Origin of the sequence: Natrinema ejinorense (genome assembly GCF_002494345.1) — an archaeon.
Classification (GTDB): Archaea; Halobacteriota; Halobacteria; order Halobacteriales; family Natrialbaceae; genus Natrinema; species Natrinema longum.
Genome location: NZ_NXNI01000002.1, coordinates 230,686 through 344,356, shown reverse-complemented (window position 1 = coordinate 344,356; position 113,671 = coordinate 230,686). Strand labels below are relative to the sequence as shown.

Genomic DNA, 113,671 nt, shown 5'->3' with positions numbered 1-113,671 from the left:
CTGGACCTCCTCGGCGATCCGATCGCCCTTCTGGGAACGCTGGCCGCAATCTTCCTGCTCGGGCCGTTCCACGAGGAGATCGGCTGGCGGGGCTACTGGCTCGACCGGCTCCAACTGCGCTGGAGCGCGCTGACCGCCAGCCTCGTCCTCGGCGTCGCGTGGGCAGCGTGGCACGCGCCGCTGTTCCTGATGGTCGGCTACTTCAGTAGCTGGGACTTCGCGCCGGACCCGGCGTGGTTCGCGTTCAACGTCATCGTCGGCGCAGTCCTGTACACCTGGTTGTTCAACAACGCGAACCGGAGCGTCCTCGCGGCGATCCTGTTTCACTTCGTCGGCAACGCCACGGGGCAACTCCTCGAGCTCTCGCCGCGGGCGGACGGCTACCAGACGGTGGCTACGACCGCGCTCGTCCTCGTCGTCCTGCTCTGGTGGGGGGCGAGGGACCTCCGACGCGGGCGGGAACGCCCGCTGCCGCCGTACTGATCGCCGCCGTGGACCCAGTCAGAGCGCGCTCACGACGTGCTCGCGCAGCGCCGCCGTCGCCAGCGAGCCGGTCACGTGTCCTTTCTCGAGGGTCGAAAGCGGCAGTCCCTCGTAGCTCGGTCGCTGCCGATCGAACTCGACGATCCGATCGTACCGCGCGAGCAGCGGATCGCAGTCGGCCGCGTCGACCGTTCTGAACGAGTCCTCGAAGTCGAGGATCTCCCGCAACCGATCCGGTCGCCCCCGCGCCGATTCGGCGGCCAGCTTGCGGTAGCTCGACGAGACGAACAGGTCGCCGAGCGCAGCACCGGCGAAGATGGGGACGTAGCGATCGACGGATTCGAAACAGACCCGGTGAAGGTTGATCGCCCAGCCGCCGAGGCTGATCCCCGACGCCACGACGGGGCCGTCGGTTCGCTGCCCCGCGTCCGCCGCGAGCGCCTCGACGAGCGCCGCCGACGCGGCGAGCATCCCGACGAAGTTCCCGAGGTCGCCCATCGCGCGAGCGTACGCCGCGCTCGAGCGGTCGTGAAACGGCGCTCTGACGGCGACGAGATTGGCCGGGACCTCCCGTTCGTGGCCGACGAACAGCCGCCGAAACGAGTTCGAACTGAATCGACCGAACTCGAACGGTCGTTCGCCGCTCCCGTGATGGTAGACGAGCGTCGGATACTCGGGACCGCGCCACTGCCAGGGGGCGTACGCGGCCCCGAAATCGCCGATCGGCGTTGCGACGGTCACGTCGTGCACGCCGGCGCGGGTGACATCGAGGTCAGCGTCGCGGACCGCCGCGTCGGCCGTGACGTCGACGATCGGCGGCGACTCGAGGCGTCGCATAAAGAATTTCGCGTCCCGAAGGAGCACTCCGCTGAGCCCGATCGTCCCGACGTCGACGGCTTCGTGGACGTTCATCGCGTTCGTGTACGATCGGGCGACTGGTAACAGTATCTACGATTCCCGGCCCGAACGACGATCCGCAGTCGATACCGGATCGCCGTCGGGGACCGCGGACGTCGTCGGATCGGCCGCGGAGCCGATCGATCGCAGGAACCGACCGAGCAACACGAGGCTCGACAGCGTCAGGACGCCGAAGACGGCGAGGACGGGCACGGGAACGAATTGCCCGTCGCGAAGCTGGAACGCAGCCATCGCCAGCACGGCAAGTCCCAAGGTCGCCGCCTTCACGAGGAGGACGGCGGTGAACGCGTACCCCCACGCCCGGCGCTTTCGAAGCCAGTACGCCGACAGCAGGAACGCTGGCACGATGATCCCCAGATCGAGCGAGTAGATGACCGACGTCGGCAGCGCTGCCTCGGCGACGCTCGGCGGCGTCGTCCCGGCAGCGATCGCTGGCAATACCTCCGCCAGCCACAGGAACGCCACCAGGACCGCCAGCAGCACCTGGAAGCCGACGTACGGCCGGACGGACAAGTCCCCGGCGGCCCGTTTCACTCCGGCGGCGTCGAGGCGGACGGTCCCGCCGACGAACGTGGCCAGCGTGAGCCACAGCAGCGTCGTGTAGACGAGGTACAACTCGTTGAACGCCGTCATGAACGCGTAGGAGGCGTAGGTGTACAGCAGGTAGCCGTCGACGCCGAGCCAGACGACGTAGCCCCGTAGCGACCCTCGAGCGGCGTAGTACAGCGCGACCGCAAAGACCGGGAGGGCGACGAACAGCGTCAACAGGTCCTGGCCGTAGACCTGCGGGAGAAGGACCGGCGCGTCACGGTAGAAGCCGGGCACGAACAGCCCGACCGTCGTCGCGACTCCCGTGAGGACGACCGTCAGGAGGGACGCGTGGACGTACGGCCGCGGGAGCGAGCCGTCGGCGCTGCTCACGGCCCACCACCTCGTCGCGTCTCCGATTCGTCGCTCGTCGCCACCGCACCCTCGCGGACCCTGGAACGGACGGGAAACGTATACATCGGTACTCACCGATTGATAGGTCGAGAGACGTAATAAAGAGCGATTTCCGTTCTCGACCGCCGAGAGCCCGGCGTTGTGGTTCCTCGATCCGGCAGTTCCGTCCGCGTCGCCGAATCAGTCCCCGCTGCCCCACGGGGAAAGCGGTGTCCCGGTCGTGATCCGATCGGCGGCGACGTACCTGTCGTGGGCGACGCAGACGGCGGTCGCGAGGACCGCGGCTCCGATCCCGGCGACCCCGACTGGTGCGATCAGGAGGGTCTCCGCGCCGGTGAGGTAGAGCAACGAGAGCGAGGCGACCGCGTTGAACGTCCCATGAAAGACCGTGGCGGCGAGGACGGACCGCGCACGGACGGTCAGGTACGTGAACACGGGCGAGGCGGCGACGGTCCAGACGGTCATCACGACGATACCGACGATCGGTGCCTCCGGGAAGTTGTGTCCCTGGAGGATTATCGGCGCGTGCCAGAGCCCCCAGACGACGCCCGTGACGGTCGACAGCCGCCAGAATCCAAGGGGAGCGAGTTCCGCCAGCAAGAGCCCGCGCCAGCCCAGTTCCTCGCCCAGCGCCGCCAGCGCGTTGATCGTGAGTCCCGCCAGGAGACCCTGCCCGACGAAGAGCACGATCGGGGGGACCGGAAGCGCCTCGAGGACGGCGATCGATTCCTCGATCTCGTCGGGCGAAAGCCCGAGATCGGCGAGGAAGACGGCGTACTCCGTCGTGAACGAGACGGTCGGAAGGGCGAGTCCGACGCCGATCGTCGCCGCGAGGAAGCCGACGGGAGCCAGCCAGGACAGGGCGATCCAGCGGAGGCGGCCGCGAGCGAGGCCACAGCCGGTTCGAACGGACTCCCCGGAGTACCGCTGGACGGCGATCGCGGCGATCGCCGGTGCCCACATGAACACGACGACGACGAGGACGGTACCGAGCAGCGACTGTAGTTCGATCCCGGAGACGAACAGTCCGACCGCGCCGGTCCACGAAATGCCGAACGCGAGCGCCAGAAACAGGCCTACTTTGCGACCGTCGACGGCTGTCGTCATGGCGGATACTGTGAACGCGATTGTCATAACTGTGAATAGTTTCGATCGGCCGGCTCGGTCGACGCCTCGTCCAGCGATCGTTCTCGGCGAATCAGGCGATCGCTGCGAATCCCTGCTACGCTACGGGAGTCGTCGGAAGGGTGAGTGTCACGACGAATTCGTCGGCGGGGAACCGGGCGAAACGCGACCTGTCCAGTCGCGACGGGAGACGAGATACGCGGCCAGCGCGCCGGTGACGATACCGACGGGGAGACCGCCGACGAGCATCGCCGTCGCGAGGCCGACCGCCTGCGTCCAGAGAACTGCCATCGCGAGTCCACCCCCGCCGACGAATCCGCCGATCGCCGCGACCGTCGCCCAGAAGCGCCGCGCCGTTCGTTCGGAGGGGCGGCCGGTCGCGGTACGTTCCTCCCGGTAGGTGAGGCCCAGGTACGTGAGCGGACTCAGAGCGATTCCGGCCACGAGTCCGGCAGGGAGCCCCAGCATCGCCGACGGCCAGACGGAGGGGGCGAGCGCTTCGGTGACGCCGATCCCGACCACGAGAAAGCCGAGGACGCCGACGAAGACACTTCCCACGATCTTGAGGACGGTGTTCATGAGTTATAGACGCCGGCTGAGAGTATATCTCCACCAGCCAGTTCTCGATTCCGGAGACTGTCCGGCTACCATCACCGTTCACGAGTGAAACGAAAAAATATCGCGTCTCCCGCCGGGTACAAGCGTGGACTCAGCTCGGCTGGCTTCCTATCGTCCTGGCTACGGGCAGTCACCAGCCGGTACGAACCCCGGATACGTGACCGGTGGCCGCCTCGAGACGATACCGTTTCCACACTCCGATCGGTACGATCTGACGAGGCAACCTGCGCAACGTTGATTTAGTATGCCATCCATACCATAATTCGTGGCCAGTGTGAAAAATGAAGATCTAACGTCCGAAAGATTGTACGAATGTATGCTATGTGGGATGCGAGCGAGGGCGCCCCGTTCGATGGGCTGTCCGAACTGCGGCGGCGAGATGCAGAATCTCAGCACTCCTCGAGAGTAATCCAGCACGCCGCGTCCGTCGAGCCCCTGAACGGCTCGTCACCGCCGATCGGCTCCGGCGGCGTCTGGCGGTCCCACCGGCCGGAGACGACGTGAACGTCGGAGGGATCGGGGACGGGCTGCTACGACGGACTCGATCGGGGCCTGTTCCGTCCCTCGATTCCGTCGAGAAAGACCCATGTCGAGATGTCAGTTCACGACAGTCAAACGTGTATCCCAACGTTCCCGACGGACGAGAATCGCTGGCTACGACTATTTCGGCTGTGTTTCGGCTACGGAGCAGGCACGTAGCTTCATACCGTTCGTGCTCCTACATTCCACGATGGATCGAATCGAGTACGTCTACACGGTCGGAATGGATGATCGAGAACTCGAGGAACACCTCACGCGTGCCGACACCGGTGTCCTCGGACTCGCAGCCGACGGGGACGCGTACGCGCTTCCCGTCGCCCACCACTACGAGGGCGAGACGCTGTACATCCGCCTCTCGACCGACGGCTCGAGCGCGAAGATGTCGTACCTCGAAGCGACGGACACTGCGAGTTACACCCTCTACGACGTCGATTCGGTCGGAAGATCCTGGAGCATCATCGCCACCGGACCGCTCCGGAAACTCACTGATCGAGAGCAAGCGCAGTTCGACGAGACGGCGGTCAACGAGTCGTTCCTCGAGCTTCGGATCTTCGACGAGGACGTCGACGCGGTAGCACTCGAGATCTACGAACTCGAGATCGAGTCGATTACCGGCCGGCGGACCGCCGATTGACGCGATCGGTCGGACAGCGCCACAGCAGTTCTGTGACCGATGACCGGCGGTGCTTCGGATCGCTTCGTGATTCGTGCCGAGGAGCGCTCGACGGCGGACGCAGCGAATCGAGGCCATCGATTTACGTCAGCGGTCGTCGCAGTGGGACGGTGACGGAGAGCGATGATTCGAAACGCCTTCACCACCGATACCGACTCGTCGATGCTGATCGACCGGTACGTACCCGAGTACGACGTCACGGCGATCCGGCACGCGGTCGTCGACGCCGATCCCGAGACGACGTACGAGGCGATGCTCACTGCCGACCTGCTGGACACCGGGCCGATCGTCCGTACCCTCGGACGGCTTCGAAACGCCCCGATGGCAGCCCTACGCTGGATTCGGGGTACATCCGGCGCGCCACCGCCCGAGCGGATGCGGTTCGCCGACGTTCCGGAGACCGACGAGTGGACGCTGCTCGCGGAAGCGCCCGGCGAGGAGTTCGTCTTCGGTGCCGTCGGGAAATTCTGGCGACCGGCGATCGAGTGGCGGCGGGTCGACCCGGAGGCGTTCGCGGCGTTCGACGAGGCGGGCTACGGGAAACTCGCGATCGGACTCTCCGTTCGACCGTACGGCGAGGGGCGGACGCTGCTGTCCTACGAGGCGCGCACGGCGACGACCGACGACCGCGCCCGCCGGAACTTCCGGCGATACTGGCGCGGGATCGGTCCGTTCGCGGGCTACCTGCTGTCCCGTGCACTCGAGCGCATCGCGGCCGACGCGGAGGCCCGAGCGAGCGAGGAATCAACGCACTCCAGTACCGAGGAGGGAAACCGAGGCCGCATGAACGGAACCGGTCGTCGAGTCGTCGCGACGGCCGCGCTCCTCCTCGCGGGTGCGTACCACGTCGCGATCCGTCCCTGGCACCGCCGCTGGGGGACGATCGAGGACGAGGCGCGAGCCCCGCTCCCGGGTGACGACCTCCTCCCGGACGCGACGGATCAGGTCACCCACGCGATCGAGATCGACGCTCCCGCCGAAGCGATCTGGCCGTGGCTCGTCCAGATCGGACAGGGTCGCGGCGGCTTCTACAGCTACGATTGGCTCGAGCGGGCCGTCGGTGCCGACATTCACAACGTCGATCGGATTATTCCGGAGCTCCAGGACCTCGAGGAGGGAGACGTCGTGAGGTTAGCGCCGGAGGACTATCCAGTCTCCGCGCCCGAGTCCGCACCGGAGGTCGCCCGTCTCGACCCCGAGCGCGCGCTCGTCCTCAGGCCGCCCGGCGACCCGCCGGCGTGGACGTGGGCGTTCGTCCTCGAGCCGACCGACGCGGACACGACGCGACTGCTCGCTCGCACGCGGTCGAACCCACGTCGGTCGTCGATCGCCCGGGCGATCGACTCCCTCTTCTGGGAACCGGCCCACTTCGTCATGGAGCGGAAGATGCTCCACGGGATCAAACGTCGTGCCGAACGGGCCGAACGGACGGCGGCGTCCTCGACGATCTGACGGCTCCGTCGGGACGTTCCCGCGGCATCATCCGGGCAAAAACAGGTTCAGAATCGCGACGACGATCCCCGCGAGTCCCATTCGGATACCGGCGACGATCCAGTTCTGCTTCGATATCGAGCCGAGATAGGCGCCGAATACGAATAACACGGTGACGCCGACGGCGATGGCAAGCAGCGTCGCTTCGAGCATGGAGAGGACGGGACCCTGAGCGAGAAACGGGACCAGCGGCAGGAGGATACCGATGAGCGGGCCGATGCCGCTCGCGACCGCGTTGATCTTGCGAGCGCCCGCCCGCCGCTGCTGGACGGCCGTGTCCTCGAGATCGGTCAGCATCGCTCGCTCGAGCGCCATCAGTTCGGCCTGTTTCTCGGCGCGCTCGATCTCCCAGACGCTCCAGACGCCGGAGGTCCCGAGACCGACGGCCGCACCGAGGCCGATCGTGATCACGGTGAGTCCGTCCGCGATGCCCGACAGGTACGCGCCGACGACGACCCCGATGCTCGTCAGCGTCCCGTCGAACCCGTTGGAGATGAAGTACCGCCGCGAGATCGATCTGACCTCCTCGTCCGCGAGCAGCCCGCGGACGGACTCGAGGCGGTCGCGAAGCGAAGGCACGTCGGTCACCGGCTCACCGGTCCTGTGGCGTTTCGATCTGTTCGACGACTCGGTCGCCACAGACGACCTGATCGATCGAGTGTACCGTCCCGCCGAGGTCGGTGACGGACTCCTCGAGCGCGTCCGCATCGATACCGTCCCCTTCGATCGTGAGCTTGAGGTTCTGGACGTCGCGGTCGGTCTCGACCAGGACGACGTTGACGCCGTCGACGCCCGGACAGTCGCCGGTGACGGCGGCGAGCTCGAGGATATCCGGGTCCTGTGGCTTCATCACGTCGAGGACGAGCCGTCGAATCGATGGTGACATACCCCGTATTGGCAGGCGATGCCCTTAGTGACGGCGGACGCTCCGTCCGCGACGCCGACTCTCGGACGTCCAGCGCTCGGCCGTTCGCGCCACCGGACCAGTTCGATGCGCCGTCTCGCGTTCGTCCCTCCGTCGGACCGATCGAACTCGCCGTCCAGTGTGACGGGTCCGTCGTGGTGGCCGGCCGCTCACCGCTCGAGTCGCCTGACGAGCGCGGCGACCGCGAGGTACGCGGGGAGGCAGACGACGAGCACGGCGGCAATGAGCCCCCAATCCGCCACACCGAGGGGGACCGTTCCGAAGTACCGATTGAGCGGCGTGTAAAGCACCGCGAGCTGGAGTGCGATCGAGCCGGCGACGGCGACCGCGAGCCACGGGTTCGACAGCATCGGCGTCTCGCGCAGCCAGCGGATCACGTAGAGCTTCACGAACTCGAGGAAGACGAACCCCGTGAACACCATCGTCATCGCGTACGCCGTGACCTCGGCGGCCCCCTCGAGCGTGACGAACATGAACGCGAGCATGACGACCGTGGTGACGGCACCGGTCCCGCCGATCAGCCCGAGCATCGGCCGGCCGATGATCCCCCGGTCGGGATCGCGGGGGGGTCGCTCCATCACGTCGTCGCTCACCGGATCGGCCCCCAGCGCCAGCGCCGGCAAGCCGTCGGTCAGCAGGTTGATCCACAGCAACTGCACGGCCGGCAGGATGAGGTAGCCCGAGAGCGAGGCGAGGAAGACGATCGAGACCTCGGCGACGTTCGCGCTCAGGAGGTAGGCGACGAACTTCCAGATGTTGTCGAAGATCCCTCGCCCGCGTTCGACGGCGCGTTCGATCGTCGCGTAGTCGTCGTCCAGCAGAACGATGTCCGAGGCCTGTCTGGCGACCTCCGTCCCGCGGATCCCCATCGCCACACCGACGTCGGCGTTTTTCAGCGCCGGCGCGTCGTTGACGCCGTCGCCCGTCATCGCGACGTCGTTTCCCCGCTTCTGTAAGGCCTGCAGGATTCGAACCTTGTGCTCCGGCGACGTTCGCGCGAAGACGTCGACGGAGTCGACCCGCTCCCGAAGCGTTTCGTCGTCCATTCGTTCGATCTCTCCGCCCTCGAGCACGGCGGTCCCGATCCCCAGCGAGTCGGCGATCGCCCGCGCGGTCCGGACGTTGTCGCCGGTCACCATTTTCACCCCGATCCCCGCGCGCTTCGTCTGGGCGATCGCGTCGGCGACCTCCTCGCGGGGCGGATCGATCATCCCGGTCAGCCCCACGAACGTCAGCCCGCCGGCGAGGTCGTCGGCGTCGGCGACCGCCTCGCGGTAGGCCATCGCCAGTACGCGGAGTGCGTCGTCGCCGAACGCCCGAACCGTCGTCTCGACGCGCTCGCGACGCTCGTCGGTCAGGGGTTTCGGCCCGTCCGCGGTCAGGATCCGATCGCAGTGCTCGACGACGACCTCCGGCGCGCCCTTGACGTAGCCGACGTCGTCGTGGACGGTCCCCATCCACTTGCGCTCCGAGGAGAACGGCACCTCGCCGGTCCGCGGGTTCGATTCCCGAAGCCCGTCGACGTCGAGTCCGCGACGGTCCGCGGCCGCGAGCAGGGCCTGCTCGGTCGGATCGCCGTCCTCGAGCGTCGAATCGTTACAGAGCGCGCCGATCTCGAGGAGGAGTTCCTCACGGTCGCCGACGTCGTTCCCACCGACCTCGTCCCCGTCGGTCTCGCCCGAGCCGAAGTCGACGACCGCGTCGTTGACCCAGAGTCTGCTGACGGTCATCTGTCCCTGGGTGAGCGTGCCCGTCTTGTCGGTACAGACGACGTCGACGGCGCCAAGCGCCTCGACCGCTGGAAGCCGACGGACGAGCGCGTTCTCTTCGGACATCTTCCGGACGCCGAGCGCGAGCGTGAGCGTGACCACGGCCGGCAGCCCCTCGGGAATCGCGGCCACGGCGAGCGACACCGCCGTCAGGGCGGCCTGAACTGCGGGCGTGCCCCGAAAGAGCAACAGCGGCGCGACCAGCGCCGAGAGGACGAGGACGCCGACCCCGAGGTTTCGGCCGAGGACGTCGAGTTCGTCCTGCAGGGGGGTCCGCGTCTCCTCGGTTGCGGCGAGTTCCCGGGCGATTTCGCCGACCTCGGTCTCCATTCCCGTCTCGGTGACGACGGCGACGCCTTTGCCGCGAGTGACGCTCGTCCCCTTGTAGACCATACTCGCTCGCTCCGCGAGCGGCGTCTCCGTTGCGACCGGTGCCGTCGACTTCGAGACCGGGACGCTCTCACCCGTCAACGACGCCTCGTCGACCTCGAGATCGGACGTCTCGAGCAACCGGCCGTCCGCGGGAACGACATCGCCGCCGCGGAGGACGACGACGTCGCCGGGGACCAGTTCCGTCGCGTCCACCGTTCGCGTCTCGCCGTCGCGTCGAACCGTCGCCGTCGGCGCGGCCAACTCCCTGAGCGACTCGAGGCTCCGTTCGGCCCGGTAGTCCTGAACGAAGCCGAAGAGCCCGTTCGCCACGACGATGATCACGATCAAGATCGCGTCGACGGCGTGGCCAGCCCAGATCGAGAGGGCGGCCGCGGCCAGCAACACCCAGATCAGGGCGCTATTGAACTGCGCGAGGAAGATGTCGACCGGCGACCGGCCGCCGCCCCGAACGATGTCGTTCTCGCCGTGTTCCGCTCGTCGCCGACGCACCTCGTCGCTCGTCAGTCCGTCGGGTCGCGACTCGAGGGATTCCGTGACGCGTTCGACCTCGAGTTCGTGTGGCTTCCCGGACACGACCCGGAGTTTATTCTGGATCCCTATAGATGTACGCGACGGTCGAACGATTGAATCGCACGAGAGCCGCCATCTGCGACGGTGGGACTGAATTTCTATACCAGTGGGACGTAGCAGCGTTTTTATACAATGCGGCGGCGAATCGTCGGCCGAATGGACTCGCTTGAAATCGGACTCAGGTTGCTCGCCGGTATCGGGCTCATCCTGGCGAACGCCTTCTTCGTCGCGATCGAGTTCGCGCTCACTCGTGTCCGTCAGTATCCCGAGTCGGCGTTCGACGAACCGGGGCTACGGCGGGCCTGGGAGATGACGAACGAACTCGAGATCTATCTGACCAGCTGTCAGGTGGGGATCAGCGGGACGAGCATCGCGGTCGGAATCGTCGCCGAACCGGCCCTCGCGACGATCATCCGTCCCGTCTTCGAGAACACCGCACTCGCCTCCGCGGGTGCAGGTGCCGTCCTCGCGTTCGTCATCATCAACCTCCTCCATCTCACCCACGGCGAACAGACGCCGACCTACCTCGGCGTCGAACGAACGAAGTTCGTCGCGAGGTACGGAGCCACGCCGCTGTACTGGTTCGCAAAACTCCTCTCGCCCGTGATCTGGTTCGGAGACGCCGTCGCGAAGTGGACGCTACACCGGTTCGGGATCGAGATGACCGGCGCGTGGCTCGAGACCGAAACGGAGATCATCGAGACGCGGGCCGAACTCCGGAATCGCCTGGCGTCGATCCTCGAGCGGGGCGACGTTCCCGACGACCGCCGGGAGGAGATCATCAACGCGTTCACCGTCGGCGAGCGGCCGGTCGAAGACGAGATGACCGCCGTCGAGGACGTCACGTTTCTCTCGACGAGCGCGTCGGTCGCGGAGAACATCGATCGGATCGGGTCGAGTCCCCACACCCGGTTTCCCCTGATCGGCGAGACGCCAGCGGCGTTCGAGGGGATCGTCTACGCCCCGACGGTCGTCGACCGGATCGACGACCTGCGGAACGGCGACGTGTCGTTCGCGGACATCGCGACGCCGCCGGTGACGCTCCCCGCCGACATGCACGTCAGCGACGCGATCGACGAACTGCAGGCGGCACAGCAGGAACTCGCACTCGTCGAAGCCGACGGCAACGTCGTCGGTCTGCTGACGGCGACCGACGCCCTCGAGGCGCTGGTCGGTGCGTTCGAGGATCCGCTCGATGCGAACGACGGGGGACTGGGGGGACGGCCGTGACGCCGACGCAGTCTCCTCTCGAGCGTGTGCGCGTCGAGCGGCATTCGATCCGCGGCCGCGTCCGGCGGGTCACCGCCGTATTTGTGTCCGGTGTCCGAAGGCGACGTATGGACGAGCAACCGATCGCGTGTCGCGTCGCCGACAGATGAGGGGCTACTATCTCCGATATCTGCAGGTGCTGGTCCGGTTCTTTCCCATCGCGATCGCGTTTCTGCGGGACCGACGGCGGTTCCTGCTGTTCGGGCCGTCGCGGCACGTCTCGGCCGACGTTCACCGCGACCGCGCCGACCGGCTCACCGAGACGATGCTCGAGCTCGGGCCGGCGTTCATCAAAGTCGGACAGGTGCTGTCGACGCGACCCGACATCGTCCCGCCGACGTACGTCGAGGCGTTCGCGACGTTACAAGACGAGGTCCCCGAGGACGCGGGCGGGGACCCGCTGACGGTCGTCGAATCGGCACTCGGCGACGACCTCGATCTCGACACCCTCGAGCCGGTCGCCGGCGGGTCGCTCGCGTTCGTCTACACCGTCGACTACGATGGCGAGCGGATCGCACTGAAGGTTCAACGCCCCGGTCTCGCCGCGATAATCGAGCGCGACCTGCGGGTCATCAGGGGGTTCGTACCCTTGCTCGTGACGTTCGCCGACGAGCGCCAGCGGTATTCGATCGAGAACGTCGCCGACGACTTCGAGGAGATCATCCTCGAGGAACTGGACTTCGAGCGCGAGGCCGAGATCATGACGACGATCGCGGACAACTTCGCGGACGACGAGCGAATCGTCGTCCCCACCGTGTACCACGAGCTCTGTTCGGACCGCGTCGTCGCGATGGAGCACGTCGACGGCGAGAAGATCACCGACGACGACGCGCTCGCCGACGTGGGCATCGAACCCACCGAGATGGCGACGCTGATCGCCCGCACGTACCTGAAGATGGGCCTCGTCGACGGCGTCTTCCACGCGGATCCACACCCCGGCAACCTCGCAGTGACCGACGACGGCCGACTCGCGATCTACGATTACGGCATGAGCCAGCGGCTCACGCAACAGGAACAGGACGATATCACAAGCCTCTACCGGACCCTCGTTCGCCGCGACATCGACGGCCTGTTGAACACGCTGATCGCGCTCGACGTGCTCGATCGGTCGGTCGATCGGGTCGCCGTCCGGCGGGTCCTCGAGCTGGTCATCGAGAACCTCGAGGGGAAATCGGAGATCTCCTGGCGGGAGATCATCACGGAGCTGTTCGCGACGCTTCACGAGTTCCCGTTTCGGATTCCGCCGAACGTCATGTTACTCGTGCGAGTCGGGACGGTCGGCGAGGGCGTCTGTCGAACCCTCGACCCCGAGTTCGACTTCATCGCCGCCACGCGGTCGTTCCTCGTCGAGCAGGGCGTCATCGAAAGCGAGATCGAAGCGCTCCTCGAGGACGTCCGGACCGACCTCCGGGCATCGGCACCCGTACTGGCGCGTGCCCCGGCGCGGTTCGATACCGTCTTCGGCCAGCTCGAGCGGGGCGAACTCGTCGTCAGGACCGACCCCATCGAGCCGACGAACGGTGGGGTCGCCGGGGCCGGGGACGCGATCATCGCCGGTGCCCTGATCGTCGCCACCGCCGTCCTGACGTTTCACGAACAGCCCCTCGAGGTCGCGAGCGCGGTGCTGGCGGTCGCGTTCCTCGGGCGATACGTCCGTCGGTAGCAGTGCCGGCGGTCGTCCGTCCGCTCACCGAACGGCGCTACGGGCCGTCTCCGTCACGACGCGACGACGACCCCGCGACTCCCGTCGCGCGTTCCCCGAGTCCGGTGACCCGGAGGATGGACGGTAACAACGTTCCCTGGACGAGCGCGCCGATGATCGCGACGCCGAAGACGACGGCCTGAACGAACTCGCGGTGGGGGACCCACGGCGGGAGTCCGAGCGCCAGCGCGATCGGAACGACGGTGTGCAACCCGCCCGAGACGAGGACGTGCTGGTAGCTGCGGGGCAGCGGCCTCGAGACGATGCCGTTGACCGCCCCGACGAGGACGTAGACGACCACGGCCCGGACGAGCAACACGAACGCTGCGACGAGCAGCGCCGCCGGCAGGTAGACGGTGAGCGTGTCGATCGGAACCTGGGCCCCGATGAGTACGTAAACGACCGTCGACAGCAGGAACGCGCCGCCCGCCCAGATATCGCGCACGAACTCGAGCGCGTCGCGGCCGATACCGTCGTCGGCGTCCAGTTCCACGAACGCTCCCGCCCCGACCGTCGCGAGGATGCCGCTCACGCCGACGCTCTCGGCGAGGACGTAGCTTCCGTACGCGACCAACGCCGTGACCAGCAGGATCGCCATCCGCTCGGGGAGCCGGCGGACGAACCGCGTGGTCCCGTATCCGAGGACGCACCCGAGAAGGAACCCGCCGAGGCCGACGACGAGGAGGTCCGTGACAACGAACGCGGCGATCTCGAGCCCCGACATCGGCTCCGACTCCGCGGCGAGGAGCGCGAGTATCAGGTCGACGATGACGATCGCGACGCCGTCGTTGAACAGGCTCTCGCTGTCGATGACGACCGCCAACCGTTCGGGCGCGTCCAGTTCCTCGAACACCGAGAGGACGGCGACAGGATCGGTCGGAACGAGTATCGCGGCGAGTAACAGCGACACCCCGATCGACAGCCCGAACACGACGTTGATGATCGGTCCCAGCAGCACGACCGCCAGCGGGATTCCGAGGACGACCAGCGTTAGCGGCACGGCCAGGTTCTCGCGCAGCGCCGTTCGGTCGAGTTCCATAACCCCGTCGAACAGGATCGTCGGTAGGACGAGCCCCACGATGACGTCGGTCGAGAGCTGAATGCCGACATCGACGCGCAGCAGCGAGATCACGACGCCGACCAGAATGAGGAGTACCGAGTACGGCACGTCGAGCCAGGCGTCGACGACGACTCTGAGCCCCAACGCGAGCGCGAGCAGGGCACACACTCGGACGAGGATCTCGAGAACGGCAGTCATGAGCTAGTACCGAGAGTCGATACGGGAGACGATGTGACCGTGACTACGATCCCTCCGCCGTCGATTCACGAACCGTCAGGACGGGGACCGGAGCCGTTCGAACGAGGTGCTCGGTGACGCTGCCGAGCACGTACCGATCGAAGCCCGTCCGGCCGTGGGTCCCGACGACCACGAGGTCGATGTCCTGCTCCTCGATGTGCGAGCGGATCGCCCTGGCGACCGACGGCCCGTACACGACCGTTTCGTCGGTTGGCTCGACGCCGCGGGTTTTTGCGACCGACGACGCCTCGTCGAGGATCTCGTCCGCGGCCTCCTCGAGCATCGACGTCTTGAGATCCGATCGGACGTCGACGCCGACGCTGACGACGTCGACGACCGTGAGGAGGGAAAGCGCCGCGCCAGTCGTACTCGCGACGTCGACGCTCATCTCGAGTGCGGCTCTCGCACACTCGCTTCCGTCGGTCGGGGCCAGCACGCGTTGGGAGGGATACGTGAACTCGATTTCAGCGTCCGGCCGAAGCGTCAGCACGGGGCCGTCCGCCCGTCTGACGACTCGCTCGGTGGTACTACCCAGCAGGAACCGCTCGAGTCCCCGGCGGCCGTGGGTCGGCATGACGGTGAGATCGATGTCGTGCGACGCTGCGTAGTCGATGATCTCCTGGTACGGATCTCCGGACTCGACCTCGGTGACCGTCTCGACCCCGCGTTCCGCCGCGCGGTCGGCGGCATCACGGACGATTCGTTCGCCCTGCGCCTCGAGGGCGTCGACGACGTCTCCGTCCATCTGAAACGGGCTATACAGCGCCGTGTCCGGTACGTTGAGGACGTGTACCGTCGACCCGTGTTCGGCGGCGAGATCGAGGGCGTAATCGAGCGCGACGGCCGCCCCGTCACTGCCGTCGGTGGGAAAGAGGAGGCGATCGAACATCGTGTCCGTCGCGGGTGCGGTCATGCTCGGACCCCTCCCGTCCCGTTCCGGAGGTCGCGTCCGATTCCTGCCCGTACCGATCGTCCGTCGGTCTCATAGCGTTCCATGCGTGTCCGATACGCGGGAAAGCGGAATAAACGGGAGGGGAAGTCTCGAAAGCGCGGAACGACCGATTCACGGGTGCGTTCCGGCTCCGTCACGGTCATCGGCGCGCTCGGCTCAGCGATGCTGACCGATCTCGGCTTCGTGGAGTTCGTCCTCGGCCTCCCACGTTCGCGGTCGGACCGTGACGACCACCGCGAGGAGGTAGCACGCGGCGACCACGGCGGTGACGGCGAGCCCCGGAATCTCGCCAACGGCGGCGCTTTCGGGCCACGGCCGGCTGGCGAACGCGGTGACCCGGGTGACCCAGGCGCCCAGAATAATGGTGTACAGGATCATATAGATCCGCCGAAGGCGGTGGGCGATCGCCTCTTCGGTGGTGATCTTGATCGTCGGGCGTCGGTAGTCCTGGCTCAACGTCTCGCGCCACCCCGGATCCTCGAGGCCGGCCGAGGGGTCGAGTCCGTACGCGAAGACGTTCTTCTGGAGCGTCCTGACGCGTCCCCGCCAGATGTCGTACCCGCGGTAGCGACGGGCCTCGATGACCAGAAACGCGGTCACCGCCGCCGCACCCAGCAACACGACGTAGTGGGGATTGGTCCGGCTCGAGAACGACCACGTCAGGATGGCGCTCATCACGACGATCGCCCAGTAGGTCGTCTGATCGAGCCGTTCGCGCCAGAACTGCATCCGGTGGATCTCGCCGCGGTAGAGGTGTGCCAGGGCCGAACTCGGCCCCATGTCCGCCTCCAGGAGCCCCTGCCCGATCTCGCGGTGGTCGGTATCGGTCGGATCGACGTCTTTTGTCGACTCTCTGTCCATCGCGATCGAAAGTACTCGAGCGACGAGGAAAAGCGGGCCGAACTCCGCCGCGTGGCACCCGTTCGACCCGCCGTCTGTCGCACCTGCTCGCTACCCGACTACCGCCGGAAACACGTCGTCTCGGGACCCTTCGGCCGTGCAGTGTTGTCAGTCACGACGCCCGTCGACGAGGCGAGAGCACGGATCCCGATGGACCCGACGGCTATCCCGTCGGCCGGGTCCGGGCGGGGCTCGACAACAGCGAGTCGAACACCGTTCGGTGAGCCCGCCGGAGGTGCTGATGGAACGTCGGCGGGGCGATCTCCAGCGATTCGGCGACGTCTTCGCCGGACGCGTTGCGGGGCCACTCGTAGTAGCCCGCGTGATACGCGGCCTCGAGAACCGCCCGCTGGCGGTCGGTGAGATCGGCCGCTAGCACGTCGCGGACCCGCTCGTTCGTGTCGGTCTGGAGGTGGCGTTGTGTCAGCAGGTCCGCCTCGGGATACGCGTCTTGGACGGTATCGACGACCCGTCGGACGTCCGTCCCCGGCGCCACGTGAAGCGTCATCCGGTAGTCGCCGTCCTCGATGGCGGTGGTCTCGACGGACCCGCCCAGCGACGCGACCGTCGATAGGACCGGGGGCTCGGAGAGTCGAAGTTCGAACGCCGTCTCGTCGCCGTCGGTCCGGTAGGTCACGCCCACCCAGTGTGAAACCGTTTCGACGAGGGCCTCGAGCCCGCCGATCGCGTCCGGGGTTACGCTCCCGTAGACGAGGTACTCGTCGTCCTCGATGGGGACCGCGTGGTCGAGCGTGATGGTCCCGGTAGACGGTCCGTCGACGCCGAGTGCGGCAAAGACGTCCTGAATTCGAAACCGGAGTTCGACGACGGTATCGCTCATCAGGGCTCGTTTGCGTTCGGCCGACGCGATGGCGTGGCCGACGACCTCCCCGAGCTGACTGATCACGTCCCGCTCGCGACCCTCGAACGCCCTGGGTCGCTCAGCGTAGACGTTCAACACGCCGTAGACGGTATCCTCGTGGACGATCGGGATCGCAGCCGACGAACGGAAGCCGTACGCCTCGATGTGGCTCCGCCAGGGATCATGTCTCTCGTCGGCGCGGATGTCCTGCGTGGTCTGAATCTCGCGCTCCAAGATGGCCCGTCCCGTCGGGCCCTTGCTGCGGTCGTCGTCCGGATCGACGGAGATAGAGATGCCGTCGAGATAGCCGTCCACACCGGCTTCGGTCCGTTTGACTACGGTTTGGGAGGAGACATCGACGTCGCCGATCCAGGCGAACAGATACGACTCCGTCGCGGCCAAGTGCTCGCAGACGACCCGCTCGATCTCCGCTCGAGTCGACTGTTCGGTGACCGCGTCGATGATCCCCCGAACGACGTCGTTGAGGTTGTTCAGCGCCTCGAGTTGCTCGCGCTGGCGGCGCAGCCGGAGCTCCGTCTCTCGTCGCTCGGTCACGTCTCGCGCGATCGTCACGAATCCCGCGAGTTCGCCGTCGTCGGCGCGAATCGCCTCGATGGTGACGGTCGTCCGGATCGTCGAATCGTCCGCCCGAACGCGCCATTCGTCGGTTTCGACGGCGCCCGTTTCCGCGGCCGTTTCGAGCGTCGTCTCGGGGACCGTTGCCCGCCGGTCTGCCGCGGCATAGAACGTCGAGACGTGTTCGCCCAGCGCGTCGTCGGTCGCGTAGCCCGTGATTCGTTCGGCACCCGCGTTCCAGGTGCGGACGCGGCCGCTCGGATCGAGCAGACAGATCGCGTACTCCTCGACCCCATCGACGAGCGATCGGAACTGCGTCCGGTCTCCAGCCGCGAGCGAGGACCCGGTAGTCGGCCGCCGGGGACGCCACCACACGCGGGCGCTCGCGCCAACGCTCTTCGTCTCGAGTTCGCCGTGTTCGACGAGTCGTTCGAGGCGCTCGTACGTGCTGCGGCGACCGACGTCGAGGTCGTCCGCGAGTTCCCTGGTCGTCCGCGGCGTCCCGGAGCCGTCGAAGAGGGCGAGGGTCTCTCGAAGCGTGTCCGTCAACGACTGGGCTGTCATTACAGCGGACTAGTGGCCCAGGACCCTTAACCCTCCGCCGGCGGAGGCAGTCCGACGACGGTTCGGTTTTTCGAGCCCGGCGGCCAGGGCACGAACGGTCGATACCGCAGCATCGTCGGTCAGTTAGCCACAGGAACCCTACGTAGTTTTACTGTACCCTTACGGCCGACGGATTCTGAGTACCGAATAGGTTGACCGTCCCGGTCAATCGGAGTGTCCCGCAGATGTGCCACCCTACACACGCATCGCCCGATGCGAACGACCTGACCGAAAGCGATCGGTATCGGCTGCTCAGTAGCGAACGACGCAGGATAACGCTCGATGTGCTGGTGGGGCAAGAGCCCCCGATCGAACTGACCGAGTTGGCGACCGGGATCGCAGCACGCGAAAACGGCGCGGAGGCGATCGACGACGAGATCGTCGCATACGTGGCGTGTTCGCTCCACCACGTCCATCTTCCCGTCATCGACGAGTTCGGTCTCATCGATTACGCGCCGGACGCGAACCGTATCAGGTCGTGTCCGACCCGGCTCGACGTTCGGATCGAGCACTAGCCGATCGGACGGTCACATCGAAGGACACGCTCGAGTCGGCGTCGAGCGGACGGTCGTTGACACAAGGGAAGTGGCGCCGGCCCGCGTTCGATGGGGCGCAAGACGCCGGCCGCGGGTCGATCGAGCCGGCTCGCGTCCGCGTGCGAGAAACCGCCAGCTGTCGTCCTACCACTCCCGTTCCAGTCCCTCGAGCAGTCGGTCGACATCGCTGGCGGTGTTGACGGCGTGGACGGACGCTCGAACCGCGTTCGGCTGCGGGAGCGCACGAACGACGATCCCGGCGGCGGCCAGACGCTCGACCGTCGCCGCCGGATCGTCGACGTCGATCGTCACGAGCCCCGACTCCGGCGTCGACGGACTGCGCAGGCGGTCGGCGGGGACCCCATCCGCTAGCCGGCCGGCGAGCTGGCGGACGCGATCTTCGATCCGGTCGATTCCGACTTCGTCAATCGCGTCGATCGCCTCCCGGAGCGCGACGTGCGGTGCCGGATTCGCCGACCCGACTTCGAACCGGCGCGCACCAGCAGCGTACTCGTAGGGGTCGGCGGTCGGCGTCTCGACGCTCCGGTAACCGACTGTTCGCGGCTCGAGACCCTCGGCGACGTCTCGATCGACGGAGAGGAAGCCCCCGCCCCACAGCCCTAACAGCCACTTGTGGCCGGCGGCGGCGACCGCGTCAGCGCCCCATTCTTTGACGTCCATCGGCAGCTGTCCGGGGACCTGCACGGCATCGACGAGCGTGAACGTGCCCGTCTCGTGGGCGATGTCGACCAGCTTCGCCACCGGCAGTCGCGTTCCGTGGGTCCACGTGACTGCGCTGAAGCAGGCGAGTCTGGCGTCCGCGACGGCCTCGGCGAACCGCTCGAGATCGATTCGGCCGGCGTCGGTCTCGACGACGCGAACCTCGACGCCCTCCCGCTCGAGTCGCTGCCAGGGGAGTATTCCAGCGGGGTGTTCGAGGGCCGTTCGGACGACGACGTCGCCGGGCTCCCAGTCGATCGCGTTCGCGACGGCGTTGATCCCGGCCGTCGTGCTCTCGGTGAGCGCGACCTCGTCCGGGTTGGCCCCGACGAACGACGCGACCCGCGCTCGAGTGCGGTCGAACGCGCGAAACGCCGTCTCGTAGGGGTCGTCCCCGATCGGCGACTCGTACTCGTGTTCGCGGACGAACTCGTCGGCGGCGTCGACGACGTACTTCGGGCTCGGGCCGTGGGCACCGAAGTTGAGATAGGTTCCCTCCTGTAGGGCGGGAATATCCGCCCGAAGTTCGGCCGGCGTCATCGTCGTACTCGGTTGCATACGGTACCCTACGGACGCAGTAGATAATACTCTTGGGAATACTATGAAATACTGTCGCCGGCCGACCCGGGCGAGCGGTTCGTCGACGAGCGGCGGACATCGGGCCCGCCGTCCGAGAACCGATCGACAGACGCGGTCCAACGAGTTGCATCGTCGAAAGCGTATCCGCGCTCCCATTTCGAGCTGGCTGTCGACGAAGCAGTCGATTCCGTCGAAGCGGTTCGTGACGTCCGCGAGCGACTATGAAACACCACGGGGCAAAACGTCCGCAGGATCTCGTCCGAAGACGGTCGTTTCTCGAGAGCGATCGTCGGCAGTGGCCGCTCGAGTTCGCGTGCTACGAATTGGGGTCGGCACACAAACACTCGTGACTCTGCGAAGAGCGACCGATGACGAAGGCGTGGATTTCGCTGGCAAGCTCGTCCATCGTCTGGGCTCGTTCCGCCGAGGCGAGACCGTCCTGGTAGTACGTTTTCGCTCGATGATCGCGCCAGAGGTCGGCGAGCTCCTCGGCCGTAGATTCGGCAACGATGCCGACTGCAGCTGCCTCTCGGTATACGCCCGGATGCGTTCCAGGAAGATCGTTCGGTTCCATCGTTCCATGCTCGAGGAGTCGGAACTCGACCGTCCGCTCGATCGCGACAAACGAGGCTTCGATGACGAGCGTGTAGTATCCGGCGTCGTGCAGGGCTTCGGCACCGGCGAGCAACCGACAGGCCTTCCGCAACTGGAGGAGCGCTGCGTCTTCCACCTCGAGTCCGGATTCGATGTCTGCCGGTCGCCGGTCGAACGCCGCCTGTGCGTTGTCGATGAGCCGTTCGATTCGCGTACTACTCATCGGTGATCACGGCCTTCCGGATGGATTGGAATCGATCACCGCCGTACACCGTCACGCCCTCCGTGAAGATTTGACGAAGCTTCGGGCCCGCTCGCCGTGCACTCTCCGCGGATTCGACGTACGGCTCGAACTCGAACCGATCGCCGTCGAATCGCTGCTCGCGGAGGTCGGCGACGACGTCCGTAACGACGCGTCGGGCACTCGTCCGATCGCCGTCGACGACGACGAACAGATCGATGTCGCTCCGCCGGTCGGCGTCGCCTCGAGCGACGCTTCCGAATACGACGACGCCGAGCACGTCGTCGATGTCGTCCGCCTCCCTACCTCCCTCTCGGACGTGGGTGACGAAGGCTCGAATCGGCTCGCGGAACTCGGACTGCTCGATGGCGAGTATCGGATCGTCTTTCCGTAGTCGGTCCGGGTTAATCGAGACGTAGTTTCGTTGTGGGGTCTCTCGGATCCGAACGGCACCGATACTCTCGAGGAGGTCGACCGCCCGCCACACCGTCGATCGAGTGACGCCCGTCGCATCGACGAGTTCGGGGATCGTAAACTCGGTCTCGTGGGCGTCCACCAGGAGGCGGAGGATGTCGTCTGCGACGCCGATGCGGAAGACGTCCGTCTCTGCACTTGGATAGGCGTCGATGCAGACCGCTATTTCTCGTTTCGCCATTTCAGACACTGTCTGATTTTGTGCAACAGCGGATAAATAACTAGCGGCGGCAGCTGCTGGAGTACCGTCGCACGCTCGTTCAATCGTCTCCTCGAGCGTGTATTTTCGGGGAGACACGACGGTTCCGATTGCTTCGTTCAAACGACGAAACTCGTCGGACGAATTTACGACGCTCGAAGTTCGGGAACCGACGGACGAATTTGATTTTAGAGTCTGGAACGGCAGAATCAGACGGATCGGACGAGGAAAATACAGCGGTGCTGCCGGGCAACGGAATGTCACACCCAACAACCGCTACGCGGATTCGGACGTATCGATGCCCAGGATCCGGTACAGGAGGCAGGTTCGGACGAGTGCGGTCCCGAGGAAAACGACGCCGATCACCAGCGCGACGCCACCGAGCGTGGTCCCGAACTCGAGCGCGCCGCCGAGGATCGCGATGCCGACGGCGGCCAGCACTGCGCCGGCGACCGCGCGGACGGTTCGGTCCGTCGAACCAATATTGTACTCCATATTCATAAATACACACAACCAGAAGTTAAGCGTTTCCCGGATTCCGAGTTCCGGGGAGTCACCCGGACGCGCCCGTCCCGTCGACCGCGGCCGCCCACAGTTCGGGGAGGTGTGCGTATATCGTCGCGTTCCCGACGAGCGCGTCGACGGTCGTGTACTCGTCGACGGCGTGGACGGTGTCCGTTCCGAGCGCGAACTCGACCGTCGGAATCCCGGCGGTTCGTAGTTTCTTCGCGTCGCCGCCGCCGGTCGCGCTCCGGCGGTACACCCGCTGGCCGGTCGCCGCTTCGGCGCTCGAGGCCACGGCCTCGACGAGCGGGCTCTCGACCGGTTCGGCGGTACCGACGCTCCAGGAGACGTCTGCGACCGTGATGCCCTCGCAGTCGGCGACGCACTCCCGGATCTCCGAGAGGACGGCGGGCGTCGGGACGCCGGCGGTCAATCGGATGTCGATCTCCGCGCGGGCGGACTGCGGGACGCTGTTGATCGCCTCGCCGCCCTCGAGGACGCCGAGGTTGATCGTCGGGGTCTCGAACAGGTCGCGGGCTGTCTCGGTGCCCATCGTCGGTTCGTAGTAGGCGATCGACTCGTCGAGGATCGGCTCGATCGCGGGATCGAACTCGAGTCGTCGCGTGCCGAATCGCTCCCGCAGCGTCGTGACCGCCTCGTAGAGCCGGTCGATCGCGTTCTCGCCCAGCATCGGCCGCGAGCCGTGTGCGGCTTCGCCGCTCGCCTCGAGCGTCAGCCAGATACTCCCCCGGTCGGCGACCGTCACCGAGTGGCGTCCCGCTTCGCAGGTCGGTTCGCCGATGACGCAGGCGTCGGCCTCGAGACGGCCGGCCTCGAGCAGGGCCGGCAGGCCGGCGTCGCCGCCGATTTCCTCGTCGCTGACGAACGCGAACGCGAGGTCGACGGGCGGTTCGGTCCCGGTCTCGGCGAACGCGCGGATCGCGAAGCACATCGCGGCGATCGCGCCCTTCATGTCCGTCGCGCCGCGCCCGTAGAGCCGATCGTCGTCGCGTTCCCCGAGGGGATCGGCCGACCAGGCGTCGGCGTCGAACGGCACCGTATCGAGGTGGCCGTTGTACAGCAGCGTTCGATCGCTCGCGCCCGGAAGCGTCACGAGGAGGTTGGGCTTCGCCGGATCGACCGCGACTCGCTCCACCTCGACCGGGAACCTCGACAGGTACTCCTCGAGCAGGGCGACGATTTCGCCCGTGTCGCCGGGCGGGTTCGACGTGTCGACTGCCAGCAGGTCGAGTGTGAGGTCGATCAGGGCCGCGCGGTGATCGGCGACGTACGCCTCGAGTTCCTCGAGATCGTCGGTCGTCATCGCGATCTCACTCGAGTTTGCCGGCCAGGACCTTCGCCGCCGTGAGGATCGGGTCCCAGACGGGACTGAACGGCGGGGCGTACGCCAGGTCCGCGTTCTGTAGTTCGGAGACGGTCATCCCGGCGGTCAGTGCCGTCGCGACCGTGTCGATGCGCTTTGCGCCCTCGCGGCCAACGACGGTGCCGCCGAGTAGCGTGCCGCTCTCGCGATCGGCTACCAGGGTGACCGTGAGGTCCGCGCCGTCGGGGTAGTAGTGAGCGCGCGACGATGCCGAGATCGTCACCGAAGCGGGATCGAAGCCCGCCTCGCGGGCCCGTTCCTCGTCGACGATTCCCGTCCGGGCGGCACCGAGGTCGAACGCCTTGACGATGGCGGTGCCCGCAATCTCGCCGACCGGCGTCGGGTCCCCGGTGACGGTCCGTCCGATCGCCCGGCCCGCGCGGTTGGCGGTCAGCGCCAGCGGGACGTGGTCCGGTTCGCCGGTCACGACGTGAGTCGCCTCGGCGTTGTCGCCCGCCGCGTAGACGTTCTCGTCGTTCGTCCGTCCGTACTCGTCGGTCGCGACGGCACCGGTCGGCCCGAGTTCGATCCCCGCCGACTCGACGAGCGCGGTGTTGGGCGCGACGCCGACGCCGACGATCACGACGTCGGCTGGAACGGTCTCGTCCTCGAGTCGAACGCCGTCGACCCGCTCGTCGCCGACGAAGCCCGACACGGCGGTCTCGAGGTGCAGGTCGACGCCTTGCTCGCGGAGGTGCTCCTCGACGACCTCGGCGACGGTCTCGCCGAACGGCTGGAGGACGTGAGGGAGCATCTCGTAGAGGTGGACGTCGACGCCGCGGGCCGACAGCGCCTCGGCCATCTCGATGCCGACGTAGCCACCGCCGACGATGGCGGCGGTCTCGAGGTCGCGTCCGGTGGCGTAGTCCTCGATGGCGTCGGCCTCGTCCATGTCGTGGATGGTGAACACGCCCTCGAGTCCAAGCCCCTCGAACGGCGGTTCGATCGCGCTCGCCCCGGTCGCGACGAGCAGGTCGTCGTAGGGCTGCTCGGACGTCTCCTCGTCGGTCTCGACCGTCACCGTCCGCGCTTCGGGATCGATAGCGACGACCTCCGCCCCCGTACGCAGGTCGATGTCTCGCTCCTCCCGGAACTCCTCGGGCGTCACGGTGACGAGGTCGTCCAGGTCGTCGACCGCCCCCTTGATGTAGTAGGGCATTCCGCAGGCCGCATACGAGACCCACTCGCCCTTCTCGAAGACGATCACCTCTCGCTCCGGATCCTCACGCTTCGCCTTGCTCGCGGCGCTCATTCCCGCGGCGTCACCGCCGATAACGACGAACGTGTCGGTCATACGTGGAGAGTACGGCGGCCTCGCCTAAAGTATTTCTTGTAATTCCCAATATTATGCAAGCATAATCCACCCCCGCGGACTGCCCGCGTTCGTGACCGATCGCCGATTCCGGCGGGTCCCTCGAGGTCCGCGATTCGGCCCGCGTTCGATACCTGTCTCTCCCGGTCCGTATGGCGGGACGAACGGACAGAGGCCGACCGAAAGTGGAACTGTCGCTCGGCAACGACCAGTGACGCGACACGCACGGCGAGAACGAACGCCCTACTTTTGGGGCCAACGGGAGTAGGGAGTGGTGTGATACCAATGGGGTCGACGACTGAGTCGGACGTGCGATTCGGAACGCGTCTCACAAGGGTAATCGTCTCGGTCGTCGTACTGACCGGCGTGACCGTCGTTTTCGGGTACGGCGGCTGGATCGTCTTGACGCTCACTGCCAACATCGGCGGGTACGATCCGAAAACAGCCGACGGAGAGTTGCTTCGCGAGCGATTGCTGGAGTGGCCCGACCGCAACAGAGAGGTCATGCGCTCGAACGGGAGAACCAGCCTGCCGTTGCGACCGTAGCGTCTGCACCATGCAGCGGCTGCTTACCCCACGCTGTTCGTGATGACGATCGGAGCCAGCGAATCGTCGGTCAACCGCGGCCCGCGTCGAGGACGTCCTTCGGCGACGTCGAGGTGCCGGGTCGACGACCATGCCTCGGCAACGAACGATACGCCGTTACCGCAGTCCAGTGACGAAATCCGGAAGCTCTTTTCGTTGTGGGCACAATACTGGACACGAATGACGTTGCCTATCGACCCCGCTCAGATCGACCCGGACGACATCGGTGCGAAACAGACGACCCTCGAGATGGACCACGAGGAGGCGATCGAACACGTTCGCGAGGTGTTCACCGACGCCGGGTTCGGCGTCCCCGTCGAGTTCTCCCCGTCGGAACTGCTGAACGAAAAGGTGGATGCGGACCGCGACCCCTACTACGTCCTCGGCGCGTGTAACCCGGCGGTTGCCGACCGAGCGCTCGCGGCCAGTGACGGTCAACTCGGCGCGCTCTTCCCGTGTAACGTCGTCGTCTGGGAGGAAGAACCCGGCCGCCAGCGCGTCTACCACGTTTCGATCATGCGAATCGCGCGGCTCGTCGGGGTCGCGCCGGACGACGACGAGATGGCGGATATCGTCGCCGAGACGGGCGAACTCGTCGAGACCGCCTTCGAGGAACTGTAGCCATGGGCTACCACACGTTCGACGCCGAGCGAGCGGACAAGCTGGAACGGGCCGGTCAGCGATACCGCTTCGTCTCGGCCGAGGAACTGCTGTGGGCGCTCTCGCTCTCGCCGGCCGACACCGTCGCCGACCTCGGCAGCGGGACCGGCTTCTTCACCGACGACGTCGCGCCCCACGCCGGCGCGGTTCACGCGGTCGACGTCCAGGAGGCGATGCACGAGTACTACCGGGAGAAGGGCGTTCCGGCGAACGTCGAACTCGTGACCAGCGACGTGAGCGACCTGCCGTTCGACGACGACGCACTCGAGGCCGCGTTTTCGACGATGACCTACCACGAGTTCGCGAGCGACGACGCGCTCGCGGAGGTTCGACGGGTCCTCGCGCCCGACGGCCGACTGGTCGTCGTCGACTGGGCGGCGACCGGCGCCGGCGCGGACGGGCCGCCGGTCGACGAACGCTACAGCGCCGACGAGGCGACAGCGGCGCTCCGCGATGCCGGATTCTCGATCGAACACGAGGCCGTCCGTCCGGAGACGTTCCTGCTGATCGCGACGCTCGGGTGACGGTACCGATTCGGTCGGGAGCGATTTCCGGCCGGTCTCGAGGCCGCGTTTCTCGGACGTGAATCGAGACAGACGCGCGCAGACATGCCCCTCATTTTTCCCGACAGTCGTGGGCGATTCTGTGATGGACGATAACGATCGAGTCGTTCCACGACGGCAGGCGTTGCGCGTCGGCGGCGCGACGCTGTTCGGGATCGCGGGACTCTCGAGCGCGAGCGGAATCGGATCGGCCGCACTCGAGCGGGCCGCACAGGAGGGTGACAACGGCACGCGGGAACAAACGCTGATCGCTTCGAGCGGAGAAGTCGACGTCGGAGCGGACGAGAGCCTCGAGACGTGGGTGTACGACGAGCAGTTCCCCGGCCCGGAACTCCGGGTAAGTGAGGGAGAAACGCTTCGCGTCTCACTCGAAAATCAGGTACCCGAGGGGACGACGACTCACTGGCACGGGGTTCCCGTGCCGAACCCGATGGACGGTGTTCCGGAGGTCACGCAAGAGCCCGTCTCGTCGGACGAAACGTTCGAGTACGAGTACGAGGCGTCACCGGCAGGGACGTACGTCTACCACAGTCACGTGGGATTGCAACTCGACAGGGGGCTCTACGGGCCCCTGATCATCGAGGAGGAGTCGCCACACGTCGAGTACGACCGCGAGTACACGCTGCAGTTCGACGATTACCTCCCGGCGGAGCCGGTGCTGGACTCGATCGAAGCCCCGCCGGGCGGGGGCAACGGCATGGGTCCCGGCGGCGGACCTGGCGGAGACGGCGACGGCATGGGTTCCGGCGGCGAAGGTGGTGGTGGCCCAGGAAACGGTCGCGGTCCCGGCGACGGCATGGGTCCCGGCGGCGGACCTGGCGGAGACGGCGACGGCATGGGTTCCGGCGGCGAAGGTGGTGGTGGCCCAGGAAACGGTCGCGGTCCCGGCGACGGCATGGGTCCCGGCGGCGAAGGTGGTGGTGGCCCAGGAAACGGTCGCGGTCCCGGCGGCGGAATGGGGCCCGACGGCGGACCGGGCGGAAACGGCGACGGCATGGGACCCAGCAGTCAAATGCTGAGTCAGCGACCGCCCTACGAGGGACTGCTCGTTAACGGTCGTCTTCCCTCGGATCCGCCCGTGTTCGAGGTCGAAGAAGGCGAGCGCGTCCGACTGCGATTCATCAACCCGAGCAGCGCCACGACCTATCGCGTCGGCGTCGGCGGCCACTCGCTGACCGTCACACACGCCGACGGGCGACCGGTCGACCCCGTCGAGGTGGACTCGTTCGTCGTGAGCATGGGCGAACGCTACGACGCGATCCTCGAGGCCGACTCGCCCGGCGAGTGGATCATCGCCGCGGACCCCGTCGTCGGCGACGAGGACCCCGCCGAGGCGAGACTGCGCTACGAAACTGCCGATGCCGACTCCGCCGAACGACCGGGGTTCGACGGTCCGGAACTCGAGTACGGTGACCTCGCGGCGCTCGAACCGCTGGATCTCGGCGGGGAGCCGGATCGGACGTTCGACGTCACGCTGGCGGGCGGGATGATGGGCGGTGCCGGTGTCGACGCCGACGCGTGGACCATCGACGGTGAAGTGTACCCGGACGCCGACCCGCTCGAGATCAGCGAGGGCGATCACGTCCGCGTGCGGATGGTAAACCGCAGTCCGGCGATCCACCCGATGCACCTCCACGGCCACTTCTTCCAGGTCGGCGACGCGGTCAAGGATACCGTTCTCGTCGCACCCCACGGCGACCGGGTGACGTTCGACTTCCGCGCGGACAACCCCGGCGACTGGCTGTTCCACTGTCACAACGTCTACCACCTCGAGCGAGGAATGGCTCGCGTCTTCGAATACGGGTGAGTGAGACCGACCGCGCGATCGATCGACGTCACGCATCCCGGATCCGCTCGATCGTCTCGTCGAACCGTTCCAGCGGCTGTGCGCCGACGAGCGAGCCGACGGCCTCGGTCGCCGGATCGAAGACGACGAACGTCGGCGTCCCCGACACGCCGATCGAGCGCGCTCGGTCCGAATCGGTCTCGATCTCGTCTTCGAGTTCCGGCCGACGGTCCTCGAGACACGACTCGAGGGCGTCCGCGTCGACGCCGGATACCGAGCGGGTGTACTCGAGGAGGTTCTCGGTCGACGCCCACCCCGAATTTTTCTCGCCCTGTTCCTCGAAGACCGCCGCGTGCCAGTCCCAGTAGGTCGAGGGGTCGTCGTCGCGAACCTGCTCCCAGACGCACTTGCCGGCGACCGCGGCGGTCATCGAGTCCGCGCCGAAGTACGGAAGCGAGATCACCACGACGCGAACGTCACCGGGCTCGACGTACTCCCGAACGAGGTCGGGGAACGTCTCCCGTTCGAACCGCTCGCAGAACGGGCACTGAAAGTCCGTCCAGTAGTAGATCTCGAGTGGTGCTTCGGGCGACCCCACGATCGGCTTGCCGGTGAAGTCGACGCCGAATGCGGAGGTCTCGGTGCTCGAGTGCAGCGAGGGAGAAAGATCGTGAGTGGTCTCATCGGATCGCGTGAGATAGTAGGTGCCGCCAGCGCCGACTGTCACGACTGAACCGGCGAGGAAGGCACGACGGGATGGCTGTTCGAGTGACATCGGTGTTGCCGACCGTTTCTGCTTCGTGTTCCTAACGGAACCGCCGATTTGCTGGGTCAGCAAATCGGAGATGCCGATTTGTGTCCGTCCCACATCGATCCGAGACGATGGACCTGCGTGACTCGGTCGAGCAGTACCTGACGGATCTCGGCGCAGCAATCACGTATCCCTTCGAGACGTGGCGTGGGACGATCGGCCTCGTCGCCGTCGCCGCCGCCACCTACGTCCTCCTCCTCTTGAGTACGATGCCGGCGTTCTCGCTGCAGATGCTGGGCGACGGCCTCTACTGGTTCGAGTACGTCCTCGTCTCGCTGACGGAGACGGTGTACCGAACCGACGGCTGGACCGGGCTCGCGGTCGTCGTCCTCTACGCCCTGCTGTCGGGTATCGCGGTCGTCAACGCCGTCGCCCAGTTTCGGTTCGTTGGCCCCTCGCGCCTCGCCGACCTCACGGGGATCGTCCCCGGACTCCTCGCGTCGGGCTGTGCGAGCTGCGGTGCCGGCCTGCTGGGCTTTCTCGGGTTCGCTGGTGGACTCGCAGCGCTGCCCTACGACGGCGCGTTGATCCGCATCGGCGGCCTCGTGTTGTTACTGTTCTTTCTCGGACGAGCCGGCCATCCCGAACGGTGTGCGATCCCGACGGAGGGTGGGAAATGACGGGGGGCGGGTTCGTTCGGCCGATCCTGTCGGATCGACGGGCGATGGTGTCCGGGGCGGCCGCCGGAATCGGCGTGTTCCTGCTAGTTGGCCTCGTCACCGGCCTCGTTCCGAACCCGCTGTACGTGCGGATGGTCCCGCGGACGCCGGTCGACTACCTGTTCCTGACGCTGACCGCGCTGCTGGCGGGTGTCTATACCGCACAGCGGTTGACGACCGAGGGAATCGGCGACGACCCCAGCACCGATCCCGCGGCTGCCGAGGACGGCGACGGGAGCGAAACCGACGGCACGATCGCCGAGGATCGGCTGGCGATCGGCGGCCTCGTCGGCGGATTCCTCGCCGTCGGCTGTCCGATCTGTAACGTCGCCCTGCTCGCGCTGTTCAGTTCGTCCGCGCTCATGACGTACTTCGATCCGCTACGGCCGCTCCTCGGTGCGCTCTCCGTAACGCTGCTATCGGGGCTGATCTACGTCCGCCACAGTCGATCGTGCCCGACCTGTACACCGTGAGCTGTGTCAGATCGGATCGTGCGCTGTGACTGAGTGCTACACACTCCGGCCCCTCCTCTCGAGCACTCGTTCGTGGGCACGCGGCGACCTCGAGAGCCAAGTATAAGACGCTCCCGGCGATTTGCTGCACCGGCAAATCGTGGCCTATTTGCCGTCGAACCACGGGACGTATCGTGTGCACCAGAGAGGGTCGTCGGAGTCGGCGGAAATCTTCCAGATCCTCGCGGACGAGTACGCGCGGAAGATACTCCTCGCCGCGGACCACGGGCCAAAGACCGCGAAAACGCTCAGCGAGGAGTGCGACGCCTCGCTCACCACGATCTATCGCCGCGTCTCGAGGCTGCAAGAGCTCGATCTCGTCGAGGAACACAACACCGTCGACGCGGACGGCTCCCACCGAAGCAAGTTCGAAACGTCACTCGAGGAACTCCACGTCGACATCACCGACGGGCAACTGTCGGTGACGCTGGAGACCCGCGACGAGCTGGCGGACAACTTTACCTCGCTCTGGAGCGGGCTCCGGGGTGAGGAGTGATGGAGGCGTCGTTCCTGCTGGCCAAACTGATCACGCTCGTCCTGAGCCTCGTGGTAGCGTACCTGGCGTACCACGGCTACCGCCGAAGCGGCCAGACGCCGATGCTGTACGTCTCCGGCGGGTTCGTCTTCATCGGTGCCGGTGCGATCTGCGAGGGCCTCATCTACCACGTCTTCGGAACGACCATCGCGTCCGCCGCTCTCGTGCAAGCGGCCATCGTCTCGAGCGGGCTGGTGCTCGTGCTCATCTCGCTGACGAAGTGAGACCGGCGACCGCTCGATCGGTCACACAGCTTCGTTTCATCGGTTCGGTCGCGATAGTCGCTAGAAGAACAGCGCCGGCACGGTGTTCCGGAAGATATTGAGCGAGATGACGAACAGGAGGCCGACGACGAACCAGTTGAACGTTCGCTCGTCGAACTCGAGGCGGCGGAGATACGTCCCCAGGAGCAGGCCGACGATCGTGACCACCGCGATCACGGAGCCGAGCCAGAGCCGGTAGGTCGTCAACAGATCGGTGAACAGCGCCATCTGGACGATCCGAACCGTGAAGATCGTCCCGAGGACCATCGAGAGCCCGCCGATGTACCGCTCGGCGTCCCGCTCGAAGGTGTGGAAGTACGCCGGCAGCAGCGGTCCGAGATTCGCGAGGGCGAGCAGGAATCCCTGGGAGAAGCCGGCCGCGCCGAGGGCGAACGGGTGGTGTGCTTCCGCGACCGTGACGAAGTTCTGGGCGACCTGAAAGGCAACGTAGCCAAGCAAGACGAGACCGATGACGAAGGCGACGAGCGGGCCGGCGCTGAACGTCGCCAGCGCCGCGACGCCGATGACGGTTCCGACGACGGCGAGTACCAGCAGCGACCACTCCTCGCGAACGAACGATCGCCCGACGCCGGTCTCGGCGATCTGGAACATGTTGAGCATCCACGGCGGAATCGCCAGGACGACGACGGCGACGGTCGGATCGATCACCGTCGCGACGATCGGCGTCATGATGAGCGAGTAGCCAAAGCCCGTCATCCCCTTGACAGCGCCGGCGACGATCGCGATCAGACTCACCGCGGCGAGCAAGCCGACCGAGAGGTCGGACTGAACGCCCCGCCCGACGTTCTCGAGGCCGGGGAAGAAGACGACCGCGGCGACGAGGACGGCCAGCGTCGCGCCGACCATCGTCAGTTCGCGGGACCGAAACGCGAGGAGGTTGGTGAGGAACTGTTCGACGTCGACTGTAGATTCGGGAGCACTCATACTGGTTCGAAGGCGAACGGAGACGACGCGAAGCCGCCGTTTCGATGCCGTTGCCGCGGCGGACGTATTGCCCTGTGTAAGTCGGCGAAAATCCTCCCGTCTCGAGTCGCCACGAGTCTCGAAGACCGACGAGTGAGACGCGCTCGCGTCGACCGCGTCGATCGAATCGACAAACAGGTGCGTCACAGATAGCAGTAATAGTAGCCGGAACCCGCCGGCGCACGGCGGTTGCCGGTCTCATCTCAGGTAGCTATGGGTGGAAAACGGAACTGTCGAAACGTGTGATGCGGTGGGTTCTGCGTGGGTCGCGGGGTGTCGCCAAGGCGACAGCGCCCAAAAATTACAGCGCCCCCGCCTCGCCTTCGCACATGGATCTCCAGTTGATGCACATGAAGCGGGGAGTTTTTCAACCTTAATATATGTTATAAGCAAATCGAATAATAACCGGTGAGGCATTGAATCCCATCTTATAGAGAGTCTATGATAAATGAAAATATATTAACGTGTATGGTGGCTATTTATTATACAGAGACACGATTGGCTTGTCATGGGGGAGTTTGACACACGAATTGAGGCCGGAACACATGTTATTGAAAAATGGAACGCTGTTTTCCGGGCGCTCTTAGCGGAACCACGCCGCCAACTTATTGTATCGCTATTAGATGCATCACCAGACCAAACAGTTCCATTACCAGAGAGTGCAATAAATCCTAATATTCCTGTTGATTCTAGGAAGTTGCAGAAAGAGTTGTACCATCAGCATTTGCCAATGTTGGCCGATCAGGGATTTATTGACTGGGAGATAGATCCATTAATTGCAACTCGTGGTCCAAAATTCGACCAGGTTGCTATCGTATTTGAAGCGTTACATTCAAAATCAGCAGATATGCCTAATTCGTTAATAGTTGGGTGTCAACGACTTGAGCAGGAACGACAGAACAAATTTTGAAGGGGATTATAGCTCAGTAGCAGTCCATTTGAATACGTGTTTATTGTGTATGAACGAGGGCATCATAAAATAGTTCACGTACCTTTTCCGCGACTACTCGGCGAACGATAAGTACCGATCATGCATTGACCGATTCAGCACTCTCGAATCACCAGCAAATTAATTTGAGTGGATTATTTCAATATGAAGTTCGTTGTTTTCTATGTGAACAGCTATATTAGCGGTTCACAATAGACAGTACCGCAATGACAGATCGAACTGAGAGTGAAATCGTTCATCGAGAACTTGATCCTGACGGCGATAGCCCATCCGTGCAGATTGTTGAGGCGATCATGGATTTGGAAGGAGTAGATTCCACCGAGTTACCCACTATCTACGACTGCGTGGACGGAATGCTTAGTGAGCTTTTTTCTAATCCACCGGCACCAGAGGCCCAAATGGAGGTCACTTTCAGTTATTACAGGTATCGAGTCACTATCGAACAGAACGGGAGCGCGAAGTTCGTGAAGACTGGGTGAGTACTTCTACAAATCAAGACTCCGCCTGTACTTATCTCAAAGCAATTTCTGGAATGTCATCTCAATTGATAGACATTCATTAACTGAGTCAGTAGCTGAAGTTCGCCACTATGTCTATGCATTCACTCAATAATCTTTAATTTGATATGGGAGTCAAAAGTACATAGAAGAAGTCTCTGTATATTGCACCAGGTGCAGTGCTGTGTATTCTGGTCGACGGCTTCCTGATGGAGGACTAATACAAGACGGCAATAGATCGCTTTGCCGATGTGGGAGCGACTCATTCGTCGATTTGAATGACAACGACTGAGTAGTATCTAACTGAGTTTCAGAGAATCAATAGGATGTTGCAAGCGCTACGGAAAGAACTACTGACAGAGGACTGGGCGACTATCGTAGTATGTCGACTTACCGACTGTACGATGACGAAGGCCATCACATCTACACTGCTGACGAGGACCGCAATCTGAGCGTCGCGATTGTAGAGGGGGTTGCAGAGTACGAGAATATCGATGTGATGGAGCGGAAGTTCAGACTGTACGATAGTATCAATCCGTCAGCGCTCAATACGTTGTTCCAGTTTAATCAGGAGGGTACTACAACGGTATCGTTCGCCGTCAGCGATTCCCAAGTCCTTCTTCGAGACATCGGTAACGGAGTCGAGATTTGGATTTCAGATTTCCCATACGATTAAACAGTAGCGCTCTTCGTTACGCTCTCAGGCCGCAGACTCATAACGGCAGGTCCGTTCCGATTCATAAGAATGCGCCACGATGAATTGCTGAATCTTCACGCGTTACTGCGGGAGATACGGAAAGACATGGAGCAACGAGGAGATACATCTCCTGACGCGTTCGCTGCGTATGATTATCAGCATACTCGTCCGATGCACCTGCATCGTACTAAGAGAGACCACAAGCGTGCAGTCCGATTACTCTTTTGGGGGATCATCCAATCAATTGAGCCGGAAAACGATCTCTCCATAGCGCGCTGTTGAGCGTGTTCTGTCCGCAGTGGCATATTCTTTCAAATATTATTATTGTAGATATTATGAAATTATCATTGATAAGTCCACAAGTATAGTTACCGTAATTTGATCCTTTCGACTAAACTGCCCCCTGGGATTGCACGCTGACAAAATTCGTTTTCCGAATATGCACACGAACCCCGCCTGATCGTGTGCATAACCGAAATCCACCGTGGAGATTTTCATAGTATTGCCGCGTTCTATCTTTCGCAAAGACTGTAACTCAAAATCATTGCTCGACAGCACGAGATCTACAGCATGTGTTCACCAACAGAGTAACCGCGTCCTGAGTAGGGAACTAAAACAGAGGTCTTTACTCGGTGTCTTCGACTGGCTCGAGTTCGCTCGCATCGAGTTCTTCGTCGAGGAAGGCGCGTCCGTTCTCAGTGAGTCGATAAAGCCCCTGTGCGATCCGATCGACTAACCCGTATTTGTTGAGTTTAGAGAGGCGGACACTGGCATGGCTACGAGAGCAGACACCGAAGTTGTCCACAGCCTGAGGAGTGAGATTTCCTTCGTCGCGCATCGTCTCCATGATGCGCTCGTCGACTGGACGCATCCAGTCTGCGCGTTGTCGGACCACATCTACAGTGGTTCGATTAGTAGTCATAGGTCTACCGATACGTCCGATAACGGTTCTCTATCGTTTTAATATGTGGTCACACCGTTAGCAATTGATTGCGAACCGTTAGGAAGCTATTTATGAGATGGGATTCTATGCCCAGTCGACCCGCCCTTTCGGACCAAAAGGTCCGACGTGTCCCTAGCACGCCGGGGTCGGGTCATCCTCTGCACGAGGGTCCGACCATGCGAACCGAACGCTCGAGGGGCAATGAATATTGCTCCACAGACGACCGTACAGCCGGCCAGTCGACTGGCCGCGAGAACACCCCAGCCGCCACCGGTCCCGCCGACCGCACCGCGATCGGCGTCGACCTCGGGGAACACACCCTCTACACCGCGTGTCCGGTGTCCATGCCGGACTGGAAGGGAGCCTACGCGATCCCCGGCGACGACCTCTGCGCTCGCCTCGACGCGCTTCGCGACCGCGTCGCCGCACTGCTCGCCGGCGACGCCGATCGCGAGACGATCGTCGCACGCGTCCGACGCCGTCGGGGTGCCCTACTCGAGGCCCTCGACGACGCGGCGCGGGAGATCTGCGACTACGCGAGCGCGTACGACCGCCCCGTGCTGGTCACCGAGGACAGCCACTACGAGCCGGACCTGTGGGCGTGGCTGACCGATCCGAACGCCCACCGCGGCACGGCGTGGCTGCTCCCGACGGCCCATCTGCGCCTGCGCGCGGTCGCCGCCGAGTACGGCCTCGAGGCCACGACGGTGCCCGTCGCCTACTCCTCCCAGGAGTGTCACGGCTGTGGCGTCATCGGCGACCGACCGCTGCACGAGACGTTCCGCTGTACCAACCCGAACTGTCGCGTCGAGACGGTCGACGCGGATTCCAACGCCGCGAAGGTCCTCGCACAGCGGTACTACCCCGACCAGCGGTGTGCGTACCGACCCCCGCGCTCGCTCGCGACTGGGGAGCGGTCGGCGCTCGTCGCCGACGGCGGCTCGCCGGGGTCCCGACGGGACGGCGCGTAACGCCGTCGACTGCGGGACGACGAGCGAGCCGGGGCCGGGCGGTCTCGAGTCGCTCCGTGTCGCCGCTCACGCAACTGCTCGCCGCCCCCGTCCGTTCCCCGACTCCGTGTGACCGCCGAGCGCCGGCCGCATCGGCTTGCCAACCACTCCATCTCACCCACGGATCACGACGACATGAGCACGAATTCCGAGCACTCCGAACCGACCGCATCGATCGTTCAGACGCTGGCGACCGAACTCGAGTCGCTTCGCGAGCGACTCGACACGCTCGAAGCCGGCCTCGAGCGAAAGACCGATCGCCTCGACCGCCTCGAATCCGAACTCCAGCGGGAGCGTGCGGCAAACGAGCGTCTCGAAGCCCGGATCGAAGAACTCGAGCGGACGCGACCGCCGCTCGAAGCGCGACTCGACGCCCACGAAAAGAAACTGAACGCGAACAAGGACCGCATCGGCGAACTCCAGGCTCGCGAACTCGAGAAAGGGGCCCACCTGCTCGCGGCGAACGTCGACGAGAGCGAGCTCGACGTCGCCGGCGGCCGCCTCGAGCGAGTCAGCAAAGACGACGGCGGGCAGTACTTCCGACTGCCCGAGAGCGACGATCCGCTCGAGCGCGGCGGCGACGTCGCGTTAGCACACGGCGACCTCCTGCCGATTCAGCAACTCGCGAAGATGGACGACGACAGCCTCCGTGCAACCACGTCCTCGCTCCCCTCGCGGCTCGCTGCGAGGCTCTGGAAGGCCCGCACCGATCCGGCCGTCGGAGACGACCCGTGGGAGAGCGGGTGCAAAGCCGTCCACGAGTACGTTACGGCGAGCGATATGAAACACTGGATCCGCCGTCAAGAGACGGGTATCAGCGACGACTACGCGAAGAAACTCGTCTCGAGGACGATCGACGCGTTACTCGAGCTCTCGAAGCATCGACTGGCGATCGAACGGACCCGGCAGCGCAAGAACGGCCTCGAGTACACCGAGCGCCGCGTCCTGCTGATGGCGGATGCGGACGTCCCCGGTGAACGACCGAGCGCAACTGCGCGGGACGGTCCGGAGACAGGTGACGTCGACGGGTGAGGCTGTCCCCGGATCTCCCATCCCGTCCTGAGAGGTGGTTCGCGCTCCACGACTAACGGAACACCCACACGATCGCGGTCGTGTACGCGTCCGAGTACTCGTCCGTCCGTCCCTCGATCGGTCGTCGACGGTCGACGCCCACCGACTGCTCGGGCCGGGTCACCGAAGACGTCAGCTGTCACCGGACCGATCATTGCCCGATCGTGAACGCGGTACCGAATCGGTTCGGTAGTAGTCTGGCGACGTGCTGGTTCGTCTCCCCGCACATCGACCTCGCGAACCGTCGTTCCGCGCAGTCACGTCCGACCGACGGTCTCCCGTCCGACGCTGGGACAGCGCCTTGATCGCCTCCCTCGTGGTGGAGTGGCGTATGAGCGCGTTCGGAGCCCCCGCCGCCGTCGTCGCTTCCCGATCCGAACCCAACAGTATTGCACAGTGTATACAAAACACTCAAATGCGCTCGAGCCCTATCGACGACGATGACCGAAACGACCGCTTCGGAGCCGACCGACGATGGCCGCGCGAGCCGAAAGCCCGTTCAGTTGAACGACCCGTCCGACTACGAGGAACTGCTCGAGACGCGCGACCTCGTCCTGCTCGAGTTCGTCACGTCCGGCTGTGGCATCTGCGCGTCGATGGAGCCGGTGCTCGGAGGTGTCGCCCGTAGCGCTCCGGGTGCCGTGGCGGTCGTGAACGCCGGTCTCGTCCCCGACCTCGCTGCCGAGTTCAACGTCCAGAGCGTCCCGACGCTCGTCGTCCTGAAAGACGGCGCGGAAGTCGCCCGCTTCGACGACGGCTTCCAGTCCGCCGAAACGCTCGTGGACGCACTCAAGACGCACGCGGCGCAGTAACGCGTCCGGCGTTCTAGGACGGAGCGGTAGTTTCTCCACAGTTCTCACGCAGTCTCGGCGACACAGTTGGTGCACTCTCCGTGTCCCTCGAGCGGTCGTCCAGTCGCTCCTCGAGCGTCGGGTGAACTCGACAGGAAACAGGACGGACGGGGCTGCCGTCGAACTGTAGGTACGGAAGTCGTGTGATCCAAACGGAGGGTATTCGAGAGACGGTCCCTAGCTCTGCGCAGGAATTTCGGTGTCGGACTCGGCGTGTTCGTACTTGTCCTCGAATTCCTGAATGAGTTGCCCCATTTTCGCGTACCAGTCGTTGAGCTTTCGCTGCATGTCGTTTGCGATCTGGGTCGGGTCCGTCGGGTAGTAGACGTGGTAGTAGCCGCCCTGATCGTAGTTGATCTGCTCTTTCTGGATGAAGCCGCTCTTGAGCAACCGCTGGATCGAACGGTACGCGGTCGAGCGCTCGCGGTCGACCCGCTCGGCGACTTCGTCGATCGTCAGTGCGTCCTCGCTCTCGACCATCACGCGGAAACACTCCTTGTCGAGTTGCTTGAGCCCGTGGATACACTCCAGGAGCCCTTCGCATTCCATGTCCTGTTGCAGTTGTTCTGCCATCGAGTTAGCCATGTTACTGTCTCGGGGTAGGGACCGCGGCGGTATAAGGGTTGTGTGAATATTGTACAATGTCGATGAGCCGAGAGCAGGAGGGAGCGAGCGGCGTCGCCAGTGTCAGTCCGCAGACGGCGCGGACGCGTTCGACCGCGCTCGCATCGTCGTGATCGTGTTGTAGATCACGGCCCCGCTGACCATGAACGCCGAGAGCATGATCAGGACGAACCCGATCGTGTCGAGCACCGGCATGCCGAGGTAGCCGGCCGACTGCTGGAAGGCGACGGCGACCGATCCACCCAGGAGCATCAGCCCGAAGTAGATCTTGATGTCGTCCTCGTTGACGACGCTGGTCGCTGCCGAGCCGATACGGGCACCGAGTGCGCTCCCGGCCAGCAGCGGGACGACGATCGAGAGATTGACGCCCCCGTTGAGACCGTAGGTGTACGCACCGAAGCCCCCCGAGATGACGATCTCGAACAGGTCGGTCCCGACCGCGATCGGCACCGGGACGCCGATCAGGTAGAACAGGGCGGGCATGCGGATGAAGCCGCCGCCGACGCCGAGGAAGCCCGAGAGGAGTCCCGTGGCGAACGCGACGCCAAGGATCATCCACAGCGACACCTCGATTCCGCCCGAAAGGGTCATCATCGGCGGGACGTTGTAGGACTGGATCTTCTTTGCGATGTCCGGGATGTCGTTCGGGTCGATTTCCTGGGTCGCGGCCTCGTGGTGGCCGCCGCCGCTGTCGTCGGATCCGTCGGCCTTCAGCGCGTTGTAGGTGACGAACACCCCGATACCGCCCAGCAGGAAGACGTACGTGACGCCGATGACGCCGCCTGCGAGTCCGAGTTCTTCGAGGTAGTACACCAGGTGACTACCGACTTCGATACCTGCGGTCGTTCCGACGACCATCAGGCCGCCGAGTTTGTAGTCGACCTGCCCGAGGTCGCGGTGTTTCAGCGTCGCGATAACGGCCGTCCCGAAGACGAAGGCCATGCCGCTACCGACGGCGACGCGGGTGGGGTACCCCATCACGAGTAACGCGGGTGTGACGAGGAACGAACCACCCATGCCGAAGAAGCCGAACAACACCCCGACCATGAAGCCGAAGCTCACGAACAACGCGAGCATCGTCAGTGCGATTCCAAAGAGTTCCATCTATGTGTGAGTGATCCGTTCGACGAGTGGTTTTGCGACCTGCTCTAAGGCGCCGTACCCCACGTAGAGGACGACCGCTTCGAGGAGGACGACGCCGACGAGTGCGCCTGCCTGTACCGCTGGTGAATACGCTGCGAGGTCGATCATCGGGATCGACCTCCGCCGTGCAGTTGTGTTCGGGTCATGGATTTCTGCTCAGTATCGTCTATCCGGAGGATGGCTATAACACTTTTGGGAATAGCGCACAATATTACTGCCGTCTATCTCACGGCTATCCAACGGGAATATTCGAATAAGTTATACCGATACAGAAATCCCCCAGACATCGGGCTCTGCTTCTGGGGCGCGGTTGGGACGAATAGATGACACTACCCTCACGATACAACAATAACATTACAACTACCGTACCGACCGTCGGACTCGTTGAACGGCTCGCCCGCAACCGATAATTCGACGCTAGTATTGACCCACCCAAACAATATTATGGCGTCACGTCCTACGAACGGTATGAAAGCGATCTGTGCGACCGATCTCTCCGCCGCCAGCGAGGCGACGATCGAGAACGAAACCTGCCTCGAGTGTCTCGGTCGAATCGGCGTCGAGGAGATCCATCTCGTGACCGTGATCCCGTCGAACGTACACGCCGGCATGCCCGGCATCGACTTCGAGGAACGTCGCGAGCAAGCGCTGGCTCGCTACCGGCGCGTCATCGAAAACGCGGGCTTCGACGCCGAAGCACACGTCGTCCGCGGCACGCCCCATCGACGGATCAACGGTATCGCCGAAGCGATCGGTGCCAGCCTCACGGTCGTCGGCTCGCGCGGGAAGAGCCCACTCGAGAACCGCGTCATCGGATCGACCGCGCGCAATCTCGCGCGGACGACGGTCGTGCCGCTCCTCGTCAATCGGATCGAGCGCGGGACGGACGATCCGACCGTCCGCCGAGAACACCTGTTCCAGCGGATGCTGTTCGCGACGGACTTCTCTGCGAACGCCGAGCGGGCGTTCGAGGCGTTTTCGTACCTCCGTCACGCGACTCAGGAGGCGACCCTGGTCCACGTCGAAACGCCGAAGGATCCGGACCTCCCCGAAGAGAGCGATCCCGGCGCACGACTCGCGGAACTGGCGACCACGCTCGAGGACTGGGAGATCGAGACGCGAACCGCCGTCCGGCAGGGCGATCCCGCCGACGAGATACTCGCCGCGGAAGCCGAATACGAGCCGACCACGGTCCTGATCGGCTCGCGCGGGCACAGCCGACTTCGACGATTGTTACTCGGGAGCGTCTCCGAAGACATCGTCGCACGGGCGGACGGCAACGTCATGCTCGTCCCACCGGATCGAACGGCCTGACACCGACGGCGAACGGACTCAGCCGACGTGTTGCAGGCCCGCAGCGGCCGAGTCGGCGATCGTCACGTGTTCGTCGGCGAACCAGTGTGCGATCGTACCCTCGGCACGGTGGAGAACGTCGCTACACGTAGACTTGGTTACACCGAGCGTCGACGCGACGTCCGTCAGCGTCGCTTCGCGGGGAACGTCGTAGTACCCCGCGTCGAGAGCAGTCAGGAAGACCTCGAGTTGCCGCTCCGTCAAGGGATTCTCCGCACGCCTCGCGTCGACGGCGTGGACGTACTCGATGTGGTATTCGATCCCGTGTTCATCGAACGTGTCGCCGAGCGTCGATAACCGGTTCGCGCTCGTCGTCAGTTCCCAGGTCACCACGCCGTCTTCGACCGTGAACGGCGTCTCCATCGGAACGCCGGCCTGCTGCATGGGAGCGAGCAGCGACGCGTTCGCCGTCTCGACCTGCAGGAGCGCCGTCTCGTCGTGTTTCCAGAGTAACTCGAGGTCCCGAATATCGCGCCGGTCGTCGATCGCGGCGAGTATCGGGACCGGATTCGGTGCCGCCAGTTCGATGACGCCGATCGCGACATCCGAACCCGGCAGCACCGAACTGACTCGAAACGTGGTGTCGGGATAGGCGGTCGAGATCTCGTGGATCCAGAGCGATTCGGGCAGGTGAACGGTGAGTTTCGCCCGTGGCATCGGTATCGATGGTTGGCGGTCGAACACCGTAGCAGGGACTTCGAACATGTTCGAACTGCACCCCGATGTTCGCGATAACCGATACACAGCGGCCGAGCGAACGGACGTGTATGGCCGATACGGATTCACGTGACTCACGTCCGACGGACGCCGAACAGCGGGCTGCTCGCCGATCGACGGACGGTCCGCCGCTCTCGATGACGCCGTTTCACGTCGCCGGCATCGGATTCCTGTTCGTCGGCTTCGCGCTCGCGTGCTATCAGGGTCTCCAGGGGTTCGAACTCGTCCCGCAGGTGTCGTGGATCACGTGGACGCACATCCACTTCGTCACGATCGGTGCGTTCACGCAGTTGCTCTTTGGGACACTGCCACAGTTGATGGCGCGGAAACTCGAGCGCCCGGGGCCGTCGACGCGGGCTTTCGGAGCCGTCTTCCTCGGATTGAACGGCGCCTTACTGCTCGCGTGGTACGGGCGCGCCTACGGCGAGCCGCTCTTGTTCGACGTCGGTCTCGGGACGATCTGGCTGCTCACGGGCTGGCTGTTCGCCGTCGTTCTCGTGATGGTCGTCAGAAGCGAGGACGGACGAGCACGCGACCCGACCGTCGGCTTCTCCCTCCTCTCGCCGTTCGTCTACCTGATCGGGCTCACGCTCGCCTTCGGCCTGTACAGCCGCGGCTGGGACGTCCCCGGCGGCTGGTACGGACTCCGGGAAGCACACGTCCACGCCAACGCGTGGGGCTTTCTGGGCCTCGCAGCGATCGGCACGCTGTACGATCTCTTTCCGCGGCTCGTGGACGCGGAGCTGTACAGCGACCGCCTGAAACGCTACTCGTTCCCGCTGTTCGCGCTCGGTATCGTCCCACTCGTCGTCGGGCCGGTCCTCGGCATGGGAACGACGGTGACCGCGACCGGGCTGGCCCTGTACGCCGCCGGCTACGTCCTGTACGTCTACACGCTCGCCCGGACCTACCGGGCCGGCACGTCGAACGGGACGGCGCTCTCGATTCTCGTCGCCCAACTGTGGATCCTCGGCCCGGCGAGCTTCGCACCGTTCATCCTGTTTGGCGTCCCGCTTGGCATCCCCGACCCGTGGATCGAGACCGGCGCGTTGCACTTCTTCTTCCTCGGCTGGGCGCTGCCGGTCGCGCTCGCGGGTTCGTTGCTCGTCGCCCGCTCGCTCGAGTGGGCTCCCGGAGCCGACGGCGGTGACGCAGGCGACGGTCGGGTCGCCGGACTCGTCCCCTCGACGGCTCTCCCGTCGGTCGTCGGCCCGCGATCAGTCCTCGCCTGGAACCTCGCGGTGCTCGCCGTCGGGATCGGCTTCTTCTATCAGGACCAGCCGTGGTCGGCGCTACTGCACGGTCCGGGATACGCCGTTGTGCTCTCGATCTGGGGGTACTATCTGGTCACGATCGTCGACCGACGGTGGTCGGTACGCGCGTCGAAGCGTGTTTCGTAGCCGCCATTCGGTGCCCGCTCGAGCTACTTGGGCTCCCTGCGAGTCGGTTCCGATCCGTCGAAATCGACCCTCGCGTTCCCCCTGGGTGTGGCGAGGGGTTCCCTGTCGTCACCGGTCGGTCGAATCCGACGCTCGGGAGTGGCCGTCGACGGAACCGACTGCGTTTCCCGACGCAGACGGACGACCAGTGTCCGGGAGTCGGTATCCACCATACCGTTCAAGACTCTAGCAACCGAAGGGGGACGTATGGCAACCGACGAGTCACTGATTCGGACACTGGTGGTCGTTATCGCCGTGATCCTCCTGCTGCCGGTCCTCATGATGGCGCTCGCGATGCCCATGATGGGCGTCTGGGGCGGCGGTCACATGTGGCGGGGCGGGATGTGGGGCGGCACCGGAGCCACGTGGATGTGGCTGCTCATGTCGATCGTCCCGTTACTGGTGCTTCTCGGCCTCGGATATCTCCTGTACCGCGCCGTTCGTGGATCCGGCGGCCGACGGACCGACCCCGCCCTCGAGGAACTGCGAACCGCCTACGCTCGCGGTGACCTCACCGACGAGGAGTTCGAGAACCGGCGTGAACGTCTGCGACGAGAGGAGCAGCGATAGTGCAGTCCCACCGCCCGCGAGCACCGTCGGTCATCGATCACTCCATCGCGCGTTCGTTCTGCGAGGCCCGGAGCCACGTCTTGACGAGTTCGTTTACGTTGTGAAAGATGATGCCGACGGTGAGCAGGGTCGTCGCCAGGTAGATCACGAACCCGGGCGGGCCGCCGACCGTCGCACCGAGGAGGCCACCGGTGATGCCGACGACCGTGAGTTCGATCCACGTCACCAGGACCCGGGAACCCAGCCGCGGCGGGGACGGATCGGTCCCCGACCCGCTCGTCGGTCGATCGTCGTTGCGAGTGGCGGCGTCAGCGTCGCTGACCGTCGGGGGGCCCTCGTCGTCACCGCCGTCGACAGCCGGACGCTCGACGCGGTCGTCGTCGGAGCCCATTAGTACGACTCACCTGCTTCGATCGGGCCGCTGAACGCGGAGTAGAGGACCACGAAGTAGACGAAGACGAGCGGAAGTAGGACTGCCGCCCCGATCGACATGAGGTTGAGCGGCAGCGTCGAGACGATCGCCGTCTCGACCGTCAGCCCGCCGGCGCGATCGATTGCCGGATACATCAGGCCCGCGACGATGCCGACCAGTGCGAAGACGAGGCCCGCAGCGGCACCGAACGCCACGTAGTAGCGGTCGGCCCGCGTCGCCGCTGCGTACACCCCGGCGAGGACGAGCGTGGCGAGGACGAGGGCAGCGACCGGCGCGGAGAACAGGGCCGATCGCAGGGCGGGGGCCGCTCCGTAGACGTATCCCAGCGTCACCACGATCAGGAGGAGATACGCCACGAGCGCGCGGTAGCCGTCCGTCCGGAGGTCCTCGCGCAGATCGCCCCGCGTCTTCAGTCGAAGGAACGCCACGCCGTCGACGACGGTCAGCGCGACGATGGCCAGGCCGACGACGAGTCCCGGGAGCGTGACGATCGTCGTCGCGCCGAGCAGCCAGTTCGCCGTGAACATCCCGAGAAAGAACGGGGCCGTGAGGCTGCCGACGACGAACGCCCGCCCCCACCACCGCTGCCACGCCTCGTCGTGGCGCTGTTCGTACATCTCGGGGGCGAGACCCCGAACGATGAGCGCGCCCAGGATCGCGAACATCAGCAGGTAGTGGCGGCTGAATAGGTTGGCGTAGACGGCCGGGAACGCCGCGAACATCGCGCCGCCGAAGACGACGAGCCACACCTCGTTACCGTCCCAGAACGGCCCGATCGCGGACAGTAACTGCTCGCGTTCGTCGGCGTCCTCTCGCGTCGCGAACAGCGCGCCGACCCCGAAGTCGAAGCCATCGAGGAACAGGAACATCGCGAGGATGAAGAACAACAGCCCGAACCAGAGGTCGGCAAGCGGCAGTCCGAACAGGGGATCGGTCGCGAGTGAGGCCGGGTCAGTCATCGGCCTGGACCTCCGACGTGGGCGTCTCCGTCGGGCCATCCAGTTCGGGACCGTCCACGTCCGGCGGTCCGGCACGGATGATCCGGACGACGACGTACGTATAGAGCGCGAGCAGTCCGATGTAGACGACGGCGAACCCGGCGAGGGTTATTGTCGCTTCGGCAGCCGTGAGCCCCGGCGAGACGCCTTCACTCGTCCGCAAGACGTCCTGAATGACCCACGGCTGGCGACCGACCTCGGTGACGACCCAGCCGAGTTCGACCGCGAGGATGCCAAGCGGCGTCGAGACCATCAGGGCCTTGTGGAGGAGGTCGTCCTCGAGGAGTTCGCCCCGCCACCAGCGGTAGCCGCCCCAGACGGCGAGCAGGATGAACCAGAAGCCGAGCGCGACCATGATCCGGAACGCCCAGAAGACGATCGCGACGGGCGGCTGTGGGCCCTCGAACTCCTCGAGTCCCTGGATGGTCGCCTGCGGATCGCCGCCGCTGGCGAGCCACGACGCCCCACCGGGGATGCCGATACCGAAGATGTCCTTGGCCCGCGGATCCAGTAGGTCCTGCATACTCGTCGGGAACGCGACGATGTACTCGGGGACGTAGGAGTCGGTCTCCCAGACTGCTTCCATCGCGGCGAACTTCTGTGGCTGGGTCTCGAAGACGTGTCGAGCGTACAGATCGCCGTGGAGGACCTGCAACGGCGCGGTGACGAGCAGCGCGAGGAGGCCGAACTTGAGCGTCGTCTCCCAGAAGCCGATGTTCTCGACCGAATACCCCCAGACGTGGTGTCTGAAGACGAAGTACGCGCCGAGTCCGGCCATGAACAGCGCGACGGACTCGACGGCGGCGTTTTGCATGTGGACGAACATCCAGGGGAACCGCGGGTTGGCGTAAGCCGCGATCGGATCGACAAGCTGAACGATCGTCTGCCCGTTTTTCGTCGCCAGTTCGTAGCCCCGCGGGGTCTGCATCCACGAGTTGGCGATCAGGATCCAGACGGCCGAGAGCCACGTTCCGAGGCCGACGGCGACAGCGGAGACCATGTACAGGGCGTTCCCGACGCGCTCGCGGCCGAAGACGAAGATCCCGAGAAACGTCGCTTCCAGCATGAACGCCATCATCCCCTCGAGCGCGAGGGGACCGCCGAAGAGTTCGCCGGCGGTCGTGGAAAACGCCGCGAAGTTAGTCCCGAACTCGAACTCGAGGACGATCCCCGTCACGGTGCCGACGACGAAGCTGACGGCGAAGATCCGCGTCCAGAACCTGCGTAACTGCTCGTAGATCGGCTTTCCGGTTCGAACGTCTTTCCACGTGAAGTAAACGAGGAACGGGGCGAGCCCCATGCTCATCACGGGAAAGATGATGTGGACGATGGTCGTGAGTGCGAACTGCAGCCGACTGCCGGTGACTGGATCGATCATGGTGTGAAACCTGACGGAACGTCGTAAGCGATGCCACCTCGAGACAGCGGGGTGATTCCAATTAGAAGAAGGGGCGACCACGGGGTAGTGTTTGCGGTACGAACGTCGAAATGCGACATACTACGTCTCTCGCCGGCGCTTTCGACGGATGGTGCGCTGAGACGCAACGGCGACTGTCGTGACGGTCTCACCGCTTCCGCAGCCGCCGCCCCGTCTTGCGAGCGACGGCGATCACGAACCCGAGGCCCCGCCGGACGTCGAGGTCTCGGAGGGCACGCACCAGCCCGCGGACACCGATGGGTTTCGTCGGTTCGGCACCCGCTTCACCCACGGCCCCGAGCACCGCCTCGAGCGTGCGGGCGACGTCGTCGTCGGCCGCGGTGTCAGCCACCTCGCCGAGACTGGTGCCGGTCGCCGCGAGTTTGGTCACCATCCCGTCGTCCATCGCGGACGAGCCGAGCGCGGCGACGTCCGCGATCGCCACGAGGTCGTCGAGCGTCCCCGATCGCTGCAGGCGAGCGAGTGCCTCGATCGCGTCGGCGAGGTCGTCGGCGTTCTCGCCGGTCGCCTCGCCGAGGGCTGCGACCTCGTCGGTCGCCAGCCCGTCCGCCGCGGCCCCGAGGTTCGTCGCCGTGCCGGAGAGGTCCTGGACCATGCGGTCGTCCATCGCGGCCGTCGCGAGGTCCGCGGTGTCGAGCAGGTCGTTGACGACATCGATACGCTCGAGGAACCGGGCGACTTCCTCGGGGTTGTCGGCGACGAGTTCCTCGAGCGTCGGGTCCCCGGCGTCGGCGGTCTCTGAGTCGGGCGCGGGTTCGGTGTCGGCCATCTAGAGCAACCCCCGTGCGGTGAGCCAGTAGGACTCGTTGTAGCCGAGCTTCGCCCAGTGGAGCGCTTTCGATGGCTCGCGGACGAACGGTTCCTCGCCGTACTCGAACTCGATAAACGTCGCCTCGTCCATCCCCGCCTCGAGGAAGCAGACCGTCTTCCCGTCGTAGGTCGCCGTCGGCGTCTCTCCGCGGGCGCGGCTGGCGAGCCGATCGGCGACGACGCCCGCCTCGTAGTGGGCGACGCTGCCGGCCTTGCTCGTCGGGACGTCCGCGGCGTCGCCGATCGCGGAGACGTCCTCGGCCGCCGTCGCCTCGAGCGTGTGCCTGTCGACGTCGACCCAGCCGTCCTCGCCGAGCCCCGCGTCGGTCACGAGGTCGCTGCCCCGGTGGGGCGGGATCGCCACGAGCAGGTCGTACTCGAGTTCGTTCCCTTCGACCGTTCCGATGACTTCCGCGTCGGGGTCGACCTCGTCGACGTTGAAGAACGTCTCGAGGGCGATGTCGCGTTCCTCGAACAGGTCGGTCGCCCAGTCGGCGATCGACTCGAGGCCGTGGGCGCGGTTGATCGGGTACGTGTAGGTAACGTCGACGTCCTCGCGCCGACCCCGCTGGCGGAGCCAGTCGTCGACCATCAGCGTGAACTCGACGGGCGCGGCCGGACACATGTGTGGCACGCCGACGACGCTCAGGACGAGGTGGCCCTCGGTGAAGTCGGCCAGTTCGTCCCGGAGTCGTTCGGCACCGTCGGGGCCGTAGAAGTGGTGGCCGGCCTCGGCGAGGCCCGGCACGGCCTCCGGCTCGAGGGTCGCGCCGGTCGCGACCACGAGTTGGTCGTAGCGCAGCGAGGTCGTCCTGTCGGCGAGCGACAGGCGCTTGCGATCGGTATCGATGCCGGTGACCTCGTCGATCGTCAGGGTGACGCGGCGGTCGACCAGCTCCTCGATCGGCCGTTTCGCGTCGTCGACCGTCTTCTTCCCGAAGGGCACGTACAGGAACGTCGGCTTGTAGACGTGGTTCGGATCGGCCGTGATCAGTCGGACCTCGACCTCGCCGGCCTCGATCTCGCCCTGTAGCTCGTCCGCGAGTCGGTTCGCGAGGACCGTCCCACCAGTTCCGCCGCCGACGATCGCGATTCGGTGCATCTCAGTCGACCTCCAGGTAGATGTTCCAGTGGTCGTCGCGCTCCTCGATCTCGAGTAACTCGTGGCCGGCCTCCTCAAGCCACTCCGGAACGTCCGTCGTGGAGTTCCGTGCGGTGGTCCGAAGTTCGACCACTACGCCGGGGTCGAGGGTCTTCACCGTCCCGATGAGGTCCATCAGCGGGCCGGGACACGTTGCGCCGCGCGAGTCGATCGTTACGTCCGGTTTGGGTGTCTCTGTCATTGGTCTAGGTCTGAAGCTGCCGTCGTCGTTCGGACCGTCCGAGCCTGTCGCGTCGGTCGGTCATCGTTCGATCACACTCGAAAAGTAGTATTGTGTAGTAAAGCCACTACCGCAAAACACAGGTGGGCAGGAAAAAGCGAAGCGTATATATCCGATCGGGTGACCTCGAGCGCCGTAATCGTCCGCTGACGGACCGACACCGACTCCGCGCCGGCTGATAGAACCGGCCCACAACATCGCCAGGTGCCGTCCGTTGCGGATCCGGTATCACTCAGTGGTCAAAGTTGCCCGCGACGAGCGACGCGGACGATGATCGCCTGGTTGCGTCGCCCTCGACGACGAGTCGCGACTGTCCGGCCACCACTATTGGACCTGTTGCACAAAACCATTATAACGATGGCGGCCGTACGATCGGACGATGAGCGACACTGCAGACGAGGAACGACAGCGGATCCGCGAGCAGAAGAAACGAGAGTTACAGGAACGCCTCGAGAACGGCGAGAGTCTCGACGCGCCCGACGCGGACGAGGGAGGCGACGCGCCCGACGAGCCGATCGCGATCACGGGACAGGGTCACCTCGACGAGGTCGTCGACGAGCACGACGTGGTCCTCGTGGACTGTTACGCCGACTGGTGTGGCCCCTGCCAGATGCTCGAGCCGACGATCGAGGCCCTCGCCGCGGAGACCGACGCTGCCGTCGCGACGGTCGACGTCGACCGTCACCAGCGGATCGCCCAGCAGCTGGGCGCGCGTGGCGTCCCGACGCTCGTCCTCTACGCCGACGGGCAGCCGGTCGAGCGCACGGTCGGCGTCCAGGATCGTGCGACCCTCGAGGGCCTGATCGAACAACACGCGTAACGAATCGAGTTCCGGAGGCCGACGGAGAACTGGCTCGAGGTGCCGGTCGAGGCCGGTGAGAAGGCGTTTCGATGAGCGCCGCTCCGTCCGCGGTTCGAACTGACTAACTCGAAATAGCCAATTCTGAATTAGCCTATTTTGAGATTGGTTATCCGGTGCGTTTATGCCAACGTCCAAACATCGGACAGTATGGACCGATTTGTCGACCGTCAGACCGAACTCTCGCGGCTCCGAGGCTGCTACGAGTCCGATGAGGCCGACATGGTCGTTATCTTCGGGCGTCGACGCCTCGGGAAGACCGAACTCGTCCGGCAATCGCTGGGCGAGGGCGACGATGCCGTGCTGTACCAGGCGACCGAAACCACGTCCCAGGTACAGCTCGACGAGTTCGTCGACGCCGCGTCGGAGTCGTTCCCCGGCGTCGACCGCATCAAACAGGAGTGGGAATCGCTTCTCGGTTATCTCGCCGAGCAGGACGCAATCGTCGTGCTGGACGAATTCCCGTACCTAATCGACGCGGACGAGAGCCTCCCGTCAGTCGTTCAGCGATTGTGGGACCAAGAGATACAGGACACGGCCGCGACGTTCGTGCTCGTGGGCTCGTCGATCAGCATGATGGAAGAGGCGACGCTCCTCGGAAACAGCCCGCTATACGGTCGATTCACGGAGAAGATCGACCTTCGACAGCTCAACTTCGACGCCGTACGCGAGTTCTTTCCCGACTCGTACACGCTCGAGGAGCAGCTGTTCGCGTGGGGCGTGTTCGGCGGGACGCCGTACTACCTCGACGGCGTCGAACTGGACCACAACCTCGGGACGGTCGTCCAGCGTGCGATTCTCTCACAGCAGGGGTTCCTACACAACGAACCCGAGTACGTCCTCCGAACCGAACTCACCGAACCGAACCGATACTTCGCCATCCTGAAAGCGATCGCCGCCGGGAACACGACCTCGAACGAGATCGCAGGGGCGATCGGCATCGATGGAAAGCAGATTTCGACGTACACCCAGAAACTGGAACGGCTTCGCCTCGTCGATCGCGAGGTCCCGGTCACCGAGGACAAGACAACGTCACGACGGGGACGATACCGGATTCTCGACACCCTGTTTCGGTTCTGGTTCCGGTTCGTCTACGGCAACGAAGACCGGTACGAACGCCTCGGTGACGACACCTACGAGACCGTCATCGAACCGGAGATTGCCGACTTCGTGAGCCAGACGTTTGAGACCCTCTGTCAGGACGCACTCCCCAATCTGTATCCCGACGAGACGTTTGTCGACGTCGGCCGGTGGTGGTACAAGGAGCACGAGGTCGACGTCGTGGGCCTGACGGATGGTCGGACGATGGTCGCTGGCGAGTGTAAGTTCACGTCGTCACCGCTCGACTACGGCGCGCTCGCGTCGCTCGAAGACCACGCCGACGAGATTCGATGGACGCCCGATACTGGCGACGTGGAGCGAGAATACGCGCTCTTCGCCAGAAACGGGTTCACGCAGTCGGTTCGCGATGCCGCCGCTGACCGTGACGACCTCCACCTGTTCGCCCTCGACGAAATCATCGCGAACGCCTGAACGCGCCGGGCGAGAATCGCCGAGTACGGCTGGGGCGTTACCGGTCGGTGGCGCACTGCTCGACGGCCCCGCTTCTCGCCTCGTGGGACACCCTCGTCGATCGAGTACCGTGGAGAGAGCACACGACGTCTCCCTACGCTCCGAGCGCGAGCATCGAGCCGTAGCCGAGTCCGAACGCGAGAACGAACGACCCGACCCAGGCGGCGACGGTGAGTCCCAGCTTTCGGGGACTGACACCGGCCCCGCCGGCGACCGCGAGCCCGCTGCCGACGATGGCGCTCACGATGATCTCGTTGAACGAAACCGGGACACCCAGCAGGACCGCGCTCTGGGCGATGAGAAAGGAGGGAACGAGCGTCGCGATCGATCGGCGCGGCCCCAGGGACGCGTACTCCTGGGAGATCGACTTGATCATCCGCGGCGCGCTCGTCCAGGAGCCGACGAGGATCCCGACGCCGCCGCCCAGCAACACCGCGAGCGGCGACACCAGTGGCAGCTCCTCGAGCAGTGGAAACAGCGGTCCGACGGCCAGGCCGACCTGGCTCGCACCGGCCGAGAACGCCACGAGCGCGCCAAGCGAGAGCAGGAACCGGCGCAGACCGCCGGCCTGATCGCGACCGACGTCCCAGCGGACGACGGCCGCGGCGAGCGCCCCGATTCCGAGCGAGACCGCGATCGTCGCAGCCGTGCCGTCGACGGGAACCAGCATGGTCCCGGCGGCGGCGAGCGTTCCACCGACCGACGAGAGGAACGCGAACTCGAGGTTCGCGACGACGGTGCCGACGATGCCGGCGAGGAGCGAAACGCTGACGGCCTCGGGAACGTCCGGTCGCGGAAGGACGCTCGCGATCCCGTAGGCGATACCGCCGCCGACGAACGGCGTGAGGATCCACACCGCGCCGATTTCGGCGTACTTCCCCCAGGCCGGATCGCCGCCGAGCGCGAAGCCGACGCCGATGACCGACCCGGTCACGGTAAACGCCGTCGCGATCGGATACCCCGTGGAGATGCCGATCGCCATCAATCCGGCACCGATCAGCAGGACGACGATGACGCCGACGACCGGGAGGGTGACGCCCTCGACGAGGCCGTTGCCGACGGCCTCGGAGACGTTCCCACCCTGGGTCACCGCGCCGGCGAAGCCGAGGATCCCGACGAGAAACGCCGCGCGCATCGTCGGAATCGCGTTCGCGCCGACGGCCGGCGCGAAGGGGGTCGCACCGCTCGATCCGGCACCGATCACCCAGGCCATGAACAGGCTCGCCACGGCCGCAGTGGCGAACAACAGTATCGTTGCGAGATCCATTAGTGGCTGAAAAACTGCGTCACAGCGTTCGAAACTCGAGATGCGTCAGTCGGCACCCGTCGGGGCGGTTTCGGCCGCGGCGCGCTTGCTGCGCCAGACGCCCTGCAGGTAGGCGCCGGCGAACATGCCGGCGAGCGCCCACAGGATGGTGACGTTGCCGACGCCGAGGCTGGCGTAGGCCGCGCCGGGGCAGATCCCCGAGAGTCCCCAGCCGACGCCGAAGATCCCGCCGCCGATCAGGACGTTCCGATCGAACGGCTTCAGCCGGCGTTCGTACCGGTCGCCCGTCAGCGGCGCGCTGTCTCGGATCCGGGGCATCACGGCGAAGGCGATCCCGGAGACGATCGCCGCGCCGAACATGACGAACAGCAGTCCGAAGTCCTCGAACTGCAGGAAGTTCAACACGACTTCCGGGCGCGCCATCTGGCTGAAGCCGAGGCCGAACCCGAAGATCAGGCCGCCGACGAAGATCAGCGGCATGAACAGGGGATGGCGATCCGCCATTACGGACTCACCCCCAGTGCCGCGACGATCTGAGCGGTCACGATCGCGACTGTCAGGAACGTCACGACGCCGACGAGCGAGGTCTTCGATGCCGAGCCGACGCCACAGACGCCGTGGCCCGACGTACACCCTTTGCCGATTCGGGTGCCGATTCCGACGAAGACGCCGCCGACCAGCAGCCGCCAGGCCTGCACGTCGGTCGACCAGAGCGTCACGCCGCCGACCTCGTATAGCTCGCCGGTCGTCCCGGCTTCGTAGAGCGAGGTCGTGATCACTCCGGACTGGACCGTCGCCGCGAACGCTAGCCCACCCAGGACGATCCCGAGCGTGAACACGACGCGCCAGTCCCGGGACGAGACGTACTGCTGGAACCGCGACTGTCCGGAGACGTACGACAGCGTCGACTCGAGGAACGTGCTCGCCCCGGCCGGGATGCCGGTTCCGACGTAGATCACGACCGTGCCGAGACCGACGAGGAACCCGCCGACTGCGTAGCGGCTGATCCCGTTGGGGAACAGCTCGGCGGTCAACTGGAGTGGGACTGGGTCAGCTACCATTGGGGATTAGTCACCGGCGAGCGACTCCTGGCTCGCGGCACAGTTGTTCGGGCCGAGCTCGAGTTCGAACGCCTCCTCGTCGTCGGCCTCCTGCTGACCGAGGTTCGTCGGAATGATGTCCTCGTAGTTGGCCGGCCGAGGCGGCATATCCGAGAGGATCAGCTCGATGAACTCGGCTTCGTCCATCGTCAGGGCGTCCATCTCCTCCGTGAGCTGGCCGATCGGTGCGGTGTAGGTGCCGTCGGCGGCGGGCTCGGCCGCGTCGCTGAAGTGCGCACCGCCGATCAGCGTGTCGTCGGGCAGGGTCAGCACGCGCTCCTGCAGGGACTCGTAGAGCTGCGCGGCCGCCTCGGGAGCGCCGTCGTCGCCCTCCTCTAAGTCGGGTCGGGCGACGCTCTCGACGAACAGGCCATCACCCGTCGCGAGCAGCGAGCCGTCGAGCAGGTACGAGGTCATCCCGGAGGTGTGGCCGGGCGTGGAGACGGTCTCGATCGTCGCCGACCCGACCTGGAACTCGTCGCCGTCCGCCGCGAGGGTCATCTCGTCGGCGTACGTGACGCCGCGGTCGACCGACGCCTCGGGGATGACGCCCTCGACGCCGACGGCATCGAGGGCGCGAACCCCCGAGATGTGGTCCGCGTGGATGTGCGTGTCGATCGCGTACTGCAGGTCAGCGCCCAGCTCGTCCGCGTCCTCGAGGTATCGACTCGTAAACGCGCGCAGCGGATCGATCACGGCAGCCTCGTCCCCGTCGACGACGAGGTAGCCCAGACAGCCACTCGAGGGGCGCTGGTACTGGTAGAGCGTCCCGCTCCCGTCGTAGCGCTCGACTGCGACGCGCTCGTAGATGCGCGCCCAGCCGTTCATCCCGTCCTCGAGGTGGTCGACGTCGTAGCCGCGCTCTTTTAGCGTCCCGGCGACGTACTCGCTCGAGCCGCCCTTCGCGCAGAGGACCGTAATCTCGCGGTCGTCGGGAATCCGTGCAAGAACGTCGTCGTCGATCTCGTCGTCCAAGAACTCGAAATACGGAATGTTGATCGATTCGACGGTTGCACCGTCGATTCGCCACTCGTCGTACTCCGATTCCATGCGGGTATCGAGGAGGGTGATGTCCTCGCCCGCGTCGATTCGGCCCTTCAGCTCGTCAGGACTGACCGATTCGATCTCGACATCCGGCGTTGGAAAGTCCATGTCGTCCATGTTGTACAGTTCCCAGTATCGGCTGCTGGCACTTAAGAGTTTGTATAGTATTTCCCATATTCCACAATACAGCTACCCACTCAATTCATAGGTAGCAGCGGTATGCGCGAACACAGGCGATAGAAACTAGTTACGTTGATTTTGGCGATTCCGGATGTTTGTATATTGTACAATAATCGATGCCCTTTTATGGGAGCGAGCGATATTGTGTAATAGCTCCAATACGGGGCACAGAAGGAAATCATGAGTTCGGAATACCAGATCACTGAGACGCTGGACGTGAAAGGACAGTCCTGCCCGATGCCCATCGTGAAGACCAAGCAAGCGATCGACGACCTCGAGCCCGACGACGTGCTCGAAGTCGTCGCGACGGATTCGGGCAGCATAAGCGACATTCAGGGGTGGGCCGACGGCACCAACGGCGTCGAACTCCTCGAGCAGGTCGAGGGCGACGATCTCTACACCCACTACGTGAAGAAGACGGAATAATGAGTACGGACAACCCAGCGGCGTCCGTCGACGATGCCGATGCGGACGTCGACGCCGCCGAGGTGCAGGCCCTGCGCGAGCGCGTCGAGGAACTGGAAGCGTCGATGGCAGCGGTGGAGACGGGCGACGATCAAAAGAAGATGACCATCGTCGCCACGCAGGGCAGTTTCGACATGGCGTATCCGCCCTTGATCCTCGCGAGCACTGCGGCCGCATTCGGCTGGGATGTCGTCGTCTTCCATACGTTCTGGGGGCTCGACATCCTCCACGAGGAGAAGTCGTCGAACCTCAAACTGAGCGCCGTCGGGAACCCGAACATGCCGGTCCCGAACGCCCTCGCTGCGCTCCCCGGCATGGACGCGATGGCCACGAAGATGATGCAAAAGAAGATCGACGAGAACGGGACGGCGACCATCGAGGAACTGATCGACCTCTCGCTGGAAAGCGGCGTGGACCTGCAGGCCTGTCAGATGACGATCGAGTTGATGGACTACGACGAGGACGACTTCTACGACGGCGTCACCACCGGCGTCGGTGCGGCCACCGCGTTGCAACACATGGCCGAATCCGACGTCCAACTCCTCGTCTGATCCATGAACGACACCGAGTCCAGGCTCTCGAAGCCGAGCCTGCGCGTCCTCGAGAAGGTCGCCGACGCGGACGACGTCGCTCCCGTCGCGCTCGAACCGCCGCTCTACGACGTCGTGGACCCGACTGCGCTGGATCAGTTGTTCGAGCCGACCGATACCGACGACTCGGTTCGAAGTGGACGCGTCACGTTCAGGTATCGAGGATACGACGTGACGATCACTTCGAATGGCGCCGTCGAACTGGCGTAAGCAGCCTTCGAACTTCGATTCCGGAGTTCACGAGGATAACCACTCGGTAGCTGTAGCTGTCGGAACGGTCCCCGCTTCTCGAACGCGTTCTCCGTGCACGCTGCTGCGCGTAGAACCGATGTCGCACTCGCCAACGCACGTGCATCCCGAAGAAAGGACCGCAAGTCGACCCCGTGGCTCGAGCGGTCACGATCCGACGGAGGAATCGAGCAACTGACGACGGCGATGGACTCCCGAACCCGCCGGGCCCTGCCCGACAGCCGGGTCGAGTAGACACCGAATGGCTTTATTCAGGCGGTTATATAATCAACCATCTATGCTCCTGGTTCCAGTTCCATATCGTGGCGACGGCGGGAGACCGAGACGGATCCGCGAACTGGTCGTATCGACGCGTCGAGGGAGATAGATGAGTGACGCCGAGTATCTCATCGATTCCGCTCGTGTTCTCGTGGTCGGGCCGGCCACGTGGCTCGAGACGTTCACAGAGGCGCTCGAGACGCGGACTGACGCGTCCGTCCACGCGGTTGAAACGGCTGGGCAAGCCCTCGAGACCGTTCGTCGGGAGTCGATCGACTGCCTCGTCACCGAGTATACGCTCGCAGAGACGACGGGCGTCGAACTCGTGAAACGGATCCGGGAGTCCACGGCGACCCTTCCCGTCTTGCTCGGGACGACAGCCGGCAGCGAAGCGATCGCCAGCGAGGCGATCGAGGCCGGCGTCACCGATTACGTCGCGGTAACCGACCCGCTCGAGGAAACGGGGGACGAGCTGGTCGATCGGACCGAGCGGGCGCTTCGCTCCGCACAGCGGACCGTCACCCGCCGCGAGCGGGCACGGCAGTTCGACGCCGTCTTCCACGATACACGGACCGCGACGTGGATACTCGATCCGGACGGAACGCTCAAGCGGGTGAATCAAACGGCACGCGAGATGATCGACGACGACGTCGATTCCATCATCGGCGACCCGTTCTGGACGCTCCCCTGGTGGGCACACACGGAGGCACACCAGCGTGATATCCATCACCTCGTGGAGAAGGCACAGGGCGGGCGGTTCGGTACCGCAGTCGTCTCCCCGCCGCCGGCCGCCGAGACGCAGCGCGTCATCGACCTCTCGGTTCGCCCCGTCGAAAACGAACGCGGCGACCTCGTCTCGATCGTGGTCGAAGGCATCGACATCACCGACCAGGTCGATCTCGAACGCGACCTCCGTCGCTCCGAGGAACTCCACCGGGTGACGCTCAACAACATGACCGACACCGTCCTCATGACGAACGAGGCCGGCGAATACACCTACGTGTGCCCGAACGTCCACTTCATCTTCGGCTACACCGCCGACGAGATTCGCGCCCAGGGCACGATCGATACCCTCCTCGGAACGGATCTCTTCGACCGCGAGGAGCTCGCGGCGAACGGCGTCCTCAAGAACATCGAGTGTACGGTTACCGACAAGGCCGGCCGTGAGCACACGCTGCTCGTCAACGTTCGCGAAGTCTCGATTCACGACGGCACGCTCCTGTACAGCTGTCGAGACATCACGAAACGGAAACAGCGAGAGGAGGCGCTCGCGACGCTCCAAGAAACCGCACGAGAGTTCCTGTACGCGGAAACACACCAGGAGATCGCACAGCACATCGTCGACGACGTCTCGAGCGTCCTCGACCTCACGGCGAGTGCCGTCTACCGCTTCGACGTCGACGCCAACGAGCTCCGTCCCGCCGCGTACTCGTCGACGATGACGGACCTGCACGGACCGCTGCCGCCGATCCACACCGACGACGAAACGCTTCCGGGGCATTGTTTCGTCAACGACGAGACGTTGATCTTCGACGACGTCCACGCCGCGGATCGGCTCGAGAACCGGGCAACGGGGCTCCGCAGCACGATTTACATTCCACTCGGCCACCACGGCGTGTTCGTCGTCGGGTCGGACGACGTCGGGGCGTTCGACGAGGTGACCCGGGAGCTCGCCGACCTGCTCGCTGCGACCGCCGAGGCCGCGCTCGATCGAGTGACACGAGAGTCACAGCTCCGCGAGCAGGACCGCGAACTCCAACGACAGAACGAGCAACTCACCGCGCTGAACCGTATCAACGCCACCATTCGGGAGATCGACCAGGCGATCGTCCGAGCCGAGACCCGAGACGAGATCGACCACACCGTCTGTGAACGATTAACGGACAACGACCGGTTCGAGTTCGCCTGGATCGGAACCGTCGATTCGACCACCGAGACCGTCGAACCTCGGGCGTGGGCCGGCGACGAACAGGGCTATCTCGACAGCCAGTCGATCGCCGTCGCCCCCACGGGGGCGGAGCCCGCGGGGCAAACTGCGGCCACGGGCGACGTGACGATGGTGACCAACGTCGCTGCCGACCTCCGAGGTGATCCGTGGCGCTCCGACGCGCTGACGCGTGACTTCATGTCCGTCTTGAGTATTCCCCTCGTCTACAACGACCTCACACACGGCGTTCTCACGGTCTATGCGGATACCAGGGGCGCGTTCGACGGGACGGCACGGGCCGTGTTGACCGAGCTCGGAGAAACGATCGCGTCGGCCCAAAGCGCCATCGAACGGAAGCACGCACTGCTTACCACATCGATGACTCGCGTGACGTTTACCGTCGACGATCCGACGTATCTCCTCTCGAGGCTCGCCCGGACCGCGGAGTGTACGCTCTCCTACCAGGGCGGTGTCCAGCGAACGATGGACGGCGATTACGTGTTCCTGACTGTCGACGACGCGGACGTACGCGGCGTCGCGGAGACGGCGGCGGAACTGGCGACCGTCGACGAAGCCACCACGATACACGCTGACGATACCGGCGGTACCTTGCGGTTACGGCTGTCACAACCGTTCCTCGCCGTCGAGTTGGCCGACCACGGCGTCGTCTTCCGGGAATCGACCGCCGATCCGACCGCCGCGACGCTCGTCATCGACGTTCCAGAGGGCGTCGACGTGCGGACGATCACACAGCTGGTTCGCGAAACGCTCTCACCGATCGAACTCCAGCGAAAGGAGACGGTCGAGCAAGCCGCCGAACGCGACCTCTACTCGAGAGTGCGCGAAACGCTCACGGACCGGCAACTCGAGGTCCTGCAGACGGCCTACTACAGCGGCTTCTTCGAGTCGCCCCGCGAGAACACCGGCGAGGAAATCGCCGAGACGCTCGAGATATCGCCGCCGGCGTTCTATCAGCACGTGCGGGCCGTCCAGCGGAAACTGTTCACGACGCTGTTCATGGAACGCAGCGTCCCGACGGCCGCCCCTCCCGAAGGGGGTTGAATAATTAACCGCCGGATTGGAGACTACCTTTTTGCTAAACTAGCAGATATTCCCTTATACGCCGACTATCCGGAGGAGAGTGCCACGACGCACCGACTGGCACTCGTGACTCACCCATGAGAGATACCGACCAGACCCCAGGCGAAGAATCCCCTTACGAGTGTTTCGGATGCGGGAACATCATCGTTACCCAAGACAACCCGACGACCTGTCCGGACTGTGGCGGTGAGATGCGAAACCGCCGGACACCGATCGAGTAATAATGACAATAGATTCGACCGCGGATCACACAACCAGGGCGGAGCGGGAGTCGGAGACGGCCGATTCCGACCCGGAATCGGCGGTCGAAACCGCTCGGCGACAGCTACAGCACGCCGCCGACCACCTCGATATCGACCCCAATATCGTCGAACGTCTCAAGTACCCCACGTCGGTCCACGAGGTCACAGTACCGATCGAACGCGACGACGGGACCGTCGAAGTGTATACCGGCTACCGGGCACAGCACGATAGCGTTCGCGGTCCCCACAAGGGAGGGCTCCGGTTTCATCCCGACGTGACCAGAGACGAGTGCGTCGGACTCGGGATGTGGATGACCTGGAAATGTGCGGTCATGGACCTGCCCTTTGGCGGCGCGAAAGGCGGGATCGCGGTCGATCCCAAAGATCTGAGTGCGGCCGAGAAAGAGCGACTGACACGTCGATTCACCGAAGGGATCCGGAGCAGTATCGGCCCGACCAAAGACATTCCGGCACCGGATATGGGAACGGATCCACAGACCATGGCGTGGCTGATGGACGCGTATTCGATGCAGGAAGGCGAGACGATACCCGGTGTCGTCACGGGAAAGCCGCCGATCGTCGGCGGCAGCGAAGGCCGGGAAGAAGCCCCCGGCCGAAGCGTTGCGATCATCACCCGCGAGGTCCTCGAGTACTACGAACGGGATCTCGAGGAAACGACGATTGCAATACAGGGATATGGAAGCGTCGCTGCCAACGCCGCGCGGCGACTCGACGAGTGGGGTGCGACCGTCGTCGCCGTCAGTGACGTCAACGGTGCGATCTACGATCCGACCGGACTCGATCCCCACGCGATCCCCTCACACGACGAGGAGCCCGAAGCCGTCATGCGCCAGGACGCATTCGAGACGCTCACGAACGAGGCGTTGCTCGAACTCGACGTCGACGTACTCGTCCCCGCCGCAGTCGGCAACGTGTTGACGGAAGAAAACGCCGCCGCCGTCGACGCCGATATCGTCGTCGAGGGGGCGAACGGCCCGACGACGAGCGGTGCCGACGAGATCCTCGCCGAGCGCGGGATTCCGGTCGTCCCGGACATCCTCGCCAACGCTGGCGGCGTCACGGTCTCGTATTTCGAGTGGCTCCAGGACATCAACCGACGGTCCTGGTCACTCGAACGGGTCAATAGCGAACTCGAAACGGAGATGGTGACGGCGTGGAACGACGTCCGCGAGGCGTACGAAGCGCGAGACGTGACGTGGCGGGACGCCGCGTACATCGTCGCGCTTTCGCGGGTCGCCAGCGCTCACGAAGCGCGCGGACTCTGGCCGTGAGGAACCGGTCTCGTCGCCGGTCCTCGAAGGACCCGCTCGGCTTCCGGACGGTCGATTACGATGCCGATTCGACGGCGTCGAGGACCGCGTCGTAGGGTGGTTCGTTCGTCGGATCGTCGGCGACCCAGTCGTACGCGATCGTCCCGTCCGCCGCGAGGACGAACACGGCTCTGTTGGCGATCCCGTAGAGCCCGAGTTCGGGAATGTCGATCTCGAGCCCGTAGGCCTCGATCGCCTCACGGCCCATGTCACTGACGAGGTCGAACTCGATACCGTGTTCCTCCCGGAACGCCCCCTGCGAGAACGGGGAATCCGCACTCACGCCGAGGACCGTCCCGCCGGCATCGTGGAACTGATCGAGTCGGTCCTGTATCGCGACCATCTCGTTCGTACACGGCGGGGTGAACGCCCCAGGGAAGAACGCGAGGACGACCGGCCCGTCCCCGAGGTGATCCTCGAGGGCGAACGATTCGTGGTCGCTGGTTCCGACCGTGGCAGTGAACGTCGGCGCAGTGTCTCCGGTGACAGGCATACGACAGTCCGTCCGTTCGGAACGATGATAAAAGTGATCACGAACGGTGAGTTCGTCCGCGAGCGGAGTGCAACCGATCGGATCCCTCGAGAACGGATGTCGAACCCAGCGTACATGTACGGGATGATCGTTATCAGGATCTCGTCTCAATCGCCGATATGGCAGACGACTACAGCGACCGTCCCCTTGTATATTCCTGTTCCGGCTGTTCGAGTGCGGCCCAGATGGCGAACGATCTGGCCGTCTCCCTCGACAGAGAGGCGGTGGCCGAAATGTCGTGTATCGCCGGCGTCGGCGGGGGCGTCGCGCCGTTAGTCGACACTGCAACGGCCGGCCGGCCGATCGTCGCGATCGACGGCTGTCCGCTCGAATGTACGAAGCAGTGTCTCGATCAGCACGACGTCGCTCCGGATCTCCATTACGTTCTGGCGGAGGAAGGCGTCACAAAGGAGTACCACGCGGACTACGATTCGGATCAGGCCGCCCAACTGCGCCAGGAACTGATCGCGGATATCGAACGACTCGAGGAGTAAGCGCGTTCGACGCTCGAGCCGAACGGTCGTCGACTCGATCGACGAGCGGCCCAGCGAGCGGTCTCACTGGCGTTTCGCCGTTCACCCCGAGTGCGACCGAAGAACGCTGCCCCGAGTGCGAGAATCGTCAGGCCCCCATAAATGAGCGTGATCCCGCTGGCGACCGTCGTCTCCTGGACGCCGAGATAATCGAGGAACCCGAGTCCGTTCACCGGACCGAGGTACCACGCCGTGAGGTACGTGATTTCGAACGTCTTCGGGCGACCCGTCCAGACACCCATCGCGAGCGCGATCGCCGGGAGGAACAACAGCCCGACACCCCAGCCGACGAGTGCGCCGTACAGCCCGGAGACGCCGAACCGTATCGGGGCGGGAAACGTCACCACGAGCCCGACGAGAACCCCCGAGACGTACGTCGAACCGAGTAACTGAAGGGGCCGACTCCCGACGAACACGAGCGGTTCGGTTCGATGGATCCGTTCCCGCGCGCCGAGAGACGACCACGCCGAAAGGGGCACTAAGAGCGCGGTCGGGACGACGACCGTTCGAACGGTGCCGATGGGGGCGAGACCGGCCGTAACGACTGCGAGCGAACAGACGACGTACCACCAGCGCGGATAGCCACGAAGCGCCATTCGGAGTTCGGCCAGCAACACGTGACGGATCGACCCGCCATCACGGGTGATGGGTGCGAGCTCGATATCCACGGACGAGGAACGAGCGGAGGGTTGGGGAGTTCGGTCGCTCACCGGGACGGACCCGGCGTCGTCGTCGGTTCCGCGATCGGATCCTCCGAGAAACGCCCAGCGACTCGAGTCGTCGAACCGGTCGAAGGCGACGGTCGCCACGCCGAGCAGTCCGACGGCGATCGCGACGATCGATACGCGCGACGCCAGGTTCGAGGTGGTCCACGCGATCCCCTCCCACGTAACTGTCCGGGTGCTGCCCGGGTCGTCCGTATACGTAAACCCGGGGTCCATCCCTTCGTCGGTGGGATACTGGGCGGAGATCGATCGGACGACACTCTCGCGAACGATCTCGAGACCGACGGGATCGGGCGTGTTCGGGGCGAGACCGACCAAGAGAGCGATCAACGCGGCGAAAAAGTAGACGACGGTTCCGGCGGTCCCGCGGAGCGACCCGATCGTCTCGAAGCAGACTGCCGCCGCAGCGACGGCGGCCATCGTCGGCAGGGTAATGAAGAGAAACGGAGAGACGAACGCCCAGAGATCGAACCCGCCCGTTCCCTGGCGGAGGAACGCGACACCCGTCGAACCGAGGAGGATCCCCGTCGTGGCCCCGAGAACGACGACGTGACTGAGCCACTTGCCGAGGAGATACTGGCCGTTCGAAAGCGCTGACGATGCGATGAGTTCGCCGACGCCCGTCTCTCGATCCCTGGCGATCGTCCCGCTGACGAAACTGAATCCAAAGAGGAAGAACACCGTCGTCCCGATGACGGTCGTCGTTCCGGCGAACCATGCACTCGTCGGCGCCCCGGTGTAGTCGCCGCCGACGACGAGCGTCGTATCGACCGTCACCACTTTCACGAAGTAGCTGACGAGAATCGGAACGACCAGCAGTTTCGGAGAGCGTGACCGCTCTTTGAGATCCGCGAGCGCGACGGCGACGACTGGTCGGACGAGGTCACTCATCGGCTGTAATCGCAGCGAGGTAGGCGTCTTCGAGGGTCGGGTCGACGCGTTCGGCCGTCGGCCGTGGTCGCGTCTCGGAGACGACACGCACCGCCACACCGCCACCCCGACGCGCGGTTCCGCTGATCGTGTACTCACGCTTGAGACGCGGCAGCTCGTCGTCGTCGACGAGCCACTCCCAGACGGTGCCATCGACGCGGTCGAGAAGCGACGCGGGTCGTTCGTGTGCACGCACTCGCCCCTCGTGCAACAGGACGATGTCGCTCGCCGTCACTTCGATGTCCGAGACGATGTGCGTCGAGAGAACGACGATCCGGTCGTCCGCGAGTTCAGCGAGGACGTTCCGGAACCGGACCCGCTCTTCAGGATCGAGACCGACCGTCGGTTCGTCGACGACCAACAGGTCCGGATCCGTCAGCAGCGCCTGCGCGATTCCGACTCGTTGACGCATGCCACCGGAGAACGTCCCGAGTCGTCGGTCGGCGTCCCGTTCCAGATTGACGAGCTCGAGGAGGTCGTCGATTCGATCGGCCGCGTTCGAGACCCCGCGAATCGCGGCGAGGTAGCGAAGGAACTCGCGGGCGGACAGGGTCGGATAGACGCCGAACTCCTGTGGGAGATACCCCACGCTGTTTCTGATAGTCCTCGGCGTAGCCAGTACGTCCGTGCCGTTCCAGCGAACGGATCCCGTCGTGGGCTCCAAGACGGTCGTAATGATCCGCATGAGCGTGGATTTCCCCGCGCCGTTCGGGCCGAGCAGTCCGACGACCCCAGGTTCGAAGACGAGGTCGATATCACGGAGCGCCCAGTCATCACCGAACCGTTTCGCGACGGCATCAAGCTCGAGTTTCATTCCCTGCGTTCGTGGTTCGGCGGTCGGTTCGAGCGCGTTGCTCGTTCGATGCTTTCGATACCCAGGACGACTCCTTGCCAGCCTCCCTACTGAACGGTCGCATATCGCTCGATTGCGAGACGGGAGACGTATACGCTGACCCAGAGTTTCACGCTCGGAAACCGTTCGACCCGGTTTATGCCTCCCGAGGTCGCAACATCGAGTACGAATGGGAGGAATCGGGGCGATCCGACGGACGAACCGGCACGGAGATGTCGCAGCCAGCGGCGGCCCTGCTCTTTCCGTGCGACTGTGTGGAACGGTCGACTCGCCGTCGACACTGGCACGCGCAACTCACGAGAGATTGCTATGAAACGAGAACGATTCAGACGATCCAATACCCCGCAGGAGGGACACGACGGATTCCGGAAGGAGAACACGAGGCTCCTGGATGTCCCGGTCGATGGAACGGTGCTAATCAAGGCCAGTTCGATGATCGCGTACACCGGCGAGATCGCCTTCGCCGGGAAATCGTCCGCCGAAGGCGGTCTCACCGGCTTCCTCAAGGACGCAGCGAGCGGCGAGGGGACGCCGATCATGGAGGCCGAAGGGAGTGGGCATCTCTACGTCGCCGACCGGGGCAAGGAACTGCAGGTCCTCGAGCTCGCCGAAGACGAGTCGATATCGATCAACGGCGATGACATCCTCGCTTTCGAGTCGTCTATCGACTACGAAATCGAGACCATCGAAACCCTCTCGGCAGCGGCTACCGGCGGCCTGACGAACGTCTCTCTCACTGGCCCCGGAGAGATCGCTCTCTCGACCCACGGCGAGCCCCTCGTGGTGACGCCACCGGTCACCACCGATCCGGATGCGACCGTCGCGTGGAGTACGAACCTGTCGCCGTCCTTCGAGGTGACCAAGAAATTCGAGATCGGTCAGCCCTCCGGAGAGGCGATCCAGATGGCGTTTACCGGCTCGGACGGATTCGTCGTCGTACAACCCCACGAACGATAGCGGACTCGCCCGTGTCCGGACCGGTTGCGAAGACGCTCGAGACTGGTTGCAAAGGCCCTCGAGGGCAATTACGACGAGATACGGATCTGACGGGACGCAGAAAGAACGCGTGTTCGAACGTCTCCACGGGAGTTCTTCGACCCGGCTTACACACAGGGCCGTCTCACCGAACCGTGTCGTTCGGTTCCAGCACAGGGTTTCATCGCCGAGCCTCGGCGTCCCGCGTAGCCCCCAGGGGGCTTTCGATCGCGACAGTCCGACGACCGGTACCTGTCAGCGAAGGGCTTTCGCTCGGACGATGGCCGCGACAGCCGTGTCCTCGGCCGGCCGGGCATCGTCGTGTGCTTCGCCGGTTGCTTTCGGCGACGGTCGTTACGGACTCCCTTTTGTTCCGCCGGGGGCAGGGCGTATAGCCCGCCCTTATATTCGCGGTAAGAATATGTGAATCTTTCGGTGGTTTTCGGAGGGAGTGGGTGTCCGAAGGGCTGTTCCATCGCTTCCGGATCGGACTGACGGTCGTGGACGCCGCTCTCGGTGGTCAGTCGTTCCTCGACCGCTCGCCGCTGTGACGGATCCGGGCCGTCCGAATACGTATCAGTGCGGCAAGCGATCCGACAGGGTTGACTCCCTTTTGTGACATCACGAGGGTGTCAGAGAAGCCCGCTCACAGTGCCGATTACAGCCACACCTCGGATGAATTGACCGACGAACAGGTGGACGAATGGAATGCGTCGAGTTGTATAAAATTACGAGACTGTTGGGCGAGGCGTGCTGAATACAGGGCGCGAACGTCTCACCAGATCTGACTCGATTTTCGAAGGTAGTGATCGCTCAGTACAGGGCGTACAAATGGTAGGATGCAAGTAGAAAGGTACTGACGCAACTACGATTCATTCTGTGGAGACTCTTCTTGACTTCCAAGGAGCCAGTAGAGCGCCAACCCCAATACAGCTTCAAGCGGACCGATGAAGACTGCGCCAAGAAGAAACAGAAAATACGCCAAGAGACCATGGTTGGAACAACTGGTATTCATCCCGTTCCCGTATTCCGTTGATTCCACAAAAAGTTCTTCGCTCAGTTCGCACGTATAGTGTGCGGGTGGATCACCGGTTTCGGCGTGAAACAAACGAAGCTGTCGTGTTGCACACTGAAATACGGGACCGTCTCTTCCGGTCAGCACAGTCGACAGCGTTAGCGATAATCGTGGTCGAGAACGCTACTGCCGCCAGGAATCGCGAAGGCCACAGCCCTCGTCGAGATCAAGGACTAGAGTATCTTCGCCCAGTCCGACGGTGATTCGAACCGCAGGCGTCTCCCCGTCGGGGTACTCAACAGTACTCACCCTCGCAAGGTCGTGTGGACCGATTTGTGCGTCCGCCGGTCCGAGCCCGTATTCCGCGTACAGCGTTTCGATGGCGGGATGCCCGAGAACGGCGTAGGCAAGCGGAATCGGATAGGACAGCCAGCAGTCGTCACACGCTGCCGTTCCGTACGCGACATCGTCCACGAGATACGACTCTGGGACGGATTCCCGCGGGAAGGAGATGGCGGCGCTGCCCCAGCAACGTGGACAGACTCCATTCCGGAGGAGTCGCACATCACAGGAGTGTTTTTGAAGCGAGAGGTTGATGACTTCCACCAGCGTCCGGCCTGACACCGCCCGCGGTGGGACCGGGAACGCGATGGCGGCGCCGTGGTCCGGGCAACCGACGTACAAGTGGTGATCCCGATATTTCGCGAAGAGCGATTGCCCGCAATGTGGGCACTCGTATTTGATCTGCTGGCGGTCGACAGCCACAGACTCGTCGTCGTACGTTCCCGCTCGGATCGCCGACGTGATCTCGAGAGCAGCCACCCGCGGTCGGTAGCGCCCATCAGCCTTGACGACGAACTCGTCTTGTAGCTCGTCAAGATGGTAACTGAACCGGCTGGTATCTTCGACGCCGACTCGTTCGCGCAACTCCGAAAACGTGAGCCACCCTGACGACCACGCCGCGTCGTACTGATCCGCGAGCGCAAGGAGGATACGAACGCGCGTCTCGTCGGTCAACGCCGCGTAGGTATCCTCGTGTAAAGCATCTCCCGGTTCCGCCATACATCATATTGAGTGCCCCTGTCAGATACTAGTTCTGATTGGATATATCAATTACTCAACTTAATAGTCATACAGATTACACTTACAACCAACCCGTGTCAATCGACACGTATGTCGGACCAGCCCTCTACGCTGCCGGGAATTGTCTCCGAAAGAATGACCGCCCGAACCGGTATCGCTCGGACAGCAGTCGTCGTCGTTGGCATCGTTTTGGCCGCATTAGTGACGAACCTCATGGCGACGCTGGCCGCCACCAGTGCAGTGGGGAGCAACGTGGGCGAAACGATACCTTTCGCGACGGTCGTCGTCGCGTCCGAACTCGCGTTTCTCCTAGTTGGAGTAACATACCTCTGGTTTCAGTCATCGTTCCACATGCCCGTTCGCCCGCCCACTTGGCAGTCGATTCCTTACCTGGTCGGTGGGCTGGTTGCGGGGCTCGTCACGGCGTTTCTCCAGTTTGCCATCACCGACGCCGTTGTCCCGGCGATAGAGCTCTCACCCGGGTTTACGGAGTACAGCAATTTGGGCCAGGTGAGCGGCAGCGGTCTCGTCGTCGGAGTAGCCCTCTCACTCGCGTTGATCGGCCCCGTCGAGGAGTTTCTCTTCCGCGGGGTCATCCAGGGACGAATTCTCGAAGCGCTCGGCCCGGTTGGTGCTGTCGGGATAGCTAGTGCGGTGTTCGCGCTCTTCCACGTCTACCCCGTCGCGCTGCTGGCCCCTCCCCCTATCGTCGTCGTTCATATGGCGGCGTACTACACGGTGATGGGCGTAATCTTCGGTTGGGTGTACCACAGGACAAACACCCTCGTGGCTCCGGCTATAGTCCACGGAACATTCAACGCCGTGCTGTTTGCGTCTCCTTTGTTGGGCTGAGTTGCTGGTGTAAGTGACCGGCTTCGCCCGAGCCAGAACGAGTAGAATGCACGAAGCAAGGGACAATCGATTCAGCCAATACGTCTCAAAACCCGACAGCCGAGACAGAAGTAAATGGGATACACATGTTGACTGCCTCCTCGCAGGTCAGGTACCCCCCGATCTGGTTCCGTTTGGCTACGCCGAAGCGTAGGTGATCGATTCGTTCGCAGTTCTACCGATCGGCGAATCGATCCGAATCAGAGTGAAACTAACGGATGCCGACTGCTGACCGGACTCTCTGTATTCAGCACGCGACTCTTGGCAGTTAAAATAGATTGGGAGCCCTACCGGTAACGCTTTGACCTGTACTCACCGATTCGTCGATTCGAAGCGGGATGGTGTGCGGCGAGTTCAATGAGATCCTGGAGGCACTGTCTAGTTTAGCACCTCGGCGGGAGTCTGTCCGTTAAGTGACTGGTGCGGTCGTTGTGTGTTATAGTAGTGTACAAACTGTTCAAGCCATTCTCTGACGCTCGCCCGACTGCCAACCCACGAGTTATGGAAGCGGTCAACTCGCATCTTCAAGGTGTGAAACCACTTCTCGATCAGGTTTCTTTCGACGTAGTTGAGCTGACCGCTCAATCCTAATCGAGAGAGGGCAGTCAGATAGCCGTAGCCATCGACGAGAAACACCGTGTCAGAGCGATCGTGTTTCTCGGTCAATCGATGGAGGAACGCAGCGGCTGGATCGGTGCCTCGGCGTCCAAAGACTGCGACATCGAGAATCAACCGTGCGTCTAGGTCGATTGCAGCGTATACCCAAGACCAATCGCCGTTAATCTTGACAGCGGTTTCATCAATGGCGACCCGCGACGGCTTCGCCGTCGGCGGGTCTGGCACGCTGTCAGCCAGCCGATGTACCCAGTGCCAGATCGCTTGATGAGAGCGTTTTACGCCGATCAAGCGAAGAATCGCTTGTGTCTCTCGAAGCGAACAACCGGTCGCGTGAAGACGGACGGCGAACACCCTGACGGGCGTCGCCGTCCGCTCACGCTCCCAAGCTTCATCAAATTCCGCCGCGTAACACTCGCTGAGCAGGTCTGCGAGCATCATCCTCAACTCACTCCATGACCTGCTCGCTTCTCAAACCGCGCTAATTAGACGGTGCCTACCCACCCAACCAGTACATTCACTATTATTTAAATCTTGGTGTCACTATGGGAATAAGGAAATTAAAGATGTGGTTAGAACTAAACTATCCACAGTGGTGAATAGATGGTATTTATTTGTGGTTTGGGAAGGTGGTAAGATATTTGTATGACAGGGGACTAACGGATTACATGCCCACTCGCCGGTCCCTGCTGACTTCGATAGGAGCCCTCAGTAGCGTAACTCTCGCGGGTTGCTCTTCTATCACCAGCAGAAACACCAATCGTCACTATGTCGATGTCCTCAACGGCAGTGATGACTCACATGTCTTCGTAGTCACTGTTACGAACGAAGATGGAAAAGAGATCTTCAACAAAGAATACGATCTCGAGCCGCTCACTGGAGACGAAAATCGGATAATCGAAGGAACTCCTGCAGAGGTCTCGGTTACTGTCGATGAGAGAAAACCTGAAACTTTCACATGGGATCCTCAAGCGGGTGCCGGCGACCACTCAGGTGAGTGTTCCGAAGGGACGTCTACCAGCTTGAGTATCTACTACGATCAGCAGGCGGGGGAAGGTGTGAAGCCAGTTTATAGTTGCGAGACGGTTCGGGATGAGTAGACAGTCGCCATTATCGTTATTTTCGTAGTCGCCGACGCGGTCGACGGCGTCGATGTGTTCGACCCGACGGTCGCTCGGGCTGGTGCGAGACTCGCGTCACCAGGTATCGCCGATCGTCCGCTTGCTCGCACGGAAGGTGACGACCTCGCCGTGTGCGAGCAGTTGCCGGCGGGCCGTGGCGTCGGCGAAGACGATCGGGCCGACACGATTCGATTTACTCATCGCTGCCATCGCCCCCAATCTGAGACCCCAGTCCATCGGCTGCCCGGGCCGATGTCGTATTCATGAGCTGATTGAGTTGCTCTCGAGGAGCCGTGGCTCTGTCCAGTACGGTGTCTCGTCTCCTTCGAGAGTCGTCTCTCTCCCCAGCAGCATCGCGACTTGACCGACAACCAGCAGTACACGACCACAACGACCCTCCATGACAATTGGAAAAGATCCGGACGCAGTTGACGCAGAAACACCCACTGATCACGACGTTGCCGCAGCTCTTGGCTTTGACACCGTCGAAAAGTACATTAGCACAGATCAGACGGCCAACGATGGTGATGATGAGTTCCCGAGTCGCGAAGAGATGTGGGCCATCATCCAAGAACTGGTGCAGATGATCGGCGACCTCCAGCAGGGACAAAACCGCGCCGATCGCAACCGCAAGGAGATCGCCAGTCAACTCAACGAGATCACCGAGTCGATTGACGAAGCCGACGAGACGGCTGACCAAGCAAAGGAAATCGCGAAGACCGCGAACGCAAACGCTGAGCAGGCCAAGTCGATCGCCGAAACTGGCGAGACTGCCTTCGACCGCGAGGATCCAGAGGAACTGCCAGGTGGCATCGAGCCCTCGAGTAGTCCGCTGGACTTCCTTGCGAACTGTCGTCAGCACCGCGTCAAAAAACACCTTGTCGACCAGGGGACACCGCGGAAGAACCGATTCCGGGCACTTCTTGTGATGAAGCGCTGGGAGGAGTTCGCAACGAAGCGCACGAACGGGAGCGGCATCTTCTGGACGCGAGACGATGTCCGGGATGCGCTCACTGCAATCCTCGGAAAGCGTCCCCACGCACAGACACTCAAGCGCGTGTGGAACGAGATGATCGCGATCGGAAGTTCGGACGTCGATGTCACTGAACGGCGTGTCTCTGCGAAACAGACGCCAAAAGAGATCATTGCGATGGATATCGAGACTGCCGAGGGACTGTTTGAGTCTCGTTATCACCACCTCGAGTTACTCGACTCGAATGGACGGGTCACTGGTGGTGTCACACCCGTTGTGACCCAGAACGACAGGGCAGAGGTGTGAGAAAGCGGTTGAACCCATCCCGAGAGGGAGCATCTCTCTAACGAGCACACCGAACGGATCTGGTCGTCGTCGGACCACGACGACGTCGCCGCTACTAATAGCTGCAGGTGTAAGAGAAGACCCTCCCTTTCAGAGACAGTGTTTGTCCCTCTAACGCTGATTCTGAAGTTTCGGCTTTGGATCTACTCACAACGGGTGTGATCATGACCGGTCAGTTATGGTCTGCACGATCGCTCTTTCACAGGAGAGGATCGCGTGAGATCGACATGGTGAGATCCTGTCCAATAGAACGCCATGAATCACTGGGTAATATTGTGAGAATTAAGAAAGTCTGATATGAATTTAATCAAAACGGTGACTTGGGCGTGGGGAGCATCAGGGGAAACCACCCTCACGCTCAGTCAGAGGCACATCTCAGACACACGGACCGTGTCGAATACTCGTCTCCGCACGAGTCGTCTGGGACTGACAGTACAACGTGAGGGGTGGGGAGTGGCGTTCGGTAACTCCGGCGGCACCCTGTCTCGAGAAGTGATTTCTGGTCAGAGTGTGTTACTCAACGAGCTCTGACTGTTCTTTGACCGTGAGTTCTGGATCGTTACCGAATTCTACAACAACTGTGTAACCATTGTATTGGAACTCGACTCGGCCAGATCGATCCGTCCCGGTCTGGAACTCCGACGCAAAGATATCGTCGAGTGCATCTGGATCAACCGAATCGTACAATGGAGGCAGCTTCAGTGGGTCTGTCTGTTCTCTCTTAGCAACACAATCCACTATCTTCGAAGAAATATTATCTTCATTACTAGGATTCTTTTTCATAGTAATAGGTATATCTCGAGAGCACAAATATATGTTGCCAACTATGCTAATTTCTGTACTCTCATTAGGAATTATTATAAGCTATGGCTAGACTACTTGTGTTTCGAGAGTAGCGTTGTGAGCTGTGTTTGAACAGCGCTGCTTCTGCCGATATATCGAACAACAGTAGCAAAATCTCCAATCTGAAATTGCGAGAGATAGAGATCGATCTGCGCTCTTAATTTGTGCTCGAGCTTAGACCTCTCCCAGGAAGAGTAGTGTCGGTGATGGGGGTGGGGGGAGGTAGTGCCTCCGTGAATCACTGTGGGAGGCAACTGATTGTTATTGGCGATCACTATTAATAATTCTTCCTTCTGGTCATTTAGACAATAGATTCATACGATACCTATCCTAAAGACACGGATGGGGAGGACAGTGTGGCTCCAAACGGCTTCCTACAGGGAATGCAATCGTTTCGAGACACATCGCTCCTCGCCGCAACTGGGATTGCTCCACCACTACTTGGTGCCATCGTAATCTCAGATCACTCACCAGTGACACACCGTCTGGTTCATGAGTGCGCTGGCGTCGGCCTCTGGCCGGCGTTTCTACAAGATGCTAAAGTTTATATTCGAAGCCACAGCCGACAGCGATGATGGCACTGACTGATTGACAAGATGGTCTCCTAGTCGCAGTCGAATTGGCCGAGTTCTCAATTCATTACGAACAAGCTGATCCCGAATTCGCCGAATACGCTTAGCAGCTGGCCGTCGATCGTCTCCTCAAGCATGATGTTGAGTCTGCAGAAATTGTCGACGTCGTTGAGGGTGGTTGGAGGTTCAGAAGACAGCAGGTGGAGCAGTATCCATTTCATACTGATCCGAGGCAAATAGTCACTCGCCTTGGTACAGTTGGGGGAGGGCGTCATACAACAATTCTCATACCTCATTTTCGTCCCCTTTGTTCGCTCAATATAGGTCAAGCAAGTAACGGAGTGGCAATCCATTCCACTGATAACCATCAAGAACAATATGTGAATAGAGGGCTGCGTTGAATCACTAGATGGCGTCGGGGAAGGTCAGTAAATCGAAGGAGTTGAAGCGGGAAAATTTGGTTGTCCATGACACAAATCTCCCGCTTCACCGAGCGTTGCGTCTCGATTGCACAAAGAGTTACGGGTGAACGAGGCGAATCCGCCGCCCCGACTGGTGGCGGCGGATTCGCCGACTATGCCCTCATTTCGCTGCATTGCCTCCGGATTTACCTCGATACGTCCTACCGGATGACGATCGATCTGTTGAAGGAAATGCCGCAAATAACAGGGGATATCGGCCTTGACGTGGCCGATCTCCCCGCTCCATCTACGCTGTGTAAGGCGTTTGATCGGATCGAAATGAGTGTCTGTCGAGTGCTACTGCACCAGTCGGCGCAGTTGCACAACCCCTCTGAACACGCTGCTATCGACGCAACATTCTACGAACGTGATCGTGCGAGCCGCCACTACTGCCACCGAACCAATTACCGCGTTCAAACGCTCAAAGTTACAAAACTCGTCGATACAGCAACGCAAGCTGTTCTCGATCTTCACTGCTCGACGACGTTAGAAGGAAGCGACGCAGACCTCGCCGAGCAGATCGCCCGCCGGAACGCGGGCGATCTGCGATCCCTTGCCGCTGACAAGGGCTACGATAAGCAAGCGCTCCGCGACCAGCTCCGCAAACTCGACATTCGCCCGCTGATCAAACACCGGATCTTCGCTCCCTACGATCACGCTCACAACGCTCGTATTGACGAAGATCGGTACGCTCAGCGATCAATGACTGAAACCGTGAACTCCGCCATCAAGCGCTCGCTCGGCTACGCCGTGCGAGCGCGTACCTGGTATCGAGAGTTCCGTGAAATTACCCTGATGTGTGTCGTCTATAACATCAAGCGGGCTGTCAAACAGTGAAATCCACCGCTGTATGGCGATTCAACACAGCCGGGCTTTCGGAGGGACGCGTCAGCGAACTGGACCTCGGCACAGAACCGACCCGTGAAGACATCCGGGAGGAGATACTGCAATTCAAGCGACAAGGGCTGTGCGGGCGACGGATAGCCGAACAACACCTCGTCCCGTATTTCATCGCAGATAGTGACTACGGCGCTCGAGAGATCGAGATTCTCGACGACGTACTCGCGGAGGAGTATCGAGACTTAGATCTCTGTGTCGATGGGCGAAGCTCGGAGTGCAGCCGTTTTCGCGGCGGTTGCAAGGAATATCGGTCTAGCTCGAAGAACTAACCGTCGTTCGCCTGACGCTGACCTTTTGAACGATCGCTCACTGCATACGTGATCGCGCTGGCGGCGTCGTCGCGACGCTCCTCAAAGTACGCCGCCAGCGCAGGGACGAGTAGGTCCTCCTCGGTTCGGGCTCTTCGTACTCCCTCTCGGATTGCCAGCTGTGTACGAGGGGGTATCGCCGGATACTCCGAGCGGGGCCTGAGAGACTATGACAACGTGAGAGAGTTCTTCCTTAAGAGTCCCTGTGAGCGCGAACGAACGCACGTCGCAGGACGGTCAGGAGTACGTACGTTTCGTACTTCTGGGTCCGACAGTGTTTGCAGGGCTGCATGTCCGTCACAACCTTCTCGATCGTATCATCGTACTCGTCGGTGAGCGTAGCGAGCGCGTCAGTAATCTGGGGCTGGACAGCGTCGATCATCTCTTCGACGGCGTCGTCGGCAGAGTTCGGCAGGGAGTACGAGAGGACGATCGTGTTCGCGTGATAGTACTTCGTCGTCCCGCCGCGTCCCTCCTCAAAGCGAACGACGTCGACGAGGCCGGCGTCCCGAAGCTCGTTGATATGGTGGCGAACCGTATTCTCCGTTCGGTCGACGCCGCGATCGCCGAGATATTCGTGAACCTCAGTCGCGGTCAGAGCCTCCTCGGACAGAATGTCGAGGATCATCGCCCGCATCGGTTCGTCGATGGCGTCTGAAACCCGGGTATCGCGAACTGCGATGTCGTCGAGACGGTGATCGGTACTGGAACTACTCATACAGGAACTGAGAGTGAGCACGAGGGAAAAGGTACGGGATGCCAGCGAAGAGCCGCCCACCGAAGAACGAGTATCGGACGGAACCACGAGGGCGAAAGCCCTAGACGACCTGTTTGACTGTTCCAATCACCTATCTCCGTATTCAAATATATCATTTAAAAAATACTTATTGGGGTACGGGCACTACCTCAAACTGTAATGAGCGACACAACCCAGTTCCGCGTCCTCGACTTCGATTGCCCGACCTGTGCGAGCACCGTCGAACGCGCCCTCTCGAACGTCGACGGCGTCCAGCACGTCGAAGTCCACTACGCGACCGGCCGCGTCGAGATCGAGTACGACGACGGCGTCGCCGACCCCGACGCCTTCGCACAGACCATCGAAAACCAGGGGTACACGCCCCAGCCCGCCTAACACCATGAACAAACAATCGGTCACGCAGTACTCCCGGCAACACCGGAAGGCCATCGTCACGGCGACGAGCGGCCTCCTCTACGGCGGAGGCTGGAGTCTCGGCTACCTCACGAGTTTAGATATGGCAAGCGCCGCCATCCTCGTCCTGGCGACGATCGTGGGTGGCTACGACATCGCTAAGACCGCCTACCACGAGGTCGCCAACCGGACGCTCGGCATCAAGACGCTGGTGACGCTGGCCGCCATCGGTGCCATCATCATCGGGGAGTACTGGGAAGCCGCCGCCGTCGTCTTCCTGTTCAGCCTCGGCAGCTACCTCGAAGGCCGGACGATGCGGAAGACCCAGACGGCCCTCCAGGAACTCCTGGAGATGACCCCCGACACGGCGACCGTCCGTCGCGACGGGGAACGCCAGGAGGTCCCCGCCCGCGAGGTCGAAGAGGGCGAAGTCGTCGTCGTAAAGCCGGGCGGAAAGATTCCGGTCGACGGTGACGTCGTCGACGGCGAGAGCGCCGTCAACCAGGCGCCAGTCACCGGCGAGAGCGCGCCCGTCCACAAGGCCGACAGCGACGAGGTCTACGCCGGGACGGTCAACCAGGAAGGCGCGCTAGAAATCCGGACGACGGGTGCGGGCTCGGATACGACGCTCGAACGTATCATCCGTCGCGTCGAGGGGGCCCAGGAGGCTCAGTCGCCCACGAAGAGTCTCATCGACCGGTTCGCGAAGTACTACACGCCCGGCGTCATCGCGTTAGCAATCGGCGCGTATGCAGTCACGCAGAACGCGATCCTGTCGCTGACCCTGTTGGTCATCGGCTGTCCGGGCGCGCTGGTCATCGGGCCGCCGGTCAGCATCGTCTCGGCCATCGGCAACGCCGCTCGGTCTGGCGTGCTGATGAAGGGCGGTGAACACCTCGAACGCGCCGGCAAGATCGACCTCGTCGCCTTCGACAAGACCGGCACCCTCACGAAGGGCGAGACCACCGTCGCCGATGTTGAGGGGTTCGGTGTTGCTGATGAGGAGGTCCTCTCGCTCGCGGCGACCGCCGAGAAGAAGAGCGAACACCACCTCTCTGACGCCATCGTCGACGCGGCCCGCGAGGGTCCGACCGCCGCGACGGACGGCGGAACGACGGTCGCCCAGGCGGACGGTACGGACGCGGGGCGCCAGTCGATCCCCGATCCGGACGACTTCGACGTGGTCGCTGGCAAGGGCGTTATCGCCAATGCCGATGGCCAGGAAGTTGTTGTCGGCAACCGCGCACTGCTGGACGACCGCGACATCGACATCCCCAGTCGGGTCGCCGACTACGTCCGCGAGCGTGAGGGGCGCGGCGAGACAGTCGTCCACGTCGTCCGCGATGGGGACATCATCGGCGCGATCGCGCTGCGGGACGAGCTCCGGGAGGCCGCTCCTGCGGTCGTCGCGGCGCTCCAAGACGCCGGCATCGAGACGGTGATGCTCACCGGCGACAACGAGCGAACGGCCGCCGCCGTCGCCGAGGAGGTCGGCATCGACGAGTACCGCGCCGAACTGCTCCCCGAGGACAAACAGACGGTCATCGAGGGCTACCAGACCGACGGGCACGTCGTCGCGATGGTCGGCGACGGCATCAACGACGCGCCGTCGCTGGCGACCGCCGATGTCGGCATCGCGATGGGTGCTGCGGGAACGGAAACCGCCATCGAGACGGCTGACATGGCGTTGATGGCCGACGACCTCGAACGCATCCCGTACGCGGTCAAACTCAGCAAGGCGACGCGCTGGAACGTCCTCGAGAACGTCGGTCTCGCGGTGCTGACCGTGACCGTCCTCCTCGCGGGCGTGCTCACCAGCTACGTCACCCTCGCCGCCGGGATGCTGGTCCACGAGGCCAGCGTCCTCCTCGTCATCCTCAACGGGATGCGACTGCTCCGCTACTGACCACTAGACACTACCACCACCACTCATGACATCGAATTCCACTGCGACTGACACGGCCCAGACTAGAACCAATTGGCAGGTCGACTACGACATCGATCCGATCGAAATCCGCGACCCCGTCGCGGAGGCCCTCGGCGTCCTCGAACCGGGCGGGCCGTTCGTCATCACCTATAGAGACGCGGTGAAAGAGGCGGGGCACTCCTGTCCGACTGCCTCGGGCGCCTACCGGATCGTCCAGCTCGGACTCGACGCCCTGTATCCCGACGGCTATCCAGTCCGGAGCGAAATCGAGGTCCAGGCGGCCGGCCCGCGGGACGATGCTGCGTACGGCGTGATGAGCCGCATCATTTCGTACGTGACTGGCGCGACCGACGACGACGGATTCAGCGGGCTCGCCGGCGGCTACGGTGGCCGCCGCGATCTCCTGCGCTTCGACGCCTTCGACCCGGACACGGCGGAGCCGACGTTCCGCTTCCGGCGAACCGACACGGACGAGACCATCGAAGTGAACTACCATGTCAGCGTCGTTCCTGACGGTGGACCCGCGATCGGGAACCTCCAAGGGATTCTCGACGGATCGGCAAGCGACCAGCAACGGGAGGCCTTCGCTGACGCCTGGCACCGCGGGGTACAGGTCGTCCTCAGCGACGACTCGCTGTTCACCGTCGACGTGGTGTGAACGCGACGGTCTACCCCCCCACACTCGAAATATGTTACTACGGTACACTATCGATCTCCCCGAGCGCTTCAGTAGCGACATCACCGAGTTCTCCGGCCTCGATATGTGAATACCGCTCTCTCACCATCTCCTCTGAATTGTCGAGATACCGGGCGGCAACCGTGTATCCGAATGCTCGAACGAGAACTTCACCCATTCCACGCCGGCCGCCGTGTGGAGCAAGGTAATCGTGTTTCGGATGGTCGATGTCTATCTCTGCGGCTTCTGAAAGCCGTTGGAGAATCGATCGTGTGCCGTCCGTCGTAATCGAGGGCGGTCGAATATCCTCATCGAGCGCCAAGAGGAGGTCGCGAGCGTACTCCTCACGGCGTTCGGCGATTGCCTCCGTATGTTCCCCTCGGTCGGCGAGCTCATCCTGGACGAGCCCTGCGAGCGTCCGCTGGTCGAACGTGGGAAACACCGGCCAGCGCTCCGTCGGTGGGTCCATCAGCTGGCGATAGCTCCGTAGTGGCGAGATCACCGGATCGGGGAGACTCGCGGCATCCCGCTGCTGTTTCGTTCGGTAAACGTCGATACCTCCGTGGTCGGGCGAAAGGTCCTCCCAGCGGGCCCCACGCCGGCGTGGGTCGTTCGGGTCCCGGAGTAGCTCTCCGACGAGGACGGCTGTGTACGCGAGGACGAACACGAGAGCACGGTCTCGAGCCGCCTCCAACGCCTCATAGCGCGCTCGCCGCTTGTCGGGGGTCAGGGTCCTTCGAGAACGTCGTGCACGTCTCGACGGCGTCACCGTGGCCAAAATCGAACTACATCCGTTTGATCATGCTGTGTCCATGTCCAGCGTCTCTTGGAGTGGCTCGACACGAAACACGTAATCCGCGTAACTGCCGTCAAGATTCGTGGGGCTCTCTTCGGCGGCATGCTCTTGACAGAGAACGGCCTCTGCTTCAACGGCACCGTGCCCGGTTTCTTCCTGATATCGCTCGAGGACGCCAAACGTCGCCCTCTCGGTGCAGCCGCGACGGTGGCACTCGGGAAGCGAGTCCGGAACTCCATCCCCACGTCGGTTCTCGTCGTCTGCTTGCTTCTCTCGTCCGTTTTCCGTGTCTCCCATCGCTGCTCCTTAGGGAAGCAAGCGGGATAATGCTGTGGTCGTTTGGAATCCCGTGTTGCATTCGTTCCTTATCTTGCACGCCCCGATCAACCTCTCTGAAGGTTGTTAGAACCGGCGTGCGAGAGAGGCTGGGGTCAGCCGCCGACTCCATTCGTTTCACGCTGAATCCAATGAACCAGCCGTTCAGTGGCTCTGCATAGTGAGCATTCACTGGAGATTACGATGGAGGAGAATTAGATTCACTACCGACTGCCGGTGCTTCACTCAATTCGCTTTACTGTCAGCCGCCGCCACCGGCGACACCGCTGCCGATTGCTGCGCCACAATTGTTGCAGGCAACCACGTAGAACCGTTTGGAGGACCGAAAGAGTCCCTCTATCTTCGCGTCCAAGTCTTTGAACTCGACATCCGATTCCTCGGATATCTCGTGCTCACATTCAGGGCAGTGTACCATACGAGTTTCAGTAGCTCGAGCGACGGTAAATATTTTCTCCATACCGGACAGTAAGCTCCCCCCGAATGTCCCACGGCGGAAAGCGTCTCACCATCGCCCATAGAAGAAATCGGCCGCCGATAACGTACGATCCGACCGACGTTCTGTCCGTTCGCTCACGCCCTCACCGACACTGAGTGATTCCCCTCCAGTTTGATCAGCCGCCGGCTCGTGCCACGTTCTCGCCCTGTATCTCGGACGACTATCGAAACATCTCTCGCACCTGGTAGCATCTTCGGCGGTCAGTCCGCAGCTGTTGCGTGCTGATGGGTCACTGAAACAACTGTGATGGAGTAGCTCTCAGTGAGTGGCTTGCAATCATCGGTTTCGATAACAGGGTGAAGGCCCCCTTCCACGCTCGAGTCCCTCGCCTGGCGAGACGCACGCGTCTCGCTGCGCTTCTCTCAGGTTGTGGTGCTTGCGTCGCGGGGTTCCTCGAGCGCGCCAGCCCCTTTCGATCCCACCCACGTGGACTGATCGAGCTGCAGTAACATCGATAGCTCGCTCTTGGAGACCCGCCCGCTCCGCTCGCCGCGTGCCGCTCTCCGCGTCGCACACGGCTCACTCCGTTCGCCGTTTCGCGACCGACCATTCCGGGCTGCGGTTCGCTCACCGTTCGCGCTCACAGCGCAAGCGTTCGGCTCGCACTGAGCGACTTGTCCCAGTCAGTCCGTGCTCTCGCTGGGTTGCGGTCGGCTTTCGGAGACGGAGCGGCGGGCCACTAAGACGAGCGCCATCACCGTCAGCAGCGTCGCGACCAACAACAGTCCCGTTCCCGCTGAGAGTCCGATTAGGGCCGCGACGTCGGCGTAGAACGTAAAGAGGAGAAACGCCGGGAAGAGGGTCCCGATCGCGTATCGCCACGGGACCACCAGGGGGCGTGAGAGCCGTCCCGCACCTTCGAGGTACTCCTCGATCGCGGCCGGACCGAGGACCCAGGCCGTGTACATCATGAACCCGGTCAGGCCGAGCACCAAGAGGAGATCGACGAGGTGGTCCGCGAACAGCGTAAACACCGCGGGGCTGAACGCGTTCACGCCGCCGGTGAGGGCGATCAGTGCGAATAGCCCCCGGGTCGCCGTCGACCGCTCGAGATCGAACTCGTCGACCAGAAACGAGACCGGAATCTCGAGCATGCTGATCAGGCTCGTCAGGGCTGCGAGGAGAACGACGAGGAAGAAGACCGCGCCGAGAAGTCGCCCGCCGGGCAGGCTGGCGAACGCGCCGGCGATCCCGATGAACAGGGCGCCGGGGCCGCCCGCAGTCGGTCCCGGCGTAAACGAGAACAGCAACGGGAACACCACGAGTCCAGCCAGGATGCCGATACCGAGATTGAACACAGCGATGGCCGAGGCGTCGAGGGGCAGCGAGCGGTCGTCGTCGACGTAGGAGGCGTAGGTGATCATCGTCCCGCTGCCGATCGAGAGGGTGAACAGCGCCTGGCCCGCGGCCGCCCCCAGTACCGAGAGGAAGTTCGCCGCGAGGTAGGCACCGTCGAATTCGAGGTAGAACTCGTATCCCTGCGCGGCGCCGGGTTGTCGAGCCGCCCAGATCGCGAGTCCGACGAGCAACACGACGACGCCGGGTATCATCACCTTCGTCGTCGCCTCGATGCCGCGTCTGATCCCCGCGGCGACGATCAGAGACGTGGCCGCGAGGACGGCCAGTTGGTAGCCGAACGCGTCGGCACCATAGCTGATCGCCGCGAAGTGGGTTTCGGGAGCCGCGAAATAGGCACCCGTCGCGCTCTCGAGGAAGTACCGAAGGATCCATCCGCCGACGACGCTGTAGAACGACATCAGTATGATCGAGGTAACGACACAGAGCACGCCCAACGCCGTCCAGAGACGCGATCCGGCGAGCGATTTGAACGCCCCCACTGGGTTCCGATTCGACCGTCGCCCGATCACGAATGCGGCCAGCAATCCCGGCACCCCGACGCCGAGGACGATGAGCAGATACAACAGCAAAAAGGCACTCCCGCCGTTCTCCGCGGTCATCCAGGGAAATCGCCAGATGTTCCCCAGTCCGACCGCGCTTCCGACTGCGGCCAGGATAAATCCGGCGCGACTCGACCAACTCTCACGTACCATTCTGTCTCAGGGAACCGACTCGGCGTGCATAAGAATTGTTTATCCGCGGCTTAGCTCATTCGCGGTGACATAGACTCGGGTGATCCGAACACGACGCGTAACCCGGTCAATTCGCACATCTACTCATCAGCTGATTCAATCAACGGGAGTTGAAACGAATCTCGTCGGGGCACTGTCTAGTTGAGGGAGTTTGAGAAGTGAGCAGGTCGTAGTGAGTGGTGTCTATGACACTCACAGACCTGCTCAAAGAGAATTTAGAGGTTGATGTCTACAGCCGCCGCGGGACCGACCCCGCGCCGGCTGCTGGAGTTCGGTATTCGGCTCCACCCTGCTATCTTATCGCTTTGGAATACAGTTCGAGAATTGGAGAAGTTCGGTGTCGAACGCGGTCGAAAGGGAGTCCATGATTGGGTCCACCAGTGTGGTCTACGGCCAGCAATCGATGGGAATCCGAATCACGTCGCGCTCGACGAGACGGTGATTCAACTCGACGGACATCGCTATTGGCTGTACACTGCTGTTGATCCGCAAACCAACAAAATCCTCCAGATACGGCTGTGCTCGACGACTCCAACCGCTTTGATAGAACGATCTCTGCAGGAACTCACCGAGAAGCATGACCGTAACGATGCCGTGGTGCTCGTCGATGGACAAACCATCTCCAGACTGCACTCCGCCGATCAGGGCTCCGATTTCGAGACGAAACACATGGAAATCGGAACAGTGGCGAGCGTATCTCCGTGTGATAAACCGACGCACCTCTTCGTTCTCAAACTGTTTCAGTCACGCAAAACCGTCAACAGCCGAATCATGGGTCCAAGCCTTCGCCGTCTGGTACAACGCTACAAACTAAACGCAACCCTGGTGATCGGAAAGGACAGGGCGTCACAAATCACGCGGCCGGGTGGGTATCGAACCGTCAGTCAGCCCGCCTGTGGGCTACAGTCTATCGGGACCGTCAAGGGGTCTTGTTTCCACGCCCCACTGTGTGCTTGCTGACGGGCCTCGGCGTCGTCTCGCGACATCCAGCGGATCGATGATCAGCGTGGGAGACGAGTCCTCGGGAGACGGAGATACCTCCTGCGTCCACCGCGATAAAAGGTCAGTTTGAGAGCCAAATTAGTGGTGCATTCATTCACCGCTACTTCTACACGGATATACCAGATAGTGACAACTCAGAAATATAGTAATATCCCACACATATAGGATCGTATAGCCTAAATAATCATTCGTAAGTGAGTAACGAAAGTCGAGAGTCAGCCGAAGACGAATTACCGGGCGAAGCAGTTCCGGCGCGAGAAACGACCGACGCGTACCGAAACTGGCTAGCCAGTGGTGGTATCGAAAAGCAAAGATATCCCCGTACAAAGGGCGTGGCAAGCGCCAGAAGTACCCCGGAGTGAGTTCGGGTCGTCGCCGTTGAACGCATGCCGGAACTGCGACCGCGTTTCTCGTCAATACGAGAGATCAGTCGACAGCATTCGAGACCGACACGACTCGAGTTCGAGCGCGAGCAATGACACCAATCGGATAGGTATAGATACTGATTATAAGTTCGATGTGGCAGATATGAGTTGGGAAAGCGACGGCAGGTCTAGTTCGATTATCAGAGTGTAATATATCAGACTTCCAGTAAGTGTGACCGCTCGCTGACGCCGAATGCCGACACGCGTCTTCGCAGAGCGAGCCATCGCTCGACCGAATCACCGACCATATAGAATTACACTGGTACGTTTGTATATAATTGTGGAGCGCACTTACGACGGGCGGGTATTTCCCGGAACGCAAGTGAATTACAGAAGTACGTCTGTAATCCAAGTATTGGGTTGGACGGAGCGACACCGAGCGAGGGCAATGAAAGACGATGAACGATCGTTCGGTGTTCCCGAACGGCAGTCGGGGCCACTGCGGATCGAACGGCGACGGGGTTGTATGAGAGACATATACAATAGAAGTCGAGACCCGCTCGGGCGCTAACAATAGAAACGATTGGCGCGCTGGATCCTTCGTGTGAGTACCGAGTCGGGGCGAGACACGGAACGAAGCACCCGCTAAGGCGTGTTCGGAGACACCGAACTCGCTAATGGAGAACGATGCACAAGTCTTAACCCGAGTTGACCCGAAACATGGGCAATGGCATCAGATAACAACCGAAATCGTCGGGTAAAGACGGCAGATACGGTGTTCGGAATTATCGAATCCATCCAAGCGCTGGACGGCGCGGGGGTAACGGAACTTTCCGAAGAACTCGGGTTGGCCAAGAGCACGATCCACGATCATCTCTCGACGATGGTCGAGAAGGAGTACCTGGTCAAAAACGGCCAGACCTATCAGCTAGGGCTGAAATTTTTAAATCACGGCATACACGCACGGGACAGTCTCGACCTCCTACCCACGGTCCAGCCAAACCTCAAACAGATGGCCAACGAAACGGGAGAAATCGCCTGGTTCCTCGTCGAAGAGTACGGCCGGGGAGTGTATCTCAGCAAGGCAAAAGGAGATCGAGCCGTCCAGCCGTACGGGAAGATCGGTAACCGAGTCGACCTGCACAGTATCGCCGCAGGAAAGGCGATTCTCGCCCATTTGCCGGAGGACGAAGTGCGGACCATCATCGAGAAACACGGACTCGAGTCGCAAACGAGCGAGACGATCACCGATACCGACCAGTTGTTCGAGGAACTCGAATCGATCCGTCAATCGGGCGTCGCGTTCAACGACGGGGAGTCGCTGGCCGGCCATCGAGCCGTCGCCAGCCCGATCTGTCCGAACGACCGACTGATCGGCGCAATCGTCGTTTCGGGACCGAAAAACAGAATTCAGGGGGATATGTTCACGGAGAAGATCCCGGAAATCGTCTCGGGGACGGCGAACGCGATCGAACTGGAACTGACTGCCCGGTGACGACGGTACTCGAATCACGGTTTCGAGGTCGACTACCGTGGTAACATTTTACGTGTGGAACGCTACCGCATTCGTGGTTCGGTAATTCCGAACACAGTTCCAGCGATAACCGGGACGGACTGCTGTGCGTATTTCGGATGCCTGTGGTGAGCGAGATCAAAACGGGTTGAGACGAGCGGCTTCGATCGGGGACGGACGGGCCTGATCGAGCGAGTTTCGCTGGGGGATATCGAGACCGTCCTCTCCGACGAGGTGCCCACCACAGAACGGACTCGTGATGGCTGCCCGATGTGGCGTGTTCATCTCCGAGTCCCAGACGCTCATCGGTCCAGTCGGTTACTGGCGGACCTCGTCGTTGACGAGGTATTCGGAAACACCCCCTTCGAGCGTCGTCCGAACGTTCCACGCGGCCTTTTCTCTGAGTTCGACGACGCTTTCCGCGGAGTTCCACGCTGCATGCGGTGTCAGGAGCACCTGGTCGAGTTCCATCAGTTTCCCGTCCGGTTCCGGCGGTTCGTCGGCGAGAACGTCCAGCGCTGCACCGGCAATCTCACCGGCTTCGACTGCGTCCGTCAATGCGGCTTCGTCGATGATCCCGCCTCGCGCAGGATTGATGATGAACGCGGAATCTTTCATTCGAGCGAACTCCGCGGTGCTGATCATCCCCTCGGTTTCGGCGGTTAGCGGCGTGTGTACTGACACGGCATCGGACCGCTCGAGCAGCGTCTCGAGGTCGTCGACGAGCGTTGCATTCGTGTCCGCCACGTCGTCCTCACCGAGGTATGGATCGAACGTGACGACGTCCATTCCGAACGCGGTCGCCTTTTGACAGACCGCTCGAGCGATGTCACCGAAGGCGACCAGCCCCAACGTCTGGCCCGAGAGGCGGTGCATCGTTCGACCTGCGGTGACATCCCACTCGCCGGCCTTGACGCGCCGATTGTAGTCGACGACCTTCCGTTCCAGCGCCAGGAGGAGCGCCATCGTATGATCGGAGACCTCGGGGATGCAGTAGTCGGGGACGTTCGTGACGTGGATTCCCCGGTCGGTAGCCGCATCGAGATCGACGTTGTCGACGCCGATGCCGGTACGGGACACGATCCGACAGTCGGGCATCCGGTCCATCCGATCGGCGTCGATCGTCTCGTACATCACGATGACCGCGTCCGCGCCCTCGAGGTGATCGTCCAGCGGTCCGTCGACGGCTTCACCGTCGATGACGTCCGCGCCTACTTCCTCGAGAATGTCCCGTTCGATGTCCAGCGTCTCGAACGTGTGATCGGTGAATACGACTTGGTACTCCATACCGTGCTCTCGTGGTTACGGCTACCTAAATGTATTCCTCGAAGGACTCACCCGCGGCAAGTGGACCGCGTTTCCCCGTGATGGGCGGACGAACGCGAAGGTCGTGATCCGCACCATCCTAAGCTTTATTACAGTTGGCACGGAGTTCATACCATGGCAGACAAAGGTGAGTATCTCAAACAGGCTGAAGAGGCCTCTCTGGAAGTCGATCAGGAGGTCACCGAGGCAGTACAGGATATTCTTTCGACGGTTCGGAACGACGGAGACGACGGCGTCAAGCGGCTCACGGAGAAGTTCGACGGGGTCGAACGCGAGGAGTTGCGAATCACCGACGACGAGCTCGCAGCGGCTCGAGACGACCTTTCGGCGGATCATCGCGAGGCCATCGACAAGACGATCGAAAACGTCCGCGCCTTCCACGAGGAACAACGAACGCACATCCAGGGATTCGAGAAGGAGTTCCAGCCGGGGGTAACGCTCGGCCAGCGAATCGTTCCCGTCGAATCCGCCGGCACGTACGTTCCCGGCGGCCGGCATCCGCTGGTAGCGGCCCCCGCAATGTCGATCGTCCCCGCGGATATCGCGGGCGTCGACCGGATCGTTACCTGTGCCCCACCCCAACCGGACGGGACGATACAGTCGGCACAGCTCTACGCGATGGACCAGTCGGGAGCCGACGAGATTTACTGTATCGGCGGCGCACAGGCCATCGCTGCGATGGCGTACGGAACGGAGACGGTCCCGTCGGTCGCGAAGATTACCGGCCCGGGGAACGTCTTTACCACGGAGGCGAAACGCCAGGTGTACGGCCACGTCGGCATCGACTTCCTCGCCGGGCCGAGCGAAGTGCTGATCATGGCCGACGAGACGTCCGATCCCGAACTGATCGCGACCGACCTTCTGGCCCAAGCCGAACACGATCCGAACTCGAGACCGATACTCGTCTCTACGGACGAAGCGATAGCCCGCGATTCGATGAGCGAACTCGCCGATCAGTTGCCGGCACTCGAGACCGAAGAAACCGCACGGGACTGTTGGGAGAACAACGGTGAGGTCGTCGTCGCCGCCGACAGTCGGGAAGCGACCGACATCGCGAACGAGTACGCGATCGAGCACCTGCAGGTGATGACCAAGAACCCCCGCGATCTGATGGACGATCTGTACAACTACGGGTCGCTGTTCCTGGGGGATCACTCTCCCGTCGTCTTCGGCGACAAGGCAGTGGGGACGAACCACAGCCTACCGACGGTGGAGGTCGCTCGGTACAGCGGCGGCATCTGGGTCGGAACGTACCTCAAGACGCTCACCCACCAGCAGGCGACCGCCGAGGGTGCAGCTAGTATCGCGCCCCACGCGGCGAAAATCTGCGAAATCGAGGGCACGCACGCGCACCGACTGTCAGCCGAGGCACGACTCTCGACCGACGAGACCGCGGATACCGATTAACGCCGGCTGAAACAGCCGTTTTTGATTCGAACAGTCGACGCTGGTACTCGTCGTGGATCAGTATTATCGAGGACCGGATAGTGGACGACACGGCCGCGCCGGGACGCCACGTCCGAGTGCGACCGATACGCCGGAACGGGCGATAGCGACGCGGTAGTCGTCTCACCATTCGAGAGCATTACTGACGGCGCTTGCTGTGCGGTCGCGATCGGCGCTTCAAGAAAAAGATTCGAATCGTGGTCGCCAGCCGACTTACTGGTCGGGCCAGCGCTCGATGTAGATCGTTTTGTCGGTGTAGAACTGAATCATGTCCTCGCCCTGTGCGTGGAGGTCGCCGAAGAACGAGTCCTTCTGTCCGCCGAAGTGGAAGAACGCCATGGGTGCGACGGTGCCGACGTTGACGCCCAGATTGCCCGCTTCGGCTTCCTTCTTGAACCTGTTCGCCTTGTGTCCGTTGTTGGTAAAGAGGCTGGCAGCGTTACCGAATCGGCTCTCGTTGACCGTCTCGACGGCCTCATCGAAGTTCTCGGCACGCATCAGATTGACCACCGGTCCGAAGATCTCCTCGCGAGCGATGACCATGTCGGCGGTCACGTCGCCGAACACGGTCGGTCCGAGGAAGTTCCCGTCCTCGTATCCATCGACCGTGATATCACGGCCGTCCCGGAGCAGAGTCGCGCCCTCTTCGATCCCCGTCTGGATGTGATTGCGCACGTTCTGTTCGTGTTCGGGGTGATGAGCGCCCCCATGTCGACGTCGTCCTCGAGGCCCTGGCTAACGGTCATCTCGTCGGCTAGCTCGACGGTGCGGTCGACGAAGTCGTCGTAGATGGAGTCCTCGATGACGACGTTGTCGAGGGCGAGACACCGCTCGCCGGCACAGGCACACGACGCCGACAGGACCTTCTCGGCGGCGAAGTCCAGATCCGCGCTCTCGGTGACGATGACGTGATTTTTCGCGCCGCCCTGTGCCTGGACGCGCTTGCCGTTCTTGGCTCCTCGCTCGTAGACGTGTTTGGCGATGGGCGTGCTGCCGACGAACGACGCGCCAGCGATGTCGTCGTGGTCCAGCAACGCGTTGACGGCTTCGGGACCGCCGTGGACCATGTTGACGACGCCGTCCGGGAAGCCGGCCTCGTCGATCAGCTGGAAGATCAGCCGCGCCGTCAGCGGGTCCTGCTCGCTGGGCTTCAGAATGAACGTGTTGCCGGTCGCGACCGCGTACGGCAGGAACCACAGCGGGATCATCGCGGGGAAGTTGAACGGGGTAATCGCAGTGAATACGCCCAGTGGCTGTCGAACTGCGCTCTCGTCGATCTCGGGCGCGGCGTGGGCGAGGTTCCCCGCCTGCATCATCGATGGGATGCCACAGGCGACCTCCACGTTCTCGATTCCCCGCCGTACCTCACCGCGAGCCTCGGCGAGCGTTTTGCCGTGTTCCTGGACCACCAGTTCCGCCAGGTCGGATTCGTGTTCCTCGAGCAGCTGCTTGAATTCGAACAGCGGTTGAATGCGTTCCTCGACCGGAGTCGATTGCCAGTCCTGAAAGGCCTCGAGTGCGTCGCCGACGACTCGATCCACGTTCGCTTCGTCGCTAAACGGGACGTGACCGAGCGTTTCACCCGTCGCAGGATTGACGATATCCTGTCCGTTGCTTCCAGTGATCTCGGTCCACTGACCGTTGGCGTAATTTCGAAGCTGCCCGTCGTCTGCTAATGTCTCTAGCTCAGGCATGTGTTCGGATCTAGACCCGCGTATATATAATGATTCCGTCCACGAGTTCGCGTCACAAGACTCCAGGAACGGCACGATCGGAGGAGCGAGCACCGGTTTCGTTTTCGGGTAACGGTCTCGTTCTCCGAGAGTCGGTGACCAAGGTATAGCGGGATCGTCGCTCGATCCGTCGACGGTATATCGGCGGCCACCGAAACGCTTCCGTCAGAAGCGTTCCGACTGCGAGACGCGCATCGTCAGCGCTGTCTGTCAACGTGACCGTCTTATAAAGACCACAGAATGGGCGTTCCCGACCGGCGATGACCGCCCGTTGCCAGCGGTTCGTTTCCACCCGTGCGTCGAGCGGCGACGAGGTCGACTCGGGAGCGAGCCGCGAAGTCGGTGTTAGTAGAGCGATTCGAACTGGACGGTGTGATTCGGTTCCGCCGTTTCCAAGGCGTGTGTGACGATATTTTAAGACGAGATTGTCTCGAACGAGATGTTTTCGCTCCAGCCCTCGGGAACGAAACCGATGCTCTCGGAGTATTCGATGAACTCCCGGTCGGCTGCGATGGCGTCTTCGCTCATCGTAACGTCCTCGTAGACCATCTGAGTGTCAGTGTCGTACTCGAGGTTGAGCCCCCAGTCGATGATGTACTCGGCCTGTGCCGCGTTTTGCGCGCCGAGCATCTCGATGTAGTCCTCGTTGTCGAGCACGTGGCCCTTCGGATCGTCGAGGAACCAGTCGATACCCTGCTGGAACGCGTCCGTAAAGGCCTCGACGGCCTCCTGTTCCTGATCCCAGAACTCCTGGGTCGTCACGAGCGAGTTCAGCTGGGGAATACCGAAGCCTTCCTCTGCGGCGAGGTCGGCGCCCCAGAAGAGTTTCGTCAGGTCCTCCTGACCGTCGGTCAGGAAACGCGCACCGCCGTGTTCGGGCGACGTCGAACCCGCAGCGAGTTCGCCGTCGTTGATCAGCGTCGGGATCGCGACGTAGTCTGCCGTCGTCACGTTGAAGTCACCGCCTTCCTCGGAGAACTCGTATCCGTACACCTGGTCCATCGCGATCGTGTCGGTCGGAACGTGGCCGCCGTTCCAGGCACCGATGCCGACGAGGGCGTCGTCCTCGACGAGGGCGTCGATCGAAGCCTGGACGCTACCGGTGTTGTCCGGATCGTAATCCCCGCCGGTGTCGACCATCCACCCCATGTACTGTGGGTGTATACGTCCGAAGACCACGAGGTTCTGGTCACGCTGACCGGCGAGCTGTGCCGCTTCGAGCGAGCTGAACGTCGAGAACGTCGCCTGCCCGGACGCGAACAGCGCCGCGTCTTCCCAGCTCGAGTCGATGGTCATCTCGTATCCCGCCTCGTCCATCGTGTCCTCGAGAATGCTGGTCTCGTTGACGATGTGATCCATCCAGACGCCCATCATGCCGTCGGGCGCCATTGCCATCCCTGGGCCACTGCCGCCGCCGTTGCCGCCACCACCCATGCATCCACTGAGTGCGCCGATGGTCGCTGCAGTGCCGAGTCCTTTGATAAAGGTTCGTCTTTGGCTTGTCATACCGTATCAGTGCTTGGAAGCACTCCCATTTAATAGTTTGGGTAAATAATTATATATAGGATGAGTAAATCGTGACTACTTGGTCGGTAGATAGCTATATTTAATCCGTTTCTTTCACGGTTTGATATACTTCGATGCAGAAAACACAAACAATGTATTCTCTGTTCATGAACAACGGGGAAGAAACGGATCCGAGAGCGAGGCTCGTCGACAGGTACCGATGACGTGGATCGGGGCAGATGACACCAGTCTACTCGCGGACCGGTGTGGCCAATCCAGCCCGATACTAGTTTAGGTGTGCGCAAGAGTCGTACGATTCAAGCGGTTCCACCGGTAACTGCGAGCGTCTCCCATGGCTCGGTTGGGATCCCGAAGCTGTCGCGGACGGTCGGAATCTCGTCCGACGACCGAACATCGTAGTCGACGCGTAGCGCGAGGCAGTAGTACCCGAGTTGAAGGTCCGACGACGCCCCAGAGGCCGTTTCCGGTAGCGGGAGACGGAATCAGCCGTTCGAAACGGGTTCGTGAGTCGGGGGGGGGTAGCAGTTCTGTGGACCAACAAAAGCTTTAATAGTGAAAGTTGCATCGTGGCACATGGAGCATATGATAACCAGTCACAGTGGGCTGAATAGCAACCGTGCTATCGCCGTCCAAAACACCTCTCTGAGACTAGAGAGGAAACGACAATGAGTACGAGAACGAGTCGAAGTATCGACCAGTTCGTCCCGAAGGTCCTCTACACGCAGAACAAGGTGATCTTCTTCGAATCGATGCTATTCATCGTTATCGCCTGGGCCGTTTTGTCCAACGTACTTGGTCTCGAGTCGAGTATTTCGTCGCCGACGCTCGTCGGTGAACGAGCGTACACGTTGGTGGCCTCCGGCACGGCGACACCGCACATGATCGCTACGATTCGACGTGTTGTCCTGGGATTCGTCATCACGACGATCATCGGAACCGTTCTCGGTATCGTGATGGGCATGTCCGACTTCTGGCGCCACGCGCTCCAGGATTACATCACGGTCGGGCTCGCCCTGCCGTCGCTGTTCGCCGCGATTTTCGCGGCGATGTGGTTCGGCGTCAGCGACACGACGCCGATCGTCGCCGGCGCCGCCATCGCGTTCCCCTTCCTCACCCAGAACGTCTTCGAGGGAGTGAAAAACGTCGACTACGCCCTCCTCGAGATGTCGAGCGCGTTCGACGTCTCGCGGCGGCGGACGATCTGGCGCGTCATCGTCCAGTCAGTGCTTCCGGAGTGGTTCGCAGGGGCACGCTACTCCTTTGCGATCTGTTGGAAGATCACGACGCTCGCCGAGCTGATCGCAGCGGGGAGTGGCGTCGGCTTTATGATCGAACGGCAGATGGAGATTCTCTCGCTGACCGGGGTCCTCGCGTGGACGGTCCTGTTCACGGGGGTCATCCTGATCGTCGAATACGGTATCCTACAGCAGATCGAAAAGCGGGTCTTCGACTGGCGGGAAGGAACGGACATGGGAATGATTGGAGGTGTCTAACCAATGAGTTCACAAGCACGATCGGACGACAGAGTCGCAGTGGAATCGGAAAACGCAGCAGCAATTCACATCGAAAACCTCGGCAAGACGTTCGATACGTCCGAAGGGGTCGAGGAGGTCTTCAGCGACATCAACATCGACATCGAACCGGGCTCGTTCGTCTGCCTGCTCGGGAAGTCGGGGAGCGGAAAGTCGACGATGCTCAACATCGTCAGCGACGTCCTCGAGCCGACGGAGGGCCAGGTTCGGTTCGAAAATCAGGACGGAAGTACCGACGTGACGCTCGGACACGTCTTCCAGTCACCCCGACTGCTGCCCTGGAACACCTGTGTCAACAACATCGAATACGTCCACGAGAACAATCCCGATTACACGGAACAGCACGCTCAGACGCATCTCGATCTCGTCGGGCTCAGCGAGCACTACGACAAGTATCCGACGCAGCTGTCGGGCGGCCAGCAACAGCGGGTCGGGATCGCACGTGCACTCAGCACCGACCCCGGCGTCCTCCTGATGGACGAGCCGTTCAGTAACCTGGACGAGATTACCGCGGAGACGCTTCGAGACGAACTCCTCGACATCTGGCAACAGCTCAACAAGACGGTGTTCTTCGTCACACACGACATGACCGAAGCCATCCAGCTATCGGACCGGCTACTGATGCTGGGTCAAGGCGAAATCTACGCCGACCTGGAGAACCCGCTCGAGCGTCCACGGGAGGTCGACTCGGACGAATTCCTGAAGTTCCGTGGAGAGGCAATCAGAGCCTTCCACAGCATCGAGGACTGACGATGGCAACGACAGATGAAACTGCATACGGCATCGGAAACCTTCCGACCGGCGTCCCCGCCCGGGTCTTCGGTATCGTGTTGGGGTTCGTCGGCTGGTTTGCGCTCGCGTCGGTGTTCCCGAACGAGCTAATGCCGTTCCCCCAGGAAGCGCTCGGTGACGCCTGGAACCTCGTCGCGAGTGGCGTCGCGGGCACCCACCTGTGGGCGACGATGTGGCGAACGCTGTGGGGCTTCATCGGATCGATGGTGCTCGGGACGATGTTGGGCGTCTTCATGGGCGTGAACAACTTCGGTCAACGGTTCTTCACGCCGTGGGTCGTCGTCGGGCTCTCGATCCCGGCGATTGCCTGGGCCGCCGTCGCCACGCTCGTCTTCGGTATCAGCATCATCACGCCCGTCTCGGCGACGGTGCTGACGACGTTCCCCTACATCGCGATCAACGTCTGGAAGGGCGTCGAGAGCATCGAGGCGGACCTCGTGGCGATGTCCAAGTCGTTCAACATCTCTCGAAAGCGGATGCTCAAGCGGCTGATCCTCCCGAGTGCAGCACCGTTCCTGTTTTCGGGATTCCGGTTCGGCCTCGCCATCTCGTGGAAGATCGTCACCATCGCGGAGATCTTCGTCGGTAACTCCGGCGTCGGCTACAAGCTGATGCAGACCTACCAGCTCTACCAGTTCGAACAAGCGTGGGCGTGGGCAGCCCTGTTCATGGTCGTGATCCTCATCATCGAATACGTCGTCGTCAAACCGCTCGAAAAGCGCGTGTTCGAGTACCGCCACGACGCCGACTTCGACCTCATCGGCTGAACCACCTCACCACTATCAATGAAACCGACACAATTCGACTACCATCGACCGTCGACCCTCGAGGAGGTCTTCGACCTGCTGGAGAACCATCCGGACGCGGAGCTGATGGCAGGGAATCAGTCGCTCGGAATCGTGATGGCAAACCGGCTCGCGACGCCGGAGCACCTGATCGATCTCGGCGATGTCGACGAACTCGAGTACGTCCGACAGGAGGACGACGCGGTCCGGATCGGGTCGATGGTTACCCACCGAGCGATCGAGCGATCGGAACTGTTGGCGGAAACGGTTCCGATGCTTCCACGGTCCGCCGAGCAGATCGCCGGTCCGAGCGTCCGCAGTCGCGGTACGCTCGGCGGGAGCCTCGCCGAGGCGGATCCAGCGGGGAACTACCCGACGGCTCTCCTAGCACTGGACGCGACGATACACCTCCGCTCGGCTGCGGAGGACCGGAGCGTCTCCGCCGAGGAGTTCTACATCGCGTACATGTTCACGGAACTCCGGGAGGAGGAAGTCATCGAGTCGGTTACGGTACCCCTCGATCTCTTTCCGCCCGACGTTTCGGGAATGGCCTTCGAAGAGCTCAAGCCCGCTGCACAGACCTGGCCGACCATCAGCGCCGCAGCCGCGGTTCGGGTCGACGACCCGGAGGCCGAGGAGCCGATCATCGAAGCGGTTCGACTCGTCCTCGCGAACGCGGCCGACGTGCCGTTGCGGGTCGAGGACGCAGAGGCCGAACTCGAAGGAGAGCCCCTCTCAGAGGCAGGGCTCGACGCGGCCGCCGACATCGTCGTGGAGGCGGTCGACCCAACAGGAGAGATGCACGCGGATCGTGACTACAAAGTAGAAACGGCCGGGGAGTACGCGAAGCGCTCTCTCGAGATAGCATACGGAAACGCAGTAGAATAATGTTAGAATTCAGTGGCGAATACGAGATGGAACAGTCGCGAGAGGAACTCTGGCCGTACTTCACGGATCCGGACGTACTGGCACAGTGTGCGCCGGGATGCAAGGAGATGATCCTCGAATCCCCACACGAGATCACGGCAGTGTTGGCGGTCGGCGTCGGGAGCGTCAAACCCGAGTTCGACGTCGACGCCGTCGTCACGCACATCGAGTATCCGGAATCGCTCGAACTGAAGGCCACCGGCCAGGCACCGCGAAACGAGTTCGAGATGACCGCGTCGATGGAGTTGCTCGAACGCGAGGGCGGCGGGACGACCGTCGCGTGGGAGGCGAACGCCGACGTCTCCGGAACGATCGTTAGTCTCGGCGGGCGAGCGCTCAAGAGCGTCACGAACCGCCTGGTCAAGAAGTACTTCTCCGACATGCAAGCCATCGTCGAAGCAGACGAGGGAGCCGAATCGAAACTCGAGGCGGCACCGGAAGAGAAGGCGAAAGATATCGACGTCGAACTGTAATCGAATTTCGACGAGCGGTCGTTCGACTCTCCCGTCGGACATCAGTCAGTGAGCAGCCGATTCGTCTTTTCGAACGCGAGTAGCCGTCACCGACACGCCGGAACGACGATCAGTGGAGACGCGGGACGAGCATCCGAGGAATCGACACCCAAGGGAAGCGTCGATCGGAGGAACCAATATCCAAAAAAGCGGAGTCGTCGAACCGGTCGGAGGTGGTTACTCGTCGACGTTGGCGAGGAGATCCAGCGTGTTTCCACCGAGGACCGCCGCTGCGTCGGTCTGGGAGGCGACGTCCGTCACGACGGTCGCAAACCGGTTCAGTTCGTCCGAGGAGCGCCCCTCGTAGGGAGCGTCGGTACCGAACACTACCTGCGAGGACGGCAGCTCCTCGAGGGCCGTCCGGACCGGGGCGTGGTAGCCGAAGAACCCGGAGGAGTCGATATAGATGCGTTCCTCGAGTTGCTGTTTGAACTCGTTGTAGGGCTTGATGTGCTCCTGTCCCGGCCACCGGCCGATATCGTGGTGAAGGTGAACGCGACCGAGCATGCTCGCGATGTTGCCACCGAGGTGGTGGAAGACCAGATCGAGGTCGGGGTAGTCGTCGAGGATGCCCATGTGAATCATCTCGAAGATGCTTTCGGAGAGGGCGGCTTCGCGCCCGAAAATCGCGTTCAGCCGGTACTTGTCGTCGAGGACGTCAGGGTGGAGCGAATCGTCGATCTTCGGGTGGACGAGCAGGGGTGCGCCCTCACGCGAGGCGACGTCGAAGACGGACCGGACCTCCTCGTCGGAGAGTTTGATACCGTGGGACGTCGTCTCGAGTGCGCCGCCGTGGTATCCCGCGTCCAGACAGCGCTCGAGTTCCTCGGCAGCGGCGTCGCCGCCTGCACCGACGGGGAGCGCAGCGAGGCCGTAGAGCTGTTCGTGTTCCTCGATGATCTCCAGCAGTTCGTCGTTCGCCGCGGCCGTTTCCTCGACGTCGTCGTGACCCATGAACGGCGGCTGAGAGAGGACCAGGCGATCGATGCCCGCCGCCTCGTATCGCTCGATCGTCTGCACGGGATCGCGGTGAATCGGGCCGATGATGTCGTCGAGTGCTTTCATCGAGTCCGGCACGGACGTTACCAGGTGCGCACCGAAGTCGACGATTGGGAAATCGCGGTCTGCAACAGTATTCTGTGGCATCGAATACGTAATCGAGCGGTCAGCGCTTAGATGTTTTGATCGGCGGACTCGATGGGTCGGCTGGAACGGCGAACTGTACGGTTCCGAACGCAATTCCGACCGGACGGAAGGACGGTTGCGCTCGTGTCGTGATCCTCCCGGGGCAGTTCCAGCGAGGAGCACGCGGTCTTATGAAGCCGCGTGCGATACGCTTATTTGTGATGAGGAGCGACATAGGGTACACCGGGAATGAGAGTAACACACAAAGACGATGGTTCCCCTCGACCGACTCGCGGTTCCACACCCTCGGCGGAGGGCGGACATCGTCGGCCACCTATTCCCACGAGCGTGCTATCGAGACCGACCACGTTCGTTCGCCAATAAACGATACACCTACCAAACAATGACCACGGACAACGAGCCAGAAACAGCTGTGGAACAGCCACTTTCCGACATCGCAGTAACGATCAACGGTGAAGAACGAAGCGACACGGTCGAACCCAGACTGAAACTCTCGGATTACCTGCGGAACGCGTGTGGACTCAGCGGCGTCCGAGTCGGCTGTGAACACGGCGTCTGCGGCGCGTGTACGGTACTCGTCGACGGCGAACCGGTCAAATCCTGTCTCATGTACGGCGTGCAAGCCGACGGGAAAACGGTCGAAACCGTCGAAGGGCTCGCCGAAGACGGTAAACTCCACCCGATCCAGGAAGCGTTTCACGAGGAGTACGCGCTTCAGTGTGGGTTCTGTACCAGCGGCTTCGTCATGGCGACGAAAGCCCTCCTCGAGGAGAACCCCGATCCCGACGACGAGACCATCGAATCGGAGCTGAGCGGAAACCTCTGTCGCTGTACCGGCTACCAGCCGATCTACGACGCGGTCCACCGGGCGGCCGAAACGATCGAGGGTGACGAGTAATGTCCGAAAGCGCAGTCGACGGCCAACCCGTCACCGAACAGGAAGAATCGAAGTACACGGGCCAATCGATGCGGCGCGTCGAGGACTACGATATCTTGACCGGCAGAGTGGACTACGTTCACGATATCGAGCCCCCCGACTGCCTGCATATGGCACTCGCCCGGGCCCCACACGCCCACGCTGAGATCGAGTCGATCGACACGGCCGCCGCCGAGGCACACCCCAACTGCGAACTCGTCTTGACGGCCACCGATATCGAAGAACACTACGAACCGATGCCAGGTCGGCTCGGCTTCTCCGAGTGGGCGCTGGCGAACGACCGCGTTCGCTTCGCCGGCGAGCCGATCGCGCTCGTCGTCGCGAGCGACCGCTACGCCGCCGAGGACGCCGTGGATCTCATCAGAGCCGACTACACCCAACTCGATCCGGTCACCGACGTCGACTCGGCGTCGACCGACGAGGTGCTCCTCCACGAGGACCGCGGGACGAATCTCGCCGACGACGACGAGTTCCTGTTCGGCGACGTGGAAGAAACCTTCGCACAGGCGGATCACGTCATCGAGAGCGACTACTCGTGGGGTCGGATTTCGGGCGTGCCCCTCGAGACGGCCGGAACCGTCGCTGAGTACGATTCGGAGACCGACTCCTTCGACATCCACTGCAACCTCCAATTGTACACCTTCAACGGCGATCTCGTCTACGATTCGCTGGGCTACCCCGAGGAGAAGGTTCGGCTCCACGTCCCCGAGAACATCGGCGGCAGCTACGGCACGAAGATTTCCGCGGGCGCACGCTACTGTGCCCTCGCGGGGATGGCCAGCCACCAACTCGATCGACCGGTGAAGTTCGTCGAGGATCGCATCGAGTACCTGCAGGGCGGCGACGCACACTCCTGTGAGCGCGACTATCAGGTCCGGCTGGCGGTCGACGACGACGGCAGCATCGAGGGATTGGACATCTCGTTCCAGGACGACCTCGGCGCGTTCCCCCGCTACCCGCTGCCACAGGCGATGAAGCCCCAGTCCGTGCTCACCACCTCCTACGAGATCGATACCGTCCGATACGCGTACGAACTCCTGTTGACGAACAAAGTCCCACAGACCGCCTACCGCGGGTTCGGCGTCCAACAGCACACGTTCGCCCTCGAGATGGCTATCGACGAAGCGGCGCGGACGGTCGGGATGGATCCCACGGCGTTCCGGATGCAGAACCTCATCCCGCCCGAGGAGATGCCGTACAAACTGCCCTCGAAGAACATCTACGACTCAGGAGACTATCCCGCTGCCCTCAGGCGGATCGAGGAGATCGTCGACGAAAACGAGCGCTGCGAGGGCGGCCTCCTGGACCCGGAGATCGTCGAACAAAAACGGGAAGAGGGCAAGTACCGGGGGACCCAGCCGGCCGTCACCCTGGAACCCTCCGCCGGCGTCATCGACTACGCGACGCGGTTCGAAGCGAGCGACGAAGAGATCGCGAATCGCACGCGAGACGACGTCGCGGAGTTCCCCGAGCACCTCGCCGCGAACATCGACGAGGACGGCTCGTTGGTCGTCTCGCTGGCGACGAGCTCCGCCGGGCAGGGCCACCAGACGGTCCTCACGCAACTGATGGCCGACGAACTCGATATTTCGCCGTTCGATATCGACGTGAATTTCCTCAACAGTGCCGAGGCACCGAAGGACTTCGGCGCGGCGGCCTCCCGGATGGGGGTGATGCTCTCGGGTGCGGCGATCGGCCTCGGCGATGCGGTCATCGATACCCTCAAACAGGCCGCCGCCGAGCAGTGGGGCTGTGAGCCCGAGGACGTGCGCTACGAGTCGGGACGCGTCGAACGCATCGACGGGGACGACCAGCTCTCCCTATCCGATCTGCCGGCGACGACCGACAACGACGACCATCTCGCGACGTACGATTACACGAACCCCGCGCTCCAACTCGAGGAGTACGACGAGGCGCTGATCGAGCAGTTGCCGTCGTATCCGGCGACGGCCTACTGTGCCGACGCCCCCATCGTCGAGGTCGACATCGAGGACGGAACGGTCGACATCCTCAAGTACTACTCCCTGCACGACTGCGGGACGGTGTTGAACCCCGAGATCGTCGAAGGACAGGTCGAAGGGGCGATCGCCCACGGGATCGGTGGTGCGCTCCTCGAGGAGTTCGCATACGACGAGTCCGGCCAGCCACTGGCAGTGAGCATGTTCGACTATCTGCTCCCCTCGATCGAGAACATCCCGGAGATCGAACTCGAACACCGTGAGACGCCATCCCCGTTTACAGCCAGCGGGGCAAAGGGCGCGGGGGAAGGCGGCGTCATCTCGGCGTCGGCCGTGATCCCGACGTCGGTCAATGCGGCGCTCGAACCCCTCGGCGTGACCGTCGATTCGGTTCCCGTCACGCCCGATACGTTGCGGTCGAAGCTCCGCGACGAGGAGTAAGCGAAGCTCAGTCTCAGCGGTTGCCGGTTCGGGCCTTCGGCGTACCCGCTCGTCGAACGCAATGAGACGGGTCGGCGAAAAATCGGTCCGAGACAGGAACGGGATCTTGCGGGTGGGATCTTATTATTCTTGCCTGACAGTTACGACGGGCTGATCCGCATCGAGCAGTACTGACTGCGTCGTACTACCGAAGATAACCTTTCCAACGGGCGTGCGCTGACGGCCACCGACGACCAGGTATCGAGCGTCCTCCGCGTTCGCCTCGTTGACGATTTGTTCTTCGGGTTCGCCGGATCGGCCACGCGGCACTGCAGAAGAGCCGTTTCCGAGCGTCCGGTTGCGGACTTTGGTCGCGATTTCCATGGCGTGGTCGGCTCGGTTGTACTCCTCGCCCTGCGTGTCGCCGCTGTACGTATACGCGCCCGAATCCAGGGGGAGTTCTTCGCTTTCACCCTCCTCGAGGACGTGTAACACGATGAGCTCGTCGTCGTATGCGTCCGCGAGATCAGCGGCGACTTCGACGACTCGATCGGGAGCGTTCTTAGCGTCAGTAGCTGCCAGTATCGTCATATCGATGGGAAGGGCGTATGGTCACTTAAATCCACCTACCACTCCTGCCGACTGGTGACGACAACCGCGAAGATTGCGTGGGGAGCATTCGACCGAGCTACCGGTGTGCCGGTGGCGGGTTAGAGATATATGTCTCTCCGCTTCCCTTTGCCAAGTGTCAGTACCGTAATGCGGGAGCGAAACTTATTTACAAGCGGGTTAGAGAGTGACTCACGAACATGGCCGATAACTTCAGCTCTACAGTGTACCATGAACAGGACGCCGACGCGGCGGCGCTCGACGACGAGACGGTTGCCGTTCTCGGATACGGTAGCCAGGGCCACGCACACGCGTTGAACCTCTACGACAGCGGCGTCGACGTCGTCGTCGGACTGCGGGAAGGCTCCGCCTCCTGGGAGGCAGCGGAAGACGAGGGGCTCGACGTTCGAACGGTCCCCGAAGCGGCAAAAGCCGGAGACATCGTTTCGATTCTCGTTCCCGACCGCGCGCATATCCCGGTTTACAACCAGGTCGAAGACCACCTCGAGGCGGGAGATACGCTCCAGTTCGCACACGGCTTCAGTATCCATTACTCCCAGATCGAGCCGCCAGCGGACGTCAACGTGACGATGGTCGCGCCGAAGAGTCCGGGGCACCTGGTACGGCGGAACTACAACCGTGATCAGGGAACACCGGGACTCCTCGCCGTGTATCAGAACGTGACCGGTGACGCTGAAACGAAAGCGCTGACCTACGCCCAGAAGATCGGCTGTGCTCGTGCCGGAGTCATCAAAACGACGTTCCAAGAAGAAGTCGAATCAGATCTCTTCGGCGAACAGGCCGTCCTCTGTGGGGGCGTTACCGAACTCATCAAGCTCGGATTCGAAACCCTCGTCGAGAACGGGTACAGTCCCGAAATCGCGTACTTCGAGTGTCTGAACGAACTCAAACTCATCGTCGATCTCATTTACGAAGGCGGACTGGAGAACATGTGGCATTCCGTCTCGGATACCGCGGAATTCGGCGGATTGGAAGAGGGACGACATATCGTCGACGATCAGGTCCGGGAGAACATGCAAGAGGCGCTCGAACGGGTACAAACCGGCGAGTTCGCCCGAAAGTGGATTTCGGAGAACCAGTGTGGACGGCCGTCGTATCACCAGCTTCGCCGTGCTGACTCCGAGCATCAGATCGAGTCCGTCGGCGAGGATCTCCGGGGCCTGTACGACTGGAACGACCAGTAAATAGGACGCGTTCGATTATCCGGACACCGATTGGTCGGATAAGTCACTGATTCCGCGTACTCATCTGATTTGCGGGTCCAAGCGCGGTTTTATCGCTTCGTCCGACAGTAATATCTCGTTACCCATCATTTCGAAATGGTATCCCATCGGTCGGAGTCCCGCTATCCGAAACATTGATGTGAAATGCCATACCAGGAAAGGGTACGATGGAAAGCGATACCGAGAGCCAAGATCGGATCAAAACGACGGAGCGAATTTTCCAAATCGTCGAATTACTGATGCGGGAAGATGGACTTTCGTTTACCGAAGTCGCCAACCATCTCGATCTCTCCAGAAGTTCCGCGTATCGCCACCTCACGTCGTTAGAACGACAGGGATACGTAATAAAAGAATCAGAGAAATATTATCCCGGCATGCAGTTCCTCGATGTCGGAGAGTACGTCAGAACTCGCAAATCGGTATACGAGATGATAGAGCCGAAAATAGAAAAACTCGCAGAGAGGACCGACGAGCGTGCCGAATTCATCGTCGAAGAACACGGAACCGGCATCTTCGTGCACCGAGAGGTGGGAGAAAACGCCGTCCACACGAATACGCGGATCGGCCGTTCGATACCGCTGCACGCCTCCGCAGCCGGAAAAGCGATCCTGGCACACTATCCAACACAGCGAGTCGAAGAAATCGTCGAATCACAGGGTCTCGAGGAGTTGACGCAGCACACGATTACCGATGCCGACGAGCTACTGGACGAATTAACCGAAATCCGGGAGACATCGATCGCGTACAACGACCAGGAACTCATCGAAGGTCTTCGTGCAGTCGGCGTCCCCATACTCGACGGCGACGACGTTATCGGTGGCATAAGCATCACCGGGCCGACGAGCCGTTTCCAGGGCGAGAAACTGAAGAACGAGTACCCCGACCTCCTGCTCGGCGTCGCGAACGAACTCGAGTTGAATATCGCGTTTCGTGACGAGTAAGACGCGGTCGGCGGAACGTATAAAATCTTGTTAACAATAGCCATTTACACACTTATGGATGTAAATAAGAAAGCTGCCTGACTGGATCGTGCACGAGTGGCGGGGATCGACGGAAGAGTGTCAAGCAGTCCCGACGGCGGTACAAGGATCCCGCGACACGCGCTTCGTGGCTCAGCCAGAGCACACGGTCCCGAAATACGGGAGTCAACTGTACGAAGTCGATAGCAATCGCGCAGATCGACCCATTTGGAGTATCGAACCCCCCTCCGGAGTCGGATACAGATGGACAGTCCTTCGCAGCTCGAACTAGCACAGTGGTCGTCAGGAAGCCACGATCGGTCCAGTATACTAGCCGATACGAAAAACACTCACGGTTGAGATGGGTGGCCGAGTGTGAACCGAACGCCCCGTTAGCGTGTTCAAGCCATCTTCGAGCGAAACCCGACCAACGGGTATCCCTCCACCGAGACGGACAGGCTCGTCTGCCAGCGACCCATCGACATGGCGGCGCTACTGGAAATCAACGGGAGCTCGTTCACCGGGAACTCCCCCGTGGAATCCGTGACGAATCTCATTCGACGACGGGGGGTGACATCGGACGGTACCACCCGGTCACTGCTCTACTTTCTCAAAGGAGACGTACTCCTTCCAATCGGATGGGACCATGCCGCGCTCCGCAACCGATTCGAGGAAACTTATCTGACCAGCAACGTACTCGTCGGTCATGTAGCCGCTTTCGTGGACAGCAGACGTCGAGAGGGCGTATGGGACGTCCTGATTACCGAGCCCCCATTCCATGGCGTATTCACCCCCCTCCATCGTTCGACAGCCGAGGTCGGTGAGATCGTCCTCGGTTTCGAGCGCGTCGCTACCGGTTTCGTGCAACCACCGCAATCCTTCGTCCCACGTGTCGACCATGGCCTGTACCGCCTCGGCGTTCTCGTCGAAGAACGATTGACTGACCGTTACGTTGGTGAGCGATGGGACGTAGCCGATCTGTTCGTTCGACCACGACGGATACTGCAGAATCGGTTTGATATCCTCGTCTAACACCAGTTGGCCAGCGCCGTGCATCGGGCTCAAGAGACCGACATCCGCCGTTCCGTCGGCGATCAACGTCGGAATCGCAGTGAGCTCTGCGGTGACGACGTTGAAGTCGCCGTTCTCTTCGAACGCATACCCGTATTCGTCCATCGCGATTCGTGCCGGTGGAATCGTCCCACTCCCCCAGCCATCGATGAGGAACTCCGTGTTATCGCTGATGATCTTGTCAACAGCCGCCTGTTTGCTGCCGGCTTCGTCAGGATCGTACGGGGTTCCGGGACGGGTCCAAATACCGAGGAAGTTCGTCGTCAGTTGCCCCGAAACGACCGTTTCCATCTCCTGTTGCGATCCGAGTCGAGCCATCTCGAGGCCGGCGAGGTGGCTGATGTCAGCTTGCCCCGCCGCGAACAAGGGTGCGCCGTCCCACGTGTACTGAAGATCCTCGATCTCGTAGCCGGCTTCCTCGAGATTGTTACTCAGAACGTTTTCCGACTCCAGATGTTTCATCATCACGACCCAGTACCCGGAGGCGGGGACGGTGATAGTGAGGCCGGTGTTACCGTTGCTGGTTCCGTTTCCGCCACCGGTACAGCCGGCGAGCGCGCTCGCGACTCCGATACTCGATGCTTTGAGGACCCGTCGCCGCGACAGGCGTGAGTGGCGTTGTGCCATCGCTACGATAGCTTTGCCGAGGATATATAAAATTTGGTGTATAATAGGCAAATAGGATTGTAGGATATAATAATACACAATAATATTCAACAAGGACCCCGTGATAAAACGGAACCATATCGGGGGGCGTAATAACTGTTTCAATGAGCTGGTGAGACGGGTTCAACCGGCGTGGAAGAGAGTTGGTCTAGTAGCCACTGCAACCATTTGTACACCGATCGCAACGCTATCGTGCGATCAGATGTGCGATGATGTGCAGGGGTCACGATACGCCTCGCGAACCAGTGGACGACGATTCGGCTCCGACCGCCCGATAGGGACTGAAGATACAGACAGAGATGACAAGAAGAGTCGACCGCATCGCTGAGGTCGTTATCGGACACCGAAGTTTCTACAGTATCACCAAGAACCCGGAGGCCACAACCGTAATCGTGCGTGTCTCACTGAGCGAACTCCCTTGCCCAGTACAGCCTGCGAGCGCGCCGCACTTCCGCGGTTTCGATGGAGTCCGTCGTCGCGATGGCCGCGATTGAGTCACTACTATCGGTAGAGCAATTTCTCCAATAAATGTGAATGCAATCGTTTCGGCGAAAGTGTTCGTATCTAGTAGTGTACCTCCTTCAATTGACCCATAATTATTTAAATTTCCTCGAGAGATCCGAGATCGACCGATGATCGAAAACCGACTGGTTACGCCGAACAGCCGTACTGAACAGTATCCCCGGTTCTCCGAGGAGGAGTACGAACGTCGCTACGACAACGTCCGAGCGTGGATGGATTCCCAGGATCTCGACGTCCTGTTGATCTACGGGAACGGCGGGTTGCTCGGCGGAAACAGCACCAATATCCATTACCTCTCCAACTACTCGGGGATGTTCATGACGTACCTGGTGTTCTTTGCCGATCCCGACAAATCGCCGACGCTCTACTGTGGGCTGAGTAACCACCTCCAGTTCCTCGCAGAGATTTCGGTCGTCAACGACATCCGCCTGCTGATACCGGATCCACCGAAACAACTCGCCGACCGAGTGGACGAAGCCGGTCTCTCACAGGGGAACACCGGTATCGTCTCACTCGATCCCCGGTACGAGTACTCGGTTCCCCACGACCATCACGTGGAACTCCAATCGCGTCTCGAGGGGGAACTCAGAGACGTCACTGGCAGCTTCGTCAACGAGGTCCACTCGGTCAAGTCCGACGAGGAGATCGAGTGGATCGAAGACGCAGCGCGCTACTGTGATCTCGGGATGGAAGCACTCGCCGAGGCCGCAGAACCGGGCGTCACGGAATACGAACTCGAAGCGGCACTGAAAAACGCGTACCTCAAAGAGGGAGGCGAAGCGAGTTTTACGTTTATCAACTCCGCACCGATGGCGGGAGCCGAGCCCGGTGCGGCGATCACGTGGAAGGAACCGTCCTCCCGAACGGTCGAACGCGGCGATATCATCTCCACGGAATTTAGCGCGTCCCACCACGGCTACTCGAGCCAGATTCACCGGCCGATCGCCGTTGGACAACCGCCGACCGACGAGTACCAGGAGATGTGGGAGCTCGCCCTCGAGACGTACGAAAACATGCTCGACGCGCTGAAACCGGGGAACACCGCTCGGGACGTCGCCGACGCAACCGCGCCGATCGAGAACTCGGCGTACAAGACCTACGACGTAATGCTTCACGGATTCGGTAACGCCTACATCCATCCGTTCATCGGGACACCGTCCTCGAACTACTGGCCGGGAGGCGACGATCCGCTGACCGAAGCGTGGGAGTTCAAAGAGAACATGACCGTCGTCATCCAGCCGAATCTCACCACCGAGGACGAGACGAAGTGTTTCCAGCTCGGGACGGCCGTCGTCATCCGGGAGGACGGGGCCGAGGTCCTCCAGGAGTATCCGGTCGAATTCGTCCAGTCGTAGGGCCGATTGCCGGACGAGACTCGACTACTGTCAGAGAACGACTGCACCGCGACCGATCACGTCTCCAGCCCGAATCCGATCGAGCAACTGCGGGACCTCCGAGAGCGAGGCGGTCTCCGTCACGATCGGTTCGATATCGCCGTTGGCGACGAGTGTCGCTGAACGACGGAGTTCGTACTTCGAACAGTATCGGCTGCCGACGACCGCCGTCTCGCCGAACACCTGCTCTCGGGGCGAGAGGTCGATCGACCGGCCGGGAAACGTCGTGAGATTGACGAGGCGGCCACGGGCCGCGAGAGACGAGTGGGCGACCTCGAGCAGATCGGTTGCGCCGGTGAAATCGACGACTGCGTCGTACGTCGTTCCGATCGTCTCGAGTGCATCCTCGAGTGAGTCCGTGGCAGTGTTGACGACGCGTTCCGCACCGAGCTCGCGACAGCACTCGAGTTTCGACCGGGTCCGGTCGACCGCCGTCACTGACGCGCCGAACAGTTGTGCCATCTGGACGAGGTGGATTCCGACGCCGCCGCCCGCACCCAGTATCAGGACCTCACCGCCCGGATCGACGTCGGCTCGCTGGTTCATGACGTGATAGGAGGTCGCGATCGCATCCGGAATCACGGTCGCCCCGACCGGATTCAGCGTGTCCGGGATTTCGATCGCGTTCCTCGCCGGCAAAGCCGCGTATTCGGCGAACCCGCCGTCGACATCGACGCTGACGAAGCCATCGAGATTCGCACACAACGAGTCGGCCCCGCGGAGACAGGCGTCGCAGCGGCCACAGCTCAGGTAGAAGTACGCCGCGACCAGGTCGCCCTCCTCGAGTCCGGTCACACCGCTCCCGGCGTCGGCCACCCGACCGACGATCTCGTGACCCGGAATCCGGGGGAGATCCGCCGGATCGTCCCCGAGGTCGCCCTCGATCACGTTCGCGACCGTCAGTCCGACGCTGGTCGCGTCGACGTCGATCAGTACCTCGCCCTCGCCGGGGTCGGGCCGTGCTCGCTCGGCCCGCTCGAGATCGCCGCCCCATTCCGAGATCTGTAAGCAGTCCATCGCCGACATACGATCAACCGGACGTTCAGCGAACATAATAGTATCGTCGCCGCCGGCTCATCGGGAGTGAGCGCCAACGGATCAGGGCGAAGACTACGTCGACATGTGGTCGAGGATGTTCTCGCGGTGGCCCTCCTGTGTGCCGTCGGAGTGCTGGAAAGAGAGTGCATCGCGGTGGTACTTCTGGATCGGCGTCTCGAGCATGATGCCGCTGCCGCCGAACTTCGTCAGCGCGCGTTCCGTGACGTCGACGGCGGTGTCGGCTGCGAAGACCTTCGCCATGTGGCCGTGCTCGTGATCGTAGCTCTCCCCCTGTTCGTCGACGGCACGAGCGGCGGTCCACAGCAGGGATCGGGCCGCCTGAATCTCGGTCGCCATCTGTGCGAAGTCGTGGCCGATCACCTGGTGTTCGACGATCGGTTTGCCACCCTGGGTTCGCTGGTTGGCGTACTCCCAGGCGTCCTCGAACGCTCTCCGAGCGACGCCGAGAACGGACGCACCCGCCTCGATGTGGCTCTCCTTCAGGACTTCGCCGGTGCGTGTCTTCCCACGGTCGACCTCGCCGAGGACGTGTTCCTCGGGAACGCGTACGTCGTTGAACTCGAGGGTCGCATTGTTGACGATCCGTTGGGAAATCTTCTCGTGGATGTGGGTCACCTCGAAGCCCTCGGTGTCGTGGGGGACCAGGAACGCGGTCGTCCCGTCCTTGGCCGGCGCGTTCGGGTCGGTCTGGGCGAACACGACGTAGGTCTTGGCGTCTGCACCGTTCGAGATGTAGTGTTTGTGGCCGTTGATGACCCACTCGTCGCCGTCCGTTTCGGCCGTGGTATCGAATTGCATCCCCTCGTAATCGACGATGTAATTGGTTCCGTTCGCTGGTTCGGTGAAGGTAACTGCAAGTATATGACGGGGATCGTCGATGAAGTCCTCGAAAAACCGCTCCCGGAGGTCGTCGTCCGCCATCTCCGCGATGATGCGCGAGATCTTCCACGTCTGGTCGAACAGCACCGCAAGTCCCAGGTCGCCGACGGCGATTTCCTCGACGGCCATCGTGAGCGTCAATGCCGAGGCGCCCATACCCCCGTACTCCACCGGGGCGGCGAGGTTCTTCAACCCCATCTCGCCGGCCGCATCGACGACATCCCACGGCGTCCGTTCGTGTGGATCGTCCCGCCACTCGTACTCGTTGAGGTCGAGTGGCTTTATTTCGTTGTCGACGAATCGTCGGATCTCGCTACGGAGCTGCTGCTGGGTCTCAGTCAGCTCGAAGGATGGAACTAGGTCCATAACGGTGGTTCCGAATCAACTATTAAATATTTTTGCGATAGTACCGGTCCACCCGTCGACTACAGGGTCGGCGGGGATCAGATCGCCGGATTCGACCCTGCAGTACGGGCGTGGACCGCCACTAGAGACCGGTTCGGTTCCGTTCAGAGTCCGACATCTGCATCCATCCCGAACCTGATGCTCTTTACCCGTGTGAACTCCCCCGTCGTCTCCTCGAAGCCGCGCTTTCGAAACGCGCATCGATCGGGATCCCGCCGATGTACTGTTGCCAGTCGTCGTGCATCCGGGTGATTCTAGGGACGAGCTAGGTATTAGGTACTTCCCTGACGCGCTTGTCGAAGACGGATGCCTCCCACGAACAGTAGCGAGCCGCTAAAGTACGGATTCGGGACGCGTAACGATAAGCCGATCCTATTTATTTCAGAAAAGAATGTACTATACAGTTACACAAATTTTATAACTGAATATGTTAGTGGGTGTGGTGTATGGTAGCACAAGGGTTAGTATACGCCAGTATGGTCGGTGCGTACCTAATAATCATCATGGGGTTAGCCGTCTATATCGCCACGAGGTGGATAGACGACCCCGGCGATTTCATGCTCGCCGGTCGCGAAATCGGCTCGTGGGCGTCGGGGTTCGCCTTGTTGGCGATCCTGATGTCAGGTGGCTTCGTCCCGGCTATCGTCCTGCATGGGTACCTGTACGGTGTCGGTGGCGCGTGGTTCTTCTGGGGATGGACGATCGGTCAGGCACTGGTGTTCCTCACCTACGCGACGTTCTGGCGTCGCTCGGGTGCGTACACGCCGGCTGAGTACTTCGAATTCGGCTACGGCGTGTCGGGCCGACTGGCCGTCCTATTGGCGTCGATCGTCGCGATGCTCATGATCGCGGCGTTCCAGTTCGTCGGGGCAGGGGCGCTCGTCGCCGGTTTGATGGGAGTCGACCTCTTTACCGCCGTCGTCGGCGTGGGCGGGATTACGATCGGCTACACGCTGCTGTCGGGCATGTGGGGGATCACGATATCGGACTTCATTCAGGCGATCTGGGTGATGGTTTCGGTCTTCATCCTGATCCCGGTGTACCTGTTCATGAACCACGGGATGCCGAGCGCGGCGGCACCCGATATCAGCGCCCAGATGATGCAGTGGCCGTTCGGATCGATGGCGGTCGCCAGCTTCGCCGGTGGGACGGTGATCAGCATCGTCTGGCAGAACTGGCTCCTGGCGAATTCGCCGTACTACTGGGTCCGTGCGAGCGCGACGCGGAGCGAGAAAGCGCTCAGACGGGGGTACATGATCGCCATCGTCTTCTCCGCGTTCATCGCGGTCTCGGGCGCGTTCATCGGACTGTGGGCGCAGATGCTCACGAACCCCGACGCGGCCGATCAGGCGTTCGGGACGTTGTTGGCCGACGAGGTTCCGGTCTGGCTCGGCGGGCTCGCTGCGAGCGGCGTCATCGCGGCAACGATGAGTACGGCGGACGCGGTCTATCAGGGAATCGTCAACACGGTCGTCCGCGACTACGTCCAGCGGTTCACGTCCATCAACGACCGTGAGCGGTTGCTACTGGTCGGGCGATTGGTCGTCGTCGTGGCCGGGTTCCTGACCGTCGTCATCGCACTGGCCTATCCCGGACAGCTCGGTGCGATGATCGCGTTCGCGTTCGCGTTCGTGGCACCGATCTTCGTCCTGAACTTCGACGCGTGGCTCATCCGGTACGGGACGAAGGAAGCCGCCGTGATCACGGTTCTCGTGATCATTCCGCTTGTCACGTACTGGGAGTTCTACAGCCCCTACATCGAAGCCGTCAACACCCTCTGGGTCGCCGGCGCCGTCTCGTTCGTGATGTTTTATGGCATCAGCACGCTCGTCCGAGTAACCGGACCGTGGTGGTCCGATTCCGTCGACAACCTCGGCGATCAACTCAGTGCCGATATCTGGAGACAGGGAGGTGACTAACGATGGCACACGGAAACTCCTCGAGTCTGGCAGCACAGGAAGAAATAGAGAACACGGTGCTTGACGCCGTCCAGAAGGGGCTCACGCGAGTCAGCGACCTGGTCAGCTACTGCGGGCCAGAACTGGTCGACGTCAACATCGGCGCGAACAACCGGGAGCTGGACGTTCCACAGGTGAGCAGAGCGATAGAGAACATGGTCCAACGGGGGCTCTTGGAACGCCAGGGGAAACGCGGTCTCGACCAACTCCAGGTCCGGCTCACGGAAGAAGGGAGGGCGACCGCACCGCCGGTAACGGAACGCGAAGCGGCGCTCATGTCGAGCTACGGTGTGAGTCCGACCGCGTTGCAACTGCTCGCGAACATCAGGACCTACGAGAGCCGAAACGGGAAGCTGCCGACGATCACCCAGCTCAGGGACGACTCCCATCTGGACCTCGTCACGTACCAGATTCAACCGCTCTACTCACAGCTGTTGAGCGCCGGCTTGGCCGACGACAAGGGGCTGTTCCGGTTCAGGATCAGGCCAAACGAGGCGGGCGAAACGGCGATCGACGAATTCGAGGATCTCCTCGAGTAAACGGCGGGCCACGTCCACCACTCCCTATCGGGGACCACGGCTGATCGACAGGGAACGGGCCGTCGCCGGCCGAGTTGACAGCGGGTCAACTCCACGGCGTGTGCGAGACAGTAATACAGGTCCGACGGGGAGTCCCTCGAGGGCGGGGAACACCAATACTATTTTACTCAGTGCGATCAACTATCCGCGCAATGCTCGAGGACGTAACGGCGGTCGTAACCGGTGCGAGTCAGGGAATCGGTCGAGAGATCGCGATTACGATGGCGGACCACGGCGCAAACGTCGTTCTCGCTGCCCGAAGCGACGGAATCTACGAGACGGAAGACGAGATCGAATCGCGTGCGACGCTCGCGGTGGAAGTCGACGTCACCGACGAGGACTCGGTCGTCGACGGCATCGAGGCGGCCGTCGACGAGTTCGGCGGGATCGACTGCCTGGTCAACAACGCCGGCATCGCCGGACCGACGGCGCCGATCGAGGAGGTCACGCTCGAGGAGTGGCGGGAGACGATGAGCGTCAACGTCGACGGGATGTTTCTGATGACGAAGTACGCGGCCCCTCACCTGCGAGAGAGCGACAGGGGGAGCGTGATCAACCTCTCCTCGATCAGCGGCAAGCGGCCGCTCCGAAATCGGACGCCGTACACCGCATCGAAGATGGCCGTGATCGGGTTGACCCGAACGCTGGCCGTCGAGTTCGGTGACGACGACGTCACCGTCAACGCGATCTGTCCGGGAGCAACCAAGGGGCCACGGATCGACTCGGTGATCGAGGAACAAGCCGACTCCCTCGACGTCAGCTTCGAGGAAGCGAAAGCACAGTTGTTCACCGACGAGGCCGCGCTCGGGAAACTCGTCGATGCGAGCGATATCGCCGACGCAGCCTCGTTTCTCGCCAGCGAGAACGCGCGCTCGATAACGGCACAGGACCTCAACGTCGATGGCGGAACGGTCTGGTACTGAGTGACGGCGCGACGAATCAGTCCGCGCCCGGGACGGAATCAAAGGGAGGAGGGGGATTCGGTTCTGGGCGGCGGACGGGGAGCACCACGGAAGCTGTTCACGTATACCGTCCGTGAGAATCAGTACGCACTCGGTCGGGGCCGGGTACTCCCGCAAGGATAGCGACGTCTTCGTGATCGCTCTCAGACGTCGGGACCAGGTTGAACGCGAACCGTTCCATCCCTCTGTACTGTGACTCTGTATCCGGCGTATCGAAACCGAATCCGCGTTCCGGGATCACCCGATCCCGAGAGGAACAGCGTATTCAGTGCGTCGGGGTCGATCGTCTCGTAGAGCGGCGGCAACTCGAAGGAATCGATGCCCGTCGCTGTTGCGACCGCAGAAATAACCGCACGAACTGGCGTCTTCCCGGATTCGCGATCCCACGTCGTTTTACTGACCACTACCGAATCGGTCGATCCGTCGGTTGGGCGACACCATCTGCTATCCTCTGGCATGACCAACCGTGCAATGGCCTCGTATAAAAGCGTTGTTAAAGCGCTCCCCCCGCGAACGCTGCCAGTGAAGCGGAGAGTCGTTCACGCGGCCGCTCTGGGCGGCCGAATACCGACTCCTCGACAGCCGTCCTGGCGCTCTCTCGAATACCGCCGGCAGAAATCGGACGCCACACCCGTCGCACGTCCGAAACGGCGGTAGGGGCAGACGGATGAAACGTCAC

At 62.6% G+C, this 113,671-nt stretch carries 111 protein-coding genes and 3 pseudogenes (1 of these 114 cut by a window edge); 58 read left to right on the top strand and 56 right to left on the bottom strand.

The features are described 5' to 3' along the window. Positions 1 to 483, top strand: the 3' portion of a protein-coding gene (locus CP557_RS21125) for a CPBP family intramembrane glutamic endopeptidase (RefSeq protein ID WP_097381990.1). 399 nt of this gene lie to the left of the window's left edge; only the last 483 of its 882 coding nucleotides appear in the window; its start codon lies beyond the left edge, outside the window; the stop codon is at positions 481 to 483. An 18-nt stretch (positions 484 to 501) separates the two neighbouring features. Here the strand turns inward: CP557_RS21125 and CP557_RS21120 are convergent, their stop codons facing one another. From CP557_RS21120 to CP557_RS21105, 4 genes are all read right to left on the bottom strand, one after another. Then, positions 502 to 1,395 (bottom strand): hypothetical protein, encoded by an 894-nt coding sequence (locus tag CP557_RS21120; protein ID WP_097381989.1) that lies wholly within the window; start codon positions 1,393 to 1,395, stop codon positions 502 to 504. A gap of 36 nt (positions 1,396 to 1,431) precedes the next feature. Further along, the gene (locus tag CP557_RS21115; protein ID WP_097381988.1) at positions 1,432 to 2,322 is read right to left on the bottom strand and encodes a hypothetical protein; all 891 of its coding nucleotides are present in this window, start codon (positions 2,320 to 2,322) and stop codon (positions 1,432 to 1,434) included. Between the two features lie 201 nt (positions 2,323 to 2,523). Then, positions 2,524 to 3,450 (bottom strand): CPBP family intramembrane glutamic endopeptidase, encoded by a 927-nt coding sequence (locus CP557_RS22740; protein ID WP_245853135.1) that lies wholly within the window; start codon positions 3,448 to 3,450, stop codon positions 2,524 to 2,526. Between the two features lie 147 nt (positions 3,451 to 3,597). Continuing rightward, positions 3,598 to 4,047: a hypothetical protein gene (locus CP557_RS21105; protein WP_097381987.1), complete on the bottom strand. Its 450-nt coding sequence runs from the start codon at positions 4,045 to 4,047 to the stop codon at positions 3,598 to 3,600. Positions 4,048 to 4,351: 304 nt separating this feature from the next. Here CP557_RS21105 and CP557_RS23595 point away from each other — a divergent pair, with 304 nt between their 5' ends. From CP557_RS23595 to CP557_RS22845, 3 genes are all read left to right on the top strand, one after another. Further along, positions 4,352 to 4,495, top strand: a complete 144-nt coding sequence (locus tag CP557_RS23595) for a rubrerythrin-like domain-containing protein (RefSeq protein WP_449406613.1) — start codon at positions 4,352 to 4,354, stop codon at positions 4,493 to 4,495. Positions 4,496 to 4,816: 321 nt separating this feature from the next. Continuing rightward, entirely contained in the window at positions 4,817 to 5,260 is a 444-nt protein-coding gene (locus CP557_RS21095) for a pyridoxamine 5'-phosphate oxidase family protein (protein ID WP_097381985.1), read from the top strand. Between the two features lie 162 nt (positions 5,261 to 5,422). Continuing rightward, entirely contained in the window at positions 5,423 to 6,751 is a 1,329-nt protein-coding gene (locus CP557_RS22845; RefSeq protein ID WP_211290272.1) for a hypothetical protein, read from the top strand. A gap of 27 nt (positions 6,752 to 6,778) precedes the next feature. Here the strand turns inward: CP557_RS22845 and CP557_RS21080 are convergent, their stop codons facing one another. The 3 genes from CP557_RS21080 to CP557_RS21070 all read right to left on the bottom strand — a co-directional run bounded on the left by CP557_RS21080 (position 6,779) and on the right by CP557_RS21070 (position 10,450). After that, positions 6,779 to 7,378 carry a VIT1/CCC1 transporter family protein gene (locus CP557_RS21080; protein ID WP_097381984.1) on the bottom strand — a complete coding sequence of 200 codons (600 nt, stop codon included), beginning with the start codon at positions 7,376 to 7,378 and terminating at the stop codon, positions 6,779 to 6,781. A gap of 4 nt (positions 7,379 to 7,382) precedes the next feature. Beyond that, positions 7,383 to 7,676: a DUF211 domain-containing protein gene (locus CP557_RS21075; protein ID WP_097381983.1), complete on the bottom strand. Its 294-nt coding sequence runs from the start codon at positions 7,674 to 7,676 to the stop codon at positions 7,383 to 7,385. A 188-nt stretch (positions 7,677 to 7,864) separates the two neighbouring features. Beyond that, positions 7,865 to 10,450, bottom strand: a complete 2,586-nt coding sequence (locus tag CP557_RS21070) for a calcium-translocating P-type ATPase, PMCA-type (RefSeq protein WP_097381982.1) — start codon at positions 10,448 to 10,450, stop codon at positions 7,865 to 7,867. Between the two features lie 153 nt (positions 10,451 to 10,603). Between CP557_RS21070 and CP557_RS21065 the strand changes: the two genes are divergently transcribed. Further along, a complete protein-coding gene (locus CP557_RS21065) occupies positions 10,604 to 11,677 on the top strand; it encodes a CNNM domain-containing protein (protein ID WP_097382067.1) in 1,074 nt (357 codons plus the stop codon). Between the two features lie 145 nt (positions 11,678 to 11,822). Then, positions 11,823 to 13,379: an ABC1 kinase family protein gene (locus CP557_RS21060; RefSeq protein WP_097381981.1), complete on the top strand. Its 1,557-nt coding sequence runs from the start codon at positions 11,823 to 11,825 to the stop codon at positions 13,377 to 13,379. A 37-nt stretch (positions 13,380 to 13,416) separates the two neighbouring features. Here the strand turns inward: CP557_RS21060 and CP557_RS21055 are convergent, their stop codons facing one another. The 4 genes from CP557_RS21055 to CP557_RS21040 all read right to left on the bottom strand — a co-directional run bounded on the left by CP557_RS21055 (position 13,417) and on the right by CP557_RS21040 (position 18,569). Beyond that, positions 13,417 to 14,676, bottom strand: a complete 1,260-nt coding sequence (locus CP557_RS21055) for a cation:proton antiporter (protein ID WP_097381980.1) — start codon at positions 14,674 to 14,676, stop codon at positions 13,417 to 13,419. Between the two features lie 43 nt (positions 14,677 to 14,719). Further along, positions 14,720 to 15,628, bottom strand: coding sequence for a universal stress protein (locus CP557_RS21050; protein WP_097381979.1), 909 nt, complete (start codon positions 15,626 to 15,628; stop codon positions 14,720 to 14,722). A 195-nt stretch (positions 15,629 to 15,823) separates the two neighbouring features. Next, positions 15,824 to 16,528: a DUF2270 domain-containing protein gene (locus CP557_RS21045; RefSeq protein WP_097381978.1), complete on the bottom strand. Its 705-nt coding sequence runs from the start codon at positions 16,526 to 16,528 to the stop codon at positions 15,824 to 15,826. A 202-nt stretch (positions 16,529 to 16,730) separates the two neighbouring features. Then, positions 16,731 to 18,569, bottom strand: a complete 1,839-nt coding sequence (locus CP557_RS21040) for a bacterio-opsin activator domain-containing protein (RefSeq protein WP_097381977.1) — start codon at positions 18,567 to 18,569, stop codon at positions 16,731 to 16,733. Positions 18,570 to 18,793: 224 nt separating this feature from the next. Between CP557_RS21040 and CP557_RS21035 the strand changes: the two genes are divergently transcribed. After that, entirely contained in the window at positions 18,794 to 19,123 is a 330-nt protein-coding gene (locus tag CP557_RS21035; protein WP_097381976.1) for a DUF7344 domain-containing protein, read from the top strand. A 165-nt stretch (positions 19,124 to 19,288) separates the two neighbouring features. Here CP557_RS21035 and CP557_RS21030 read toward each other — a convergent pair whose 3' ends face one another. From CP557_RS21030 to CP557_RS21005, 6 genes are all read right to left on the bottom strand, one after another. Beyond that, the gene (locus CP557_RS21030) at positions 19,289 to 20,422 is read right to left on the bottom strand and encodes an aminotransferase class V-fold PLP-dependent enzyme (protein ID WP_097381975.1); all 1,134 of its coding nucleotides are present in this window, start codon (positions 20,420 to 20,422) and stop codon (positions 19,289 to 19,291) included. Positions 20,423 to 20,759: 337 nt separating this feature from the next. Next, positions 20,760 to 21,260, bottom strand: coding sequence for a hypothetical protein (locus tag CP557_RS21025; RefSeq protein WP_097381974.1), 501 nt, complete (start codon positions 21,258 to 21,260; stop codon positions 20,760 to 20,762). Next, positions 21,253 to 21,933 carry an HTH domain-containing protein gene (locus CP557_RS21020; RefSeq protein WP_097381973.1) on the bottom strand — a complete coding sequence of 227 codons (681 nt, stop codon included), beginning with the start codon at positions 21,931 to 21,933 and terminating at the stop codon, positions 21,253 to 21,255. The genes CP557_RS21025 and CP557_RS21020 overlap by 8 nt, the downstream gene beginning before the upstream one ends. A 294-nt stretch (positions 21,934 to 22,227) precedes the next feature. Then, positions 22,228 to 22,446 (bottom strand): YgaP family membrane protein, encoded by a 219-nt coding sequence (locus CP557_RS21015; RefSeq protein ID WP_097381972.1) that lies wholly within the window; start codon positions 22,444 to 22,446, stop codon positions 22,228 to 22,230. Between the two features lie 58 nt (positions 22,447 to 22,504). Beyond that, positions 22,505 to 23,779 carry a M20 family metallopeptidase gene (locus tag CP557_RS21010; protein WP_097381971.1) on the bottom strand — a complete coding sequence of 425 codons (1,275 nt, stop codon included), beginning with the start codon at positions 23,777 to 23,779 and terminating at the stop codon, positions 22,505 to 22,507. A 7-nt stretch (positions 23,780 to 23,786) separates the two neighbouring features. After that, entirely contained in the window at positions 23,787 to 25,133 is a 1,347-nt protein-coding gene (locus CP557_RS21005; protein WP_097381970.1) for an FAD-dependent oxidoreductase, read from the bottom strand. A gap of 303 nt (positions 25,134 to 25,436) precedes the next feature. On the opposite strand from CP557_RS21005, the gene CP557_RS21000 reads away from it, so the two are divergent. The 4 genes from CP557_RS21000 (at position 25,437) to CP557_RS20985 (ending at position 28,766) form a co-directional block, all read left to right on the top strand. After that, entirely contained in the window at positions 25,437 to 25,697 is a 261-nt protein-coding gene (locus CP557_RS21000; RefSeq protein ID WP_097381969.1) for a hypothetical protein, read from the top strand. A 219-nt stretch (positions 25,698 to 25,916) separates the two neighbouring features. Beyond that, positions 25,917 to 26,357, top strand: a complete 441-nt coding sequence (locus CP557_RS20995) for a DUF302 domain-containing protein (RefSeq protein WP_097381968.1) — start codon at positions 25,917 to 25,919, stop codon at positions 26,355 to 26,357. A 2-nt stretch (positions 26,358 to 26,359) separates the two neighbouring features. Next, positions 26,360 to 26,920: a class I SAM-dependent methyltransferase gene (locus tag CP557_RS20990; protein ID WP_097381967.1), complete on the top strand. Its 561-nt coding sequence runs from the start codon at positions 26,360 to 26,362 to the stop codon at positions 26,918 to 26,920. Between the two features lie 124 nt (positions 26,921 to 27,044). Next, positions 27,045 to 28,766 carry a multicopper oxidase family protein gene (locus tag CP557_RS20985; RefSeq protein ID WP_097381966.1) on the top strand — a complete coding sequence of 574 codons (1,722 nt, stop codon included), beginning with the start codon at positions 27,045 to 27,047 and terminating at the stop codon, positions 28,764 to 28,766. Positions 28,767 to 28,794: 28 nt separating this feature from the next. Here CP557_RS20985 and CP557_RS20980 read toward each other — a convergent pair whose 3' ends face one another. After that, positions 28,795 to 29,520, bottom strand: coding sequence for a DsbA family protein (locus CP557_RS20980; RefSeq protein WP_097381965.1), 726 nt, complete (start codon positions 29,518 to 29,520; stop codon positions 28,795 to 28,797). Positions 29,521 to 29,627: 107 nt separating this feature from the next. Here CP557_RS20980 and CP557_RS20975 point away from each other — a divergent pair, with 107 nt between their 5' ends. The 4 genes from CP557_RS20975 to CP557_RS20960 all read left to right on the top strand — a co-directional run bounded on the left by CP557_RS20975 (position 29,628) and on the right by CP557_RS20960 (position 31,486). Next, positions 29,628 to 30,176: a hypothetical protein gene (locus CP557_RS20975; RefSeq protein ID WP_097381964.1), complete on the top strand. Its 549-nt coding sequence runs from the start codon at positions 29,628 to 29,630 to the stop codon at positions 30,174 to 30,176. Then, positions 30,173 to 30,688 (top strand): hypothetical protein, encoded by a 516-nt coding sequence (locus CP557_RS20970; protein ID WP_097381963.1) that lies wholly within the window; start codon positions 30,173 to 30,175, stop codon positions 30,686 to 30,688. Before CP557_RS20975 ends, CP557_RS20970 begins: the two co-directional genes overlap by 4 nt. A 175-nt stretch (positions 30,689 to 30,863) precedes the next feature. Then, positions 30,864 to 31,223: an ArsR/SmtB family transcription factor gene (locus CP557_RS20965; protein WP_097381962.1), complete on the top strand. Its 360-nt coding sequence runs from the start codon at positions 30,864 to 30,866 to the stop codon at positions 31,221 to 31,223. Beyond that, positions 31,223 to 31,486: a DUF7521 family protein gene (locus CP557_RS20960; protein ID WP_097381961.1), complete on the top strand. Its 264-nt coding sequence runs from the start codon at positions 31,223 to 31,225 to the stop codon at positions 31,484 to 31,486. Before CP557_RS20965 ends, CP557_RS20960 begins: the two co-directional genes overlap by 1 nt. A 60-nt stretch (positions 31,487 to 31,546) precedes the next feature. Here CP557_RS20960 and CP557_RS20955 read toward each other — a convergent pair whose 3' ends face one another. Further along, positions 31,547 to 32,470, bottom strand: coding sequence for a sulfite exporter TauE/SafE family protein (locus tag CP557_RS20955; RefSeq protein WP_097382066.1), 924 nt, complete (start codon positions 32,468 to 32,470; stop codon positions 31,547 to 31,549). A 547-nt stretch (positions 32,471 to 33,017) separates the two neighbouring features. Here CP557_RS20955 and CP557_RS20950 point away from each other — a divergent pair. The 4 genes from CP557_RS20950 (at position 33,018) to CP557_RS20935 (ending at position 34,934) form a co-directional block, all read left to right on the top strand. Next, entirely contained in the window at positions 33,018 to 33,419 is a 402-nt protein-coding gene (locus tag CP557_RS20950; protein ID WP_097381960.1) for a hypothetical protein, read from the top strand. 245 nt (positions 33,420 to 33,664) lie between these two features. Next, a complete protein-coding gene (locus tag CP557_RS20945; protein WP_097381959.1) occupies positions 33,665 to 33,937 on the top strand; it encodes a HalOD1 output domain-containing protein in 273 nt (90 codons plus the stop codon). 400 nt (positions 33,938 to 34,337) lie between these two features. After that, positions 34,338 to 34,631 (top strand): HalOD1 output domain-containing protein, encoded by a 294-nt coding sequence (locus CP557_RS23530; RefSeq protein ID WP_097381958.1) that lies wholly within the window; start codon positions 34,338 to 34,340, stop codon positions 34,629 to 34,631. Between the two features lie 69 nt (positions 34,632 to 34,700). Then, entirely contained in the window at positions 34,701 to 34,934 is a 234-nt protein-coding gene (locus CP557_RS20935; RefSeq protein ID WP_097381957.1) for a UPF0058 family protein, read from the top strand. Positions 34,935 to 35,277: 343 nt separating this feature from the next. On the opposite strand, the gene CP557_RS20930 is transcribed toward CP557_RS20935, so the two are convergent. After that, entirely contained in the window at positions 35,278 to 35,523 is a 246-nt protein-coding gene (locus CP557_RS20930) for a DUF2161 family putative PD-(D/E)XK-type phosphodiesterase (RefSeq protein WP_097381956.1), read from the bottom strand. Between the two features lie 248 nt (positions 35,524 to 35,771). On the opposite strand from CP557_RS20930, the gene CP557_RS20925 reads away from it, so the two are divergent. From CP557_RS20925 to CP557_RS20915, 3 genes are all read left to right on the top strand, one after another. Continuing rightward, a complete protein-coding gene (locus tag CP557_RS20925; RefSeq protein ID WP_097381955.1) occupies positions 35,772 to 36,566 on the top strand; it encodes a zinc ribbon domain-containing protein in 795 nt (264 codons plus the stop codon). A 174-nt stretch (positions 36,567 to 36,740) separates the two neighbouring features. Then, positions 36,741 to 37,637 carry a hypothetical protein gene (locus CP557_RS20920; RefSeq protein ID WP_097381954.1) on the top strand — a complete coding sequence of 299 codons (897 nt, stop codon included), beginning with the start codon at positions 36,741 to 36,743 and terminating at the stop codon, positions 37,635 to 37,637. Between the two features lie 479 nt (positions 37,638 to 38,116). Further along, entirely contained in the window at positions 38,117 to 38,488 is a 372-nt protein-coding gene (locus tag CP557_RS20915; protein ID WP_097381953.1) for a thioredoxin family protein, read from the top strand. A gap of 216 nt (positions 38,489 to 38,704) precedes the next feature. Here the strand turns inward: CP557_RS20915 and CP557_RS20910 are convergent, their stop codons facing one another. The 3 genes from CP557_RS20910 to CP557_RS22730 form a co-directional block, all read right to left on the bottom strand. Next, positions 38,705 to 39,112, bottom strand: coding sequence for a helix-turn-helix domain-containing protein (locus CP557_RS20910; protein WP_097381952.1), 408 nt, complete (start codon positions 39,110 to 39,112; stop codon positions 38,705 to 38,707). Between the two features lie 102 nt (positions 39,113 to 39,214). Beyond that, positions 39,215 to 40,255 carry a sulfite exporter TauE/SafE family protein gene (locus tag CP557_RS20905; RefSeq protein WP_097381951.1) on the bottom strand — a complete coding sequence of 347 codons (1,041 nt, stop codon included), beginning with the start codon at positions 40,253 to 40,255 and terminating at the stop codon, positions 39,215 to 39,217. Further along, entirely contained in the window at positions 40,256 to 40,402 is a 147-nt protein-coding gene (locus tag CP557_RS22730) for a DUF7512 family protein (RefSeq protein ID WP_169924431.1), read from the bottom strand. A 360-nt stretch (positions 40,403 to 40,762) separates the two neighbouring features. Here CP557_RS22730 and CP557_RS20900 point away from each other — a divergent pair, with 360 nt between their 5' ends. Continuing rightward, positions 40,763 to 41,608, top strand: coding sequence for a universal stress protein (locus tag CP557_RS20900; protein ID WP_097381950.1), 846 nt, complete (start codon positions 40,763 to 40,765; stop codon positions 41,606 to 41,608). 18 nt (positions 41,609 to 41,626) lie between these two features. Here CP557_RS20900 and CP557_RS20895 read toward each other — a convergent pair whose 3' ends face one another. Beyond that, entirely contained in the window at positions 41,627 to 42,352 is a 726-nt protein-coding gene (locus tag CP557_RS20895) for a helix-turn-helix domain-containing protein (RefSeq protein ID WP_211290271.1), read from the bottom strand. Positions 42,353 to 42,414: 62 nt separating this feature from the next. On the opposite strand from CP557_RS20895, the gene CP557_RS20890 reads away from it, so the two are divergent. Together CP557_RS20890 and CP557_RS20885 are read left to right on the top strand one after the other, a co-directional pair. Continuing rightward, complete coding sequence (locus tag CP557_RS20890) at positions 42,415 to 43,764, top strand: heme-copper oxidase family protein (protein WP_245853133.1); 1,350 nt, start codon at positions 42,415 to 42,417, stop codon at positions 43,762 to 43,764. Positions 43,765 to 44,010: 246 nt separating this feature from the next. Next, the gene (locus tag CP557_RS20885; RefSeq protein WP_097381947.1) at positions 44,011 to 44,373 is read left to right on the top strand and encodes an SHOCT domain-containing protein; all 363 of its coding nucleotides are present in this window, start codon (positions 44,011 to 44,013) and stop codon (positions 44,371 to 44,373) included. A gap of 37 nt (positions 44,374 to 44,410) precedes the next feature. On the opposite strand, the gene CP557_RS23525 is transcribed toward CP557_RS20885, so the two are convergent. From CP557_RS23525 to CP557_RS20855, 6 genes are all read right to left on the bottom strand, one after another. Next, positions 44,411 to 44,764, bottom strand: a complete 354-nt coding sequence (locus CP557_RS23525) for a hypothetical protein (RefSeq protein WP_211290270.1) — start codon at positions 44,762 to 44,764, stop codon at positions 44,411 to 44,413. Beyond that, positions 44,764 to 45,765 carry a cytochrome d ubiquinol oxidase subunit II gene (locus CP557_RS20875; protein ID WP_097381946.1) on the bottom strand — a complete coding sequence of 334 codons (1,002 nt, stop codon included), beginning with the start codon at positions 45,763 to 45,765 and terminating at the stop codon, positions 44,764 to 44,766. The genes CP557_RS23525 and CP557_RS20875 overlap by 1 nt, the downstream gene beginning before the upstream one ends. Further along, complete coding sequence (locus tag CP557_RS20870; RefSeq protein ID WP_097381945.1) at positions 45,758 to 47,182, bottom strand: cytochrome ubiquinol oxidase subunit I; 1,425 nt, start codon at positions 47,180 to 47,182, stop codon at positions 45,758 to 45,760. Before CP557_RS20870 ends, CP557_RS20875 begins: the two co-directional genes overlap by 8 nt. Positions 47,183 to 47,369: 187 nt before the next feature. Further along, the gene (locus CP557_RS20865) at positions 47,370 to 48,011 is read right to left on the bottom strand and encodes a DUF1641 domain-containing protein (RefSeq protein ID WP_097381944.1); all 642 of its coding nucleotides are present in this window, start codon (positions 48,009 to 48,011) and stop codon (positions 47,370 to 47,372) included. Beyond that, complete coding sequence (locus CP557_RS20860; protein WP_097381943.1) at positions 48,012 to 49,154, bottom strand: NAD(P)/FAD-dependent oxidoreductase; 1,143 nt, start codon at positions 49,152 to 49,154, stop codon at positions 48,012 to 48,014. It abuts the gene before it with no gap. Between the two features lies 1 nt (position 49,155). Further along, complete coding sequence (locus CP557_RS20855) at positions 49,156 to 49,395, bottom strand: sulfurtransferase TusA family protein (RefSeq protein ID WP_097381942.1); 240 nt, start codon at positions 49,393 to 49,395, stop codon at positions 49,156 to 49,158. Positions 49,396 to 49,813: 418 nt separating this feature from the next. Between CP557_RS20855 and CP557_RS20850 the strand changes: the two genes are divergently transcribed. Both CP557_RS20850 and CP557_RS20845 read left to right on the top strand, forming a co-directional pair. Then, positions 49,814 to 50,254, top strand: coding sequence for a thioredoxin family protein (locus CP557_RS20850; protein ID WP_097381941.1), 441 nt, complete (start codon positions 49,814 to 49,816; stop codon positions 50,252 to 50,254). Positions 50,255 to 50,443: 189 nt separating this feature from the next. After that, positions 50,444 to 51,826 carry an ATP-binding protein gene (locus CP557_RS20845; RefSeq protein ID WP_097381940.1) on the top strand — a complete coding sequence of 461 codons (1,383 nt, stop codon included), beginning with the start codon at positions 50,444 to 50,446 and terminating at the stop codon, positions 51,824 to 51,826. A gap of 133 nt (positions 51,827 to 51,959) precedes the next feature. On the opposite strand, the gene CP557_RS20840 is transcribed toward CP557_RS20845, so the two are convergent. The 4 genes from CP557_RS20840 to CP557_RS20825 are packed head-to-tail and all read right to left on the bottom strand — an operon-like array spanning position 51,960 to position 55,393. Then, positions 51,960 to 53,132 (bottom strand): inorganic phosphate transporter, encoded by a 1,173-nt coding sequence (locus CP557_RS20840; protein ID WP_097381939.1) that lies wholly within the window; start codon positions 53,130 to 53,132, stop codon positions 51,960 to 51,962. A 45-nt stretch (positions 53,133 to 53,177) separates the two neighbouring features. Continuing rightward, complete coding sequence (locus tag CP557_RS20835; RefSeq protein ID WP_097381938.1) at positions 53,178 to 53,636, bottom strand: DUF6691 family protein; 459 nt, start codon at positions 53,634 to 53,636, stop codon at positions 53,178 to 53,180. Beyond that, positions 53,636 to 54,193, bottom strand: a complete 558-nt coding sequence (locus CP557_RS20830) for a YeeE/YedE family protein (RefSeq protein WP_097381937.1) — start codon at positions 54,191 to 54,193, stop codon at positions 53,636 to 53,638. The genes CP557_RS20835 and CP557_RS20830 overlap by 1 nt, the downstream gene beginning before the upstream one ends. A 6-nt stretch (positions 54,194 to 54,199) precedes the next feature. After that, complete coding sequence (locus tag CP557_RS20825) at positions 54,200 to 55,393, bottom strand: MBL fold metallo-hydrolase (protein WP_097381936.1); 1,194 nt, start codon at positions 55,391 to 55,393, stop codon at positions 54,200 to 54,202. Between the two features lie 243 nt (positions 55,394 to 55,636). Between CP557_RS20825 and CP557_RS20820 the strand changes: the two genes are divergently transcribed. The 6 genes from CP557_RS20820 (at position 55,637) to gdhB (ending at position 61,580) form a co-directional block, all read left to right on the top strand. Next, positions 55,637 to 55,882, top strand: coding sequence for a sulfurtransferase TusA family protein (locus CP557_RS20820; RefSeq protein WP_097381935.1), 246 nt, complete (start codon positions 55,637 to 55,639; stop codon positions 55,880 to 55,882). After that, positions 55,882 to 56,472, top strand: a complete 591-nt coding sequence (locus CP557_RS20815; RefSeq protein ID WP_097381934.1) for a DsrE/DsrF/DrsH-like family protein — start codon at positions 55,882 to 55,884, stop codon at positions 56,470 to 56,472. Before CP557_RS20820 ends, CP557_RS20815 begins: the two co-directional genes overlap by 1 nt. A gap of 3 nt (positions 56,473 to 56,475) precedes the next feature. Continuing rightward, positions 56,476 to 56,721, top strand: coding sequence for a HalOD1 output domain-containing protein (locus CP557_RS20810; protein WP_097381933.1), 246 nt, complete (start codon positions 56,476 to 56,478; stop codon positions 56,719 to 56,721). Between the two features lie 406 nt (positions 56,722 to 57,127). After that, a complete protein-coding gene (locus CP557_RS20805; RefSeq protein WP_097381932.1) occupies positions 57,128 to 60,007 on the top strand; it encodes a GAF domain-containing protein in 2,880 nt (959 codons plus the stop codon). A 116-nt stretch (positions 60,008 to 60,123) separates the two neighbouring features. Next, entirely contained in the window at positions 60,124 to 60,267 is a 144-nt protein-coding gene (locus CP557_RS22320; protein WP_143825112.1) for a rubrerythrin-like domain-containing protein, read from the top strand. A gap of 2 nt (positions 60,268 to 60,269) precedes the next feature. Next, entirely contained in the window at positions 60,270 to 61,580 is a 1,311-nt protein-coding gene (gene gdhB, locus CP557_RS20800; protein ID WP_097381931.1) for a glutamate dehydrogenase GdhB, read from the top strand. A gap of 55 nt (positions 61,581 to 61,635) precedes the next feature. Here gdhB and CP557_RS20795 read toward each other — a convergent pair whose 3' ends face one another. Further along, complete coding sequence (locus CP557_RS20795) at positions 61,636 to 62,112, bottom strand: redoxin domain-containing protein (protein WP_097381930.1); 477 nt, start codon at positions 62,110 to 62,112, stop codon at positions 61,636 to 61,638. A gap of 158 nt (positions 62,113 to 62,270) precedes the next feature. On the opposite strand from CP557_RS20795, the gene CP557_RS20790 reads away from it, so the two are divergent. Next, the gene (locus CP557_RS20790; protein ID WP_097381929.1) at positions 62,271 to 62,645 is read left to right on the top strand and encodes a putative zinc-binding protein; all 375 of its coding nucleotides are present in this window, start codon (positions 62,271 to 62,273) and stop codon (positions 62,643 to 62,645) included. Here CP557_RS20790 and CP557_RS20785 read toward each other — a convergent pair. Both CP557_RS20785 and CP557_RS20780 read right to left on the bottom strand, forming a co-directional pair. Continuing rightward, positions 62,588 to 64,300 (bottom strand): ABC transporter permease, encoded by a 1,713-nt coding sequence (locus tag CP557_RS20785; RefSeq protein WP_143825111.1) that lies wholly within the window; start codon positions 64,298 to 64,300, stop codon positions 62,588 to 62,590. The two genes, CP557_RS20790 and CP557_RS20785, sit on opposite strands and share 58 nt — an antisense overlap. Continuing rightward, positions 64,293 to 65,153, bottom strand: a complete 861-nt coding sequence (locus tag CP557_RS20780) for an ABC transporter ATP-binding protein (protein ID WP_097381928.1) — start codon at positions 65,151 to 65,153, stop codon at positions 64,293 to 64,295. Before CP557_RS20780 ends, CP557_RS20785 begins: the two co-directional genes overlap by 8 nt. A gap of 348 nt (positions 65,154 to 65,501) precedes the next feature. Here CP557_RS20780 and CP557_RS20770 point away from each other — a divergent pair, with 348 nt between their 5' ends. Next, positions 65,502 to 66,149: an AIM24 family protein gene (locus CP557_RS20770; RefSeq protein ID WP_097381926.1), complete on the top strand. Its 648-nt coding sequence runs from the start codon at positions 65,502 to 65,504 to the stop codon at positions 66,147 to 66,149. Between the two features lie 1,216 nt (positions 66,150 to 67,365). Here the strand turns inward: CP557_RS20770 and CP557_RS20765 are convergent. Next, a complete protein-coding gene (locus CP557_RS20765) occupies positions 67,366 to 68,244 on the bottom strand; it encodes a winged helix-turn-helix domain-containing protein (RefSeq protein ID WP_097381925.1) in 879 nt (292 codons plus the stop codon). Between the two features lie 111 nt (positions 68,245 to 68,355). Here CP557_RS20765 and CP557_RS20760 point away from each other — a divergent pair, with 111 nt between their 5' ends. Beyond that, positions 68,356 to 69,117, top strand: coding sequence for a CPBP family intramembrane glutamic endopeptidase (locus CP557_RS20760; RefSeq protein ID WP_097381924.1), 762 nt, complete (start codon positions 68,356 to 68,358; stop codon positions 69,115 to 69,117). 417 nt (positions 69,118 to 69,534) lie between these two features. Here the strand turns inward: CP557_RS20760 and CP557_RS20755 are convergent, their stop codons facing one another. Further along, entirely contained in the window at positions 69,535 to 70,212 is a 678-nt protein-coding gene (locus tag CP557_RS20755) for an IS6 family transposase (RefSeq protein WP_097381923.1), read from the bottom strand. A gap of 227 nt (positions 70,213 to 70,439) precedes the next feature. On the opposite strand from CP557_RS20755, the gene CP557_RS22315 reads away from it, so the two are divergent. Next, on the top strand, positions 70,440 to 70,871 hold the full coding sequence (locus CP557_RS22315; protein ID WP_143825110.1) for a hypothetical protein: 432 nt from the start codon (positions 70,440 to 70,442) through the stop codon (positions 70,869 to 70,871). Positions 70,872 to 70,967: 96 nt separating this feature from the next. On the opposite strand, the gene CP557_RS23355 is transcribed toward CP557_RS22315, so the two are convergent. Beyond that, positions 70,968 to 71,093, bottom strand: a complete 126-nt coding sequence (locus CP557_RS23355) for a hypothetical protein (protein WP_281255585.1) — start codon at positions 71,091 to 71,093, stop codon at positions 70,968 to 70,970. 352 nt (positions 71,094 to 71,445) lie between these two features. Here CP557_RS23355 and CP557_RS20745 point away from each other — a divergent pair, with 352 nt between their 5' ends. Beyond that, complete coding sequence (locus CP557_RS20745; protein ID WP_245853129.1) at positions 71,446 to 72,171, top strand: methyl-accepting chemotaxis protein; 726 nt, start codon at positions 71,446 to 71,448, stop codon at positions 72,169 to 72,171. 552 nt (positions 72,172 to 72,723) lie between these two features. Here the strand turns inward: CP557_RS20745 and CP557_RS20740 are convergent. Continuing rightward, on the bottom strand, positions 72,724 to 72,993 hold the full coding sequence (locus tag CP557_RS20740) for a HalOD1 output domain-containing protein (protein WP_097381920.1): 270 nt from the start codon (positions 72,991 to 72,993) through the stop codon (positions 72,724 to 72,726). 1,099 nt (positions 72,994 to 74,092) lie between these two features. Between CP557_RS20740 and CP557_RS20730 the strand changes: the two genes are divergently transcribed. After that, entirely contained in the window at positions 74,093 to 74,923 is an 831-nt protein-coding gene (locus CP557_RS20730; protein WP_097379168.1) for an IS5 family transposase, read from the top strand. 564 nt (positions 74,924 to 75,487) lie between these two features. Here CP557_RS20730 and CP557_RS20720 read toward each other — a convergent pair. Next, entirely contained in the window at positions 75,488 to 76,012 is a 525-nt protein-coding gene (locus CP557_RS20720) for an ArsR/SmtB family transcription factor (RefSeq protein WP_097381918.1), read from the bottom strand. A gap of 198 nt (positions 76,013 to 76,210) precedes the next feature. Between CP557_RS20720 and CP557_RS20715 the strand changes: the two genes are divergently transcribed. The 3 genes from CP557_RS20715 to CP557_RS20705 are packed head-to-tail and all read left to right on the top strand — an operon-like array spanning position 76,211 to position 79,029. Further along, positions 76,211 to 76,426, top strand: coding sequence for a heavy-metal-associated domain-containing protein (locus CP557_RS20715; protein ID WP_097381917.1), 216 nt, complete (start codon positions 76,211 to 76,213; stop codon positions 76,424 to 76,426). Between the two features lie 4 nt (positions 76,427 to 76,430). Continuing rightward, on the top strand, positions 76,431 to 78,350 hold the full coding sequence (locus tag CP557_RS20710) for a heavy metal translocating P-type ATPase (protein WP_097381916.1): 1,920 nt from the start codon (positions 76,431 to 76,433) through the stop codon (positions 78,348 to 78,350). Positions 78,351 to 78,375: 25 nt separating this feature from the next. Next, entirely contained in the window at positions 78,376 to 79,029 is a 654-nt protein-coding gene (locus CP557_RS20705; RefSeq protein ID WP_097381915.1) for a hypothetical protein, read from the top strand. A 37-nt stretch (positions 79,030 to 79,066) separates the two neighbouring features. Here CP557_RS20705 and CP557_RS20700 read toward each other — a convergent pair. The 4 genes and pseudogenes from CP557_RS20700 to CP557_RS20690 form a co-directional block, all read right to left on the bottom strand. Beyond that, positions 79,067 to 79,814 (bottom strand): annotated as a pseudogene (locus tag CP557_RS20700) (site-specific integrase); the annotation flags it as partial. Between the two features lie 32 nt (positions 79,815 to 79,846). Beyond that, positions 79,847 to 80,140, bottom strand: a complete 294-nt coding sequence (locus CP557_RS20695) for a hypothetical protein (protein ID WP_097381914.1) — start codon at positions 80,138 to 80,140, stop codon at positions 79,847 to 79,849. Positions 80,141 to 80,420: 280 nt separating this feature from the next. Next, on the bottom strand, positions 80,421 to 80,594 hold the full coding sequence (locus tag CP557_RS22725) for a hypothetical protein (protein ID WP_169924430.1): 174 nt from the start codon (positions 80,592 to 80,594) through the stop codon (positions 80,421 to 80,423). A 704-nt stretch (positions 80,595 to 81,298) separates the two neighbouring features. Then, the gene (locus CP557_RS20690; protein ID WP_097381913.1) at positions 81,299 to 82,726 is read right to left on the bottom strand and encodes a sodium-dependent transporter; all 1,428 of its coding nucleotides are present in this window, start codon (positions 82,724 to 82,726) and stop codon (positions 81,299 to 81,301) included. A gap of 288 nt (positions 82,727 to 83,014) precedes the next feature. Here CP557_RS20690 and CP557_RS20685 point away from each other — a divergent pair. Beyond that, positions 83,015 to 83,579 (top strand): annotated as a pseudogene (locus CP557_RS20685) (IS6 family transposase); the annotation flags it as partial. A gap of 1,280 nt (positions 83,580 to 84,859) precedes the next feature. Continuing rightward, positions 84,860 to 85,627 (top strand): IclR family transcriptional regulator, encoded by a 768-nt coding sequence (locus tag CP557_RS20680; protein ID WP_097381912.1) that lies wholly within the window; start codon positions 84,860 to 84,862, stop codon positions 85,625 to 85,627. 156 nt (positions 85,628 to 85,783) lie between these two features. Here the strand turns inward: CP557_RS20680 and CP557_RS22720 are convergent, their stop codons facing one another. Further along, positions 85,784 to 85,951, bottom strand: a complete 168-nt coding sequence (locus CP557_RS22720) for a hypothetical protein (protein WP_169924429.1) — start codon at positions 85,949 to 85,951, stop codon at positions 85,784 to 85,786. A gap of 12 nt (positions 85,952 to 85,963) precedes the next feature. Next, the gene (locus CP557_RS20675; RefSeq protein ID WP_097381911.1) at positions 85,964 to 86,932 is read right to left on the bottom strand and encodes a C-terminal binding protein; all 969 of its coding nucleotides are present in this window, start codon (positions 86,930 to 86,932) and stop codon (positions 85,964 to 85,966) included. A gap of 153 nt (positions 86,933 to 87,085) precedes the next feature. Here CP557_RS20675 and hisD point away from each other — a divergent pair, with 153 nt between their 5' ends. After that, the gene (gene hisD, locus CP557_RS20670; RefSeq protein ID WP_097381910.1) at positions 87,086 to 88,378 is read left to right on the top strand and encodes a histidinol dehydrogenase; all 1,293 of its coding nucleotides are present in this window, start codon (positions 87,086 to 87,088) and stop codon (positions 88,376 to 88,378) included. A 252-nt stretch (positions 88,379 to 88,630) separates the two neighbouring features. Here the strand turns inward: hisD and CP557_RS20665 are convergent. Further along, positions 88,631 to 90,111: pseudogene (locus CP557_RS20665) on the bottom strand (CoA-acylating methylmalonate-semialdehyde dehydrogenase). 453 nt (positions 90,112 to 90,564) lie between these two features. Next, on the bottom strand, positions 90,565 to 91,656 hold the full coding sequence (locus tag CP557_RS20660; RefSeq protein ID WP_143825109.1) for a substrate-binding domain-containing protein: 1,092 nt from the start codon (positions 91,654 to 91,656) through the stop codon (positions 90,565 to 90,567). 686 nt (positions 91,657 to 92,342) lie between these two features. Between CP557_RS20660 and CP557_RS20655 the strand changes: the two genes are divergently transcribed. From CP557_RS20655 to CP557_RS20635, 5 genes are read left to right on the top strand one after another with little or no spacing between them, the layout of a single operon-like run. Next, a complete protein-coding gene (locus tag CP557_RS20655; RefSeq protein ID WP_097381908.1) occupies positions 92,343 to 93,170 on the top strand; it encodes an ABC transporter permease in 828 nt (275 codons plus the stop codon). Positions 93,171 to 93,173: 3 nt separating this feature from the next. Further along, positions 93,174 to 93,959, top strand: coding sequence for an ABC transporter ATP-binding protein (locus tag CP557_RS20650; protein ID WP_097381907.1), 786 nt, complete (start codon positions 93,174 to 93,176; stop codon positions 93,957 to 93,959). A gap of 2 nt (positions 93,960 to 93,961) precedes the next feature. Next, positions 93,962 to 94,768 carry an ABC transporter permease gene (locus CP557_RS20645; RefSeq protein ID WP_097381906.1) on the top strand — a complete coding sequence of 269 codons (807 nt, stop codon included), beginning with the start codon at positions 93,962 to 93,964 and terminating at the stop codon, positions 94,766 to 94,768. 18 nt (positions 94,769 to 94,786) lie between these two features. Then, positions 94,787 to 95,674 carry an FAD binding domain-containing protein gene (locus tag CP557_RS20640; protein ID WP_097381905.1) on the top strand — a complete coding sequence of 296 codons (888 nt, stop codon included), beginning with the start codon at positions 94,787 to 94,789 and terminating at the stop codon, positions 95,672 to 95,674. Positions 95,675 to 95,700: 26 nt separating this feature from the next. After that, on the top strand, positions 95,701 to 96,186 hold the full coding sequence (locus CP557_RS20635) for a CoxG family protein (RefSeq protein WP_097382064.1): 486 nt from the start codon (positions 95,701 to 95,703) through the stop codon (positions 96,184 to 96,186). Between the two features lie 216 nt (positions 96,187 to 96,402). Here the strand turns inward: CP557_RS20635 and CP557_RS20630 are convergent, their stop codons facing one another. After that, positions 96,403 to 97,371: an amidohydrolase family protein gene (locus tag CP557_RS20630; protein ID WP_097381904.1), complete on the bottom strand. Its 969-nt coding sequence runs from the start codon at positions 97,369 to 97,371 to the stop codon at positions 96,403 to 96,405. A 382-nt stretch (positions 97,372 to 97,753) separates the two neighbouring features. Here CP557_RS20630 and CP557_RS20625 point away from each other — a divergent pair, with 382 nt between their 5' ends. After that, positions 97,754 to 98,269, top strand: a complete 516-nt coding sequence (locus CP557_RS20625; protein ID WP_097381903.1) for a (2Fe-2S)-binding protein — start codon at positions 97,754 to 97,756, stop codon at positions 98,267 to 98,269. Next, positions 98,269 to 100,707, top strand: coding sequence for a xanthine dehydrogenase family protein molybdopterin-binding subunit (locus CP557_RS20620; RefSeq protein WP_097381902.1), 2,439 nt, complete (start codon positions 98,269 to 98,271; stop codon positions 100,705 to 100,707). Before CP557_RS20625 ends, CP557_RS20620 begins: the two co-directional genes overlap by 1 nt. A 123-nt stretch (positions 100,708 to 100,830) precedes the next feature. Here the strand turns inward: CP557_RS20620 and CP557_RS20615 are convergent, their stop codons facing one another. Continuing rightward, a complete protein-coding gene (locus CP557_RS20615) occupies positions 100,831 to 101,277 on the bottom strand; it encodes a universal stress protein (RefSeq protein ID WP_097381901.1) in 447 nt (148 codons plus the stop codon). A 218-nt stretch (positions 101,278 to 101,495) separates the two neighbouring features. On the opposite strand from CP557_RS20615, the gene ilvC reads away from it, so the two are divergent. Both ilvC and CP557_RS20605 read left to right on the top strand, forming a co-directional pair. Further along, a complete protein-coding gene (gene ilvC / locus CP557_RS20610) occupies positions 101,496 to 102,500 on the top strand; it encodes a ketol-acid reductoisomerase (protein WP_097381900.1) in 1,005 nt (334 codons plus the stop codon). Between the two features lie 206 nt (positions 102,501 to 102,706). Further along, positions 102,707 to 103,480: an IclR family transcriptional regulator gene (locus CP557_RS20605; protein WP_097381899.1), complete on the top strand. Its 774-nt coding sequence runs from the start codon at positions 102,707 to 102,709 to the stop codon at positions 103,478 to 103,480. Positions 103,481 to 104,092: 612 nt separating this feature from the next. On the opposite strand, the gene CP557_RS20600 is transcribed toward CP557_RS20605, so the two are convergent. After that, a complete protein-coding gene (locus tag CP557_RS20600) occupies positions 104,093 to 105,196 on the bottom strand; it encodes a substrate-binding domain-containing protein (RefSeq protein WP_097381898.1) in 1,104 nt (367 codons plus the stop codon). Between the two features lie 671 nt (positions 105,197 to 105,867). Here CP557_RS20600 and CP557_RS20595 point away from each other — a divergent pair. After that, a complete protein-coding gene (locus CP557_RS20595; RefSeq protein WP_097381897.1) occupies positions 105,868 to 107,112 on the top strand; it encodes a M24 family metallopeptidase in 1,245 nt (414 codons plus the stop codon). A gap of 30 nt (positions 107,113 to 107,142) precedes the next feature. On the opposite strand, the gene CP557_RS20590 is transcribed toward CP557_RS20595, so the two are convergent. Next, positions 107,143 to 108,177, bottom strand: coding sequence for an alcohol dehydrogenase catalytic domain-containing protein (locus CP557_RS20590; RefSeq protein WP_169924428.1), 1,035 nt, complete (start codon positions 108,175 to 108,177; stop codon positions 107,143 to 107,145). Between the two features lie 84 nt (positions 108,178 to 108,261). Further along, positions 108,262 to 109,455 (bottom strand): acyl-CoA dehydrogenase family protein, encoded by a 1,194-nt coding sequence (locus CP557_RS20585; protein ID WP_097381895.1) that lies wholly within the window; start codon positions 109,453 to 109,455, stop codon positions 108,262 to 108,264. Between the two features lie 485 nt (positions 109,456 to 109,940). Between CP557_RS20585 and CP557_RS20580 the strand changes: the two genes are divergently transcribed. The 3 genes from CP557_RS20580 (at position 109,941) to CP557_RS20570 (ending at position 112,953) form a co-directional block, all read left to right on the top strand. Then, positions 109,941 to 111,413 (top strand): sodium:solute symporter family protein, encoded by a 1,473-nt coding sequence (locus tag CP557_RS20580; protein WP_097381894.1) that lies wholly within the window; start codon positions 109,941 to 109,943, stop codon positions 111,411 to 111,413. A 2-nt stretch (positions 111,414 to 111,415) separates the two neighbouring features. Continuing rightward, positions 111,416 to 111,991, top strand: a complete 576-nt coding sequence (locus CP557_RS20575; RefSeq protein WP_097381893.1) for a helix-turn-helix domain-containing protein — start codon at positions 111,416 to 111,418, stop codon at positions 111,989 to 111,991. Between the two features lie 191 nt (positions 111,992 to 112,182). Further along, the gene (locus CP557_RS20570; RefSeq protein WP_097381892.1) at positions 112,183 to 112,953 is read left to right on the top strand and encodes an SDR family NAD(P)-dependent oxidoreductase; all 771 of its coding nucleotides are present in this window, start codon (positions 112,183 to 112,185) and stop codon (positions 112,951 to 112,953) included. 182 nt (positions 112,954 to 113,135) lie between these two features. On the opposite strand, the gene CP557_RS20565 is transcribed toward CP557_RS20570, so the two are convergent. Next, entirely contained in the window at positions 113,136 to 113,450 is a 315-nt protein-coding gene (locus tag CP557_RS20565) for a HalOD1 output domain-containing protein (protein ID WP_169924427.1), read from the bottom strand. Between the last annotated feature and the right edge of the window lie 221 nt (positions 113,451 to 113,671).

Coding starts and splice junctions, on each gene's coding strand:
- CP557_RS21120 (WP_097381989.1), bottom strand. CDS start 1,395: ATGAACGTCCACGAAGCCGTCGACGTCGGGACGATCGGGCTCAGCGGA.
- CP557_RS22740 (WP_245853135.1), bottom strand. CDS start 3,450: ATGACGACAGCCGTCGACGGTCGCAAAGTAGGCCTGTTTCTGGCGCTC.
- CP557_RS21105 (WP_097381987.1), bottom strand. CDS start 4,047: ATGAACACCGTCCTCAAGATCGTGGGAAGTGTCTTCGTCGGCGTCCTC.
- CP557_RS21095 (WP_097381985.1), top strand. CDS start 4,817: ATGGATCGAATCGAGTACGTCTACACGGTCGGAATGGATGATCGAGAA.
- CP557_RS22845 (WP_211290272.1), top strand. CDS start 5,423: ATGATTCGAAACGCCTTCACCACCGATACCGACTCGTCGATGCTGATC.
- CP557_RS21075 (WP_097381983.1), bottom strand. CDS start 7,676: ATGTCACCATCGATTCGACGGCTCGTCCTCGACGTGATGAAGCCACAG.
- CP557_RS21065 (WP_097382067.1), top strand. CDS start 10,604: ATGGACTCGCTTGAAATCGGACTCAGGTTGCTCGCCGGTATCGGGCTC.
- CP557_RS21060 (WP_097381981.1), top strand. CDS start 11,823: ATGAGGGGCTACTATCTCCGATATCTGCAGGTGCTGGTCCGGTTCTTT.
- CP557_RS21055 (WP_097381980.1), bottom strand. CDS start 14,676: ATGACTGCCGTTCTCGAGATCCTCGTCCGAGTGTGTGCCCTGCTCGCG.
- CP557_RS21050 (WP_097381979.1), bottom strand. CDS start 15,628: ATGACCGCACCCGCGACGGACACGATGTTCGATCGCCTCCTCTTTCCC.
- CP557_RS21045 (WP_097381978.1), bottom strand. CDS start 16,528: ATGGACAGAGAGTCGACAAAAGACGTCGATCCGACCGATACCGACCAC.
- CP557_RS21040 (WP_097381977.1), bottom strand. CDS start 18,569: ATGACAGCCCAGTCGTTGACGGACACGCTTCGAGAGACCCTCGCCCTC.
- CP557_RS21035 (WP_097381976.1), top strand. CDS start 18,794: ATGTGCCACCCTACACACGCATCGCCCGATGCGAACGACCTGACCGAA.
- CP557_RS21030 (WP_097381975.1), bottom strand. CDS start 20,422: ATGCAACCGAGTACGACGATGACGCCGGCCGAACTTCGGGCGGATATT.
- CP557_RS21025 (WP_097381974.1), bottom strand. CDS start 21,260: ATGAGTAGTACGCGAATCGAACGGCTCATCGACAACGCACAGGCGGCG.
- CP557_RS21020 (WP_097381973.1), bottom strand. CDS start 21,933: ATGGCGAAACGAGAAATAGCGGTCTGCATCGACGCCTATCCAAGTGCA.
- CP557_RS21015 (WP_097381972.1), bottom strand. CDS start 22,446: ATGGAGTACAATATTGGTTCGACGGACCGAACCGTCCGCGCGGTCGCC.
- CP557_RS21010 (WP_097381971.1), bottom strand. CDS start 23,779: ATGACGACCGACGATCTCGAGGAACTCGAGGCGTACGTCGCCGATCAC.
- CP557_RS21005 (WP_097381970.1), bottom strand. CDS start 25,133: ATGACCGACACGTTCGTCGTTATCGGCGGTGACGCCGCGGGAATGAGC.
- CP557_RS21000 (WP_097381969.1), top strand. CDS start 25,437: ATGGGGTCGACGACTGAGTCGGACGTGCGATTCGGAACGCGTCTCACA.
- CP557_RS20995 (WP_097381968.1), top strand. CDS start 25,917: ATGACGTTGCCTATCGACCCCGCTCAGATCGACCCGGACGACATCGGT.
- CP557_RS20990 (WP_097381967.1), top strand. CDS start 26,360: ATGGGCTACCACACGTTCGACGCCGAGCGAGCGGACAAGCTGGAACGG.
- CP557_RS20985 (WP_097381966.1), top strand. CDS start 27,045: ATGGACGATAACGATCGAGTCGTTCCACGACGGCAGGCGTTGCGCGTC.
- CP557_RS20980 (WP_097381965.1), bottom strand. CDS start 29,520: ATGTCACTCGAACAGCCATCCCGTCGTGCCTTCCTCGCCGGTTCAGTC.
- CP557_RS20975 (WP_097381964.1), top strand. CDS start 29,628: ATGGACCTGCGTGACTCGGTCGAGCAGTACCTGACGGATCTCGGCGCA.
- CP557_RS20970 (WP_097381963.1), top strand. CDS start 30,173: ATGACGGGGGGCGGGTTCGTTCGGCCGATCCTGTCGGATCGACGGGCG.
- CP557_RS20960 (WP_097381961.1), top strand. CDS start 31,223: ATGGAGGCGTCGTTCCTGCTGGCCAAACTGATCACGCTCGTCCTGAGC.
- CP557_RS20955 (WP_097382066.1), bottom strand. CDS start 32,470: ATGAGTGCTCCCGAATCTACAGTCGACGTCGAACAGTTCCTCACCAAC.
- CP557_RS20950 (WP_097381960.1), top strand. CDS start 33,018: ATGGGGGAGTTTGACACACGAATTGAGGCCGGAACACATGTTATTGAA.
- CP557_RS20945 (WP_097381959.1), top strand. CDS start 33,665: ATGACAGATCGAACTGAGAGTGAAATCGTTCATCGAGAACTTGATCCT.
- CP557_RS23530 (WP_097381958.1), top strand. CDS start 34,338: ATGTCGACTTACCGACTGTACGATGACGAAGGCCATCACATCTACACT.
- CP557_RS20935 (WP_097381957.1), top strand. CDS start 34,701: ATGCGCCACGATGAATTGCTGAATCTTCACGCGTTACTGCGGGAGATA.
- CP557_RS20930 (WP_097381956.1), bottom strand. CDS start 35,523: ATGCGTCCAGTCGACGAGCGCATCATGGAGACGATGCGCGACGAAGGA.
- CP557_RS20925 (WP_097381955.1), top strand. CDS start 35,772: ATGCGAACCGAACGCTCGAGGGGCAATGAATATTGCTCCACAGACGAC.
- CP557_RS20920 (WP_097381954.1), top strand. CDS start 36,741: ATGAGCACGAATTCCGAGCACTCCGAACCGACCGCATCGATCGTTCAG.
- CP557_RS20915 (WP_097381953.1), top strand. CDS start 38,117: ATGACCGAAACGACCGCTTCGGAGCCGACCGACGATGGCCGCGCGAGC.
- CP557_RS20910 (WP_097381952.1), bottom strand. CDS start 39,112: ATGGCTAACTCGATGGCAGAACAACTGCAACAGGACATGGAATGCGAA.
- CP557_RS20905 (WP_097381951.1), bottom strand. CDS start 40,255: ATGGAACTCTTTGGAATCGCACTGACGATGCTCGCGTTGTTCGTGAGC.
- CP557_RS22730 (WP_169924431.1), bottom strand. CDS start 40,402: ATGATCGACCTCGCAGCGTATTCACCAGCGGTACAGGCAGGCGCACTC.
- CP557_RS20900 (WP_097381950.1), top strand. CDS start 40,763: ATGAAAGCGATCTGTGCGACCGATCTCTCCGCCGCCAGCGAGGCGACG.
- CP557_RS20895 (WP_211290271.1), bottom strand. CDS start 42,352: ATGTTCGAAGTCCCTGCTACGGTGTTCGACCGCCAACCATCGATACCG.
- CP557_RS20890 (WP_245853133.1), top strand. CDS start 42,415: ATGGCCGATACGGATTCACGTGACTCACGTCCGACGGACGCCGAACAG.
- CP557_RS20885 (WP_097381947.1), top strand. CDS start 44,011: ATGGCAACCGACGAGTCACTGATTCGGACACTGGTGGTCGTTATCGCC.
- CP557_RS23525 (WP_211290270.1), bottom strand. CDS start 44,764: ATGGGCTCCGACGACGACCGCGTCGAGCGTCCGGCTGTCGACGGCGGT.
- CP557_RS20875 (WP_097381946.1), bottom strand. CDS start 45,765: ATGACTGACCCGGCCTCACTCGCGACCGATCCCCTGTTCGGACTGCCG.
- CP557_RS20870 (WP_097381945.1), bottom strand. CDS start 47,182: ATGATCGATCCAGTCACCGGCAGTCGGCTGCAGTTCGCACTCACGACC.
- CP557_RS20865 (WP_097381944.1), bottom strand. CDS start 48,011: ATGGCCGACACCGAACCCGCGCCCGACTCAGAGACCGCCGACGCCGGG.
- CP557_RS20860 (WP_097381943.1), bottom strand. CDS start 49,154: ATGCACCGAATCGCGATCGTCGGCGGCGGAACTGGTGGGACGGTCCTC.
- CP557_RS20855 (WP_097381942.1), bottom strand. CDS start 49,395: ATGACAGAGACACCCAAACCGGACGTAACGATCGACTCGCGCGGCGCA.
- CP557_RS20850 (WP_097381941.1), top strand. CDS start 49,814: ATGAGCGACACTGCAGACGAGGAACGACAGCGGATCCGCGAGCAGAAG.
- CP557_RS20845 (WP_097381940.1), top strand. CDS start 50,444: ATGGACCGATTTGTCGACCGTCAGACCGAACTCTCGCGGCTCCGAGGC.
- CP557_RS20840 (WP_097381939.1), bottom strand. CDS start 53,132: ATGGATCTCGCAACGATACTGTTGTTCGCCACTGCGGCCGTGGCGAGC.
- CP557_RS20835 (WP_097381938.1), bottom strand. CDS start 53,636: ATGGCGGATCGCCATCCCCTGTTCATGCCGCTGATCTTCGTCGGCGGC.
- CP557_RS20830 (WP_097381937.1), bottom strand. CDS start 54,193: ATGGTAGCTGACCCAGTCCCACTCCAGTTGACCGCCGAGCTGTTCCCC.
- CP557_RS20825 (WP_097381936.1), bottom strand. CDS start 55,393: ATGGACGACATGGACTTTCCAACGCCGGATGTCGAGATCGAATCGGTC.
- CP557_RS20820 (WP_097381935.1), top strand. CDS start 55,637: ATGAGTTCGGAATACCAGATCACTGAGACGCTGGACGTGAAAGGACAG.
- CP557_RS20815 (WP_097381934.1), top strand. CDS start 55,882: ATGAGTACGGACAACCCAGCGGCGTCCGTCGACGATGCCGATGCGGAC.
- CP557_RS20810 (WP_097381933.1), top strand. CDS start 56,476: ATGAACGACACCGAGTCCAGGCTCTCGAAGCCGAGCCTGCGCGTCCTC.
- CP557_RS20805 (WP_097381932.1), top strand. CDS start 57,128: ATGAGTGACGCCGAGTATCTCATCGATTCCGCTCGTGTTCTCGTGGTC.
- CP557_RS22320 (WP_143825112.1), top strand. CDS start 60,124: ATGAGAGATACCGACCAGACCCCAGGCGAAGAATCCCCTTACGAGTGT.
- gdhB (WP_097381931.1), top strand. CDS start 60,270: ATGACAATAGATTCGACCGCGGATCACACAACCAGGGCGGAGCGGGAG.
- CP557_RS20795 (WP_097381930.1), bottom strand. CDS start 62,112: ATGCCTGTCACCGGAGACACTGCGCCGACGTTCACTGCCACGGTCGGA.
- CP557_RS20790 (WP_097381929.1), top strand. CDS start 62,271: ATGGCAGACGACTACAGCGACCGTCCCCTTGTATATTCCTGTTCCGGC.
- CP557_RS20785 (WP_143825111.1), bottom strand. CDS start 64,300: ATGAGTGACCTCGTCCGACCAGTCGTCGCCGTCGCGCTCGCGGATCTC.
- CP557_RS20780 (WP_097381928.1), bottom strand. CDS start 65,153: ATGAAACTCGAGCTTGATGCCGTCGCGAAACGGTTCGGTGATGACTGG.
- CP557_RS20770 (WP_097381926.1), top strand. CDS start 65,502: ATGAAACGAGAACGATTCAGACGATCCAATACCCCGCAGGAGGGACAC.
- CP557_RS20765 (WP_097381925.1), bottom strand. CDS start 68,244: ATGGCGGAACCGGGAGATGCTTTACACGAGGATACCTACGCGGCGTTG.
- CP557_RS20760 (WP_097381924.1), top strand. CDS start 68,356: ATGTCGGACCAGCCCTCTACGCTGCCGGGAATTGTCTCCGAAAGAATG.
- CP557_RS20755 (WP_097381923.1), bottom strand. CDS start 70,212: ATGATGCTCGCAGACCTGCTCAGCGAGTGTTACGCGGCGGAATTTGAT.
- CP557_RS22315 (WP_143825110.1), top strand. CDS start 70,440: ATGCCCACTCGCCGGTCCCTGCTGACTTCGATAGGAGCCCTCAGTAGC.
- CP557_RS23355 (WP_281255585.1), bottom strand. CDS start 71,093: ATGAGTAAATCGAATCGTGTCGGCCCGATCGTCTTCGCCGACGCCACG.
- CP557_RS20745 (WP_245853129.1), top strand. CDS start 71,446: ATGTGGGCCATCATCCAAGAACTGGTGCAGATGATCGGCGACCTCCAG.
- CP557_RS20740 (WP_097381920.1), bottom strand. CDS start 72,993: ATGAAAAAGAATCCTAGTAATGAAGATAATATTTCTTCGAAGATAGTG.
- CP557_RS20730 (WP_097379168.1), top strand. CDS start 74,093: ATGACACAAATCTCCCGCTTCACCGAGCGTTGCGTCTCGATTGCACAA.
- CP557_RS20720 (WP_097381918.1), bottom strand. CDS start 76,012: ATGAGTAGTTCCAGTACCGATCACCGTCTCGACGACATCGCAGTTCGC.
- CP557_RS20715 (WP_097381917.1), top strand. CDS start 76,211: ATGAGCGACACAACCCAGTTCCGCGTCCTCGACTTCGATTGCCCGACC.
- CP557_RS20710 (WP_097381916.1), top strand. CDS start 76,431: ATGAACAAACAATCGGTCACGCAGTACTCCCGGCAACACCGGAAGGCC.
- CP557_RS20705 (WP_097381915.1), top strand. CDS start 78,376: ATGACATCGAATTCCACTGCGACTGACACGGCCCAGACTAGAACCAAT.
- CP557_RS20695 (WP_097381914.1), bottom strand. CDS start 80,140: ATGGGAGACACGGAAAACGGACGAGAGAAGCAAGCAGACGACGAGAAC.
- CP557_RS22725 (WP_169924430.1), bottom strand. CDS start 80,594: ATGGTACACTGCCCTGAATGTGAGCACGAGATATCCGAGGAATCGGAT.
- CP557_RS20690 (WP_097381913.1), bottom strand. CDS start 82,726: ATGGTACGTGAGAGTTGGTCGAGTCGCGCCGGATTTATCCTGGCCGCA.
- CP557_RS20680 (WP_097381912.1), top strand. CDS start 84,860: ATGGCATCAGATAACAACCGAAATCGTCGGGTAAAGACGGCAGATACG.
- CP557_RS22720 (WP_169924429.1), bottom strand. CDS start 85,951: ATGAGCGTCTGGGACTCGGAGATGAACACGCCACATCGGGCAGCCATC.
- CP557_RS20675 (WP_097381911.1), bottom strand. CDS start 86,932: ATGGAGTACCAAGTCGTATTCACCGATCACACGTTCGAGACGCTGGAC.
- hisD (WP_097381910.1), top strand. CDS start 87,086: ATGGCAGACAAAGGTGAGTATCTCAAACAGGCTGAAGAGGCCTCTCTG.
- CP557_RS20660 (WP_143825109.1), bottom strand. CDS start 91,656: ATGACAAGCCAAAGACGAACCTTTATCAAAGGACTCGGCACTGCAGCG.
- CP557_RS20655 (WP_097381908.1), top strand. CDS start 92,343: ATGAGTACGAGAACGAGTCGAAGTATCGACCAGTTCGTCCCGAAGGTC.
- CP557_RS20650 (WP_097381907.1), top strand. CDS start 93,174: ATGAGTTCACAAGCACGATCGGACGACAGAGTCGCAGTGGAATCGGAA.
- CP557_RS20645 (WP_097381906.1), top strand. CDS start 93,962: ATGGCAACGACAGATGAAACTGCATACGGCATCGGAAACCTTCCGACC.
- CP557_RS20640 (WP_097381905.1), top strand. CDS start 94,787: ATGAAACCGACACAATTCGACTACCATCGACCGTCGACCCTCGAGGAG.
- CP557_RS20635 (WP_097382064.1), top strand. CDS start 95,701: ATGGAACAGTCGCGAGAGGAACTCTGGCCGTACTTCACGGATCCGGAC.
- CP557_RS20630 (WP_097381904.1), bottom strand. CDS start 97,371: ATGCCACAGAATACTGTTGCAGACCGCGATTTCCCAATCGTCGACTTC.
- CP557_RS20625 (WP_097381903.1), top strand. CDS start 97,754: ATGACCACGGACAACGAGCCAGAAACAGCTGTGGAACAGCCACTTTCC.
- CP557_RS20620 (WP_097381902.1), top strand. CDS start 98,269: ATGTCCGAAAGCGCAGTCGACGGCCAACCCGTCACCGAACAGGAAGAA.
- CP557_RS20615 (WP_097381901.1), bottom strand. CDS start 101,277: ATGACGATACTGGCAGCTACTGACGCTAAGAACGCTCCCGATCGAGTC.
- ilvC (WP_097381900.1), top strand. CDS start 101,496: ATGGCCGATAACTTCAGCTCTACAGTGTACCATGAACAGGACGCCGAC.
- CP557_RS20605 (WP_097381899.1), top strand. CDS start 102,707: ATGGAAAGCGATACCGAGAGCCAAGATCGGATCAAAACGACGGAGCGA.
- CP557_RS20600 (WP_097381898.1), bottom strand. CDS start 105,196: ATGGCACAACGCCACTCACGCCTGTCGCGGCGACGGGTCCTCAAAGCA.
- CP557_RS20595 (WP_097381897.1), top strand. CDS start 105,868: ATGATCGAAAACCGACTGGTTACGCCGAACAGCCGTACTGAACAGTAT.
- CP557_RS20590 (WP_169924428.1), bottom strand. CDS start 108,177: ATGTCGGCGATGGACTGCTTACAGATCTCGGAATGGGGCGGCGATCTC.
- CP557_RS20585 (WP_097381895.1), bottom strand. CDS start 109,455: ATGGACCTAGTTCCATCCTTCGAGCTGACTGAGACCCAGCAGCAGCTC.
- CP557_RS20580 (WP_097381894.1), top strand. CDS start 109,941: ATGGTAGCACAAGGGTTAGTATACGCCAGTATGGTCGGTGCGTACCTA.
- CP557_RS20575 (WP_097381893.1), top strand. CDS start 111,416: ATGGCACACGGAAACTCCTCGAGTCTGGCAGCACAGGAAGAAATAGAG.
- CP557_RS20570 (WP_097381892.1), top strand. CDS start 112,183: ATGCTCGAGGACGTAACGGCGGTCGTAACCGGTGCGAGTCAGGGAATC.
- CP557_RS20565 (WP_169924427.1), bottom strand. CDS start 113,450: ATGCCAGAGGATAGCAGATGGTGTCGCCCAACCGACGGATCGACCGAT.